A 112,025-nucleotide genomic window follows, 5' to 3' on the forward strand; every position below is an offset into this window, starting at 1 on the left:
CTGCAAACCCCGGGGCGCCATGTTGCGTTGGGCGCACGGGTGTCAGCCGCAGCTTGCCCCGTACGACCAGACATGCCTCCGGCCCTCCAGTCCGCCAAACTATTCATCCGATGCATTACTGGTCATTCAAACAATAAATTTCAAAAATAGTGTGCCGACCGCTAATCTGGCTTCCCCAGCAACATGGCGAGCAGACGATGGCGGAGCTTTACCTCGTGCGGCACGGGCAAGCGTCGTTCGGCGCCGCCAACTATGACCAGCTTTCGGAGCGCGGCGAGCAGCAGAGCGTCTGGCTCGGCGAGTATTTCGCGCGGCACGACATCGTCTTCGATCGCGTCATCTGCGGCACATTGCGCCGGCACGAGCAGACGGTCGACGGCATCCTGCGCGGCATGGGCACCGCGGGTATCGGCTATGAACAGCACGCCGGCCTGAACGAGTACGACTTCCAGGGGTTGTTTGCTGCGCTGGGCGAGGATTTTCCGGAACTCACGCGGCTGGCATCCGGCTCGATGCGCGACCACTACCGGGCGCTCAAGCAAGTGCTGCATCTGTGGTCGGCCGACAAGATTCGCGGGCCGCTGCCCGAAACGTGGACCGCATTTCAGCAGCGCGTGGCGGATGCGCGCGCCGTCATTCAAGCCGATGGCGGGCAACGCGTGCTCGCCATCAGCTCAGGTGGGCCGATTGCAGTGACCGCCCAGCAAGTGCTGGAGGCCCCGCCAACCAGCGCGATTGCGCTGAACCTGCAGATCCGCAACAGCAGCGTCTCGCAGTACTTCTTCAACGCGGAATCGTTCCAGCTGGCCACCTTCAACGGCATTCCGCATCTGGACGACCCAGCGCGACGCGCGTTTCAGACCTACGGCTGAACATCCGACCCCACCAAAACAATATCCCTTGGAGACACTACGTATGAGTACGAACCTGTTCGACCTGACCGGCAAGATCGCCCTGGTCACGGGCGCCAGCCGGGGCATTGGCGAAGAAATCGCCAAGCTGCTCGCCGAGCAAGGCGCGCACGTCATCGTATCGAGCCGCAAGCTGGCGGACTGCCAGGCCGTGGCAGACGGCATCCGCGCGGCGGGCGGCAAGGCCGAAGCACTGGCGTGCCACGTCGGCCGCATGGAAGACATCGAAGCCACGTTCGCGCACATCCGCAATACGCATGGCCGGCTCGACATTCTGGTCAACAACGCGGCGGCCAATCCGTATTACGGCCACATTCTCGATACCGACCTCTCCGCATTTGAAAAGACCGTGGACGTCAACGTCCGTGGCTATTTCTTCATGTCGGTCGAGGCCGGCAAGATGATGCGCGCACAAGGTGGCGGCGCCATCGTCAACACCGCGTCGGTCAACGCGCTGCAACCGGGCGACAAGCAAGGCATCTACTCCATCACCAAGGCGGCGGTGGTCAACATGACACGCGCCTTTGCCAAGGAATGCGGCCCCTTCGGCATCCGCGTGAATGCGCTGCTGCCCGGCCTGACAAAGACCAAATTTGCCGGCGCCCTATTCGAGGACAAGGCCACCTACGACCGCTGGATCAGCGAGATCCCCCTGCGCCGCCACGCCGAGCCACGCGAAATGGCCGGCACGGTGCTCTACCTCGTATCGGACGCGGCGAGCTACACCAACGGCGAGTGCATCGTTGTGGATGGGGGCATCACGCTCTGACCTTGTCCGCGGCCGTTACACAACATGTCGGGAGACACAATACGTGGAACTTACGCTACTGATTCTTCAGAGTTTTCCCACTTATTGTGTCGGCGCCAGTGAGTCGGTCTGACAAAATAACTGCGACTGCATGGGCGTCCCGCCATAATTAGTGAGACCAGAGTTACAGACCATGGCCGGAGACCCAGAAGTTTTTTTCTGGATTGCCTCATCTTCGAAGAGAACGACACAGAGAGGAGCCGCTGCCTAGTTCAAACCGCAGCGTGCTGAGACAGCCGCTGTGCTCTTTTCAACGGCAGCGCGGTCCATGGACGAGATAGGTAAAGCGAACTCCCTCCCCAGCGACTTAAGGTGCAGCACCTTCTGGAAGTTCGGCAACGCCCGCAGTCACTCCTTTTCGGGAGCGGAGGCATCGTGACCGCCAGCCGCTGTCCTGGGCGGCTCACTTAGTGAGCTTTTTTGGACATATGCAGGTACCATCCCAAGCTCTTCGAGTTGACGCACGGCTTTGGAAACCGCCGCATTCGCGCGCGTCAGGAACGCGTTGCTAGTCATGTAACGACCTAGTTTGTCTGCCGGCATGGTCTGCTCCACTTCTCTCTGCACAGGGTATCACTCCCGCCATTTTCATGAGTTCACAAAACGACAATGGAGTGTGGCTCATCCTCTTTGCGAGAAATTTAAGTGGTACGTAGCCAGACAAGGCTTCCACCAGCTCGCTAGCAACAACCCGGTTGATAAAGCTCTCACCACCACGACGCTCAAACCGTCTGCACACCCTGTTCGCCCATAAACCACTTTACCTCAGCACGCATCCACCCTAGCTCCTCACCCACGTCAACGTCTGTTCGAATGAGGCGCGATATACCAAACGACGGCGACGTTGCAACGAGGTCATTTAGCGCCCCCGCCTCGCGCGAGAAACTGAGTGCGTGCGCATCCAGAAAGTGCTCAATCTGGCTGACAACTTCGGGCACTGCATTTCCGTGGCATGCTGATAGCAATTGGCTCCAAATGGTCATGGCTCCCACAGGCCGTTGTCTACATTCCCCGCGCCATTGAGGACTCTCTATCAGTTGCCTCAGTTGAGCATGAAATGCTCTGGGCCAATCCATCAGCGACTGGCGCGCTTCTTCAGCCAATGACAGCCCAGAAGTCCCTGGCACCAGAATACGACGCAAATCCATAAAAAGGCTATTAATTGCTTCGAGATGGAGCGCACGTAACCAGGGAGGTAGATGACTCCGATTTAGGTCAACCTGACCACGGAACCCATCATCGCACATATACTGACCAAGCACCAACTCCCACACAGCTTGGTCAGCAGACACTTTGATGGCGTTGGCATTCTCGCGCAGATCCTGACCGCACTGGCATCGAACTTTAAGAACCATGGCCGGATCAAGCTCGTTCCCGCATGAAGGACATACGCATTGAAGTCGTACCAAATGTAGCGGACACACCGTGCTACCAAAGTAATCGACGGGCCATAGCTGGTAGCCTATTTTTGCGGCGCATTCGTGGCAGTAAGACACGCGGCCGACATTCAGAGCCCTACCCAAGCGTACTCTAGTCTTACAGCAATCGAATGGCACCTCGGCATTATTTCCCTGCTGCCACCGCCCCATGTCCTCAAGCCACGGACGCATCCATTTTCGGTCCATGGTATGCCAGGGCGCTGTGAATCCATTGGCGAGATACACACGGCAAACGTAAAACCGAGCACTCTCGTCGGGCCGCGCTCTAGGCCTTAGCGGGAAGTCCCTAAACCGGAACTTTGTTCGCGGATATCCCACCGGAACTCCTGGATTGCCAGCGCACGGCAGGTTTGACTATCACGTCCTCGTAAAATGGCTCACCGCGCTCGATCAATTGACGACCATGGAAATTTGTCGAAAAAGGATTCCTCTCACCAACGCCGTCACTCCACACCGCTTCAATAAAGGCTTGCGCCAGCAAGCTTCTTTTTATCTTGCGCTCACGAGACTCGCAGGCAATCATAAGCGCGCGCATAAAAAGCTTCGCTAGATACCCAACTCTGCCGTCTGTGGCATTGTGCAACATTCGCAAATCATCATAAGATTCAGGCTTTAAATCACACTTGATTGGCATCGCCTCAAGAAAAGAGGCGACGAGGCCAGCAAACTCGATCACATCATCATCTTTACTGAAGTCAAACTGGTCAAGATGTAGTGATGCGCTGAAACGCCGCCGAAGCTGTTCGTTCGCATCAAGCAGTACCTTGGCACGCGAAAGGCCAACCAAGATAATTGGAAATTCAATATTACTCTCCAGGGATTTAATCCAATCTGCGGTACGTGTAATTGTTAGAGATTGCCCCCTATCGATGACGTGCTGAACCTCGTCAAGCATGATCAAGCGAACGCCACAGCCTTTTGCAACTAGGCACAAGCGTGCGGCCTTCTCGTCTGTTGTCCCTCTGGTCGGGGCGGGATCATTGAGACCCCTTAACAAGCTTCCCGCCAGAGCGTGGATTGTCGCGAGAGCCGGGACCTGGGCGTAAAGTACTGGAACTACCGTCCTTTCCGGCTCGATGCGCATCGGAAATTTAGACAGTAACAGTGCACATAGCGTCGACTTTCCACAGCCAGAGGGTCCCAAAAGCTGGAAGTTCTCTGCAACACCCGCACGCTCGTAAAGCTCGATTGAATCGAGAATTTTTTCATATGCCCTCTGAAAACGAGGGAACATCAGTATGTCCATCTTAAGGCGGGTGAGCGCCTGCACCAGCTCGGTAGACAACCGCATACCCATGCTACTCTCCAGATGTCGAACGGTACGGGACACGCGGCACCAACTTGACCCCTTTCAGCATTGGCTTTTTTTCGCCGCCTATTTTTTGCGTTACCTCAACTTTTGACGCTTTGGGATCGAATCGCTTTTCAGGATTTATACTGCTCGCACCGTGCGTCCGCGCTGCACTTCTCCGCAAACGCAGGCTTCGAGTCCCCATCAATCCACGAATTGCGTCAGCCAACTCAGCCTTGGCTCGCATGAGATCTGTCGGGGATTTTGAATTCTTGAAACGACTCGCGGATAGAGAACGAATCATTCTATGTTGATTCAGCGTGAGTCCGTTGGCGTATTCGTAAAGAACAGCATGCACAACGAATGACTCATCCGAATTAGGCATCCAAACCAATATTCTTCCGAGATCCTCTGGGTCGTAGACCACCCGAACAGACACTCCTATTCCGTAGGCTCGAACAATCTGCCAAAGTGCGTTCCCTCTATATAGAAGACAATGCAGCATGACACCATCATGCCGCACCGCACGACGTACAGGAACGCCCAACACAGGGATGAGATCTAACGTTGTTGCAGGCAGATAGGGCGGGCACCTAGCAGCGCCCTGTTGCCATACCTCGTATGGCGAGGCCTGCAGCGCTCTATGCGGTGTCTGTGCATAGACGTCCAGCAGCCATTTCTCAAAAACATGCTTCAGTTCGCCGAGCGTAAGAACGGCATGCTTCAGGGGATCATAACTGCCCCGCTCAGCGAATTTCGCCAAGCTTGTTCCTGGAAGTTTGTGCGCAAATCCATAGTTAATTGTTTTCAGGAATCTTTCGACTGTTCCTTTGAACCTGGGCTGTCGCGCTGGACAATACAATATCCTTGTATTCAGCAAAAGGCATGCTTGATCCAAGGCATCACCGTGAAACTCCACACCGTTATCGGCCACCAGAAGATCAAACAAGCCATAGCATGGCCAAGCATGGTTGATGCTCAGATTTTGAACGTAGCCATTCATCGGCTCCTTGGGCAAAATCGCATGGCGCATAGCGGCCAGAACGGCGCTTATCGACGGGCCACCAAAGCTCATGTGGTAACCGATAAGCATTCGACTGTAGTGATCGATGAGAACCGTTAGAGTTGGCCGACCGCACGGCAATAGGGTTTCATCATCCACAACGAACACGTCCATGGGGGTGTGGTCGATTTCAACACGTTCCAGTATTCGGCTGGTTGATACGCTTTGCCGAACCACACGGTACTTCTTCCTTGCCTCTGCCACCCCATCAGCGATACACGATACGTCGTATCGGTCCATCCGGCTCCACCATCGATGCAGAGTACGGCTGCACGGCATCTTTAGCTGCGCGCCCTCATCGCGCAGCCTGTTTTCTTGCTCAATCGCAGTCCTCAGCCGCACTGCTACATCATTCATGTCCCATCGGCCTGCCACCGAAGCAATATCCGCCAAGGCGTTGAAAAACAATTCAACGACGATGGGAAGCGCGTGAGGCCTAGTTGGTCCTCGTCTGCTGTAGAGCGGCATAAGAGACCTGACATCGTTGGTTGCAAGAAATCGCTGCCTCCAACGGTATAGCGAACTCGCTGATGGTGGACTGCTGTCACCCAGTTGTTCCGCCGTCGACCTAATCGCGGCCACCAATTCCACCTTGGACAAAGGTGTCACAGGCTCACCGAATATGCTGTCCAGATAACGCTTTCTCCGAATTACCTCCCGCTGCAGCGTGTCAGAGAAATCTTGCAAAGGCCTCCCACATTTGGGGCGCACCGAACGCGAATCCTTTGTGCCATGAGGGGCAACCAGTAATCCGGCTGCGTACGCTGTCAGAAGCTGCTGCTTGTCGCGCGTCAGAAAATGTCCGGTCTCCATGTTCTCAAGCACGACAGCGCCGTCCTCCAAGGTACGTCGAATGCAGTACAAGGCTCCATCGAGATCAAAAGCCGTACCCTTGCGAAATGAAAAACCAATCATGACGAGCCTCCATGTCATACCTGACAATGGAATCCACGCTAAGTGGCACCTGCAAATCACATTGCAGGTACCCTTGCGCAAAAAGAACTGCTGTCACTTCGGCACCCAAGCATGAGTGACATTGGGCAAACGTACGAACTTCATCTCGCCTCAGCGTCGACAGTGCTTGATCAATGTGCTTGTCACTTGGGGCAAGTGGAGGCAGACGGCGCTGTAGCGACTGGAGGATGCCCAGGCGGGGCGCTTGGCGAATTTCCGAATCAGTCAACACACAGAGCTCCCTGCTTTCCTGGTCAAGCAACCGCCGGGCGTTAGCGATTTTGTCTGCTACCTCGGGACGGTTCAGCTTTGCGTGTGGTTTAACCTCTACCAGTACAGATCGCCCATCGCGCAAAAGCACTTCAAAGTCCGGCGTATAGCGCCACACTGGCGCCTCGGAGCGAACCGTGCACGGCTGCTCACGATAGGCAACTATGGAAGGGTGCATTTCGAAGAGAACGAGTGCGTCTGCCTCGAGCAACTCCTCATAGGCGATCATCCGCCCGTTCTTCCTACTAGGAAATTTGCCGCGCAAAATACTTCCTGATCGAGAGAGTATGTTGCGCGCAGGGGCGTATGCACCATTCGCACCCTCGCGCCGAAGAAGGTGCATATAGAACCTCACTCAATCGACAAACGGCAACGGGTCAGACGAGCGCTCCGAAGCATCATGCGGGTCCCGGCGCAAAGCACGGTGTTCCGCGAAGCTTCATTGAGTCGCTAGATCATTTATGCCAAGCTTAAACACCAGAGAAGATTGATCAAGTGCAAATTGGACTACGCTGATGATCTTTAAGAAAAAAATTGTCGTCTTTGAATATTCCGACAATTGTCTGCAGCGTTTTTTCACTCGCCAAAGTAGCATTATTAGATTGTTCGCCCCGGCTACGTACCCACCTCTGCATACGCGTACTGCGTTTGCACGTCCCGCTCTTTTGGGAGATGGGCTTGACGGGGCGGCAGAAAGATTACCGATGATGAGTGCGGCATGATTCTCATTGTTGACCTTGAGGCGACCTGCTCGGACGATGGCTCAATCCCCGAGGAAGAGATGGAGATCGTCGAGATCGGTGCGTGCTGGGTTGATCGGCGAGGACATATCCTTGACGAATTCCAGAGTTTCGTGCGCCCGAATCGGCACTCTCACCTAACGCCGTTCTGTGCAGCCCTGACCGGCATCAATCAAAGTGACATCGACGGTGCTGAAGACTTCCCTCGTGTAGCAGCTCGCCTACAATCGTTTTCATGTCGGTTTTCCCTGCCCGATGCTGTATGGGGAAGCTGGGGCGCGTACGATCGAAAGCAGATCGAACGGGAAAGTGCTCAGCATGGTTTGCGCATGCCGATCACACTGCCGCACCAAAACCTCAAGCGGCTATTCGCGAAGCGCCGACGGACCGGTAAAGAGGTAGGCATGGCAATGGCTTTGAACCTTGTCGGATGCAAAGCAGAAGGAAACCATCACCGGGCGCTGGACGATGCTCGCAATATCGCGCGCCTTGTTCCGTGGGTGTATGGCGTCAAGACGTAGTCCGCAGTTTGGTCGCAAGACGGTGAATTCAATGGACGATCAAAAGCAAGGGACGCTTGCTGCTCCAAAGGTCATTGTTCGTCGCAAGTCAAAGCGACTGGCAGTCACTCCGGTGATGAAAGAGCGCCTGCGTAAGGAGGCCAAGACGTCTGCGCGCACTCGTTTTCCCGAACTGCCTGAGTGGCAACGTTGATCGGCCTATCCTGGACTCCTTTCCCGGGACGATGCTTCATTAGCATGGTGCTTACGCTGGCGCGTCTTCTCTTCCTCTATTGAGCTGAGCGCATCGATCCGTCGGTGGCAGTCAACACTCCCGCGACCTCCTTCAACTGTCGTCGAGCAATCATAGTATCGACAGCCTGTTCAAGAACGCTGCGGACCTGGCTGCCTGTGCTGCGAATACCGAATCCACGCGACACAGCTTGGATGACTTGGTCTCGCGTGGCGCCAAAGCTCCTTTCGATCAGTTGGAGAGCCGCGACCTCGATCTCCGCAGGCGGCAGCATGTCGGCGCGGCGCAGGGCGATGGTGTTGACCCCCGAGCGATCACGAGGTACTGGCACACGGTTTGGCGTAGACAGGAACTCCCCCGAGCGCGTGATTCGGCCCATCTCTATCGCAATATCAATAGATCTTCCGACCACATCTTCAATACGAGCGCCTGCCCGCTTCAGACCCCAGGCTTCTCGCATCCGGGTAATGACATGGTCGCGATGTACCGGCCCTTCCACGTCGACCGCTTGAACCACCAACTCTGTCAACGCTCCTTGCGGCGCTTCATACAGTTCCCCGATGAGATGGCGCGGCCGCACTAACGTCACCTCTTCATAGGGAGAAAAACCGGCGGCATCCTCTTCATCGGTCACAGTTTCACGCTCCACATAGGGTGCCTCGGCATCCAATTGCTCGGTGAGCGCAACATCTTCTCGTAACTCATCGAATTCGGCTTTAGCGGCTTCAATGCGACGAATTAGCACGTCCAGCTGTTCGGTCGGGCGCTGGAACCAATCGGCACTCCAAATCCGGTGGATGGTCCAACCGTGTTCTTCCAGGATCGCCTGTCGCAGCCGATCGCGATCTCGGGCCGAACGAGCACTGTGGTAAGCCGCACCATCGCATTCGATACCCAGCAGGAATCGTCCTGGCCGCTCGGCGTCGAGGACCGCCAGATCAATGAAGAAACCCGCCAAGCCCACTTGTGCTTGAACCTCGTAGCCCCTCGCCCGCAGTGCGTTGGCCACCTGCGCCTCGAATATGCTGTCATGATCGCGCGCCGTGACCTCGGCCGTCGACAAGCGCCCCGTGCGGGCATATTGGAGGAATATCCGGAATGCGTTGACCCCGGCTCGCTCCACCGCATAGGCCGGATCAATATCCTCGTCCGTCATGGACGCAAACACGTCGCATCGCTGCTTGGCGCGGCTAATCAAAACATTCAGGCGCCGTTCGCCGCCCGCCGTACCTAAGGGGCCAAAACGCATTGGTACTCGGCCATTAGGCACTGACCGGCCATAGCCGACAGAGATAAAGATGACGTCGCGCTCATCGCCCTGGACGTTTTCCAGGTTTTTGACGAAGAACGGTTCTGAACGATGTGCCTTAAAGAAATCCTCGACCTCCGGTGACAATCCGCGGCGCAGAAGTTCGAGTTCGTCAATGATGGCGCGACGCTGAGCAGCAGAAAAGGCTGCTACCCCCAAGGACAGCTTCGGGTAGGTGCGCGCGTGGACGATGATCGCCTGCGCCACCGCTTTTGCTTCGATCAGGTTATTGCGCTTATTGCCCGCGTCGAACAAACCTTCGTGGATATGATGAAACCGCAGGCCCCGGCCACCCTGCGCCGTGTAGGGACTCGGCACGATATAGAGCTTGTTCTCATAGAACTGCCGGTTGCTAACTGCAATCAATGACTGATGACGGCTCCGATAATGCCAGCGCAGCATCCGGGTAGGCAGACCACGAGCCGTGAACAGACCAAGAATGCTCTCGATATCGGCAACTGCTGTCGCCCCTTCGTCATCCTCGTCTTCGTTGCTTGAAGTCATCTTGGCAAAGAAAGCAGTGGGTGGTAGCTGCTTTGGGTCACCAACCACAACCACCTGCTTAGAGCGAGCAATCGCCCCCAAGGCATCAACGGGTTGAATTTGACTGGCTTCGTCCATTACCAGCAGGTCGAATTCCACGGCACCCGGCACAAGAAACTGTGCAACGGACAGCGGACTCATCATAAACACCGGTTTGAGCGCTCTTAGCGCTGGTCCAGCCCTCTCGACGAGCTTGCGCAGCGATATGTGCCCTTTCTTTTTCTGAATCTCGCCTCGCAATACGCCAAGTGGCCCCAGCGCGCCGCCGTCGCGAGGCGGAACGTTCTGGTAATGCGCGTGCACAACTTCCGCGCTCGCGGCAAGGATCCGCTGTCGATCCAGCGCGGCAAACTCCTGCACAAGACGCCCATGGGTGGCCCCATCAAACCGGGCAAGATCAGGTTCGAGACGTACCATCCGCGCATAGGTCGCCTCGAAATAGGCCATCTCGAACGCAGAGGCCAGCGCGTCCGGCGTTATTCGACCTGCGTCAAGGCGGTCCACCAGATCACTGCAGCCTTGTGCTCGCGCGCGCGCCGAGCGATCCCGATAGTTCACCCAGCGGAAGAGCTGTTCGTGCTCCTCGCTCCAGCGTCGCAGCCGCCAAACGAGCACTTCAAGCCGCGCATCCAGGATGGTGCCGCCAATGGAAGCCTCCAAGTCCAGTTGAAGTTCGTTACCCAAAGCCGTAAGGCTCGTCTGGATGAGTGCCTGCGATGCAGCCAACACCTTGGCGCGAGGCACCAAATGCTCACGCTCATCAACTCGGCCGGCTAAAGCTCGAATGTCAGGGTTCTGTCTAATCCAATTCGCGGCAGATTTGAGCGCCGCCCAGTTCGACCGCTCTGCTTGCCATTCGCCATCAAACGCTGCCCGCCCCAACGTCAAACCTTCGCGCACAGCGTGCCGATCGCGTTGACCGGCGGCTAGCGCTGCCAAGACAGCACGAGCCTCCCCCGCACTTGAGACTCCAGCGGGAATCAGCGCGCCTGCAGCCGAATGCGCACGTACATATCTCACTGCCAGTTGAAGCAACGAGCGCAAATCGGCACGCTCCACCGCCGCCACTTCACCGAATACAGGGCCTCGGGCCACCCCCAAGTCGTCCCAGACCTCTTTTAACCCACGCTCGATCTGGATGCAGACGGCCGATAGTTGTTTGGCGCGTGCGGCGACCTCCGTCTTTTCCGGGCCGCGCGCGGCGATCAGCCGTGGTTCGGCCCCGAGGCCTTTCAGGGATCGCATCCACTCGACCAATGCCAAGAGCGGGGCCGATTGGGACCTCGCACCACGCCAGTCATCGCCAAAGGCGCTGCGCCCAAAAGCATCTTCTGCTTCAACCGTCTTCTTCGCGTCCTGCCCCTTAGCCAAGGTATCCAGCAACCCCAACACTACAGGCAGCGGCTGATTGGGTGTCGCTAGAACGGACCTCACCAAGCGATTTGCCGCACGCCATTCAGCGCTCAGAAAGCGAAAAACACTCGTGCCACGCGATGCCAAAATTGCACGCCCGGGGGTCAAGCTGAGGGACCACGCCATTTCGGTCAGTTGAGCGCCAATGGCGGTCTTAGCGACCTCAAAGTCAGCCACAGCTTGAGCAATCTCTCCAGCACGCTCGACCCCATCATTCCAAAGGTCCGACGCGAATGTTTCCGGGCTGGCGGGCGGAGCAGACGCGACACGCTCACCGATACGGGTCAGTGTCTGGAAATCTCCAAATGTGGATCCTGGCTCTCGACCAAGTTGACGAGCAAGAGCAGCCGCCTCCGCCAGCAAGCGAGGCAATTCTTCGGATACTTGGGCGAGGCGCTGAAACTGCTCCGCATTGAAAGTCTCGGGAAGCTCCGTAAATGCACGGAGAACCTCACCGAGATCCTCGTCCCACGCATCCCCAGCAACTCGACCGGTCAAGGCTTCTCGTTGTGCTGCATACTGTTGCCCGTGCTCTAGCAAATGCAGGATGACGTCAGAATTCTGCCAAACGTCATGCCCCATGGCCGACGCGGATAACCTGGGGGCCGCCGCAATACGCTGAAGCAGCTCCACCATTGGTGGAATGTCTGACAAACGAAGCGGTGGCTCAAGTTCTAGGAGTTCAGCTGCAATGGCGAACTGCTGCTGTGCCGCCAAGACCCGCTCTAGTAGCTGCTGAACACGCGCGACCAAACGCTCGGCATCCATCGGTGAGATCGCAGGCAGCCCCACACCCACCCAAGCATGATCAGCTGGCCGACCGATTTCAATCACGCGGCTCGCCAAATCGGCCAACAAATCCTGGCGCGCAGTGAAGCCATCCTTGCCCCATTGCTCCGGGCTCTCCAGCTGAATGTCGTTCGGGCGCTCACCTTGTTCGCGTAGGCGCACCAAATGCCCAATCACCTGGAATGGAGACAGCCCCGATTTCGGATCGATGGCGTGCAGGTTCCGGGCATGCGCGTTGAGGCTGTCGCGCGCCTCAGTCAGGCGCGCGAAAAGGCTTCCTGGATCCGTGACCTTGGGAGCGCCCAGTTCCCACGTGCGCCGAAGCTCGTCCAATACAGCGCGCTTGTTGGCTTTGTTGCTGTGCAACTCCAAGCAGGCATCGCCGACGCCTTTATCATCGAGACGGCGTTTTACAACGTCCAATGCGGCCATTTTTTCGGCCACAAAGAGCACGCTTTTCCCGTCTTTGACCGCGGCGGCAATGATATTGGCGATAGTCTGGCTTTTGCCTGTCCCCGGTGGTCCCTGGATCACCAGGTTTCTGCCCCGCCGCACTTCGTGGATCGCCAGCGCTTGCGAACTGTCGCAATCCAGGATATGTAGCATTTCGGACGGCGGGATCAGCGCATCAATGTTAGCGTCCTCATGCGCGAGGTCCTCACTGCCTGCAAAACCGTCCGCCAGCAGCGAACGGATCAAAGGATGGTCGCCTATGGTGGCGCCCGCAGGCCAGACCGCTTGATCCAGGTCCCGATACATCAGAAACTTCGCGAAAGAGAAGAACCCCACCGACATGTGATCGGGGAATACCTCCCATGTGTCCTTGGTTTCGATGCTCTTCCGAACCAACTCCATGTAACCGACCGGCTCGAATGTGTCGCTCGCCTCAAAAACTGGCATACGGAGCGCATGCACCCGATCGAGATAAGCCTCAAGCGACAGATTCGAGGCAAAATCCTCCTGCCGAGCCTTCAAGTTGAAACGCTCGCCGGCATTGCCCCGATCGAGTTGGACCGGGATTAATAAAAGCGGTGCGTAACGAATGTTCTCTGCGTTGTTCGGATCGACCCACTTGAGGGCGCCCATCGCAAGGTAGAGCACGTTGACGCCCTGTTCCTCCTCCAACGTGCGTGCATCGAGATAGAGTTCAAGTAGACGGGTCTGGAGACCCTTGCTAGTTAGACGAGTTTGCAGACGAGTGTCCGCATGCCGGCGCAAAACACCTCGCTCGTCCCTGCTCTCGTCGTCAGGTTGGGCCAATTCCTCGATCTCGTCGGGTTCGGCCAGCGTCTTACCCGTAGGCGCGTCCGCGGGGACTCCATCAGTACCTTCAGAAGCTGGATCCTTGGTATCAGCAGCGCGTCCCGCTACGAAAGTGACAGTCTTCCCCTCTCGAACCAACAATCGAAAGATTTCATCGATTTTCTCATCGATAATTTCGATGGACCGACCACTCCGAGCCCCACGAGGCATATTGAGCAACCGGTTACGAGCTGATAGATCCAGCAGTTCGACTCGCGCTCGTTCTAACTTCTCCGCGAGCGGTAAATTACTTTGAAAAATGGTTTGATTTTCACCGGCAGCCGGCGCGCTTTGCCCTTGTACTGGCTCCATGAGCTCCCCACACGTTCTTCTTGCCTTCGTCGTTCGAAGGCTTGTTATCTGATCAAAACCAGGCAGCTCAGAAGACGCGGGTCTGATGGCTTCCTGCGAATCACTCTCGCGACCTAAAGAGGGCGACATGTGCACAACATGAATATCGTGTCTTGCGCTGTTGCGCCGATTATCGCGTTATGCGAGCGAAGTGCCATAGTACCGACGGAGTAGGTAGCAATTGGTACCACCAAATGTCGAGTTTTTATATCAGTTGTTCGGAATTTTTACTTCTGCAGCACGCAGACCCGCCAGCGAGGGTTCATGGTGTTCGCGAGACCGCTTCGATTCAACCAGCGGCGCCTGCAACCACTTTGGCTTTCAATACTGCTAGAAGCGAGGCTGGAAAGCATTGTGGCGGTTCCTGGCTCAAGCCACAGCTATGCTGGTGCGAAGTTCGTAGACCTGCCTGATGCAGATTCGTATTCCACCTCGCAGACGCTCATTTTTGCGTAGCAAAAGCTTCTCCAATCTGCCGCGAGCGCCTGATCTCGTCGCTGTGCAGGTATATCGACGTCGTTGAGACAGAGGCGTGCCGTAGGTTGTCGCGCACGATAGTCAGTTCCACGCCACGCTCCAAGGCATGGGTGGCATGCGTATGCCGCATCCAATGTGGGCTCGCCTTTCGCAACTTCTCGGCTAGCGACGGATGATCGCCTTCAATCACATCGACAGTTGTCAGGAAGAATCGTTTGACGACACTCCACAGCCGCGCCCCCGTAATGCAACCGTCGGCATCCAATCCCAACCGACCAATCAGCGACGTCTTTGGATTCCAGCGCGCCCGCGTCACAGGCAGCCCACGTTCCACCAGGTACCGATCGAGCGCCGCGCGCGCCAGTGGTGGCAGTGCAACCTTGCCTGCGCGACTGCCCTTCCCCACCAGGTTCAGCCAGTGACCGCCCTGCCGGTCGTTTTCGATGTCGCCGAGCTTGGAAGAAACGAGTTCGCTGGCGCGCAGGCCGGTCGCATAGCCGAAATCCAGCACAAAGCGCAGCCGTTGCGCGGCGGGTGCCTCCCAGCCATACGACCACTCCAGTCCATCGGCGATAGTCCGGACCAGGGCCCATTCGCCTTCGGTAAAAGCATGCGAGGCATCCAGCGCGGCCGTCCTGCTCCCGCCGCGCACCTTGATGCCCGCGAACGGGTTGGCCAGCACATAACGCTGCTGGATCAGCCAGCGAAACATGGCGCCCAACACGGACAACGCGTAGGCGATCGAGCGGGCCGAGAGCCCGTCGGTGAACGGCCGCCATTCGACGGAGGTGCGTGGGCGGGCGGGCCCGACCCAACGCTCCCGCGGTATCGGTCGGCGCAGGAAGCTCCGGTAGGCAATCGCGTCCTCGGTGGTGAGCGACGACAGCGGCCGGCCGCGTTCGACGATGGCCCACAAGATCAGGCGCTCCGCCTCTTTGCGGTATGACCGTTGGGTCGCCGGCGATTCGTGCAGGGACAGCCACGCTTGAATGGCCTCGTAATCGTTGTCAGCGGTGAGCACGCAAGTCTCACGCGGCGCGCGGAATTGTCCCTGGGAACCATCCACCTCGTTTGGCAGGCGCAATTGCTCCCACGGCACCACCACGCCCCGGACCTGTTCAGCGATCAGCGCCCGAGCGCGCTCGGTCAATCGGGGGTGTTCGGCAAAGAACGCTTCGATGCGTCGCGCGCTGGCCTGTCCCAATCCGGGGGTGACCGCCCACCAACGGCGTCGGCGCGGCACGCGGACGGTCAGGTCAGCCAGAGTATTGATGCTGGCGGCCCGCAGCGCGGTGACGGTACGCGCATCCAGCCACAGCGCCACGTCGTCGCTGATGGCCGGTTCTGGCAATGGCAGCGTGCGGAGCAACTCGATCGCCTGGTCGACTTCCCCGCCCCTTTTGGCGCGTTCGGCCGCTAGCATCTCGAACAGCGCCGCCAAGTCTTCGCGCTGGCGCCGGCGTGCAAACGCGGCAAGGCGGCGCCGAATGCGGCCGAGCACGCCGCGTGACGACAGTCCAGGAGTAAGGCACTCACTCAGATAGCGCTCAACGGCCTCGCGGATTGACAAGCCGGCATGCCAGGCACGCAGCGCGGCCAGTTCGGCGGCATCGGGGAAATCGGACGGGGTGACGACGGAAGGGGCGACGGACAGCAGACGCGTTTTCATGGCAGGCAGTTTAGTGCCTCTAGGTAGCTATTGCGATAAGAATACTTATCGCAATAGCACGGACCGCGGTTCGGACCACGTGATCTGCGATGTTATGATCAAATTAGCAGACTTAGGCGATGACCGTGACTTTCGGGTACACCGCGACATAGCTAGTCCGCCCTTATTGCAGACCGCTCGGATGCCACTATGGTCAGGAGGCGACCAAATCGAGCTACGCTCTTGACGTCTCCCGTCGATGGAGCCGTCCAGTTCACAGGGAGATTGCGGCTCGCCGGTCAAGTATTGCGCACAGTGCGCTGTAGGCGGTGACCATAGACGTCCGGGGATTCGCAGGATCGGGCTGGTTTTCAAGACGCAGCCAAAAATGCCCGGCTCCCCCCCATGCTTCGACTTCGTGGCAGTTCTCGCGGACGGCCGGGTCGGCCCAGAGTTCCACTCGCGTCCGACTCATGCCACGGGTAGCAAGCGCAATCGTTGCTGCTACGTTGGCATTGCGTGGATAGCACTGAGCGGCTTCAAGCGCTGTACCGCTGAACAACCGCGTCGCTTCTGTCAGGGTGTCAAGGTCAATCAGATGCTCAGCAGGGCTACCCTTCCAGGCACACGGAGGTTTGCGCCCGCGATAGACGACATCCTCGAGGCCAGCCCTGTGCGCGGCCTGAAGCCAGTCGGTGCCCCCGATGGCTCCTGCAACAAGCAGCACTTGTCGATCACTGCGATCGGCCGCCTCACGCACACGTGTGAGACGTGCTTCGTCGGCAAGCGCGCCGACCGACACCAACAGAAGGTCGCATCCCGCCGCGAGAGTCGCCTGAGCATAGGCGTCGACAGCCTCGTGGCCGGCACACTCGACGATCAATTCTGGGCGACACTCAAGGCACGTTTCAAACTGATCCGTGATGCAGCCGCGAAGCGATTCGAGGTCCGCCTTCGCGACCTCCAGACCGGCACCCAGATCATTCGTCAGCACAGCAACGATTTCGATGCGGTCGCGGTGCTCCAGCAGGCATCGCGCCAATTGCTGGCCAATTGCACCGAAACCGATAAGAGCCACTCGCATCGGATGTCCCACGACTGCGCCTCCCTCTTAGGCCAGCTTCAAGCCGCTGCGTGCAAGGGCTTCGCACGCGTCGGCCTTTTGCGCATCGGTCAGGTTCAAGAGCGGCCGTCTCACGGGGCCGCCGACTTGCCCAAGAAGCTCAAGCCAGTACTTGGTATAGGCCTGCGGCGTACCGGACGGTCGTGCCGACTTGAAGGCAGCGCGCGCCGGCTCGAGGCTGTCACGCACCTGGCGGGCAGCGGCATACTGGCCATCGAAAGCGAGCCGCGTGTACTCGTTGATCCGGCGATCGACCGAGGTCTGCAGAAGGAACGGTGTCGTCGAGCAGAGGTACAAGCTCCAGCCTAGTTCGACGATGTTGTCGAGCCAGTCCTCCTCGGACGCGGTGCTGACCTGAATTTTGTCGCCCGCCAGATCCGTCAAGCGCTTGTAGAGCAAACGATCGACGCTGTACTTGATGGCGACGATGTTTGGCAGTTCTGCGATGCGGGCGCACAACTCAGGGCTCATCACATAGCCACAGTCGGGGTGGTTCCACAGTGCAATGCCGATGTCCAACTTCTCGCTGAGGTATCGGTAGTACTCATAGACCGTCTCCTCCGGATCCTGATGAAAGTGCAGGACCGGGCTGTGAACGACGACGTAGTCGGCGCCGATGTTCTGTGAGTGACGTGCGAGGTCCATCACGACATCGACGTTCGCGTCCGAGCAGGAGGTGACAACGCCACAGCGCCCCGCAGCCTCCTCCACGGCGAGCTCAAACGTACGCTTGCGCTCGTCGACGGTCATCGAAAAGAACTCACCCTGCTTGCCGCAGACGAACAGGCCGCCAAGCTCAAGCCCTCGTATCCAGTGGCGAAGGTTGCGCCGGGAACCTTCTTCGTCCAGTGAGAGGTCATCCCGGAAAGACGTGGTCGTTGCCGCCCAGACGCCTCGGAAATTCTCTCGGGCGTAAGCCTTTGCGTCGCTCTTGGAGTAAGGAACAGTCATGGTCACTCATTCGGAAGTGTTAGACGCACACCGCTTGCAATGCCGGTAGCGTCCAGGAAGTTTGGTTGCCTCAACGAGGGCGATAGATCGCCGATGCCCGCGAATCGCTCAGTTCGCGTTCGCCGGCTCGATTTCCATTAGGTGCGACACGTTCTTCACGGTCATGTAGTGGTGCAACCCTTCTGAGCCGCCCTCGCGACCATAGCCACTGGACTTGACGCCACCGAACGGCGTCTCCGGGACGGAGGCTTCGAGGGTGTTGATCGACAGGTTGCCGCATTCCAGGCCTTCGATCATTCGATCGACGTTGGCTGCGCTGTACGTGAATCCGTAGGCGGCTAGCCCATAGGGAACAGAATTCGCGTGGGCCATTGCCTCATCCAGAGATCGCACAGGATTGATCACTGCAAGCGGCCCGAATGGCTCTTCGGTCATAACGCGTGCATCGTGAGGGACATGCGCCAGCACAGTGGGCTCAAAGAAGTGCCCACGACTGCCAATCCGTTTGCCACCCGCCAGGAGGCGGGCGCCCTTGGCGACGGCGTCTTCCACCAGAGCCGACAACGCCTCGATTCGACGGCCATTCGCCAAAGGGCCCATCTCCACGCCAGGTTCGGTGCCGCGGCCGACTCGGATGGCCTTGGCGCGCGCACTGAACTTTGCTGCAAATTCCTCGAAGATGTTCTCGTAGGCAAAGAAGCGCGTCGGCGAGGTACAGACTTGGCCGGCGTTGCGCATCTTTCGGTTGGCCGACATGATCGCGGCGTCTGCAACGTCAACGTCGTCACAAACGATGACGGGAGCGTGGCCGCCCAGTTCCATCAGCACCGGCGTCATGTGTTGTGCGGCGAGCGTGGTCAGATGTCGGCCGACTGACGTCGATCCGGTGAAGGCAACAAGCCGGACCTGATCCTGCGGAATCAGATGGCCGGAGATCTCGTCAGGGTCACCAAAGACCAGGTTGAACACACCTCTGGGCAAGCCGGCTTCATGGAATGCTCGGGCAATATGCATGGCTCCGGCCGGCGTTTCTTCGGCAGCCTTCAGGATCAAGGAGCATCCCGAGGCGATCGCCCCGCCGATCTTGCGCGCAGGTTGGCTCAACGGGAAGTTCCATGGGGAGAAGGCTGCAACTGTCCCGATGGGTTGGTGGTGGACAATGTAGCGCGTGCCCTGGCCACTCGGAATAACTCGACCATAGGTTCGCGTTGCTTCGCCGGCGTCCCACTCCAGAAACTCGCAACCTCGAATCACCTCCAGCCGAGCCTCATGGAGAGGCTTGCCATGTTCGGCGGTGATGGCGTGCGCAATCTCTTCGATGCGTTCGCGCAGTATTCTCGCTGCGGCGATCATCACGGCAGCACGATCTCGCGGCGCGGTCCGGCTCCAGACACGAAAGCCGTTGGAGGCGGCGCTGAGTGCATCGTCCAGGTCGTTCTTGCTGGCACGAGGCAGCCTGCCGATCTCTGTTTCGTCGGCGGGGTTCAAGACTGGCATGGTCTCGCTGGTCTTGCGCCATGCTCCGCCGATGTAGAGCTGAAGGTCCGGATAGTCCATTGTGTGCGATTCGTTGGTGAAGATGGATTCAATGAACTATCGCGTTGCACAGCACCGTTGAACAGTGAATTTGGGCTGCTCTTGCTTGCCAGGATGGAATACCAGCCCGACTCACGGGCCGTACGCAATGTTGCGCCCCACGAGGCGAAGCGCTACAGCGCCCAGTTCGCCGCGAGCGTGCGGTGCCACGCAGCGAAGTCCTTCCCGGGATGTTGTTCTCCACAGGCAGGGCACACCCGCTCCGTGTCGCCGCTGGCGTAGAAGGCTTGATACACGGGAGACAAATCCTTCACGATGTCTTGCAGTTGGAACTCGTAGCGCTTCACGAGCGAGCCGCACTTTGCACATGTCCACTGCAGGCCGTCTGGACAGTTTTCTGGACGCTGCCGCTCAATGACCAGGCATCTGCTCTCGGCTTCCGGCCGTTGCGGAGAATGCATGACATGCGGCGGCAGCAGAAACATGTCACCCTCCCTCAAGGCGACCTTTTCGTAGCGCCCACGGTCCCAGATCAGCAAGTAGGCATTGCCTCGGAACTGATAGAAGAACTCCTCGATGGGGTCATCATGAAAGTCCGTGCGTTCGTTCGGCCCGCCGACGACCGTGACCATTAGATCGGCATCCTTCCAGATTTGCTGGTTGCCGACCGGTGGCTTGAGCAGATGGGCGTTGGCGTCGAGCCAACGATCGAAGTTCAGAGGTAGTCCGTATCTGAGATTCATGTTGCCTCTTTGGAAGTCAGGCGACGAGGAGGCGGTCCTCATCGAGCACTCGGTGGCTGGCCTTCGTGAACAAGCGCAGCAAGCCAGCGACATCGGTGCCGGCCCGCTCGGGCCCGGCAATGTCGAGCACCACACGGCCTGCGTCGAGCATCACAGTGCGGTCTCCGTACTCCAGGGCTTGCGTCATGGAATGCGTGACCATCAGCGTCGTCATCTTGTTTCCGTCGACAATCTTGCGCGTCAGTGAGAGCACGAGTTCCGCGGTGCGCGGGTCCAACGCCGCCGTATGCTCATCAAGCAAAAGGAGGCGAGAACCGCTCATGGACGCCATCAGCAGGCTCGCTGCCTGACGCTGTCCGCCTGACAAAAGACAGACGTTCGTCTTCAGGCGGGCCTCGAGCCCCAGCCCGATAGGCTCGAGAATCTCCGCGTAGCGATGCCGTGACGACCGGCCAAGCGCCAGCTTCAATCCACGCCGCTGGCCCCGGCGGGCGGCAAGTGCGAGGTTCTCTTCCAGAGTGAGCGCACCGCACGTCCCGGCGAGTGGGTCCTGGAACACGCGAGCAACCAGCGCCGCGCGTTCGTGCGCCGGTTGCCTGCTCACATCGGTGTTGTCGAACAACACCTGGCCTGACGTTGGCGAGAGCTCGCCGGCGAGCACGCACAGCAGGGTGGACTTGCCCGCACCGTTCGATCCAATGACCGTCACGAAATCGCCGTCGGCGATATCGAGACTCATGCCATTCATCGCACGTTTCTCGCGGACTGTTCCGGCTTCGAAGACAACGTGAACATCAACCACTCGAATCATGTCGCGCATCCTCCACGCAGGCGCAGCTTCAGCTGCGGCAACACCATGGCCACTGCGACGAGCAGGGCAGTGAGAAGACTGAGATCAGATGGCTTCAGCCCGACGGCATCGGCGGACAGTGCCAACTGCACTGCGATTCGATAGACGATCGAACCGAGCACGGCAGCAGCGAGTAGCGAACGCGCCGAGCGGGTACGCAAGAAGGTTTCTCCGAGGATCACTGAAGCAAGTCCGACCACGATCGTCCCGATGCCGCCCGTGACGTCGGCGAACCCGTTCAACTGAGCGAACAGCGCGCCGCCGCAGGCGATGAGCGCATGACTGATCGCCAATCCGGTGTAGATCTGAGCGCTGGTGTGCACGCCGTTGGCCCTGGCCATTCGGGGGTTCACCCCAGTCGCCCGCATGCCAAGACCTGTTTCCGTGGCCAGGAACCATCCCAGAGCGCCAACGACAAAGACGATCAGGATCAGAAGAACAATGACGTTCGACCACAGCGGGTTCAATCCCAATGCCAGGCCCGTGTCGAAGACCGTGCGCTCGTTGAGCAACGCTAGGTTCGGGCGCCCCATCACGCGGATGTTGATCGAGTACAGCGCGGTCATCGTGAGGATGCCCGACAGCAGGCCCAGTATCTTGAACCGCAGCGTCAGGGCCGCCGTCGCCAGTCCAGCACAAATTCCAGCGCTCGCCGACATGGCGATTGACAGCCACGGGTTGATGCCGCTGGTGATCGCAGCTGCGCTGACGGCGGCACCTAGCGGGAAGCTGCCGTCGGTGGTCAGGTCGGGGAAGTCGAGCACCCGAAACGAGAGGTAGACACCGAGCGCCACGAACCCGTACACGAGGCCGAGCTCAAGTGATCCAACGAAAGAAAGTAAGCTCATCTAGACCTCACGCACCAAGAATTTTTTTCGCGCGCTTGAGAACCGCAGGGGGCAGGTCAAGGCCCAGCAACTTCGCGGTACGGGCATTGAGAACAAGGGAAGTGCCGCTGCCGTATTGCCACGCAATCGAGCCCGCAGGCTGACCCTTCAGTATCTCGGCGACGATGCCGCCCGTCTGGCGACCAAGCTGGTAGAAATCAAAACCGATCGAGGCGATGGCGCCCTTCTCGACAGCTTGCTCGTCAGGCGCAATCACCGGAACTTTGGCCTTTGCCATGACCGAAAGCACTGCGTCGATCGCGGACACGACGGCGTTGTCCGCAGGCACATAGAGGACGTCGATCCTGCCGACCAAGCTCTTTGCCGCGGTCTGCACTTCGGAGCTCTTCACGGCGGGTGCTTCGACAATGCTCAGGCCGGCGGCTTCGGCGGAGGCTTTCAGCAAGGCAAACTGTGCGACGCTGTTGGCTTCGCCGGGGCTGTAGATGACACCGAGGCGCTTGGCCGAAGGCAGCATCATTTTGATCAACGAGACTTGGTAGTCCACCGGCGGACGATCGGACACACCCGTCACGTTCCCGCCCATGGCGCCTTCGCCGGCCACCAGCTTGGCGCTGATGGGATCCGTGACTGCCGCGAAGACCACGGGGATCGTTTTTGTCGCCGCGGCCGCGGCCTGCGCTGACGGCGTCGAGATGCCGACGATGACATCGGCGCCTTCGCCGGCGACCTGACGCGCTATCTGTGCCGCTGTGGCGGGATTTCCCTGAGCGGAGTAGTAGGCGAGCTTGAAGTTCTTGCCGCTTTCGAAACCCTCTGCCTTGAGCTCGTCTTTGATGCCGTCCCTCACTGCTTCGAGCGCAGGGTGTTCGACGATCGCGGTGACGGCGACGGCCCTGTCACGCGCAAAGGCGGGGGCGGCACAGAGGCAGCTCAGTAAGAGTCCAAAGATCGACGAGGTGGTGGATCGAGCGAGATTCAGCATTGATTTTCTCCAGCGATGGCGGATTGAAGTCGCTCGTCCGTCGTGTGCTTGCGTCGCGGCGTGACCAGCACAGTAATGTTTGCGTGTCTCGCCACGCGGGGATAGTGAATTCCCGAGCGCTGGGTATTCCGGATGTCCTGGGGCCGTCAGCCTTCAGGACATCGTATTCGCAACGGAGCGCAGCGTTTCGGTGAGCAGATGCGCCGCAGGCGACAGACGATGCCCAGATCGCAACGATAGGCCGACGTCTCCGAAGCGGTCCACGCCGGCGATGGGCACCTCGGAAATCTGTCCGCCAGCATTGAGAAGCTGGAAGGCCCCGCGCGGCATCAGGCAGCACGCGTCGGCGTGCGTGATGAGTCCGAGATTGGTGAACAAAGACATGCTTTCGATCCGGTGCGTAGGCAAGTCGAGGCCCGCGTTGGCGAACAGATCCTCTGCCACCAGGCGCGCCGGCGACTCCGGCACTGGGAGAATCCAGAGCGAATCGAGCGTGTCGGCCAAGACTGGAGCCGAGATCGTCATCATGCGGTGGTCTCGGCGCACGACCAGGCAAAATGATTCGGTGAACAGGCGTTCGTGCTCAAGTGGGAAATTGCGTGCGACCGGATGGCCCCTGCCCGGAAGGCGTCCGACGACGAGGTCCAGTTCGCCGGTAGCCAACGCCGGATACAGGGTGTCGGCGACCCCTTCACGAACCGTCACGAGCACGCCTGGGGCGCGTCGCTTCAGCTCTGCGATGGCCAACGGCAAAAGCTTGGCGCTCCCGGCGATCAGCGTCCCGACAATCACGTGTCCCGTCTCGGCGGATCGGAAGGCGTTCAATTCGTCGGCGAGATAGCGGACTTCCGCGATGACCAGCTTCACGCGAGCCCCAAGCAGAAGCCCGTAGGCGGTCGGTTCGACGCCGCGGTTGGTTCGCTGGAAAAGCTGGACGCCCAAGTCGTCTTCGAGCTCGCGCACAGCCTTGGTGACAGCCGACTGGGTCAGGTGCAGCTCGTGGGCAGCGTGAAGGATCGAGCGCCGCTGAAAGACGCGATCAAAGATCAGCAACGGCTTGAACTTGAGCCGCCGCAGCATGACATCGGAGAACGTCGCTTTCTTGGGGGCGTCTTCTTCGCTCATGCGCGTCGAGTCCTTACGTTACGGCCTTGCGGGCCTGGTGCTGGGGGTGCTTCCATGCGCTCGAGGTCATGGTGTCTTTCAGAATCGCCACGGCGTCCCACACATCGACATGGCGCACATAAAGACCTGCAAAGCCGAAGCGCAGGATGTCGGGGGCACGGAAGTCACCGATGACACCCCGCGCGATGAGGGCCTGCATGATGGGGTAGCCCTGTTCATGCGTCAGTGAAACCTGGCTGCCGCGGCGCGCAGCGTCGCGCGGGCTGACCAAGCCGAAACCGAAGCCACCTAGCTCCTGGTCTACCAATTCGATGAACAGGTCGCACAGGTCCATTCCCTTGCGGCGCAACTGGTGCAGATCGACGCCATCGAACGCCGTCAGCGCCTCCTCCAGCGCGATCAAGCCAAGTTGCGATGCCGTGCCGACCAGCATGCGGTCGATGCCGGGATTCGGCATGTATTCCGCATTGAAGGTAAACGGCGCGGCGTGGCCATGCCAGCCGTGTATGGGTTGCCGAAGCTCAGCCAGATGCCGTTCGGCGACGAAGGCGAAGGCGGGTGCGCCCGGCCCCCCGTTCAGGTACTTGTAGCCGCAGCCGACAGCGAAGTCCGCCTCGCAAGCGTTGAGCTGCACAGGCAAGGTCCCGGCGCTGTGGCAGAGATCCCAGACCACAAGGCCACCGGCCGCATGAGCAGCGCTGGTGACGCTCGCCATGTCGTGCAGTCGACCGGTCTTGTAGTTCACTTCCGTGAGCGCAACGACCGCCAGATCCGCACCCGCTTCGGCGATCGCTGCCTCCACCTCCTCCGGATGCACGCACCGCAGCTCGGCGCCCATCAGCGAGGCGACACCATCGGCGACATACATGTCGGTGGGAAAGTTTCCGGTCTCACCGACGATGACCTTGCGCCCAGGCCGCATGCGCAGCGCTGCCACCAGGATCTTGAAGAGGTTCACAGACGTGGAGTCGCATACGACGACCTCGTGCGATTGCGCGCCCACCAGGGTGGCAATCCTGGCGCCCACGCGAAGTGGCGCCGGATACCAGGCGGCGTCGTTCCAGGAGCGTATCAGGCCTTGGCCCCATTCTGTCTCGACGGCACGTGCCATGCGCGGTGCCACACTGGCCACGAGGGGTCCGAGGGAATTGCCGTCGAGATAGATCACGTCCGGCGGAATGGCAAATGCACGGCGTTTGGTGGCCAATGGGTCCTGCAGATCTTTCTGCACCAGTGCGTCACGAGAAATCATCGATATGCCCCGATCGTTGAGTGTCAAGTCAGAACTGGGTCCGGATGGACCACAGTTCCGGGAAGAAGCGATGGTTCGTCACGTGCTGCAGCCAGCCCACACCGGCAGAGCCACCGGTTCCAGGCTTCAGGCCGATCAGGCGTTGAACCGACACGAAGTGCCTCCATCGGTATTGAGCCATCAGGTCGGCCAGCGAAACGAGTGCCTCGCCCAGTCGATACAGCTCGTTGTGTGGCCCCGGATCGGCGTACACCGCAAGCCATGCTTTCTCCACTGATTCGTTGGGCTGGTAGTCCTCAGACCAGTCCCGATCGAGCGCCGCGTTGTCGATTTCGTGACCGCGGCGGGCCAGCAGGCGCACTGAGTCGTCGTAAAGACTTGGCGAGGTCAACGCGGCCTCGATCCCCGACCACACGTGTGGCATGTTGCGGAACGCACCTGCCAGCCGGCGGTTCTTGTTGCCCAGGATGAATTCGACGTGCCTGTACATGAACGACAATTGCCCTGAAGCCGTGCTCAGGTGATCGCGGAACTGGTTGAAGCCTTCAGGGGTGATCGTCGAAAGGACATCCCAGGAGTTTGCGATGTACCTGGCGATTGCCTGGGCGCGTGGAAGAATTTCCAGTGCGCTGGCCACCTCATCGGCACGGATCTGCATCTGCGCGTTGTAAAGCTCGAAGTGCAGCGCCTTGAACAGGAGCTCCTTCACCTGGCCGATCACGAAGAAGATGTGCTCGTCATAACCATCGCTCCTAGGGTGCTGCAGGGACAGAAGAAGATCGATGCTCTGGTAGTCGTTGTAGGGGTTGCTGGTGCCATCGAAGTCGACGAGCGGCGCACCTCCCGTACCCTGGACCGCGTAGGCGCGCGAGGCCTCGGTAGTCATCCCCATGGGCCGAGCCTCGACACCTAACTTCACCCCCGAGGGGTCGACGATCTGTGGATGCTGGCGTTTGTAGCGAGGCATGATTCAAGATCCTTGTGTGGTTGGTTCGACGGGGAGCCGGGCCTTCAGGTCAGGCCCAGCAGGTCAAAGGTGCATAGCCCCAGAGCCGTGCCGGGTTCGGCCAGATTCAGAATGACGTCGAAGTGGTTGCGAGTAGCGATCTCCAGGCTTTGGCAGTCGGTGTGGGCTTGGCGCAGCAATGAGGCAAAGCCTTGACTCTGTTCCTTGAACGCGTCCGTCTCGATTTCACCCCAGCACACCATCGTTCGTGGAAAGCCCACCACTGCGGCCGGCGTGAGAAGTGCGGGGCTTTGATCGCGCGCCTCTTGACGGTCGAGATGGAGGGCATCGTTGATGCTCGTGCCGATCAAGGGTTCCAGCTCGTAGATGCCGGAGGCCAACACTGCCGCTGCGGGCCGAAACGTGGATCGCCTTTCCTCGCGCCATCCCGGCAGGCACGCCATCGCGGCGAGGTGCGCTCCCGCGGAGCTGCCGGCGACCACCATCCGCGACGCATCCCATCCGAGTTGCGCCGCATGATGAGCCAGCCAGTCGAGCGCAGCGCGGCACTCCTCGACGATTAGACCGACAGAGGCCTTCGGAGCGAGCGTGTAGTCGATCGCAGCAAAGGCTGCACCGTGCTCGATACAGCTCGCCGCCGGGAAGAGCGACGCTTCAGCCGAGAGTTCCTGCCAATAGCCTCCATGAATGAAGACCAGCAGCGGCACCGCGGTCGCGTTCGTGGGCACGCAGATATCGATGCGTTGAGCCTCGGCGCTGCCGTAGCGATGCTCCACCCAACGGCCACCGAAAGCGGTAGCGCGCTCCCTGGACTCTGCGCTGCGTCGCCGGTAGGCCTCCACGAAGGGGCGATAGTCCCCGCCGATTCGGGAGCTCGGCGAATATTCCCGCTCGCGTTCAGCCTGGGTGAGGGAATGCCATTGATGGCCTGTGAATGATGTGCTCATGGTTGCCGAAGATGATCGCCGATCTCCGCTGCGATGGCGCACTTGCTTGCATGAATTGAGCAGCCTTTGATATCTCGTTTCGGAATACATGGTGTCGCCTCGTGCGCGGCAGCGTTACGACAAAGCGACTACTCGCCCCTGGGGGTTCCACGATTGCGGAGTAAGACCGTAGGGCGAGGGGCATTAAGCCTGGGGGGTGTACGTTGGAGCGCCGAAGGCGGGGGCGGAGCGCCGGGCCTATCAGTTTTTTTTGTGTGGGGGGCAACTCAAGGTTCACCGTCAGGTTGAACGGTGAGCCGGCATTATCTCAACGGTGTGGCTGCGTGAATCGGTCTTCATAGAGGACCGCGAACTGGTTCATCGCAGCCTTCCAGTCGTGCGTTGAACTCCCCCATTTGCCAGTGATATTGCGTAGCGCCAGCCACAGGAGTTTGGTGGCCGCTTCATCGCTGGGGAAGTGGCCACGCGTCTTGATGATCTTGCGTAGCTGCGCGTTGATGCTCTCGATCGCGTTGGTCGTGTAGTCCGTGCCTGCCAGGCGCCTGAAAAAGGCAACTGCCGCACACAAGGTATGGCCATCGAGCAGTGCGGACGAGGGGCAACACATCCCCGATTCTTCCGCCACCCACATCGCCAGTTCGACGCCATGGGAAAGCCTTGCCGAACCGCGGCGGGTTTCATCTCCCGCGCTGCCTGAGGCCGTCGGTGAGAATCTTCGTCACTGTGCCGAAGATGGCGTCAATTTGCGCGGCGTCTACCCGCAGGCTATCGGTGCGCCACAACAGGCTCAATACACCATTCATCATGGTCCAGAGAGCGGTGGAAGTGAGTTCAGGATCGAACCCGCTGTCGATGACCGCCTCGTCTATGCCTCGACGGATCAAGGCGCTCAACTTGGCGTTTTGCTCCCGGATCAAGTTCGCGATCCGCGTCAGCGCCTCGGGCTCGTCCGGCGGCTCGACCATGATACGAAACTGGTGCGGGCGTTCCCTGGCGAAGTTGGTATAGGCCGCTGCCACGGCGTACAAGCGGTCTTCCACCCCGCCCGGCGAGGCATATGCGGCGTCCATGTATTGCCGATTCTCTTCCAGCGCGCGCTCGGCCACAGCGATTAGCAGCGCCGAGAGCCCGCCCACCCGGTTGTACAAGGTCTGCACGGCCACGTCGGCACGCGTTGCGACCGCCTCCAGGGTGACTGCGTCGCGTCCCCCTTCCGCCAGCAGAGTCTCCGCCGCTTCCAGGATCGACAACCGGGTCGCGTTGGCCTTGCGTTGGGTTCGAGTCTCCCTCTCCCGGCCAGTTCTCTTCTCTATTGGATTGACTTCCATTTTTGGAACCTATTACACTTATTGTAAGCAGTTACAAGTTTGTTGATGACTACAAATATTCTCATACATCGACATATTGGAGGAGCAATGAGGCGACGAGCGAACATCGAGTTCTCTTCTGGCAGGCGAGGAGAGCGGTGCCGGGGCTGGCTTTATGAACCGGAAGGGAACGGGCCTTTTCCCGTCATTGTCATGGCGCACGGCCTGGGCGGCATCAAGGAGATGCGCTTGGACGCGTTTGCCGAACGCTTTTGCGACTCCGGCTACGCATGCCTAGTCTTTGACTACCGCAACTTCGGGGCGAGCGAGGGCGCTACCAGGCAGTTGCTGGACATCGGCCAACAGTTGGAAGACTGGTCCAGCGCAATTGCTTTTGCACGGCTGCAGCCCAACCTGATGCGCAGCAAGGTCGTCCTGTGGGGCACCTCCTTCGGCGGCGGCCACGTCATTGCGTCCGCCGCGCGCGACCAGAACGTGGCGGCTGTCATTGCCCAATGCCCCTTCACTGACGGCATCGCCTCCGCCCTGGCGATGGATTTGCGCAGCAGCTTCAAAGTGACGGCGATGGCCATGGTCGACATGCTGCGCAGTTTAGTTGGCATGACACCTTTGATGGTGGCCACTTCCGGCCCACCACATTCCGCCGCCCTCATGACCGCGCCAGACGCCCAGGGCGGCTATCTGGCCCTGGTGCCAAGCGGAGTGTCCTTCCGCAACCACGTTGCAGCGCGCTTCGCGATGAACATCCTGCGCTACCGTCCCGGCCGCCGCGCGGCAAAGGTGCCCTGCCCGATTCTTTTCTGCATCTGCGAGACCGACTCTGTCGCGCCCGCCGGGCCAACCGGGCGCTATGCCAAGAAAGCGCCGCGCGGCGAAGTCCGTCTGTATCGGGCCGGCCATTTCGACATCTACGTCGGCGAAGCCTTCGAACGGGTGGTGGCCGATCAGCTCGATTTTCTCAAGCGCCATGTCCCCGTGAAAGGACGAGCCATGTCGAAAAAGGAGACTTCATGATGACTTACGACTTGAACGACAAGGTGGCGCTGATCACCGGCGCGGCGGGCGGCATCGGCGCCGCGACCGCACGCGAACTCTATGCCCTTGGTGCGAGTTTGGTGCTGACCGATATGCAGCAAACCGCTGTGGACAAACTTGCAGAAGAGTTCACCCCATCTCGAGTGCTACCTCTAGCGCTTGACGTCACCAACGCCGAGGCAACAAAGGCTGTCATCCAGCAGACGATCCAACGCTTCGGACACCTCGATGTGGTGTTTGCCAACGCTGGCATTTCCTGGCGTAGCGGCGCCTCAACAATTGCCAGTTGCGATGAGGCCGAGTTCGAGAAAATCGTAGAAGTGGATTTGCTTGGTGTCTGGCGCACGGTTCGCGCGGCGCTGCCGGAGATCATTCGCAACAAGGGCCAAGTCCTTGTCACGTCTTCCGTATACGCATTTGCCAATGGCATGGCGAATGCACCTTATGCCGCATCGAAGGCAGGGGTGGAAATGCTCACACGCTGCTTGAGAGCAGAGTTCGCCTATACCGGGGCAACGGCCAGCGTCGTGTACCCCGGCTGGACGGCCACGGCCATCGCCAAGGTTGCCTTCGGCGGAAACGCAACCGTGACAAAAATGAATGAGGTTGGATTTCCAGCGTGGCTGCGTCGGGCCATTCCCCCCGAGCAGGTAGCACGTGCGGTCGCGAAAGGTGTGCAGCATCGCAGGCCTCGCATCTACGCACCATGGCGGTGGGTTCCGTTCTCACTCTTCCGCGGCATCTTCGGTGTACTGACCGATGTCACGCTGAGTCGACACAAAGAAATGCACGCCCTCATCCAGCAGCTCGAGGCGGAATCAACGCACGGATAAACCATGCCGAAATATGATTTGACTAATCGAGTGGTGGCCATTACCGGCTCGACCGGCGGCTTGGGATCAGCGCTCGCCGCAGCGCTGCGCGCCAAGGGCGCCCGCCTCGCTTTGTTCGACCTGGACTTGGCCCAGGTCGAGGCGCAGGCAAAGACCTTGGGTGGCCTCTCCCTAGCCCGCGGCTGGACCGCCAACGTGCGCAGCATGGAGAGCCTGGAGGCGGCCATGGCGCAAGCCGCGGCGCATTTCGGCCACATTGACGTGGTGATCGCCAACGCAGGCATCGACACCATGGCGCCCATGGCCACGCTCAACCCGGAGGCATTCGAGCGCGTCATCGACATCAACCTCAACGGCGTCTGGCGCACCTTCCGCGCCGGCCTACCCTATGTGCAGAAGCAGCAGGGCTACCTCATGGGCATTTCCTCGATGGCTGCCTTCGTCCATTCGCCGCTCCAGGCATCCTACACCTCCAGCAAGGCGGGCGTTTGGGCCCTATGCGACAGCGTCCGGCTGGAATTGCAGCATCTGGGAGTCGGCGTCGGTAGCGTGCACCCCACCTTTTTCCCCACACCGATGATGGACGACGTCGTGGCTGATCCCGCAGGCCGTGCCTTGTGGGGCGGCAATGACAAAGGCCTTTGGAAAATGGTTTCGCGCGAGTCCGTTGTGCGCGACATTGTGGCCGGCATCGAGCGGCGCGCAGACATGGTGGTCGTGCCCAAGCGAAATACCCTCATCGCAAAAGCGCCCGGACTCTTCCGGCACTTCATCGAGCGGGCCGGGTTCCGTGGCAAAAACATCCAGCAAGCCATCAAGCTGGCATCGTCCACAGGCTGGAACTCGCCCGCAGAAGGTCATGGGGGCCATCCCGGCAATGTCGACGCATCGAAGCACCGCTAAGCGCGGCAGCGTTCGATAGATCAGCGATGAGTTGAAGAGGCCTCATCGCGCCACACACTCCGCGCTCTTCTCCCCGGGGAGCATCTATTCGCCAAGACCTTCAGTCAGGAATCGTGAAAGTTATGCCGGGGTAGAAGATAACAAGCGGGGCCGACGAACTGATTGGCACCGCATCGAACGGGTGCTTCATGAAATTCGCCATCCTCACCAGCAATCCCTCCAGCTTTGCGTACGTGTCGGCTTGCCTGCCACCGGACGTGACGTGCGTGAGATTCGACGACGCATTGGCGCTGTTGCGCGCTCGGCGTACCGAGGTGTTCGATTTGTTGATGATCGACGCCCAACTATTCGGTACGGCCGGCCAGCGGGTGCTGGCTTGGCGCGAGTGCAACGCCGATATGCGCTGGCCAACGCTGGTATTCGGCAACTTTGTCGAGCGCGAAGAAATGCTGGGCGTTTTTGACAGCGCTGTCGACGACTGGATCACCGGCCACTTCACTGCGGACGAGTTGGGGGTCCGTGTACACCGTATTCTGCGCGCCAAGCGCGGAACGCTGCAGACCGAACCAGGCACCGCGCAGGTGGTCGGACCCTACTGCTTGTGCCGGCTCACCCGGACAGTGACGTTGCACGGCACACCCATCCGCTTGACCGCCCGCGAGTTTTCCACGGCCTGGCTGATGTTCTCTTCGTCAGGTGCATTCCTGTCACGTCAGCAGATCGCCTCTGCAGTATGGGGAGCGGACGCCTGCGTTGCCCGGCGCTCGATCGAACAGCACGTCTACAAGCTGCGCAAGAAGCTGTGCTTCGGAGAAGCCACCGGTGTCGAGCTCAAGACGGTCTATTCGCGCGGCTACCAATTAACCGTGCGTGAGCCCGTCGGCCAGGCGGCGAAGGTTGGGGCTGCACGGCTGGTGGCAGCTTGAGAGACAAACGTACGGCAAACCGCTGTCATCGAATTCAACGAGATAGACGCACTGAAGGAAAAGCTCGCAGTTGGTGAGATCGCGTGCGTTCTCACGGAGCCACTTATGACGAACTAGGGAATAGCTGCCCGAAGACTCAAAAAAGCTCACGGATTGCAGCGATTGCGTTGACGAGCATTCGCACGCTGACCTACGGTTGCGCCATTAAAAAAAGATGGTCGGGTCAATACATGATGAAAAAATCCGTGGAACGCGCCAGCGTCGGCGCGGCGCCTAATCCTGTGCGTCGGGCGTTGTCATTGAGCCTGGGGCTCTTCCCCATGTTGCCGCTGCTGCCGGGGTGTGGCGCGGGTGTCGACGATGCCTCCGCGCAGGGGCAAACTCAGCCGCAGGACAAGGTAGGAGGTGGCGGCCAATCGCCGACCGGTCCGGCACCTGCGAAGCCCTTCCCTGAGTCCGTGCCGGCGTCGGTGAGTGGCGTCTTCCGCCACCCGGGGCTGCTGGTTACCGAAGATGACTTCACCCGCCTCCGCGCGCTCATCAAGGCGGGGCAGGAGCCGTGGACGACCTGGTGGAAGAAGTTGTGCGCTGACTCCCTCGTCAGCCTGGATGGCAAGCCCAATCCACAGGAAGGCGTCTACCGCCAGGACCGCAGCAAGTACGCGCTCTACCGCGACATCCAGCGCGCGTGGAGCCTGGCGCTGCGCTGGAAGCTGTCCGACCCGGAGGACAGGCGCTATGCCGACAAGGCAGTGGAAACTCTCGATGCCTGGGCCTCCACGCTGAAGGTGGTCGGTACCGTGCCCCCAGGATCCTCCGCGCCCGACGACCACACCTTCAGCCTGATGGCTGGCATGCAAGGCCACCAGTGGGCCCAGGTGGGGGAGATCATGCGCACCTATCCAGGCTGGGCGCCGGCAAACCTGAAGCGTTTCCAGGACATGCTGCTCAACGTTTTCGCCTCGATCTCGTCGTGGTTCCTCAGCGACGGGCGCATGGGGTCCCATGCCAACTGGGAAATGGCCTCGATGGTGGGCGCCATGGCCATGGGTGTGTTCTGCGACCGGCCCGACCTGTATCGGCTGGCCTGCGACTGCTACGCGGGCAATAACCGCGGGAAGCTCCGGAACTTCGGCAACGGTTCGATCGTGCACGGCGTCTATTTCCTGCACCCGGGCCATTTCGGGCAATGGGAAGAAAGCGGCCGTGACCAAGGCCATTCCACGCTGGGCATGTCGCTGGGCGGTGACTTGATGGAGATCGCCTGGAACCAGGGGGACGACCTCTACGGGCTGTACAACAATCGCTTCCTCTCGGCGGCCGAGTACGTGGCGCGCTCCAACCTGGTCGACGAGAACGGCAACAACTACCCGATGCCCTTTGCGCCCGAGCAGGATCCGACGGCGGCGCATCGGACTGTGAATTCTGTATGGAAACAGGTGAACTACGGCCAGATGGGCCGCAATGCCTGGGAGCCCATCTACAACCACTACGTCAACCGCCTGGGGCTGGCGGCGCCCAACGTCGCGCGCATGGTGGCGAAGTGTGAGCCAAACCAATTTTCGAACGGCGGGGACGATGTGATTTGGCCGACGCTGGTCCACCGCCGCCCGGACTACGCCGGGCCGATGAAGCCGCCCTCGGGGCTCACGGCCCATTTGCGCGGCGATCGCGTCGTGCTGTCGTGGTGGGGTAGCGTCGGCGCGACCTCGTATGCGGTCAAGCGCGCGAGCCAGGCCAACGGCCCCTTCAACCTGCTGGGCACCGTTTCGGCCAGCGAGGTGCTCACCTACAGCGATATACCGCCCAGCGGCGTCTGGTTCTACCAGATCACCGCCCAGGGCACCGGTGCCTCGAGCACAGGCTCCAGCGTGGCGCGCATCGCCGTTCCTGGTGAGGTCCGCCTGTCGATGCCGCTGAACGACCCGAACGGCACCGGCACGGTCGGCGCGCTACTGACCGCCGCTGGCACCACGACCTTGGTGCAAGGCACGCTGCTGGACGGCGCGACTTGGGGCGACGGACGCCTCAACGACAAAGCCATCGTGTTCGACGGCAACAAGGCCGGCCTGCAACTCCCATCGGGCATATTCAGTGGCCTCGAAGATTTCAGCGTGTCCATGTGGGCCTACGCGAATGGCTTGCGCTGGGACAGCTGCCTGTTCTTCGCGGGGCAGGATGCGAACGCAGCCATGGCCATCGCGCCCCAGTCCGGCCGGGGCGGGCTGCGTTTTGTGATCTTCGGCGCGACAGGCAAGGACGCGCAGGGTATGGAGGCGCCGTCGCCCCTGCCGATTCGCCGCTGGGTCCATGTGGCGGTCACGCTGCAGGGCAACATCTACCGCCTGTATGTCGACGGCACCGAGGTGGCGAAGTCTGACGAGATCCTGCTGTCGCCGCGCCAGATTGGCGACCAGGTCATCTTCCTGGGCCGCGATTGGGGGCATTCATCGTTCAACGGCCGCATCCAGGGGTTCCGCGTTCACGCGGGTGCCTTGAGTGCCGCGGAGGTTGCAGCGCTCGCCCGCTGATGTGACGCCACATCGCTCAATAGACGATTCTCTCGGACCTGAACACCTCTTCGCCCCACCTGGCACGTTGTTGGGAAGGCCGCCATGTCGGCCAGGTGGGTAGCCGTTCAATCTCGAGGGCTTTGTCGCGCTCCGCGTGCTGGAAAGCCTGATGCGAGGTGCCAAACTGCGCATGGCTATGCTTCAATGCCTAACGCCGCCCCACAAATCCTGGGAATTGGAAAACTGCAGGCCAGCGTTGTGAAGACGCGCGGCTGCGCTACAGGAGCCCTTGCAATGATCAACTTCGCCGTCTTGCCCTACTTTTTGCTAACGGTAGCGCTGGTTGTCGCCATTCCCGGGCCGAACACGATCTATGTGTCGACGGCCAGCGCCAGCCAGGGTTTCAAGTTCGGTCTTGCGTCGTGCTTCGGCATCATGCTGGGAACACTCGTTCACGTGTCCTTTGCCGCAATGGGCATCACTGCACTGCTGATGGCGTCCCCTGCTCTTTTGGGCGTGACTAAATTGCTGGGTGCCTCCTACCTCGTCTATCTGGGCGTCAAATCGATCACCAAAACGGTCGCCGATACCGATGCCGTGCGTCAAACGTCTCTGGGCCTTGGCGAATCCATCAAGAAGGGGCTCCTCGTCAATTTGCTGAACCCGAAGACCGCACTGTTCATCGCGGCTTTCCTCCCACAGTTTGTTGACCCTGCCTCCGGAAACATTCCCCTTCAAATCTTCTCGCTGGGCGTCATCCTGATCGTGATTGGCGGCATCAGCGACATCCTTTACGCCGCAGCAGCCGCCAAGATTGGGAGGATGGTGGCCAACACCCGCAAGACCCGTAGCGTTGGAAAGTACATGACGGGGGCCATCTACATTGGGCTTGGGATTGTGGCGGCCACAACTTCGAACGGCTCGACGAAGTAGCAGCGGAATGCTGTCATGCCAGCTGGTCATCATGGGCCGGCTTCTCATTTTCCTTTGCCATCGCGCTAATAGAGTGGCTCACAGAGTCTGAAAGCAGCGCATCCCGGCTTACATGAGAGCCTGATCAGCAAAGGTTCCGCCATTTCCGGATACCCCGTGCACGAACGGGATAACGCCCTTACGACACGTTCATAAGCTGCAATCGAGGCGGGAGACACCCCCGCCAAGTCGAGGACCAGCATCATGGACTATGCGTTCCAACATCAACTCGCGGGGCACGACGGCACTGTTGTGATCGGCGCCACCTATTGGCGCCCCCATGAGGAAGGCTCGCTCGCCCTTGGGGCACACCTCATCACGCCGCGCCTGGGGTATTGGCACCATGGCATCTACGTTGGCGACGGCAAAGTCGTGCACTACGCCGGTCTGTCGCGAACGTTCCACCGCGGCCCGGTGGAAGAAATCACCGTCGATCGATTTACCGCCGGCCGCCCACTCTTGGTTAGGCAAGATTGCCAACACAAGTTTCCCTCCCAGGTCGCGGTGCAAAGGGCTCGCTCGCGCGTCGGTGAATCCCAGTACCGGATTCTCACCAACAATTGCGAGCACTTCTGCAACTGGTGTCTGAACAACGAGCACCGCAGTGACCAGGCCGACAGGCTGCTCGCATGGCCGGGCGCACTGTCGCGCATGGTGCTGCGCGCAGTTAGCGCACTGCTCGGCCCTACTGGCCACGTTGACCGCCCCGATTCATACCCTGCCAGAGCTATTCAAGCCGCAATCACGACGTCGGCCTATTCCCGCGCGGACGCAGCTGCATTGCGCGCGTGACATCCGTTACCTCAGATCAATCGATCTCCGAATACCAGCAACGGACGGATAGCTGCAGCACGAACCGGATATATGCACACCGGACTCACAGTCCATCATGCAATCAAACGCGTCCCCAACAACTGGCGCAAAACGATTCTCAAAAGGCTAGGAGGCACCCATGAAAGATCTGAAAGGCAAGGTCGCCATCGTGACAGGCGGCGCCACCATCATCGGCGCTGCGGTCGTTCAGGCGCTTCGCAGCCACGACGTCAAGGTTGCCCTGTTCGACATCGATGCGGCCGGCGGCGACCGCGTTGCCACCACCGACCCCGAAGGCATCCGCTTTTGGCAAGTCGATATCGCAGATGACCAGCAACTGGACCGTGCCGTCGCCGACGTAGCAGCCCAATTCGGGCGCGTGGACTTCCTCGTGAATCTGGCAGCAACGTATCTCGATGACGGTGACAAGTCTGGGCGTGCCGACTGGCTCAAGGCACTGGATGTCAATGTAGTGAGTGCCGTCATGGCCGCGCGGGCTGTTCGTCCGCACATGGTTGCTGCAGGCGGCGGCGCTATCGTCAACTTCACCAGCATCTCGTCCAGCGTCGCGCAAACGGGCCGTTGGCTCTACCCCGTCTCCAAGGCGGCTCTGGTGCAAGTCACCCGAAGCATGGCGATGGATTTTGCGGCCGACGGCATCCGCGTGAACTCTGTCTCTCCCGGCTGGACCTGGTCGCGCGTGATGGACGAGATCACCCACGGCGACCGCGCCAAGACCGATCGCGTGGCAGCCGACTATCACCTGCTGCGCCGCGTGGGTAACCCCGAGGAGGTGGCCGATGTTGTCGCCTTCCTCCTCTCTGGAAACGCCTCGTTTGTCACCGGTGCGGATTACGCCGTCGATGGCGGTTATTCGGCCATGGGGCCCGAGCAAGCAAAACCGGCGATTCCGCGCCTGGCCGAATAACGCAGCCGATCACGCTACCTCAGACGGCTACGTCCGAACTTTCATCAAGGAGAACTCTCATGCGTCGAATCGCGATTGTGGGTGGTGGCCAGGCTGGCATGCCGCTGGCCTTCGGGCTGCTGGACAAGGGCTACGAAGTCACCGTTGTTTCCAACCGGACGCCGGACGACATCCGCAACGGCAAGGTCATGTCTAGCCAATGCATGTTTGACCCGGCGTTGCAGATTGAACGTGACCTCGGCATCAACGATTGGGAGCAAGCCTGTCCGCCCGTTGAAGGCATCGGCTTTGCCGTGCCACATCCGGAGCAGCCCGGCGCAAAGGTCATTGAGTGGAGCGCGCAGCTGGATCGCCCCGCACAGTCTGTGGACCAGCGTGTGAAGATGGCGTCGTGGCTCGAACAACTCGAATCGCGTGGCGGCCGGCTGGTGATCCAGGATGCAGGCATCGCCGAGCTCGAAGCACTGGCAGAAAGCAATGACCTCGTCATCCTCGCCGGCGGCAAGGGCGAGGTCGTCAAGCTGCTTGAACGTGATGCGGCGCGCTCCCCCTTCGACAAGCCTCAGCGTGCACTGGCGCTGACCTACGTGCACGGTCTGGAGCCGACGCAGGACTATTCCCGCGTGTCGTTCAACCTCATTCCGGGTGTCGGCGAATACTTCGTCTTCCCTGCCCTCACGCTTAGCGGCCCGTGCGACATCATGGTGTTCGAGGGCGTGCCGGGCGGCCCGCTAGATTGTTGGCGTGATGTCCGTACGCCGCAAGACCACCTCGCCACCAGCCTGCGCTTTCTGCAGACCTACCTGCCGTGGGAAGCCGACCGCGCACGCAATGTGCAACTGACCGACGACAAGGGCATTCTGGCCGGTGCATTCGCACCGACGGTGCGCAAGCCGGTGATGACGCTGCCGTCTGGCCGGCTGGTGTTCGGCCTGGGCGACGCTGTGGCCACCAACGACCCGATCACCGGACAAGGCTCGAACAACGCCACCAAGGCCGGCAAGGTCTACCTGGACGCCATCCTGGCACGCGCGGACCAGCCCTACACCCGCGAGTGGATGGAGGCGACGTTCGAGCAGTTCTGGGACTACGCCCAATGGGTCGTGCAATGGACGAACTCACTGCTGACCCCGCCACCGCCGCACATTCTCGGCTTGCTGGGCGCCGCACAGCAATCGCCCACGCTTGCCAAGACGATTGCGAACGGCTTCAACCACCCGCCGAGCTACTTCCCGTGGTGGGCTGACGCGCAAGCCTGCGAGCGCTTTGTCGCTGAACACCTAGCCGTGCCGGCTACGGCCTGAGGAGAACGCCATGTTGTCATGTCTCGCCCACGAGCCCACCACCATGCACGCCAACCGCCACAACACCTGGGGCAACGTCGACCTCGAACCCAAGGCGCTGCGCAACCTGTTCGGCAGCTACCCGACCGGTGTTGCCATTGTCACAACGCGCACGCCCGACGGGCGCTCAGTGGGCCTGACCATCAACTCCTTTGCCACGCTGTCGCTGGATCCGCCGCTCGTGCTGTGGAGCCTGGTCGACCGCTCGCCCAATCTGGCCACGTTCCGCGAGTGCACGCACTTCGCGATCAACATCCTGGCGAACGGTCACGAAGACTTGGCCAAACGCTTTGCCACTGCCGCCGTACCCGACAAGTTCGATGGCGTAGCGGTACAAGAAACACCGGAAGGCATCCCGGCGATCGACGGTGCAGTCGCCACGCTCGTGTGCGCACATGACGACTGCCGGCACGTTGGAGACCACCTGCTGCTGATCGGCCGGGTGGTGCGCACGGCCAACCAGCCTGGCACGCCGCTGGTCTTCCACGCGGGCCGGTTCACATCGCTGCACGCGGTTTCAGTCCTGTAAAGCGCTTCGTTATCCCGTACCGCTGGAGAACACCATGACGTCCACCCCATCCACGACGCTGTCCGCATTGACTGAAGGCCTGGCGCGCGGCAACGTCCGCGTTGTCGATCTCACGCAGACGCTGTCGCCTTCGTTTCCTGCGTTGCAATTGCCGCCGCAGTTTGGGCAGGTGCAGGCGTTCAAGGTCGAGCGCATCTCGCACTATGACGAGGCCGGCCCCGCGTGGTACTGGAACAACTTCTCGTGTGGCGAGCACACCGGCACCCACTTCGATGCGCCCGTGCACTGGATCACGGGGCGAGACTACCCAGGCAACAGCGTGGACACCATCGCCCCAGAGAACTTCCTGGCGCCGGCCGTGGTGGTGGACGCCAGCGCGCAAGTCCGCGAAAACGAAGACTGGTTGCTGACGGTGGAATTCTTGCAGGCCTGGGAACAGCGCCATGGGCACATCCCTGAAGGTGCATGGGTTCTGTTCCGCACGGACTGGTCGCTTCGCGTGAGCGACGCCGCCGCGTTCCTCAACTTGCGCGAAGACGGCGCCCACACGCCGGGGCCGACTCAAGAAGCGGTCGAGTGGCTGATCCACGAACGGAACGTCCACGGCTTCGGCGTCGAAACCATCAACACCGACGCGGGGCAGTCTTACGCGTGGCCGGTGGCCTATCCGTGCCACACGCTGATGCACGGCGCAAACCGTTACGGCCTGCAGTGCCTGAAGAACCTTGATCAACTGCCGCCGCAGGGTGCGGTGATCGTGTCGGCGCCGCTCAAGATCGAAGGCGGCTCGGGCAGCCCGCTGCGCGTGCTGGCGCTGGTGGAGTAAGCCATGGCCGCATCGTCGGATCCGCAAGTCATCTTCGTCGGCAGCGGCATCAATTCGCTGGTCAGCGCGGCATTGTTGGCCACGCGCGGCAAGCGTGTGATGGTGCTGGAGCGCAACGACCGGCTGGGTGGCTGCATCCGCACCGAAGAGCTTTTTCCCGGCTACCACCATGAGGTGATGTCGTCGTGGTACCCGCTCTTCGTGGGCAGCCCGGGCTATGCCGAGCTCAAGCCTGCGCTGGAAAAGGCCGGACTGACGTTCCTGTCTCCGGAATACACCACGGGTCTGGTTCGGCCAGACGGCAGCGGCCTGGCGCTCAAACAGGATCTGACCGATGCGGTACGGCGCCTTGATGCCGTGGCACCAGGAGACGGCACAGCCCTGGGCGCGATGGGTGCCCGCTTGTTCGGACAAGATGCGGAATTGACGTTCGGCCTGCTCAGCCAGAACCCCTATGGCTGGTCGATGCTCAAGCTGTTGTTCAGCCAATGGCGCAAGCGCGGCACCGACGGCCTCGCAGCCTTCGCGGCCGATTCGCTGGAGACGTTCCGGCGTTGGTCGGAACGCGCACTGAGCTCGGACTTTGCCCGCGCGCTGATCGCACCATGGGTGCTGCACTCCGGCCTCGGCCCCGATGATGCGGGCTCGGCCCTCATCGGCAAGCTCACCTTCGCCTCGGTGGTCAGTGGTGGCATGCCCGTGGTTAAAGGTGGCGGTAGCCGGCTTGTGGAAGCGCTCGCGCACGTTATTGAGCAGCACGGCGGCCACTTGGTGACAGGTGCATCGGTCGACTCCGTCTTGACCGAGGGACATGGTCGCCACCGTCGCGCCATCGGCGTGAAGACAGCAGACGGACAGACGCTCCATGCCCAGGAGGCTGTCGTGTGCAACGTCACGCCCCAGCAGTTGTATGGCCGCCTGCTGACTGACATGCCGCAACCGGTACGCGAACGCGCCGAAGGCTATCGGTATGGTCGCGGCGACATGCAGATCCACTTCGCGCTCAATGCCCCACCCGCCTGGCGCGAACCAGAGCTCGCCAAGGTCCCGCTCGTCCATCTGACCGAGAGCATGGAGCAGGTCTGCACCTCCGTCACGGAAGCCAACAATGGTCTGCTGCCGCGCCGTCCTACGCTGGGCATTGGGCAACCGACAGTAGCGGACCCATCGCGTGCGCCTGCTGGCGGTTGGATCCTGTGGATTCAGATGCAGGAACTGCCGACGCGGCTCAAGGGCGACGCGGCGGACGAGATTGCCGTGCCCGCCGACGGTCGCTGGACCGAAGCCATGCGCGAAGCCTTTGCAGACCGTGTGCAAGCGCGACTGGAGCAGGTCATGCCGGGGCTGGCACAACGCATCGTCGGCCGACGCGCCTACTCGCCGGCGGACCTGGAAGCGTTGAACTGCAACCTGGTCGGCGGCGATCCGTACTCAGGTGTCTGCTCGCCTGATCAGTTCTTCTGGCTGCGACCGTTCGCGGGTGGCCACGGTGCGCGTGCGCATCGCACACCGCTGGCCAACGTGTTCCATATCGGCGCCAGCACGCACCCCGGGCCGGGCCTGGGCGCGGGCTCCGGGTTCATGGTGGCCCAGCACCTCAGTCCTCGCTAGCGCCCCACACCTCACTCCACTGCATCGACCCGCCCTGCCAACCACGCAGGGCGCGGACGGTGTCGTCCCACGTTTTCTCAACCATGGTCAAGGAAAACGCCATGCGCAAGTCTGCAGTCATGAAACTCCTGCCGGGTGTGCTGGCCTGTGCCGCCAGCATCAACGCGGCGCATGCTACCGAAGGGGGCGGTCTATCCATCTATCCGGATGGGCTCGAAAACTATCTGGTGGGGGCGCTGCCACCGCCGGGCGTCCATGCGCTGGTGTACGCCGGCGCGGCGCGCTATGACACGCTGCGTGGCAACAGCGGGCAATCTCTCCTGCAGGACTTCAAGGTGGACGTCAACGTGCTGGCACCGCGTCTGATCTGGGTGACACCGGCACAAGTGTTTGGCGGGCAGCTGGCATTCCATGCCATCGCACCGCTGCTGGATGTCGACTTCCGCGCCAACGGTGCGCGCTTCAAGAGTTCGGGGCTGGGCGACATCACGTTCGGCCCGGCGTTGGGCTATCACGTGTCACCGACACTGCATTACGTGCTTGGCCTCGACATGTATGCGCCCACCGGCCATTACGATCGGACCGATCCCTCCAGCCTGGGCAAGAACTATTGGACTGCGCAGCCGGTTGCGGCCATCACCTACATGCAACCCACCGGCTTCAACGGTGATCTGAAGGTGATGTACGACTTCAACTTCCGCAACAACGCGACGGATACCCGATCGGGCCAAGCCATCCACGCTGACTACAGCGCCGGATGGGGCATCGGCAACGGCTGGGTCTTTGGCGTGGGCGGCTATGTCTACCAGCAGACCACGAATGATCAGGGGCCCGCTGCCGCACAAGGGAAGGCGCGTGCCCTCGCCGCAGGACCATCGATCCGCTACGCCAACGAGCGCGGCTGGCTGCTGACGGTCAAATGGCAGAAGGAATTCGAAGTGCGGAATCGCCCGTCGGGCAGCCAGTTCTATATCAAGGCGTCCATTCCGTTCTGATAGCAAAAGGCGGCATCCAAAGATGCCGCCTTGCTGATGCATGCGTTCACGCGCTTGCCGTGGCAATCAGAGAACGCTATCGGCGCCGCAACGTCTGGCTGGGGGTCTCCCCGTAGCGCTGCTTGTAGTCGTTGCTGAATCGGCCCATGTGCGCGAACCCCCAGCGCAACGCCACGCCGGCCACATTGCTGGCTTCACCACTCATGAACTCGGTGCGCGCACGCTCCATGCGCAGATCTCGCAAATAGTGCATCGGGCTCACGCCAAGGAAGTCCTTGAAGCCGGTGTAGAGGCTTCTCACGCTCACCCCGACGACTTGCGCCAGCTTGTCGGCACACACCGGTTCATGCGCATGCGCTTCCAGATAATCCTGCGCACGCCGGACGTGGCGCGGAAGAATGGTGCCGCGGCGCGCGGGTGCCGACTCGCTGTAGTTGTGCCGGTGGGAGACAAGCAGGACGGACGCCGCCAGTTGCTCGATCTGCGCAAGCACCAGCTTGTGCTGCGCCAGGTCGAGGCCCTGCGTCGAACAGTCCATCAAGTAGCTCAGCAGACAACGCCATTGCGCGCATTCGCGCCAGCGGAAGCCGAGTTCGAACTGCAGTGGCTGTTCCAGTGGGTGGCCGAAGTGGCCGACCAATGTGCGCTCCACCAGGGAACGTGACAGCCGCAACATCAGCTGTTCGTTGCCGGCGAGCCAACGCATCTTCGTTTCATCGTCCGGGCTGAGCACGGAGGCGATCTCGGGGCCGGAGTCGACATGCTGTCCGCCGCTGTCGACGATGGCGCTCCCGATAAGGGGCATCTGCACCAAAAAGAAGCTTTCCAGTGGGCCCGGCTCGATATCAACGGTGCCGCCGTACCGCAGCCGGCTGAGCGAGACATCGCCCAGCGGGGTGTAGTGCATCCGCGCATCCAGACGATCTCCCGCGCCAGCCAGTACCAAGCGGTGGGGCTTCATGACCCGCCCGACCATCGAGCGAACCTCGTCAATGTCGGTCGAGGCAAAGAGCAGCCGCTCCGGCGTGTACGGAAACGGGTCAAAAGCGGCCGACTGTGCAGCTTGACGCTGCGCTGGGGCCAGTGGGGGCGCGGAAGTCAACATGGCTTTTTGCCTCTATTTGGGCGGAGCGGGTACGGCCTCGATCACTTCGTGCCCACTCACGGAAAGTGAACACCACGTGCAAGACCCGTACCACCTTGCATGATTTTTCATGCATCTATGCTCAATCTCCGTTGTCATGGTATGCCTCGGCACCCAGGCCGCAATGTGCACCGCAGCATCCACAACCTGTTCACGCTCCTAGAGCGGCATCCACGCACAGAAATTTCTGTGATGAAGCAAGGAGTACGGCAATCGTACTCGCGCATCCGGGTTGCGCCACCTCAGGAAAACCCCGTCTCTCGACCCGCCTCTTATCCCCTTCTTGCGACCGCTATCCGCACTCTGCTGAAAGTGAAATTACATGATTATTCATGTATTGACCTTCCCTCACCGCGCAACGAAAGTGAAAGCCACGGGCACACATGCCGGATGAACCGAGAAGAGGAGCACCATGGCCGAGCGGTCGTTTTTGGAAGAAGTGAAGAAGCTGCGCCTGGGCGCGGGCGAGGTATTCAGCGGCGAGGGGATTCTGGCCGTTACGAAGGCCCTGCTCGAATCCGGCGTCGCCTATGTGGCCGGCTATCAGGGCGCGCCGATCTCGCACTTGATGGACGTGCTGGCGGATGCGCAAGACATCCTGGGTGAGCACGGTATCCGCTTCGAGAACAGCGCGAGCGAGGCAACTGCCGCTGCCACGCTCGCCGCATCGGTAAACTACCCGCTGCGCGGTGCGGTGACCTTCAAGGCGACGGTCGGCACCAACGTCGCATCGGATGCGCTGGCCAACCTGGCGTCGGGTGGCGTACTGGGCGGCGCGCTCATCATCGTGGGCGAAGACTACGGCGAGGGCTCCTCCATCATGCAGGAGCGCAGCCACGCGTTTGCGATGAAATCGCAGATGTGGCTGCTCGATCCGCGCCCCAACCTGCCCTGCATCGTGCAGGCGGTCAAGGATGGCTTCGACCTGTCAGAGGCCAGCAGCACGCCGGTGATGCTGCAAATGCGCATCCGCTCGTGTCACGTGCACGGTCAGTTCGTCACGTCCGCCAACCGGCGCCCTGCGTTCACCGTCAAAGACGCGCTTGAGAACCCCACGCGCGATCTCAGCCGCATTGTCTTGCCACCCGCCAGCTTCCAGCATGAAAAGGAAAAGGTGCAGGACCGCTGGCCCGCTGCCATCCGTTTCATCCAAGAACGCAAGCTCAACGAGTTCTTCTCAGAAGACGTGGCCGACGTCGGCATCGCCTTGCAAGGCGGCAACTACAACACGCTGATCCGCGCACTGCAGAAGCTCGGCTTGGCTGACGTCTATGGCGAATCCAAGATTCCGCTGTACGTCATGAACGTGGCCTACCCGCTGGTGGATGCGGAGTTCGAGCACTTCTGCAAGGGCAAGCGTGCCATCCTGGTTCTGGAGGAAGGACAGCCGAACTTCGTGGAGCAAAACGTCGCCAACATCCTGCGCCAGTTGGGCGTGGAAACCGCCTTGCACGGCAAGGATCTGTTGCCGATGGCGGGCGAATACAACACCGCGACGGTACTGACAGGCGTGCGTGCTTTCCTGGAGCGCTACGGTCACCTCGAACCCCAGCTTGCGCAGCCGCGCAAGCATCGCGTCATTCCGTTGACGGCAGTTGCCGCTGATCCGGTCGGCGCTGAAGCAATGGCCAGCCTCGGTGAGGATGTGGAGGTACTCCCGCCGTTGGAGGACGCCGTACACGCACGACCGCCCGGCTTCTGCACCGGCTGCCCCGAGCGACCGATCTTCACCGCCATGAAGCTGGTCGAACGGGAATTGGGTCCGCATCACGTCAGCGCAGACATCGGCTGCCACCTGTTCTCCATCCTGCCGCCGTTCAACCTCGGCAACACCACGATGGGCTACGGCCTTGGCGCGGCCGGTGCGGCCGCACTGAATGCACCTGCCGGCAAGCGCGCAATCTCCGTGATGGGCGACGGCGGCTTCTGGCACAACGGCCTGACCAGCGGTATCGCCAACGCGGTGTTCAACCGCAGTGACAACCTGACGGTCATCGTCGACAACAGCTACACCTCGGCAACGGGCGGGCAAGACATTCTGTCCTCCACCGCACTCAACCCCACGCGCAGCACGGGGCATGAGATCGAACAGGCCGTGAAGGGCGTCGGCGTTGAATGGGTTCGCACCATCAAGCGCACATACGACCTCAAGACGATGACGGCCACCCTGCGCGAAGCGCTGACCACCACAGCGAAAGGCCCGAAGGTGCTCATCGCGCAGAGCGAATGCATGCTCAACAAGCAGCGGCGCGAAAAGCCCAAGGTCCGCAAGGCCATTGCCGCCGGCGAGCGCGTGGTACGCGAGCGCTTTGGTATCGACCCGGACACCTGTACCGGCGACCACTCCTGCATCCGGCTTTCGGGATGCCCGTCGCTATCGATCCGCCCCAACCCCGATCCGCTGCGCCGTGACCCCGTTGCCACCGTGATCGATAGCTGTGTGGGCTGCGGTCTGTGCGGCGAGGTTTCACATGCGGCGGTGCTGTGTCCGTCGTTCTTCCGCGCGCAGGTCGTCAGCAACCCGACGCGCTGGGATCGCCTGCGTCAGCGCGTGCGCGATGGCGTGATCGGCTGGCTGCAAGGCCGCGACGCAAAGCGCCGGATGCGCTACGCGTTCTGACGCCGCAGGTCACTACACCTGTTTGACTCTTTCGCACCGAAACGCCCACCGCTGCGTGGTGCGTTCGGGCCCGCTGCACCGTTTTTCTGGAGCCCCATCATGACTGTTGAGCCCATCAAGATCGCCATCCTCGCCATGGGCGGAGAAGGCGGTGGCGTGCTCGCGGATTGGATCGTCGACCTGGGCGAAGCCAACGGCTATTTCGCGCAGACCACCTCCGTCCCAGGTGTCGCCCAGCGCACCGGCGCCACGATTTACTACGTAGAACTGTTCCCCGGCGCAGGCGATACGCCCACCCGTACGCCCGTGCTCGCGCTCATGCCCATGCCGGGCGACGTGGATGTGGTACTGGCATCCGAACTGATGGAGGCAGGCCGCGCAGTGCAACGCGGCTTCGTGACATCGGAGCGCACTACGTTGATCACCTCCAGCCATCGCGTGTACTCCATCGCCGAAAAGGCCGCCATGGGCGATGGCCGTGTCGACAGCGATACGCTGCTACGCCAAGCCCGCAAGGCCGCCAAGCACTTCCTCAGCTTCGATATGGCGGAGGCCGCGGAGCGCTCCGGCAGCGTCATCAGCGCAGTGCTGTTTGGCGCTCTGAGCGGCGCAGGCGTCCTGCCCTTCAGCCGCGAGCAGTTTGAAGCGACCATTGAACGCGGCGGAGTTGGCGTCAAACCGAGCCTGAAGGCGTTCGGTGCCGGCTACGCCAAGGCGCAGCCGGGGCAGCCGGACAGCGCCGCCGCCACTCAACGCACACCCGCCGGCCGGTCGTCCGCTCACCTCGCCCCCGTCGTTGCCGCACTCATCGAGCGCGCACGTCAGTTTCCGCCACAGGTGTCCGAGATCGCCATCGAAGGTGTCCGACGGCTGATCGACTACCAAGACCCGGACTATGCGGGCCTGTATCTGGACCGACTCGACGCGCTCTCCGTCGTCCCCGGTGGCAATCAGATCGATCTGCTGAGCGAAACCGCGCGCCACCTTGCTCTTTGGATGTCGTACGAAGACACCATTCGCGTCGCCGACCTCAAGACGCGCAGCACTCGCTTCGAGCGTGTGCGCGGCGAAGTCCGCGCGAAGGCAGACCAGCTACTGCAGATCAACGAATTCATGCACCCGCGCATCGAAGAGATCTGCGAAACGCTGCCAGCAGGCTTGGGGCGTTGGCTGGCACGTCCCAACTGGGCGCATCGCCTCGTCGACCGGTTCACCAAGCAGGGCCGCGTCATCCAGACCAGCTCGCTCGCGGGGTTCGTGCTGCTGTACACGCTGGCCCGGTGGCGCCGTTGGCGCCGGGTCACCCTGCGCTATGTCGTGGAGAACACACGCATCGAAGCGTGGCTGCAACGTGTGCGATCCGTCGCCGCCATCAATCCTGCCCTGGCCCTTGAAACCGCGCAGTGCCAACGCCTGGTGAAAGGCTACGGCGACACGCATGCACGTGGCCTGAAGAACTACGAAACGCTCATGACGGTCGTGGACCGCCACGCGACATCCCTCCCACCCCTGACCCTGCGCGAACTCCGCGATGCCGCGCTGGCCGATGAGCACGGCAACAAGCTGCGCGAGTGCCTGCAACGCCATGCCTTTTCCGTCTAGGGATAACGCCATGCACCCGAACCCATACCTGTTCAGCCGCCCGCACCGCATCCGGTTCGCAGAGTGCGACCCGGCCGGCATCGTGTTCTACCCGCAGTACTTCGTCATGTTCAACAACCTGCTCGAAGCCTGGATCGACAGCTTGGTGCCCGAAGGCTTTGCCGGCTACATCGGACAGCACCGCTACGGGTTGCCGACGGTCCGCCTGGAAGCGGACTTCCGCGCCATCAGCCGCATGGGCGACGACGTGATGCTGAACCTGGAAGTCGTGCGCCTGGGCGGCAAGTCCATGACGCTCGCGCTCACCTGCACGGGTAGCGACGGTGAAGTCCGCATGAGCGTCAATCAAGTGGTGGTGTCGACGTCGCTGCGGACGCACCGCGCCATCGATATTCCCGAGGTATTGCGGCAAGCCTTCAGCTCGGAACCCATCAACGAAACAAGGAGTGCATCGTGAAGATCGTCTGTCTGGGCGGAGGGCCCGCCGGTCTCTATTTCGGGTTGCTGATGAAGCTGCAAGACCCGACCAATGACGTCGTGGTCGTCGAGCGCAATCGCCCGTACGACACGTTCGGCTGGGGCGTCGTGTTTTCGGATGCCACCATGGGCAATCTGCGCGAGGCCGATCCGGTATCGGCCGCAACCATTGGCGACGCGTTCAACCGCTGGGATGACGTGGAGGTGCACTTCAAGGGCGAGGCCGTGCGCAGCGGTGGTCACGGCTTTATCGGGATCGGTCGGAAGAAGCTCCTGAACATCTTGCAAGCCCGGTGTGAGGAAGTGGGCGTGCAACTCGTCTTCGAACAGTACGTTGAAGACGATCAGGAGATCGCCCGCAAATACGGCGCGGATCTCGTGCTCGCATCGGACGGGCTGAACAGCCTGGTCCGTAAGCGTTATGCCGACACCTTCCGCCCTGACATCGACACCCGCAAGTGCCGCTTCGTGTGGCTGGGTACGAAGAAGATGTTTGACGCGTTCAACTTCATCTTCGTGCAAACCGAGCATGGCTGGTTCCAGGCACATGCTTATCGTTTCGAGGATGGCACGTCCACGTTCATCGTGGAAACGCCGGAGGAAACCTGGAAGGCCACCGGCATTGACCAGATGTCGCAAGAAGAAGGTATCGCTTACTGCGAAAAGCTTTTCGCCCCTTACCTGGACGGACACCCGCTCATCAGCAACGCATCGCACTTGCGCGGCTCGGCGATCTGGATCCAGTTCCCACGCGTGATCTGCGAGCGCTGGGTGCATTGGAACGATATCGACGGCAAGCACGTGCCGGTTGTGTTGATGGGCGATGCCGCTCACACCGCACATTTCTCGATCGGCTCCGGTACCAAGCTCGCGCTGGAAGACGCCATTGAACTGGCCCGTACGCTCAAGAACGTCGACGGTCCCCTTGAAGCAGCACTCGAGCACTACGAAGCCGTCCGTTCGGTGGAGGTGCTGAAAATCCAGAACGCTGCGCGCAACTCAACCGAGTGGTTCGAGAACGTCGCCCGCTACGCTGGTCTGGAGCCCGAGCAATTCGCCTATTCGCTGCTGACGCGCTCGCAGCGCATTTCGCACGAGAATCTGCGCGTGCGCGATCCGAAATGGCTCGAAAGCTATGAGCGCTGGCTGGCACAGCGCGCTGGCGTGCAAGCGCCGGACAACGCGCGCCCCTGCCCACCGTTGCTGACGCCCTATACCGTGCGCGGCATCACGCTCAGAAACCGCGTCGTGGTATCGCCCACGCTGCTGTATTCGAGCCAAGATGGCGTGCCGGGGGCTTTCCATCTTGTGCATCTTGGCAGCCGCGCAATGGGTGGTGCGGGCCTCGTGCTGACGGAGATGACTGCAGTGGCGCCCGATGCGCGCATGACGCCAGGATGCCCAGGCCTCTGGAACGACGAACAAGTTACCGCCTGGAAACGCGTTACCGACTTCGTGCATGGACACAGCGACGCGCGCATTGGCGTGCAGCTCGGCCACGCAGGGCGCCGCGGCTCCACCCAGTTGGGCTGGGATGCTCCAGACCAGCCGTTGCCAGAAGGTAACTGGCCGCAGATCTCGGCGAGTGCACTCGCCTATCTGCCCGGTCAATCCCAGACGCCCCGCGAGGCGACGTTGGACGACCTCGCCCGCATCCGTGACGAGTTTGTCGTAGCCACGCACCGCGCAGCCGCCGCCGGCTTCGACTGGCTGGAGCTGCAGGCCGGCCACGGTTTCCTGCTCTCAAGCTTCATCTCCCCGCTGACCAACCAGCGCACGGATACCTATGGCGGCTCGCTGGAGAACCGGCTGCGCTTCCCGCTGGAGGTGCTCGCCGCCGTGCGCGAGGCTTGGCCGAAGCACCTGCCGATCTCCGTGCGCATCTCCTGCACCGATTGGGCGCCGGGCGGCACCACGGTTGATGAGGCGGTGGAGATTGCCAAGCAGCTTCACCAAGGCGGCGCGGATGTTGTGGACGTGTCGTCGGGCGAAGTCACGCCCGATCAGAAGCCGGTCTACGGACGCCTCTACCAGACGCCGTTTGCCGACCGCATCCGCAACGAAGCCAATGTGCCGACGATCGCGGTGGGCGCTATCACGGATGCAGATCAGGTCAACGGCATTGTCGCTTCGGGCCGTGCCGATTTGTGCGCCCTGTCTCGGCCGCATCTGGCTGATGCCGCGTGGGTATTGCGCGAAAGCGCAAAGCTCGGTTGGCACGACGTCGAGTGGCCGCGCGCCTACCAGTTCGGCAAGGACCAGCTCGAACGCAGCTTTGCTCGCGGCAGAGCGTGAGCCACGCCATATCGCTCGGACAAGACCAAGGAGAATCGCAATGACGACAACCGCATACGACGCCCATCGCGAAAGCATCGCCGGCCGTGCTGACGTAGCGGACACCCCCGAGCTGATCGCCTACTACCGGCAACTGGAGCAATTGCAGGTGGGTGCGCTGTGGACGGTGGCGAACAAGATCGAGCCGTGGCAGCCCAAATCCGACTCTGTGCCAGTGCTCTGGCGCTACCGGGATCTGCGCGAACACGTGCTGCGTTCGGTGGCCCTCGTCTCGCCGGAAAAGGCCGGGCGACGTGTCATCTATCTGAACAACCCCGGCCGGCAGGATGTCTCGGCGGCTGTGGGTTGGCTGTATTCGGGTCTGCAGGTCATGCACCCAGGCGAGATTGCAACGGCGCACGCGCATTCCTCGTCGGCACTGCGCTTCATCATGGAAGGACGCGGCGCGTACACCATCGTCGACGGCCACAAGATGACGCTGGATGCCAATGATTTCGTGCTCACGCCCAACGGCACCTGGCACGAGCACGGTGTCGAATACGACGGTTTGCCCTGTATCTGGCAAGACGGCCTGGATATCCCTTTGGTCAACGCGCTGGAGGCCGGCTTCTATGCCGTGCATCCGCATCTGCACCAGGCCGTGAGCCACCCTGTCAATGACTCGACTGCACTATGGGGGGCGCCGGGCCTACGCCCGCACAACGCACACTGGAGCAAGCCCTACTCGCCGCTCTTCAAGTACGAATGGGCGCCGACATATGAAGCGCTCCTGCGCTATGCGCGCACCGCGGATGGCAGCCCGTTCGACAGCGCGCTCATGCACTACACCAACCCACTCACCGGTGGCCATGTCATGGCAACCATCGGCGCAAGCATGCAGCTACTGCGGCCAGGTTTTGTCGGCAAGGCCCATCGCCATACCGGCAGCTTTCTATACCAAGTGGCAAAGGGTAGCGGCTATTCGATCATCAACGGCCAGCGCTTCGACTGGCGCGAACGCGACATCTTCTGCGTGCCCTCGTGGGCATGGCACGAACACGTCAACGGCAGTGATACCGAAGATGCCTGCCTGTTCTGCTTCAGCGACCTGCCAGTGATGGAAAAGCTCGGTCTCTATCGGGAAGAGGCCTTGGCCGACAACGGCGGACACCAACCTCGTCTCGATCCCACAACAACCTGAGCTGGCAACTGCCGACGCTCCCCAATCTGAACGCTTCCTGGAGAACCACTATGCGACTCGTCACCTTCCGCGCCCATGTGAATGCGGCCGCGCGCCTCGGCGCCATCGTAGAGAACTTCGTTGTCGACTTGGAATGCTTCGGCGCCCACGTCGGCTGCGACCTGCCTGCCGACATGCTGGACTTCATCGACCTCGGCCCGCAAGCCGTGGCCACGACCACCGATCTGCTCAATGAGTACCACGGCAACTGGCCGCTTGGCTGCGCCGTCCCGCTGGCCAACGTCAAGCTGCTCGCACCGATTCCCCGCCCGCGCAAAAACATCTTCGGCATTGGTCTGAACTACGTCGAGCACGTCGCGGAATCGAGCCGCACGCTGGACACCGCGAAGGAGCTTCCCAAGCAGCCCGTCATCTTCAGCAAGCCGCCGACCACGGTGATCGGCCCGGGAGATGCCATCGAGCACAATGCCGCCATCACTCAGCAGTTGGACTGGGAAGTGGAACTGGCTGTCGTTATCGGCACGCGTGCCAAGCGCGTCAGCGAAGCCGACGCGCTCAACTACGTGTTCGGCTACAGCCTGCTGATCGATATGAGCGCACGCGACTGCCGCCGCGCCGGGCAGTGGATCTACTCCAAGGGCCAGGACACGTACGCCCCCTTCGGCCCCGTCATCGTCACAGCCGATGAGATTCCCGATCCGCACAACCTGCACCTGAGCCTGAAGGTGAATGGCGTCACCAAGCAGGATTCCAACACGCGCCACATGCTGTTCAAAGTGCCGGCGCTCATTGCCGACATCAGCGCCGGCATCACGATGGAGCCGGGCGACATCATCGCCACCGGTACGCCGGAGGGCGTGGGCGCGGGTCGCAATCCGCAGGAATGGGTCTGGCCGGGCGACATCATCGAAGCGCAGCTTGAGAACATCGGCGAGTTGCGCAACCCGGTGGTGGCAGTCGGTGATGCAGCAAGCGCCATCGCCAGCCAGCAAGAGCGCCGGGCCGCCTGAGCGACCAACCAAGGCGCTTGAGCACCCTATCCCCTCCAGCCATGAAGACACCGCGCGTGTCTGCATGGCGTTCATTGCGGACACCATCATGCTCGAACTTCCACAATTCAAGGCCGCGGCCGTACAAGCCGCGCCGGTATTTCTCGACACGGATGCCACGGTCGACAAAGTCTGCCGGCTGATCCAGGAGGCAGCGGAAAACGGCGCACGCCTGGTCGCCTTTCCCGAAGTGTTCGTAGCGGGCTACCCCTACTGGAGCTGGATCATGAATCCGGTTGAGGGCAGCCCTTGGTTTGAAAAACTAGCCCGTTCAGCCATTGAGCTGCCCGGCCCGGAAATCATGAAGATTACCCAGGCCGCAGCGCGCCACAAGATCAACGTGGTGGTGGGTGTCAACGAGCGCAGCCGTACCGGCATCGGCACCCTCTACAACACGCTCGTCACCATCGCCGACGATGGCCGCATCCTGGGGCGTCATCGCAAGCTGGTGCCGACCTGGGCAGAAAAGCTGACCTGGGCACCCGGCGATGCATCGGCCCTGCGCGTGCATGACACCAGCATCGGCCCGCTGGGCTCACTCGCGTGCGGCGAGAACACCAACACGCTTGCGCGCTTCTCCTTGCTCGCGCAAGGCGAACTGGTGCACGTTGCCAGCTACATCTCGTTGCCGGTCGCGCCGCCTGATTACGACATGGCGGAAGCGATCAAAGTCCGCGCGGCTGCGCATTGCTTCGAAGGCAAGGTTTTCACCGTGGTGTCGTGCTCGACTGTCTCGGAAGAGATCATCGAAGCCATGGCTGCCACGCACCCACAGGCGCGCGAGCTTCTTGCACGACGCAATAGCGCCTTCTCGGGCATCTTGGGACCGGATGGCCGTGTCATCGGCCAGCCCCTGATCGACCAGGAAGGCATCGTCTACGCCGACATCGACCTGTCGCGTTGCATCCAGCCGCGCCAGATGCACGACATCACCGGCCACTACAACCGCTTCGACGTGTTTGACCTGCGGGTGAACCGCCGGCCCTTGCAGGCTGCCTACTTCGGCGACGCGACTGGCCAAGCCAGCACTACCGCCGCCGAAACGGCAACAGAATCCGAATCCAAATGGGAGACCCTCTTGTGAGTACCGTTCGCACTTACCGCATCGGCCAAATCGTTCCATCTTCGAATACCACGATGGAAACGGAAATCCCGGCCATCTTGCGTACCCGTGAGCTGACGCAACCTGAGCGCTTCACTTTCCACTCCAGCCGCATGCGGATGAAGCACGTGACAAAGGAGGAGCTGGCCGCCATGGACGCCGACAGCGATCGCTGCGCGCTCGAACTCTCCGACGCCCGCGTCGACGTGCTCGGCTACGCCTGCCTGGTCGCCATCATGAGCATGGGGCTGGGTTACCACCGCGTGTCGGAAGCACGGCTGCACCAACGCACGCAGGAGAATGGTGGCCCGGCGCCCGTGGTGACCAGCGCCGGCGCGTTGGTTGACGGCCTCAAGGCGATCGGCGCCAAAAAGGTATCGCTGCTAGCGCCGTACATGAAGCCGCTGACACAACTGGTCATCGACTACATCGAGAACGAAGGTATCGAAGTGGTCGACAGCATCTCTCTGGAGATTCCTGACAACCTGGAAGTCGGCCGGCAAGACCCGCGCGCGCCGATCGAGATCACGAAGAAGCTGAAGACCACGGGCGTGGATGCCGTTGTAGCGTCTGCATGTGTGCAGATGCCGTCGCTGCCGTCCATCCAGGCGATCGAAGACCGGGTCGGACTGCCGGTGCTGTCCTCTTCCGTTGCGACCACCTATCTGATGCTGAAACGACTGGAGCTGAGTACCGAGGTGCCTGGTTTCGGGTCGTTGCTCTCGGGAAGGTACTAAGGTGCGGGGGCCACGCTGGCCCTCCTCCTGGGAGGATGGAAAGGTAGAATCTTCGCTGTGTCCAGGAGATGACGGGGCGGCGAAGGAGATGAGCAGCACCAAGGCGTTTGTCGATAACTACCTACCGGCCCTGCTCGGCCAGGCGTGGTACCTCGTGTCAACCCAATTCCATGAAGTGGTGGAGCAGCATGGGCTTTCCGTGCTGGAGTGGCGCGTGCTCTCTACGTTGGCCAGCAACGGCCCGATGACGATCTCCGTGCTTGCAGAAAAAGCCGTGAGCAAGCAGCCGACCGTCACACGGTTGCTGCTGCGCCTTGAAGCGCAGGGGCATGTGGAACGCGCGACCAGCCGTGATGATCGCCGCTACACCCTTGTCCGCGTGACACGTAACGGCCGGCGCCTGGTCGCTGGCCTGATTGCCATGGCGCAAGAGCATGAGCGAACGATCCTGGAGCCGCTTGGGCAGCAAAAGATCGACACGCTCAAGGACATCCTGCAAGAGATCATCAGCAGGCATCGTCCGTCATAGCCAAGCTGCGTGTTATCTGGGCCGGTACATCCTGAACCGGCCTTCCGGCAGTACCTGGAAATAGTCGGCAAGCCCGCCTCCACGCAAAATCGGCTGCGCCGCGGCCGTGTCGTAAATCCCGTCGCACAACAGCGCGCGGTCGATGTGTACGGCGACCACCTCACCGAAGACCATCCAGGTGTTCAGCGTCGTCCCATCAAGGCTCGCCAACTGCTGCACTTGCGTGACCTTGCACTCGAGCGCCACGGGACTTTCCGCCACGCGCGGCGGCGCCACTTCGATTGATGCCACGGGCGTTAGATCAGCCAACTCAAATTCGTTGACACCCGGCGGCGCTTCAATACTGGTCTGGTTGATCTGTTCCGCCAGGTTCCGCGTGGCCAGGTTGTAGACGAACTCACCGGTTGCTTCAGCATTGCAAACACTGTCTTTCTTCCCAACGCTGGAGAACGCAACCAGCGGTGGACGATAGTTGAAGATATTGAAAAAGCTATAGGGTGCAAGGTTCAAGCGGCCCTCCGTGTCGCATGTTGAGATCCAACCGATCGGCCGAGGTCCGAGAATCGCTGGAATTGGGTCATGCGGCAGGCCGTGACCGTCGCGCAATACGTAGCTATGGAGGCTATACGGATGCATCGTTGAAGGGCCCAAAGGTGAGCTGAAAGTTGATGGTCAGAACTTAGCTCAACCTATGCCCCGATTTCCGCGACCGCCTCAACAAACTACCGAAAACGGCTGATCATGACCGAGACCGGATAACGGCTCGTGCACGTCCAGCACTTAGCAGCACCGGCATTCATCGATGGCTTCCCCGGTACAACGCTCTATGCCGGCCGATCAGATCACCCACGTTATCGAAATAGCTCTATCCATCTCGAACTCGCGAGCTGAGGATATTCGCTACGAGTTCGTTGATCGCCTGACGGCTGGGTGATGCCCGCCACCTACCGAAGAAGAGTCTGTGTCTATCTTCGCGCACTACGTGGCGTGAGTGCACGCAATGGCGCTGGAGCAACGCTTGCGGCATGAGGAACCAACGGTTGCGCACGCCGCTCAAGCGGCTTTTCTTTTGCGGCGGTTAACAATGCACCACTTCAATCGGCTCGGCCGGCGGTGATGCCAATGCAAAACTCGCATTCAGGTTGGGCGGTGGCGGGCGCCGGCTTCTTGCTCAACAACCCGGTGCTGATCATCGCGGGCTCGCCGGTCGGCTCTTCCGGTGCCATCCTCTCGGTCACAACGCCGGCAACTCTGCCACCAATTTTCAGAGTTGGGCGCGCTCGTGTGGTGTCGTTCAGCCAATCGAAACGGCCGAGCCATCAGTGCCTCTTCTTTTTGCGCTGATATTGACTGACTTTGGGAAAGAGCTTTGGTTTTGCGTGCATCTTTGCTACCCGCAAGCTGATGCCCCCTAACGTGCCGGCGAATCGCTTGCGGGAGCAAAGATCAGTGCATCTGTTGCGGGGTGGCTATACAGCGGCGTTTCTGGGAAATCAATTGCGCATAGCATTACTTCGCCGCACTCCCACACATCCAGGTCGCCTTGCGCAACCCGGCGGATGCAACCAGTCGCATTAACTGTGTCTGCCAGTCTCGCCTATTGTGTCGTCAGTCGCAGAAACTATGTCATCCGACACAACACGGGCCTTGAAATCCATGAAGAGCTGTATATATTTACAGTAACTGTACATTTATACAGTTCACACCATGGACGACCTGATCCGCATCGAAAACGAGTACGACCGCCAGACGGTGCTCTGGCTGCGCGAGCGCCTGGGTGAACAGGCGTTGAACGAAGTGGTGATCCGCATGGAGAGCCACGGCCGGCCCTATGCATCAGATGTCTGCCGCACGCTGGGCCTGACGCCACCGCCGCGCAAGCGGGCAAGCCGTGCACGGCCGCTTAACCGTGCCGTGGGCGAGGCGTATCTGGCCACCATTCGCGGCATTTTGCGAGCAGGCCGGCACGCTGCTGCTTAAACCATGCCCGGCTTAAACCGCCAGCGTTGCGGCGGTTTCTTCGCGCAGCCAAGTCAGCCACGCGCCGGCTGCGGTATCTGGCTGGATGGGCTTGCTCGCCAGCAGGTAATACGCCGAGCCATCGCGCCGGAAACCCTCCGGCGCCACAAGCCGCCTATCCGCAAGGTCGTCCCCCGCCATCAGCTTGGAGGCGATGGCGGTGCCCTGACCCGCAGCGGCTGCCTGCAAGCTCAAATAGAAATGTTCAAACCGCGCCTCTGGCGAACGCCCGCCGGGGCGCGGTGACTCGCTGACGCGCCGCCACGTCTGCCAGGCATCGGGGCGTGTTGCCGTGTGCAATAAGCGACGGCGTGCGGCAGCATCGGCTTGCGGAGCATGCACGGGCCCGATCCACTCCTCGCAGATCGGCTCCGCACAGAGGTGTTCCGGCCAGGCAAAGTCGTTGCGGCGCAGGGCCACGTCCACGCCGGTACGCGCAAAATCGATCGGCCCGCCTGCGGCAAACAAGTGCACCTGCACTGCCGGATGCCGCGCCTGAAAGCGTGAGAGCCGAGGAATCAACCACCGCATCGCCAACGTCGGTTCACACGACACCACCAGCGCGGACGACGTTGCCCGCCGCGCGATCCGGTCAATGCTGTCCGTGAGAATGGAGAACGCATCTGCCGCCGCCGCGCGTAGCTGCTCGCCGGCCGGCGTCAGGAAAACGGCGCGGTTACGGCGCTCAAACAACGGCACCCCTAGCGATTCCTCCAGCAACCGGATCTGGCGGCTCACCGCCCCATGCGTGACATGCAATTCGTGCGCGGCACGCACAAAGCTGGCGTGCCGTGCAGCGACTTCGAATACACGCAGGGTGTTGAGCGGAGGTAGCGCCATCTGTCAGTTTTTCTCACGGAAAAACGGCATGATAAATCGATTTTCGGCAGTGGCCCGCTCGGCCAGAATTGGCGCATTCCCACTTGCAATGACACGTCGATATGGCCGAACTGCTTGCTGTTGCCCTCATCACCCTCTTGGCTGTCATCAGCCCCGGCGCGGACTTTGCCATGGTCACGCGCAACAGCCTGCTGTATGGCCGGCGCGCGGGCGTGTTGTGTGCTCTGGGAATTGCGTTGGGCGTGCAGGTGCACGTGCTCTACACGATGTTCGGCGTGGGGCTGCTGATCGCGCATGCGCCAGCGCTGCTGCATGCCATCAAGCTGGTGGGCGCGGCGTACTTGGTGTGGATCGGCTGGAAGACGTTATCGGCCAAGGGGGCCCTGCCGGGCGACACAACGACAAGCCATGACGCATGCCCCACGCTCTCGACCGGCGCGGCGCTGCGCATGGGCTTCTTTACCAACGCGCTGAACCCCAAGACCACCCTGTTCGTCGTCAGCACCTACACGCAGGTCGTACATGCCAGCACGCCGCTGGCTGCGCAATTCGGCTACGGGTTGTTCATGTCGATGGCGCACGCGGCGTGGTTTGCGCTGGTGGCAACGGTGTTCGCCTCGGGTGCGTTGCGGCGCGCGTTATTGGCGCGGCAGCGGATGGTCGATCGCGTCATCGGCGTCATCCTGATCGGGCTTGGACTGGCGTTGGGCGCGGCGCGATTGGCGTGACATCGTGCAAAAGCCTGCGTTGAAGCGATCCGGCATGCACGCACGGCACCATGGCGATTGAGCCTTACCGCTCCTTGCACTACCTTGAAACGGTCAGTGACCGTATCCCGCGCTCCGGTGCACGGTCACTGTCGTTTTGGTTAGGGAGTGTGGTTCATGCTGCATAGGCGGGGGCTCGCGTGGCGCGGGCGTTTGCCTGATGCCTGAGGCCAGACACGATCATGCCTATGCGCTTTCAGGATCGCGCGGATGCCGGCCGGCAACTCGCCGATGCATTGGCTGCGGCCAACCTGCCCGCACCGCGCATCGTGCTGGCTCTGCCGCGTGGCGGTGTGCCGGTCGGGCACGTCATTGCGCGAGCGCTGGGCGCAACACTTGGCGTACTGCTGGTGCGCAAGCTCGGGGCACCGCTGCAACCGGAGTTGGCACTCGGTGCGCTGGCTGATTGCGGCGCAGGCATGCTGCCGCATGTCGAATGGAACATCGAGCTGATGCAGACCCTGCAGCCATCGCAGGCGTATGTCGATGAGGTGACAGCGCACGAGTTGGCCGAACTGGAACGCCGCCGCGCACGTTATGGCGTGACACCTCTGCCGCTTGCTGGCGCCACTGTCATCGTCACGGATGACGGCATCGCCACCGGAGCCACGGTGCGCGCGGCATTGACTGCAGTGCGGCGGGCCGGCCCGGGGCGATTAGTGCTCGCCGTGCCGGTCGCGCCAGAGACCACCTGGCGCACGTTGCGCACCGAAGTGGACGAGGCCGTGTGCCTGATCGCCGCGCCAGACTTCAGCTTCCAGGCCGTCGGCCAGTACTACGACGATTTTGAACAGACCGAAGACAGCGAAGTGATCGCGCTGTTGGCCGATGCCCGGCAGCGCGGTCCCTAACGTCGGATCCGTGCGATCAGGCTGTGTGCAAGCGCCCCTTACGCTCGATGTCCGGCAGGAACACTGTCAGCAGCCCGATGAGCGGCAGGAACGAGCACAGGTGATACACGTTGTAGATGTCCGTCGCATCGGCCAACTTGCCGAGCACCGCGGCGCCAATGCCACCCAACCCGAACGCAAACCCGAAGAACAGGCCTGACACCATCCCCACCTTGCCGGGAATCAGTTCCTGCGCATACACGAGGATGGCCGAGAATGCCGAGGCCAGCACCAGTCCGATGACGACCGTCAGCACCGCCGTCCAGAACAGGTTGGCGTACGGCAGCATTAGCGTGAACGGCGCCACACCCAGGATCGACACCCAGATCACCACCTTGCGGCCAACGCGGTCGCCAATCGGCCCACCGACGATCGTGCCCACCGCCACCGAGAACAGGAAGAGGAATAGGAACAGCTGCGACGTCTGCGCCGACAGGTGGAACTTGGTGATCAGGTAGAACGTGTAATAGCTATTCAGGCTCGCCAAGTAGAAGTACTTAGAGAACAGCAGCACGACCAGCAGCAGCATGGCAAACGCCACCTGCTGGCCTGACAGCTTGACCGCTGCATACGCACGGCCACCCGCCTTGCGACCATGGCCCGCAGCGCGCTCGCGCTTGTACCAGCCGCCCACGTGATAGAGCACGAAGATGGCGATGAGCGCCGCAATCGAGAACCACGCCAGGCTGTGCTGCCCATACGGCATGATGATGAGCGCCGCCAGCAGCGGACCCATGGCACTGCCCGCATTGCCGCCCACCTGGAACAGCGATTGCGCCAACCCATGCCGCCCACCCGACGCCATGCGCGCCACACGTGACGATTCCGGATGGAAGATCGACGAGCCCGTACCCACCAGCGCCGCCGCCAGCAGCAACGTACCGAAGTTCGGTGCCACCGACATCAACACCAGCCCCACCAGCGTGAAGCCCATGCCCACCGACAACGAATACGGCTTCGGATGCTTGTCGGTATAGAGCCCGACCATCGGCTGCAGCAGCGAGGCGGTGATCTGATACACGAGCGTGATCAGCCCGATCTGCGAGAAGTCGAGATGGAAGTTGCCCTTGAGCAGCGGATAGATCGCCAGGATCAACGACTGCATCATGTCGTTGAGAAAGTGCGCGAAGCTGATGGCGCCAATCACGCCAAAGCCGGTTGTACCGGCGGTGCCGGCCTGCAGGGCGGGGGGCGCCGCAGGCGTGGGCACATCAGCGGCGGTACCGTTTGCGGTGGTTTCCATGGGGACGTTTGCGGTCAAAAAATTGCAGCGAGGAGCCGTCAATCATGCGCCTAAATAGTGCAGGCGCGTTACCGCAAGTTCGACAATGATTAGCGCAAATCGGACAATTTACTGTCCAGGCAGAAGCGTCAGGCGCAGCGGCGCCATTCATGCTCCGTGGCGCTCCGATTTCCCGCAAACCCGCGCCGCGCTTGCCTCGGCAGGTAGCTAACCTGTTAGCCATTTTCGCGCGCGCGGTTACTCCGTTCGGAGCATGGCCGCTCAGGAGACGCTTTCTATACTCGCCAGCATAGGCCCCTGCACGACGCTCCTGCGCCAGTGCTGACGGCCAAGACGGAGCCAATGCGTGCGCCATTGCATTAACACGCCCAGCACTCCGCAATCCGAACCGGTGGCGCATCCAACGGATGCAGCACATTGGTCAGCCAAGGAAGGGGAGCGATGAAGATCCTGCTAACGGGAACGCTATGCCGCGCGATGGGAAACCTCTTCTATCTGGCCTTGCTCGACGACCGCGTCGTCTGCTGCTTCGTCACGTCCGAAGCGGTGGAATGGACCGGCACCGCCACGCGCCCACCGCCCGCTTCGTCCCCGTGTACCGGCCCTCGGCTCGCTGACGTCTCTCGGTCAGCGAGTTATTGCGCGCCCCTCGTCCCGTAGGGCGCGCTCTTTTCTGCCGATGCCGTCAGCGCGAGGAGCGCTGGCGCATCACCACAGCACTGACGTGTCAGCCGATCAACCCGGCGTCCGTCAGCTCGCGTTTCATGTAGGCGTACAGCACCGGGGCGGCAATCACGCCGCCCACGCCAAACAGTGCTTCCATCACGATCAGCGCCAGAATCAACTCCCACGCGCGCGCATCGATGCGGCTGCCGATGATGCGCGCGTTCACGAAGTACTCCAGCTTGTGCACCACCATCAGGAAGATGAGCGAAGCCACCGCCAGTTCCAGCGATGCCGTCACGCTCATCACCACGATGGCTGTGTTGGAGATGAGGTTGCCTGCCACCGGAATCAGCCCCGCCACGAAGGTCAGCAGGATCAGCGATTTGGAATACGGCACGTGTTGCCCGAACAGCGGCAACGCGCCAACCAGATAGATCGCCGCCAGCGCAGTGTTGAGCGCGGAGATCTTCACCTGCGCAAACACCACCGCTTCAAATGCAGCAGTCAGCCGGCCCAGACGGTTCAGCAATGCTGCAGCCAGCGGCTTGTGGCGCGCGGGGTCGGGCCTGTCCGACCACGCCACCATGGCGCCCAGGATCAACCCGATCAGTGCCAGCACGCTGTGGCGCAGCCCGTCGATACCGACCGTGGACACCTGATGGCCATGCTCCTTCAACATCTCCACCAGACGCACGCGCAGGTCCGATACGGAGTTCGGGATGTAGTCCGCCACCGATGCCGGCAGCGAAGCGCGCAGGTTGTCCAGCACGTCAGCCACCCGCGTGAGCATGCCCTCCAACCCGTGCCCATGCTCCACCAGTCGGCCGATGCCCAGGCCGATGCCCGCGAGGATGAGCGTGGCGATCACGAACACCCCGACCACCGCCAACGCCTTGGCATGCCGGGAAAAAACGCGCCGCTGGCGCAGCTTCGCCTCCAGCTTGCGTGACAGCGCATAGACCAGAAAGCCCGCAATGGCAGCCGGCAGCAGGCGCAGCCAGAGCACCGTCACGATCATGGCGGCCACGAGTACATAGCTGACCGCCCGAATGGCGCGGGCGTGGTTATTGGGAGGAAGCTTCGTCATGAAAACAGGCCGGCAGCAATGTTGATGGAGAGCGCAAGAATGCTCGTATTAAAGAAGAACGACAGCAGCGATTGCCCCAGCACCGCCCGGCGCATGGCGCGCGATCGGATGCTGATATCTGCCGTCTGGCTGGCGACCGCGATCGTAAAGGAGAAGTAGAGGAAATCCCAGTAATTGGGCTCGAGTTCGCGGTCGGGAAACTGCAGCGGCGGCGCATTGGGCGTGCGGTAGTACAGGTGCGCATAGTGCACGGTGAACATCATCGGGACCATCAGCCATGCGCCGACCACCGTCACGCCGGTCAGCGCGTAGTGCCACGCTTGCGCATGGCCCGCGGACTTGGCTGTCACCAGCTCAAACGCAATCGCCACCATGCTGGCAATCACGCCCAGGCATACCACGGCCAGCACCGCCGAGGCGCTCGCGTCTTCACGCCGGGCCACGGCACGGATGCGGCGCGGGTCTGCCCGCAGCATCATCACGGCGATCAGGATCAGGTACGTCCACACCGCGGCATCCCAGCCGAGCAGCGTGCGTGTGAGCCAGCCCTGCCCCCCTGGTACCACCACGCCAACGATCGCGCCCAGCGCAAACGCCAGCAACAGGCGCGGCCGGGCAGCGGCAAATCGTGAAATCGGAAAGGACTCGTCTTGCGCAGTCACATGGGCCTCTTGTGCGTTTCGAGCATCAAATTGAGGCCACATGGTAGCCGCTTCAAGACAGCGTCAGCATGGACGCGAAGGAGCGCTTGCAACGCTCCTGCACCCGTTCGTGCGTCTGCAGTTGGTCCGCGGTGACGGTGGCGTCCGGGTACACGCGGCACATGCCGACGATGGCGATCTCCAGCGAGTTGTACGAGCCCGCCTGGAATTGGAACTGCTCCAGCACCGTATCGTCGGTATCTCGCACGGTGATCTGGAACGGGCCCGGTGTGACGGTGGCGCAACCGGCCAGCGCGGCCGCTGCCATCAGCGCAGAAAGGCCGCCCAACGTGCGCGCTTTGCGGCAAAGAACAGAAAGACAGTGAGAGGCCTGCATCATGTAGGGTCTTGCGCATCGATGGTGGTCAGACGCCGTCGGCAGCGCGGGGTTCATCGATACCGCGCGGGCTCCCATTTATACCTGCTCTTGATGTCAGCACGTGTCGCGCCCAAACAAAAACGCCCGCTAAATGCGGGCGTCTTGCTGAGCGGATGAGCCGTCGGTGGCTCAGGGGCATTGCCTTAGGCGGCAGCACCATCGGTGTACGGGTTGAACTTGTCACCGACCTTGGCGCCTTCGGTGTAGGGGTCGAACTTGCCAGCGCGGGCCAGCGCGCCTTGGGTGTACGGGTCAAACTTGTCGCCCACCTTGGCGCCTTCGGTGTACGGATCAAACTTGCTCCCCGCCTTCGCGCCTTGCGTATAGACGTCGAAGCGTTGGCCGACTGCGGCGCCTTGCGTGTACACGTCGAACTTCGTGGCGGCCAGTGCGGGCACGGTGGCCAGGGCGATCAGGGCTGCAATCAGGGTGCGTTGGGCTTTCATGATGTCTTCTCCGGGATGGGCGCAGCGCGTCGGGCAGTGGCTCGTTTCGAGACCGGTTTTCGCTGCGGCGCCGCATTCGATGAAGTCATCGTAGGCGAGCCTGTTCAGACAATAAATGTCGCGACAGACAATTTATTGTTGTGATATCTGGAATTACGGGAAAACCCGCGCCAGCAGTGGTTTGGTGGCTTACAGCAAGGCTTGGCGGCTTTGTTTGCGCAAACCAATCATGTGACTTTTTCAGCAAAAGCCAGCGTTGTGCGCTGAACGAACCACCCCGATTGTTGCATCTTTCTGCGTCGCACAATCGCTGCGGCCTGCGCGGGGGATTGTCATTTCCGGATACAAACGCGCACAAGTGCGCGCGTGACTCTGTGCCACACTGCGCAACATTCCAATCGAACGTACGCACGATGAAACGTCTTCTGCTAGTGGCTGCCCTGCTGGGCGCCGCCCTTCTCTCAGGCTGTGGCGTGGTTGCCGCGCCGTGCCGCGTAGCATCGGCCGGCTTGAAAATGGTGCCGCTGGTCGGGCATGTGGCCGCCGCACCCACGGACGCCTGCGCAGACATCATCGATTGAGGGCTGCCAGCGCGATGCTGGCGCCCGGGCAAGCCGCTACATCGAACGGTTATTGAGGCTTCGCCGCCTCCATCTGCCCCGCTACCCAATCCTGCAAATCCTTCAATTGCTGGGCGTTGGCGTGGAAGGCTTCAGCCTCGTGCTCGTGCTGGGCTTCAACGTCAGAGAGGACAACGCCACTGGCGGCTTCATCAAGGAGGCCGGCGGCGGTGGGAAGCTCGGCGCGATTGGCGGAGTTCCACATGCCGACAAAGCGGCCAGGGATACGGCAAGCAGCATCGTCGTGCACAACGACTTCATGGGGTACCTCGCGGTCTCGGTAGAGGATGCGGTCTCGGAACACGGTCTGGATGCGCGTCTGGGCTTGCGCGGCGTGGTCGACCACCTGGGCGGTGACGTTGGCTTGGCGGGTTTCGGTTTGTGCGGCAGCCACCTTGGCCTGCAGCGCTTGTGATCGCTCGACATGCCGCCGATGCAGATCCCCCGCGCCGTAGCCAAAGCCGAACGCCAGCACCAACGCGAGGATGGCGCCGCCCCACAAGCGCGGATCAAGCAGGCTCATGACGCGGCCCCTCCTGCAAGCACGGCGCGGGCGCGCGCCCACAGCGCACGTCGATCGTCGAGACCGTTGGTGCCGCCGTTGATCCGGCGCGTCAGTTGTACGAAGGCGGCGTCGGTGTCCTGATCCGCAAATCGATTGAGCCCATTGCGCAGCCAGAACCATGCGGCCGATGCGGTGGCGTGCTCTGGCAGTTCCAGCAGCTCGGGCTGCGCTTCCAGATCCAAACCCAGGGCGATGCCGCAGGCACGGTAGTTGGCGCGGCCGGTGATCTGGATCAGGCCGCGGCCGAGAAAGCGCTTGCCGTCTCCGGGTTGCGTATTGCCGAGATCTGCGCGGCCCTCGTACCCGCGTTGCGCGGGCGTCGGGCCCCACAGTTCACGCACGTAGCGCAGTTGCCCCGATTCGTGCCCGACCTGCGCAAGAAACGCGGCGATGCGGGCGGGCGTGTTGATCTGCCGAAACAGCAGTACGTCGGCCAGGACGGGCGCGAACACATCGGCGCGCCCACCGGCATTGGGCATGACGGCGCGCAGTTGCGCCGCAGTCAGAAGCGGTTCAGCCATGGCTTGCCTTGTGCATGGATTCGCGCACGTCGTCGACGACCTCGGCGAGGTCGGCATCGCGCCGCTTGTTGATGAAGTTGAAGACCCAGCGCACAACCGCCCAGCCGGGCAGGCCGCAGACGAAGTAGATGCCGCCGAGTGCCATGGTGCCGTTGGCCGAGCCGATCCAATGCGCCACCCCGAAGTACTGGATGACGGTGGCCCCACCGCCCACGCTGGCGATGACGGTGGAGATGAGCGCCACGGCCCACTCGCCGCGTGCGCGTGGCAACGTCATCACCATGACGACGATGGTGGCGAGCGCGCTGGCGGCACCCGCCACAGCCGCAGACCCGCCAAGCGCCTTGAAGGCCGCCGCGCCCGCAGCCCCCGCTGCGGCGCTGCTGCTGATGGGTTCAGACATGGTTCCCCCGGAAAAGAAAAAAGCCCGCGCGAAGGCGGGCTGTGTTGCTGAGATGACGGTGCTTACCAGGTGATGGCTTGCACCTCTTCAATGCTGGTGGCGGCTTTGATCTTGGCGACCAGGTCCGCGTACTTCTGCTGCGCGGCGACGCGATGGGCCAGCCAGTCGGCGTTGACTTGCTGGAGTTGCGCGGCGGTGTGCGAGGTGAAGGACCAGTGATCGCCATCCGCGCACCAGAGCGGGATGGTCCAGCCCGGCGATGCGGTAGCGGCTGCGCTGACTGCGCTTTGCAGGTTGCGTTGGTCGTTGTCTTGGGATGGGTAGGTGAGTGCGACGCCTAGGGCGGAGGAGGTGAAGCCGGTGGTCAACGCGTCGGCGCAGGCGGTGCTGAGTTTGATGGTTTGCATCGTGCGCGCTTGTACAAGCAGTTCCTCAGCGGTCGGGGGCAATGGCGCGCCAAGTGCGCCGTCCACCACCGTGTAGCCGGGCTGATTGATGCAGGCAAGCCACTCGTCTTGCGTGATCTCGATGACGTTGGTCACACCTTCGGGGACCGGGCTGTCGATGCTGTCGTAGTAGGCCGTGATGTGACCATTCAGGTCATATGCTGCGAATTTTGCGGTCATGATTTAGCGCCCCATTGCGATCCAGGAAACGACGTCTGCGGCCCAAGAACCTTGACCGTTGGAGTTACCGATCTGGAATTGTGAAAGCGAAAGAACATTGACTCGCCCTGTATATTGGGTATTGACATTGTTTGTCGTCACAACCATTGAATAGACGTTGTTCGGAAATGCGATCGGGAATGAATACGTTTGATAGGAAGCCGTGGTTCCCTGGTTCATCCCCCACTGCAAAATCAAACCGCTAGGAAGCTTCTGATAGCCGTTACCTGACAGGATGGAACCGAATGCGCCTGAAGACAGCACTAAATTTGCGGACCCATCAACGGATAGCCAGACTGTATTTGCTGAACTTCTTACTAACGTCAGCGTATCGCCGGGACCAATAACGAGAGATGTTGCCGACGCATTGATCGTGTCTGAACCGGAGCGGGCCAGCGTAATACTGTATGAAGTGATATTCAGGAATCGAAGGACCGTACCGACCGAACAGGCGGCCACTAGTGGAAGCGTTACAGCAAAGTTCGAAGTCGCATTTTGAAAAACGACAAGTTTGTTTGCATATGTGGTATCCATAGCTGCCGCACTGCTGATTGCAACCACGTCGGCTAACGATGCGCCATTCTGTTTAACGAAAGCCGTCGTAGCCACCTTCGTACTGTTATCAAACTGCGCCGGCGTCACCCCAGTGGTCAACGTCTGCCCAGCACTCACCCACCCATTCACCCCATTCGACACAAACTGCACCGCCTCACCCGGATTCAGCGCGAGGCTGTTGGCGCTGCTGCCCTGGCCGAACGCGAGCGTATCGGTGCCATTGCGCGTGACGGTGGTCGAGCCGCTGGCTTGCATGTACGTCACGCAGACGCTCGTGCCATTCGGGCAGTTGGCAGCCGGCGGCAGCGTGATGGCTTGGCCGGTAGCGGTGACGTTCACCAGTGCGCCGAGTGCCGCCGTGGTGAGCGTGCTCGATGCGGCGACGTTCTGGATGCTGGAGTAGCGCTCGCCAATCGCCGCCAGGAAACCGCCCGTCGGTGCAGTGGGCGCGTTCGGATAGGCGGTGATGTTGGCCGCCGTGATCGCGCTCTGCCCATTGGCCACGGTGATGATGGCGAGGCCAACGTAGCCCGCCGTCACTGCAGGCGTCGTCTGCGTGCCGGTGGTGGCGGCCGTGCCGGCAACGAGCTGCAACGACACCTGCCCCGCACGCGTGGTCGGCTGTGCATTGCCGCTGCCGCCCGGCCCATTGAATGCCTGCGACGGATTCGCGCTGTTGTAGTACGGCAGCACGACGTTGTTGATGTCGTTCTCCAGGTACGCGGCCTGGATCAGGTAGTTCTGGCTGTAGCCGGCCGTGGCGGGCGCCGAGAGGATGAACGACTGCGCATCCATGAGGATGCCCTGCTTGAGCAAGCTATGCGTGGTGTCCGCCGGCAGCGCGCTGTACGCCGTGCCATCCACGTTGGCGAGCTGGTAGATCTGGCCGGGGTTGACGGTCACGCTCATCGACGCGGGCGTGGTGGGCACGCAGCCCAGGCCCGAGACGACAGTGGACGTGCCGAACAAGTCCGAGCACAGCTTCGCCAGCCCGATCATGGTCTGCCGGTTGGTGTTGAGCAGGTCCGTGGTTTGCGGCACCTGGCCGCTGTAGACAATCTGACGATCCAAGACTGTTCTCCAAAAGAAAAAGCCCAGCGGGTTGCCGGGCTGTCGGTGGTGAGGAAAAACGCGTGGGTGCGCGCCTACGAACTGATGCGCGTCCAGATGATGGAAGCGGCGGGCCGCACCGATTCGATGGCGGCGTAGATGTCGGCATCCGACACGGTGTTGCTGCTCATCGACGGGTCAACATATTCGCCTTGCGACGGCACGCTGTAGCCGGTGGTGACGATGCTGTAGCCAGCTACGTTGGGGATGCCGCTGCCGAGCGGGCGATACGCCTGCACGAACGCCTGATACGTCAGCGAGACCTGCCCGTATGCGCCGGCCATGCCGTAGCCGCTGTTGGGCGCATCGTAGGCGCCGCAGTCTGCGGGGCGGCTGGGCTCGATGATGGTCGGCGCGCGCCCGGTCAGGTCCGTCAGCACGCGGATGATGGCGTTGCGTGTGCCGCGTTCACGGAACAGGTTGGCGACGATGTTGGCGCGGAACGATGCATCGGACTGGCCCGTCTTGCGCCGGATCGACAGGCCGAAGAAATCAGCCGCAATCATGTCGAGCCAGCCATCGGTGGCGGTCAGGATGCGCGTTTGCTGCTTGGCATAGGCATACAGGCCGTAGACGTAGGCACCGCTGTACGCAAGGCCCTGCAGCAATCCGTTGAGGATGGGCGACTGCGCCACATCGCCAAACCAGCGCGGCAGATACCCTCGTATGCGCGCGAAGATGTCTTGTTGGTCACCGGTTGCCATTACGTCACCGTGATGGAGTTGGCTGTGGTTTTGATGACTTGCAAGCTCGTGGCAGGCAAGTCCGCTGTGCTGCCGTTGAGCAACGTGCTCGTGACGTTGGTCACCGCCGGTGACGCGTCATACGCCACCTGAGCCAGCCGCGAATACGCCAACGGCGTACCTAGTGGCAGGCTGTTGATGTAGTTCAGCAACGCCGCCTGCACCTGTGCCGCGATGGTCTGATGCGTATAGCCCGCAGCGGTCGCGATGCTCATGGAGACCGTCGCGTTCACCACGACCGGCCCATACACATAGAACGTGCTCGTCACTGGCCGCACCGCATCCACCGCGTTGCTCACGCTGGCAAGCAACGTTGACGTGGGCGCGCCCGTACCGTCATCCACGATGACGATGAAGGTGCCGTTCTGCGGCAAGCCGGCGTAGGTCTGGTTCTCCAGGATCACGTAGGTCAGCCCCTGCTTGACGCTTGCGATGGCGGAGCCGATGGCCGTCTTTGTGGCTTTCGACAGGCTCGCCACGTAGGCGATGAAGCGCGAGCGGAACGCTGTGTCAGGCTCGGCATCTGCGCCGTTTACGAACGTGGCCGAATTGCTGACGGTATCCACACCGGAGATCGCACCGACGATGGTGGATACCGCACCCGCCACCGCATTGCCTGCCGCACCGGGCGTCGCGGCTTGCACCGGCACGGTCGCGCTGGCGGTGCCTGCAGCAATGACATAGCCGCCGAGCGTGGCGCTATACGCAGGGTTGGTCGTATCCACCACTACGTTGAACTGCTGCGTGCCATCGCCCGTCTGCACCATCGCCGAAAGCGGCACCAGCACCTGCTGCGTGACCGTGAAGCGCGAGAAAGTCACGCTGCCCGTGGCGGGCACCGCCGCCAGGCGCGTTAAACCGAAATCGCTCATCCACGAATCGAGGTCGGCCCCGCTTGAAGTGGACGCGCGCGTAATGGCCATGACTTGCAGGATCAAACCCTGCAGCCACACTGTGACCGCCGCGTTGGCCTCGACGACGGCGCGCAGCACCGACCCGACAGTCAAGTCGACCAGCACCTTGGCATAGCCCTGGATGGCCGCCACCTGGTTGCGCACGAGCGTCACCCAGTCTTGCGTCTGAATGGACATATGGATCACTTGCTCACATTGAATTGAAGGGACACCGGCTCGCGCGTGATCGCGCTGCTGTACAAGATGCGCACGCTCACGCCGCCGGTGATGGCCGCCACGTCCACCTGCGGCTCGGGGCTTTGCGCAACGCCCGCTTCCTGCAGGATCTGCGCGCGGATGAGCCCGCGCAGCGCCGGCACATCAAGCGTCTCGCCGATCTTCTGCGGCAGGCCTGCGCCGTAGTCGGTGTGGAAGATGTAATCGCCCGGGTTGGTGACGAGGCGCCGCACGATGCGTTGCTGCGTGCGCAGGTCCGCGCTGGCAAGGCCCAGGTCGCCAGTGGGTGACACGGTGACGTCGCCGCCCACCCAGTGGTTCACGTCGTTCAGCAGTTGCTGCGTCATGCCACGCTCCCGGTGTTGCTGGACCCGGACTGCACGCCGGTATGGCGGTGCGTATCGTCAATCCGATGGCCATTGGCCGACACCTGCCCACTGAACTGCGTGTTGCCGCTGATGCTCATCGAGTTGCCGCTGCCGTTGTTGCCCGACACCGCCATGCCCGCCTGGCCCGTGATGGTTTGCGTGACCACCAGCGTGCCGTCGATCTGCACCGGCCCCGTGTGATTCCACTGCGTGGCCTGACTGGTGAGCGTGCCCGCGCTGATGAGCGTGACCGTGCCGTCGTTGTGGAACTGCAGCTTGGAGCCCGAGGCATGCGTGAGAAAAAACTCGCCCGATTGCGCACCGGTCGGCCGCGCCTGATCGCTGAACAGGCGCGCGCAGATGACACCGTTCTCGATGTCGCCGCCCAGGAATTGCACCTCCACCTGATCGCCCGGGCTGACCGGCGCATCGATGCCCCAGCCATTGCCGACCCAGGCAGTGGCAACAGGCATCCAGCCGGTCAGCGAGCGCTCCGGGTCGGCGGTGTCTTCAGGTTGGAGGCGCACGCGCGCAGAGGCCGTGCCAGGGTCGTAGCTGGTGACGATGCCCATGCGGTTCTCCGCGCGACTGGACTGCGCCATCATCGCGGCGAGCACCATCTGGTTGCGAAGCTGTTGAATCATTGGCTCGTGTCCTTGTTGATGTTCTTGGCCGACACCTCCATCACGTAGCCCTCGCTCAGGCTCATGCTGCGGGTGATGCTGTCGATCAGGTAGCCCTGGTCGAAGTTAGTGCCGGTGCCGGTCAGGCTGACGATGTCAGTGGGTGTGAGCAGGTGGTCGGCAGGCAAGCGCGCGCGCAGCTTCATTTCGTGCTGCGCGACCTCGTCGAACTTCTGCTTGGCCAAGCGCTTGACGCCAGCTTGGTCGATGCCGTTACGCTCAACGGTATGGGTCGGCTTTTGGCCTTTGCCACCGCCAGGCGCATTGCTGTAGCGGGCCGTGAATTTCTTGCCTTGCTTCGCATTCCACGAACGCGCTTCCACCGTCACGCCCTTGGCCACCGTCAGGTCGCGCGACAGTTGCAGGCTCGACACGTTGGCGGCCGGGTTGCCGTTTTCGTCGCGTGCCCATCGCAACTCGTAGGGCAACGCAGGCCCTTGCAAGCGCGGCGCGAAGTAGAGCGTCTTGCCACTCACGTAGCAGAGGAAGTCCTCTTCGCGCGCCAATGCGGCAAGCAGGTCCCACTCGGTGCGTTGCGCCGTCAGGCTGACGTTGTCGTGCGCGTAGGTCTTGCCGATCAGCCGCTTCGTCTCCGGACCAACGGCTTGCAAGCCGTGTGCCGCGGCCAGCTTTTCAGCAACCTTCGACGCCGTCATGTTCTGAAACTGCAACGTCACCTGCGCGTCAATGAACAACGCCGTCAGGTCCCGGCCGCTCAGCGTGAGCTGCGCGGAGACTGGGTCCAGTTCGACGCTATCCACACGACCATAGATCAGGCTTTGCAGCGTGGTCTCGTCGTACTGCAGCGGATTCGGCGGAAAGCCGGCAAAGATCTCGACCTCTAACGCAAGCTGGCTGGAAAACCAGTTCGCATCGCGATCGGGCGGCAAGGCACCGGCGGCGAGCGTGATCTGGAACGTATCCGCCTGCTCATACGAGTTGCTCAGGACCGACCAGCTCACACATGCCGGCACACGTTCGCCGCCCACCTTCACGATCGTGCGGGGCTGCCGCACATCGGGTATCACGGGTAGCTTGTTCAGGCTCATAAGAAAAAAGCCCCGCATGGCGGGGCTGTCCGGTTGATGAGAACGGCGCGCTATGGATTGGGCAAACCACCGGCCGTGTCTTTGTGGGGCGGCACGATCAGGGTTTTGACGCCTTGCACCAGGGGGTCCCACAACAGCTCGGGGTTGGCCTTGGCGAGGCTCGTCCATGCCATCGCGTCGTCGTACTCCTTGGCGGCGAGCTTCATCAGGTCACCACCGGCTGTCACCACATGCTTGGCGCTCTTGTAGACCGACGCGATATTGGTCTGCATGCGGCCCGCAACGCGATCGAGCTGAACCAGCACGGGCAAGCTCAGCGCCGAGTTGATCTGGCCATTGAGCTTCGCCACCTGCTGCGCCACCGGATTGTTCGGCAGGATGCCGCCCAGCGTGGCCACCTTCATCAGCTCGCTGTTGGCGGAGGCAACCAATGCCTGCGCACGGTCCCGCACGGCCGTCACCTTCTGCAGCACGTTGCTGAGCGTGGACTGCGCAGCGTTGGCAAAGCTCGCCACCGTGTCGATCGCCGAGTTGGCCGAGTCGATCAAGCTGGATAGTTTGCTGTCTCCGATGGTGCTGGCCATGTCGGTCATGGCTGCGGCGTCGCTTTTGACCAGGCCGTCGATGCCGGTACCTTCATCCGGCATCGTGTACTTGGACATGTCACTCGACACCTCGCACGTGATCTTGTAGGGGATCTTGTAGGCGCGCTGGAAATCCGCGCGAAACTCGCGGATGACGACGATGTAGCAGATCTCGGACCACTGCAGCACCAGTTCCTTGCCGCTCACGCGCAGATCGTCCAGCTCGCGGGCGCGAGCGAGTGCTTCTGTACCGAGCAGCCAGCCAGACCACTCGACGGGCGCACAGAATGCCCCCATCGAATCGATCACCCGCGTGCCGCCCACCAAGTCATGCATGGCCAGCTTTTGCGTGCCGCCAAAGGAGATGGTTTCGGGAATTTCCAGATCCTTGAATTGGAAATTCTGTCCGAGTTTGAGAGTGAAGTCGGCCATGGTTGATCAGAGTCCGGATGGCATGAGGTTCATGCCAGTGTTGAAGTTGCTGGCGCCGGTTTGCGGGCGCGCCAGATTGCCTTCGATCTGTTTCCAGACCACCTGGCCGACGGAGCGACCGTCCATCGTCACATCGCCCTTGAGGTAGATGAGCTTCGTCTCTGGCACCTTCACCGTACTGCTGGCAGAGTCATTCGCTTGCTTTGCTGGCGAGCTAGCTGGACTTCCTTTTGCCCCTTTGACTGCTTGATAGATCTCCCAGCCTGTCAGAGCAACGCCCGCTGCCAAGCCAATCGGCCCCAATAGCCCCAGTGCTCCTCTTGCACCCACTCGGCCAAGGATGCCGAGCGCTCCTCTAGCGAGCGGCGACCTGGTGATGGCTCCCATGGCACCCAGCGCTCCTCGCGCCAATCCCCCGCCCATGCGAAGCGCAGACGCGCCAACGCGGCCGGCGACTTTGAGTCCCATGCCTGCTACCCGCCCAAGAAATTTGCCTCCGCGCGTCGCAACCGAGCCTGCAGCGTTCAATACCTTCTGCAGTACGCCTTTGCCAACACCGCCCTTGCCTCCGCCGCCCGGCAAAGGCAACGAAGAAAGCGTCGAGCTTGCCTTAGACAAAAAGGTTAGGCCCGTAGCCAGGGCCATGAGTGTCTTCGTTGTGCCTGGATTCTCCTGCGCCCACTTCGTGATGCCATCGAGCATGCTGTTGAACTTCTCCAACCCCGAAATCGCCAACGGCAGGATGTGCTCCCCAAGCGCGATATTGAGGTTCGTCTTCTTGGCTTCGTAGTCCTTCAACTTGCCTTCCAGCCCTTCGTTTTCCTTTTCGTAAAGCTTGACAGTGCCCGGCCCATTCTTGGCGTTCTGCAGATACAGCCCCGCTCGGTCCTTCTCATGCTCGAGCTGCTGCAGGATGTTCTTCTCACCCTTCATGCCGAGCAGGCTGCCCAGCTTGGTGTTGAGGCTGTCTCCGCTAAAGCCGCTCTTTTTCAGCGCCGGCACGATCTCGTCCAGCAGGTACTGAAGCGGGTTGTTGGCGAAGTTCGCTGCGTTCGTCATACCCGTCGCATCCACACTGGTGATGCGCCCCGCCTTGTCGCGATGCACGGCCTTCGGGTCCAGCAGCTTGACGCGCTGCAGCTCGTGCGCAACGGTGGCGGACATGTTGCCTGCCGCCCAGCCCTGGAGCGCCGACATGGCATCCACGCCGGCCTTCGAGCCGCCATTGGCTTGCATGAACTGCTTCAGCCCAAACGCTGTTGCCTCAGACGGCTTCAGCGCGCCAGAAAGCTTGCCGCCCTGCATGGCCTCCAGGTAGTCCTTCGGCAGCACACCGCCGCCGCTGGCCAATGCTGAGTTGACCAGCATGTCGAAGGTCTCTTCCACCTTCTTCACGTCGATCTTGCCGTCTTTGCCGATCACGCCGTCGCGCATCTGCGCAGCCTTCAGCGCAGTCAGCGCCATGCTGTCGAGTTGCGCACCGTCTTTGACGCCGGTTGCCGCCCCAAACGCTGTTCTCGCCTGGGCCAGCAGTTTCGTAACGTCCTGCGCCTGGGCCGAGCTCTGCAGAATGGTCTGCGCCCCACCAAACAATTGCCCGACATCCGTGAGCGACATGCCCTTGACGTCCAGGCCTTTGAGGAACTTCTCGTTCGCCGCTGCAGCGCCTGGGTCGAAGCGGCTGATGCGCTCAAGCACCGCGTGGTACTTCGATGCGGCGTCCACCTGCTTGTCCCACATGTGGAGTGTTTCGTTGCCCGCCCTCGCCAAGCCGCTGCCGAAGTCCATCAGCTTCTTGACCTTCTCCAGCCGGGTCTCCAGCTTCTCCGCACCCTTGTTGACGGATTCGAATTGCGCGGCGATCGCCACCAACCCACGCGAAACGTTATCCACCAACGCAATCTGTATTCCAACCTTGTAAGCATCGAGGCTCATAGGAATCCTTCATCTGTTGAGGCCACCGATCTCACGTGTGTGCGTTTGCGGTGGACACACTCTGGCGGCCCTCCAGAACCGCCGCCACCGCATCGCCCACGCTCTTTTGCAACGCATCGGCCTGCTCATTCGCCACCACACCCAGCAACGGATGCGGTGGCGCCTGCGCACTGCCAAGCTCTTGAGCGACAGCCTGTGCGGCGTTGGAGCCGATGGCCGCCTCCAACCCCTTGACCGTGTGGCCGATGGAATCGCGCAGCGCATTGACGCGCGCCGCCTCGGTGATGCCGGCGGCCGCTGCGCTCTCCACCGCCTTGGCGCGGGCCGCCTGCTCCATTGCCGCAGCGGCTGCGCCCAGCCCCTGCGACAACGCCTCTGGCACCCGCGCCTCCAGCTCGGTCAGGCGACGCGCCATCTCTGCTAACGAGAGGTTCATTCGCGCTCCTTGAAAGACATCGTCTTCAAATCAAACTCCGCGCCATGGAATTCGCTGCATTTGATGGCCATCGCCTGCCGCATGGTGTCGTCCAGTGAAAACGCCACGTCGAACGGAACACCGTTATGCACGAGCCACATCGCCTCGTGAAACGGGCCGTTCGTCAGGAGTTTTTTAGCTCGGACTCCGAGGCGGCAACGTTGATGAAGCTGGCCGCCACACCACGCTGCGCGGCTTCGTTGCCCTCTTCGCCCAGGCGTTGGTACAACGCACGCAGCTGCGCTTCGGAGGCCGGCGTCGGCACCGGCTCGCCATCAATGGCGGAGACGAACTTCAGGTGCGCCACCTCGGCCAGGTAGAGCATGTTCAGTTCGCTGCCGCCCGCGGCCTTGGCAAAGTCCAGGTTGGCCAGCGGGCCCGGTTTGCGCAGCGTGATCTTGCGGCCCAGCGCATCGTCCACCACCACTTCTTTCACAGCGGACTTGATGAGTTGTTCGGAGGGCTTGATCGGCGTAATGGTCACGTTGGTCATCAGGACACCTTGATGCGGCGCGAGGCCACGAAGTTGACGGATTGCTTGATGGTGGCGTCGCCCGCGCGGTTGCCGGCATCGGCCAGCGTCATGAGCACGCCGTCGTAGCGGAACTGCGAAACCGAGCCATTCGCTTCCTGGATCGTTTCGTAGATCTGCGCAGGCGCTTCGTTCACGCCGGCGTAGTAGCCCGCTTCGAGTTGGGCGAAGTAGTTGTCGAGCGTCGCGTCCTGGCGCTCCACATCGAACGAGCCCGACCAGCCGTCGAAGAAGCGGATGTGGTCGGTGATGCCATCGAGGCGCTTGACGCGCACGTCGGTCACATCCTGCTTGCTCTTGAACGCGGTGATCTTGTTCGGCTGCAGCGTGCCGTTGGCGGTCTGGATGACCAGCGTGTAGTCGCGACCGACGGAGTAGCCTTGAATCGGCATAACGTTCTCCAAAAAGGAAGGAAATGGCCCCGCGCCATGCGAGGCCAGAAGGTTGATTGATTAAGGCGTGATGCGTTACTGGTTCGCGGTCGAGGTGCGGATCACCGTCGCCTGCGAGCCTTCCACGTTCACCAGGAACTTCTCGATGACCGACAGGTAGACCACCTTCACGTCGGCCTGCATGTAGCCCAGTGCTACGCGGTTCATCGGGTTGTTGTTGGCATCGATCTGCACCGAGAACGCCGGGCCGCCATTGACCGCGCCGATCATCCCCTGCTGCTCCATCGAGCTGAGGAAGTTCGACAGCGTGGCCGCCGCCTGCGCGCGCACCGTGGCCGACTGCAGCTGACCAACGTACTTACCCATGCCCGCGTTGATCGTGCTGGCGATGTAGTTGGTCATGCGCGTGTAGTTGTCGCCTTGCGTGAGCGCGTTCGAGCTGGTGTTGTGGCCCGCGCGGCAACCGAAGTACGCACCGCCCGGCACCGGGTTGGTGACGACATCGATGCCTGCTTGGATCAGCGCCTGCAACTCGGCCGAGCTGTAGCTCTGGTTGGCGAACGTCTTCTGCGTGCCGACCACGCCGTAGATCGGCTTGTTCAGGCTGCTGTTCTGCGGGGACAGGTTGGCCAGCAAGCCCGCCACAAAGCCCTGCGGCGACACCAGGCGCGTCACACCGTTCACCGTATCGAGCCAGTACACCCAGTCGCCAAACAGCAGCTTGAAAGCGTACGAATCGATGCCGGCGGTGCTCTTGGCCGTCACGGCATTGGCGATGGTGTCACCGCTCGGGCCCGTGCCGATCATGTAGATGCCTTCGGACAGGCCGAACGCCACCTGGGTCGGCCACGTCGTCGCATCGGCGCAGTCGGCCAGCATGGCGATCGACACGCCCTGGTTGCGTAGCGCATACATGCCCTTGCGCGGCACGGTGTCCTGACCGAGCAGCACCGAGCCGGTAATGGTGGCCGCGCCATCGGTGCCGCCTGCCAGTTGCAGCGTGGCCGCCGTCGGTGCGGTGGTGCTGGCGCCTGCGGTGGCAGTGATGATCTGCGAGGCGCCGCGCATCACGCTCACGCCGTTGTTGATGGCGTTGGCAATCGCCACCCACAGCGCATTGCCGGTCTGGCCCGCGCCGATGTTGTCGAACACTTCCGGCGACAGCGTGGGCGCGGCCACGGTCACCTTCCACGTGTTGGCGGCCGAACCTGCCGACAGCGCCACCGTAATGGTGTTGCCCAGCGAGCCCGTGTACTTGGCGGTGAAGGTGACGCCGTTGGTCTGGGCGACCACCGTGGCGGCGGTATCCGTGCCGTCGGTCACGCGCACGCAGCGGAAGTTGTTAGCGCCCTGCTGCACCGCCACGGCCACCGCGGTGCCCATGTCGTAGGTGCGATTCTGGATCGCGCCAAACGTCTGTGCATACATGGCCATGTTGCCGATCAGCGTCGGCGAGTTGACGGGGCCCCAGGTGGCCGTGCCGACCACGCCGAGCACGTTGGTGGGAACGCCGTTGAGCAGGGTGACCTGCGGCGGAACAATCTGGACGTACAGGTCCGGAACGATGAGTGCAGTGGTATTGATGCTGCCCTGCTGGACGATCGGCATGCGTGCCTCCGAGTGAGAAAAACAAAAGGCCGCACAGAGGCGGCCGGACATAAAAAAACCGCCCGAATAAAACGGGCGGCGCGGGTGGGTTGACTTCGACTGCAATACGGCCGCGATTGCGCTACTGCATGATGGTTCGAACAGGAAACTGCGCACCCATCGACGCGCCGGCCGTTACGTTCTCCACGCCCGTTGCGATCTGGTACGCCGTGTCGGTCACGATGGTCGCGTACTCGACGGCATAGCGCAGGTCGCGCCGGTAGATGCCATTCGTCAGGTCGTCATGTTGATGGCCGCGCTTGTAGCGCAACGCCGCGCCCTGGTCGGGCAACGTCAAGCGCACGATGCCCGAGAGCACCGCATCGACCTTGCCCGCGAGGAGGTCACGCGGCACCGCGCTGTTCGCCCACGTGGAGATGAGGAACGTGCGCTCCTGCCGGCGCGTTTCGCGCTGTACGGTGCCGACGCCACCCACACGCGGCGAGATGTAGGTCGCGTGGGGAATAGTGATGGACGCGCCCGCAGCGGTGGCGGGTTGGTCCACCGCCACCAGCGCGGCCAGTGCCGTCGCAATGCTGGCCGGTGTATCGCTGGCCTGCACGGCATACACATACGCGCGACCATCAACGAGTAGCACTGCGTTCTGCGGCGTACTCACGGTGCCGTTCACCATGACCGTTTGCGCGCTCACACTCAGCGCCAGCGTGTTTGCGGGTGGCGTGGCCACGGTCCAATCCGAGAAGACTGTGCTCTTGTGCCGCTGGTGGCTCGTGCTCGGAAACACCGACACATGCGCCTTGCCGGCCTGCAGGTCGGTCTTCAGTTGCGTCATGTTGGGCCAGCCGCTGTAGACCAGCACCGGGTTGCCCGTGATCGACGGCTGGCTGGTTCCGTTCGGATAGACCACGCCTGTGACAAGCGTGACGAGTGCGTTGGAAACATCGGAGAGATCTGCCATAAGACAAGCGCCTTCATCGATGCGCGCAGCGTGGCGCGATCGATCGAGTGAGTTGCATCAAGGGGTGAGATCACCTCGATCGAGTCGTCACCGTGCAGTGACATCGAGGCAGGTATTGCGTGTGCGTGAGCGAAGCGAGGCAACAAAAAAGCCCGCTGGGTGGCGGGCTGCTTTTCTTCGCTACGTCTTCGCTTCGTCTGGGTAAGTCAATGGTAAGGCGTCAATTATTGACGCCCTGGCGTCGCGCTGAGGGTTCACAGATGCTACGTGTCCATGTTGATGAACGTGGACAGGTGCACACATGGACGAAAGGGAAGAGAGTTTGCAGGATCGCCTCGTCATCGGCCGCAAGCGAGATGGCCGGCGGCAGTATGACGAGGTGGCTAAAGAGGAACTGATACAAGCCTGCTTAAAGCCAGGAGCTTCTATCGCCCGCACGGCAATGAAGTATGGCGTCAATCCGAATCTCGTGAGGACATGGATAGCAGCACACCAGCGCAAGCATCGCTGCACTACGGCGGTTGTCGACGAGCAGGAAGGCGGCGCCGACACCATTGAGTTGCCGCCCTCACGAGATGCATTTGTTCCCGTTGTCGCCGAGCCGGCATCGCTGGCAGGCCGACCGCCCAGCGTCGGCATGGCAATCGCCTTGCACGTGCGTTTGCCCAATGGAGTCGAGTTCGAATTAGGCGAAGCCAATCTCGATGAACTGGCCACGATCGTCCAGATGCTGGGGAGGCTGCCGTGTTCCGGTTCGACGACGGCCTGAAGGTCTTCCTGCATCGCGAGCCCGTCGACTTCCGGCTTGGCATCAACGGCCTGTCGATCCTGGTCGAGCAGGCGATGGCGCTCAATCCGATGGCCCAAGCCTTGTACGTGTTCGGCAATCGCCGGCGCGACCGCATCAAGATTCTCGGCTGGGGCGGCAACGGCTTCTGGATGTTGCTCAAACGATTGGAGGCCGACCGGTTCATCTGGCCCGACACGTCCGACATCGTCAAACTGAGCGTCGAGCAACTGCACTGGTTGCTCGACGGCATCGATATCGCCGTGGTCAAGAAGCATCCGCAGCGTTTCTACGCACGCGCAAGCTGAACCGCACCTGGGTATGTCGGTCCAAGCCGACATGCCCATCAACGTCACGATCGCCGCCGAGGAACTCCAGGAACTGCTGGCTGCGCGCGAGGCGCTTGGCCAGCTCCAGCGGGATCACGATGTGCTGCGTGGCGAGCTGCGCTTGGCAAAGGCCGAACGCGATCTGGCCGAGGAACGGTTGCGTGCCTATCGCCGCGAACTGTTCGGCGCGACCAGCGAGGCCCGCGATGCAGGCCAGCTCGGTCTGTTCAACGAAGCCGAAGCACTGACGGCCAGCGCGCAACCCGCACAGGAGGATGTCCCCGGCACGAAGGTCGCCGCGCACACGCGCAAGAAGCGCGGGCGCAAGCCGCTTGATCCCAATCTGCCTCGCGAAGTGGTGCGTCACGATCTGCCCGAGGCCGAGCGTTTCTGCGTCAACGATGGTCATGCGCTGGTCGAGATCGGCGTCGAAACCAGCGAGCAACTGGACGTGATTCCAGAACAGGTCCGCGTCATCCAGCACCAGCGCGTCAAGTACGCCTGCCCGTGTTGCGACCTGGGAATCAAGGTCACGCCGGCGCCGGCACGCATCATCCCTCGTGGGCTGTTCACCGAGTCAGCGCTGGCGTGGATCGCTACGGGCAAGTACCAGTTCGGCATGCCGCTGTACCGTCAGGCCGGCTTGCTGCGCCGCTTCGGCGGCGACATCTCGGCCAACACGATCGCCGCCAGCATGGTCCGCGTGGGCTTGGCGGTGCAGCCCGTGATCAACCTGCTGCGCGATACGCTGTTCGAGTCGGATCTGATCCATGGCGACGAGACGACATTCCAGGTCCTTAAGGAGCCAGGGCGCCGAGCGCAAGCCAAGAGCTATATCTGGGCGCAGATGAACGGATCGGGACCACCCGTGCGGCTGTTCAGTTACGCGCCGGGGCGCGGCGCTGCGCACGCCCGCGCGATCTACGCCGGAATCCGGCCGGGCACGGCATTGATCACCGACGGCTATGAACTCTACAACGGCCTGGCCGTCGACAACCAGCTCGTCCACTTGGGCTGCTGGGCTCACGCGCGCCGTGGCTTCATCAAGGCCGAGGAGGCGGTGCCGAAAGCCGCGCGCACGCCGCAGTTGACGGCTACGCGCTTCGTCAAGCTCATCGGTAGGTTGTTCGCTGCGGAATCGCGTTCGGCAGACTGGCCGGCGGCGCGCAGACAACGGCTGCGCCAGCGCTACAGCGCCCACGTCCTGCAGGCCATCGCAGCGTTGCTGCGCGAGCAGATGCCGGCCGTAGTGCCTGGCAGCTTGCTGGGCAAAGCCATGCAGTATCTCCACGGCCAGTGGCACAAGCTCGCCCGCTACGTCGAGGACGGTACATGGCCGATCTCCAACAATCCCTGCGAGAACGCGATCCGTCCGTTCGTGCTCGGAAGAAAGGGCTGGCTGTTTGCGACCACCGTGGCCGGCGCCAACGCAAGCGCCAATCTCTACTCGCTGGTCGAAACCTGTAAGGCCAACAGCCTCGATCCGTACCAGTATCTCGTCTGGCTGTTCAGGAAACTCCCGCTGGCGACAACCGTCGATGACTACGCCGCGCTCTTGCCGTGGGCCATGGCTGCGACACGCTGAGAGGCGTCGTTTAAAGACTGCTTACAGTCAATGCACCCCGGTGGGGTGCATGTCTCGGTCTGAACCGGTTACGCCGCGAGGGCAATCGAACATCTGGGAAACAGAATACGAAGGGGATATGTTCTGTGCAAGCGGTGTTCGAAAAAAAATTCGAAAAATTTTTCAGGCGTGCATTGGCACCGCTGCAGCAGCCGCGCGCACGGCCTTCGTCATGTGCACGCGCGCGACTTCCGAATCGATGACGTGCGACATGATCGACTGCGCCTTCGCCAGGCGCACTTTCCAGTGCTTGAGCGTGTGCGGCGATGCGCCGTACTTGCGCACGAGGATGCGGCACACCATCTCTGCTGGCATCCGGTGCACGTAGTGGTACTGCAGCAAGCGCTTCGCTACCGGGTCGGCAATCTTTTGCCAGGCGCGCTCTACCAGCCAGCCGTCATTCACGTCGATGGTGATGATGGCTTGCGGCGCGCCGGTCCCGGCATCGCGCATGGCGACGGCTAGGCGCGCCCACGATGCGCAGTATTGCGGTTGCCAGCTCGGGTCGCGTACCACGCGACTCCAGTTTTCCAAACGGTCTTCGATTCCCATGTCCTGCTTCCTTTTTTGTTCAGTGCTTATTGATGGCAGCTTATTGATGGCAGAGTTCGGCACGCGTCACTCGCGCCGTGCGCTGTTGCTGCGTTCGTTGTATTCACGGCAGCCAGCGCAAGATCGGGACACGCACATCTACTGCATGAGGCGTTCCGGCACGGGCACCGCACGCACAGATTGCACCCAGCGGCCCGTGGCGCTGCACTTGCGCTCCTCTGCCAGTTCAAGCCGCTTGGCGGCAATCAATTCGCTGCGGCGTGCCGAGACGCTCGACTTTTCAATGCGCAGCGCCTGCGCAATTTCAGCAATCGTGGCGGTGCCGGAGCGGGCCACGTAGTCGGCAATGCGATCGCATTGCAGCTTGGTGGTTGACGTGGTGCGGCCACGTCGGAAGACATCCATCGAAGTTTGGGCAACAGTCATGTGAAGAGACTCCAGTCGCGCGGCCAGATGCGCGCGGATTGAACGAGATTCGGATTGATCGGCCCGGCAGCCCCGGGGAAGTCGCGGAATGGGCGGAATGGGCGAGAAGGAGGCCGATGGGTTGTAATTTAGATGATTCTAAAATACAGTGTCAAGATATTTCTAAACCACACGTTAGAAGTTTCTTGCTCTAATGCGCCCCATGGACATCTACGACAACCGCCGCCAGTGGCTGACCTACTGGATCCAAACCCTCGTCAACGGTGACCGCTCGGAGTTCGAGCGTCAGTACGGGTACTCGCGCTCGCAGGTGGCGCAGTTCCTGTCGCGCACCTATCAGGATGGCCGCAGCATTGGCGACATCGCAGCGCGCCGGCTGGAGAAAAAGCTCGGGTTTGCCGATCGCATCATGGACACGCCGTTCTCCGATGCCGCTGCACAAGCGTCCGGCGGCAGCGCGGGCGATGTCGTTCGCACGGCTGCCAGCGCGCCGGCGCACAGCAAGGGTTTTCCGGCGCGGCCCATCACCACGTACGACAGCCTGGATGAATTGCCGACCGAGACGACCATCCTCATCACCCATGTTGACGTAGCGCTTTCCGCCGGCAACGGGCGAGAGACATGGCACGTGGAAGAGAAAGAGCCACTGCCATTTCAGGCCGACTACGTCCGCCGGCTAGACGCCAGCCCGAAGCACCTGGTGGCCGTGAAGGTGCGTGGCGACAGCATGGAACCGCGCCTGTTTGACGACGATACGGTGGTCGTCGACAAGGCGGACCGGCGCATCCCCACGGGCGGGGGCGTGTTTGCGTTGGTGTATTGCGGCGAGATGCTCGTGAAGCGGTTGTTTCGCCTGCCCGACGGCTCGATCCGCGTGGTGAGCGACAACAAGGAAAAGCACGACCCGTTCATCGTCCCGCCCGAGCAACTCGAGCACATCGATATCGTGGGTCGGGTGAAGTACCGATCGGGGATGGGCGACTTCTGAGCGCTGCCAGCGCCCTCAGCATGAAAACCCGCTACGGCGGGTTTTTCTTCGCGGCTCGCAACATTCTAAACGCCAAGAGTTAGATAATTCTTGACGATAAGGTTAGAAACATCTAATATGCTGGCTTGTCTGGTGCGCATCGGGGCACACCAGCAACCTAACGCCAACGGAATGACTGAGACCGAAACACTGAACCGAATACTTGAAGCCACGCGCAAGGCGTGGAACCTCCCAGCCTTTCAATGCGGCGCGTTGTCCCACCTCACAACGACCTCTGCATCAACAAACAATCCAGCCAGCGGTCAAACTTGTAACCGACCTTCTCCAGCACGCCCACTTCGCGAAACCCGCAGCGCGCGTGCAGCTTGGCCGAGCCCGGGTTCTCATGCCCGCCGCCCACCACCGCCACCATCTGCTTGAAGCCACGCGCCTGGCATTCGCGGATGAGGGTTTGCAGCAGCATCGTGCCGACGCCCCGCCCTTGTGCTGCGGTGTCGAGGTAGATCGAATCTTCCACCGTATTGCGATAAGCGGGCCGAGCACGGTGTGGGCCGGCATAGGCATAGCCGAGCAGCTTGCCGTCGGCTTCAGCCACCACGTAGGGCATGCCGGCGTCTTGCAGCGTTTGAAAGCGACGCGTCATCTCAGCCAGATCGGGCGGCTCCGTTTCAAAGCTGGCGGTGCCGGTGCGCACATGGTGCGTGTAGATGGCGACAATGGCCGGCAGGTCAGCCAGCGTGGCGGGGCGGATGCCAATGGCACCCGCGTCGTGCTTGGAAACGGAAATATCAGTGGGCATTGCGGAAGACATGGCAAGGAGCACGGATAAGAAAACGCCTATTGTCACGCCAATTCCACATGATGCGCACGTCACCCCCAACGACACGCTGGCATGGGTATCGGGCGACGCCGGAATGCGGTAACTTGGCAGACACATTTGCGCGCCGCCTCTCGCCCCTCCCTCATGCACGATCTGTTTCCCCTGCTCGCCGAATATGGCGCGTTTGCCGTCTTCCTCAATGTGCTGCTGACGCAAGCGGGCGCACCGCTGCCCGCTGTGCCGACACTGCTGGTGGGCGGCGCACTCACGCTGAGTGGCCCGCTGTATTTCATGGAATTGCTGCCGGCCGCCATCACCGGTGCGCTCATCGGCGATGGCCTGTGGTATCTGGCCGGCAAGCGCTATGGCCGGCACGTGATGGCGCTGCTGTGCCGGGTGTCGCTGTCGCCCGATTCCTGCGTGCGACGCACGCGTACGCAGTTCGAGCGCTGGGGTGCACCGCTGCTGCTGATTTCCAAATTCGTGCCAGGGCTGTCGACGGTGTCTTCAGCGTTGCTGGGCACCATGCGTACGCCGTTCAGCACGTTCGTCTTGTACAACCTGGGCGGTTCAGCGCTGTGGGCGGCGATCTGGCTGATGCTCGGGCGCATGGCGCACGACGGCATCGATCAGGCGCTGCGCCAGCTTGACGAACTCGGTACGCGCGCGGTCGCCTTGATCGTGCTGCTGGCTGCGGTGTATGTGACCGCGCGCTGGCTGCAGCGCTGGCGCTTTCGCAAGATGCTGGAGATGGTGCGGATCTCGCCCGATGAATTGCACGCGCTGATCGAATCGGGCGCGGCGCCGGTCATCATCGACGTGCGTGCGGACAGCTCGCGCCAAGTGCAGCCGCAACGCATTCCCGGTGCGGTGCTGTACGACATGTCGAGCAAGGGCAAGGACAGCGCGCTCGATATCGACGGCCCCGACCGCGAGATCATCATCTACTGCGCCTGCCCCAACGAGGCATCAGCCGTGATGGTGGCGCGCACGCTGGTGAGCCGCGGCTTCAAGCGCGTGCGTCCGCTGCATGGCGGTATCGATGCGTGGGTCGCGCGCGGCTATGGCGTGGAGCACGTGGTGCCGGTATCGCCGGCCACGCTGCAAGCCGCCGAGGCTCGCGCCTGAATTTGCAGCGCTCCAAAAACAAAAAGCGCACTTCTCAGTGCGCTTTCCCGTAAGTACGGCAAACATGCGGTGCGCCAGCCCCCCGGCTCGGACACGCCGCATCGGTCCGTTGGCATCCACCCGAAGGCGGATGTGGCGAAGTGATCCCCGTTTGATCCCGTCTTCGCCAGTCGGACTTGACCCCCTTGTTATTCATCACAACGTTGCCGCGTGCTGCATGCGGTTACGTTTGCGTTACTTCCCGTCCTTCTCGCTGCTTTCGTCGCCTTGCGGCTGGCCGTTATGACGGCACTCCCAACAATTAACGACTGGCCTTAGCCAAACTTTAGGCACCCCCTCCCTTCGGGGTGCGCATCATGGCAGCCCATCAAGCAAACGTGTCGATGGCGCCATCGTGGCTGGAGGCGCGTTGCGGCGTCACCGCCACGGTGCCGGTATCCGCGCGGCCTTGTGCACTGCCACCAAAGCGGCCACCGCCGTTGGCACCATTGCCACCGCCATTGCCTTGCGCAGACGAACCTTGCGATGCGTTCTGCTGCTGGCTGAAATCGCCCGTGCTGACCGAGGTTTGTGCGAGTTGCATGCCGCCTTGCTGCATGGCATCGCGCAAACGTGGCATGGCGTCTTGCACGAGTTCCGCCACCGCTTGGTGCTGGCAGACAAAGCTGGCGTTGACCGCACCGTTGTCGACATCCAGCTTGACGTGCAGCCCACCCAGCTCGGCCGGGTTCAACTGCAGTTCGGCCGACGATTGGCGATGCACCTGCATGAAGGCGAGCTGGCTGGCCATGCTGTGCGGCCACGCGGCATCACCCAGGGTGGGAAGCGTGTGAATCTGTGCTGGCGTGATGGTGGTGGCTGCTGCGCCCGTTGCTCCGGCATTGCCGACAGCAAAGGTCGGCGCCGCCATGCTGGCATCGCCATTGGCGCGCGCCAGCATGCCTTGGAACTGCGTGCCCGCGTTTTGCGCATCAGCGTGCGTGCCGGCGTTGCCGCCATTGCCCGCCTGACTGGTGGCATCGGCCATGGCCGCGGTGGCGGTTTGCGTGACGGTGCTGTGCGTATTCGCTTCGGCCCGCTTGGGCAGGCCGTGCTCGCCACTGGCGCCTTGCGTTTGCGACGTGCTGCCGAGTTGCCGCACCGTGGGCGGCGTGTTGTCGGCCGCAGCACGCGAGCGCGCGAGGGTCTGCGCCAGCGACGCGCTGTCAGGCAGCGCCGTAGCCGGCGGCGTTGGCGTGTTGGTGGTGCTCGCTGCACCGGCGATTGCCTTGGCGTCCTTCCCATCCTTGGCGGCTTGCAGTGCGGCTTGGCCGGCTTGTGCCAAGGTTGCAGCGGCGTCAGTCGTGCCCTGCGTACCAGCGGTGGTGGCAGCGGCGGCGTTCAGTGCGGCCAGCGTTGCGGCATCGGTTGCAGTCGATTTGCCGGCTGGTTGCGCGATGGCGGTGTCGGTGTTCGATGGGGTGGCGGGCTGCTGCGGCAGCACGGTCGCGGCCGCCTGCTGTGCAGCCTGGCGCGCGGCTTCGATCTGGGCCGCCAGTTGTGCGGCAGGGTCTACGACAGCCTGGGCCGCTGCGGCATCGAGGTCCTTGGCGTCTGCCGGCTGGGCCGGTTTGGCGTTGGCCACGTCTGGCGTGCTAGCGGCGGGCGCTGCAGGCTGAGTCGACGCGTTGGCATCGGCGGGTTTGGTGTTCTGGTCGTTGCGGGCGGCGTGGGCGCGGGCAGCGTCCTTTCGGGCGATATCTGCGCGGCGGCCGGCGGCATCGTTGGCCGTGGAGTGCGCATCTGCGCGGCGGCTCGCGGCGTCTTGCACGGCGCGGTCCTGTTGCAGGCGATCCGACAGCAGGTTACCGAACGTATCGGTACCGGACGATGTCGCTTGCGTCTTGTCAGCAGCGGTGTTGCTGGCTGAAAGCATGCCGCTCAGGTCTTTCGCAGCGGTGCTTTGGGCAGCATTGGGGGTGGCACTCAAACCCACGGTAACTCCGTCTTGGCGTTCTGCGTTCGTGTTCAATTCAATTGCCGCTCTGGGCCGCACGCATGCGGATCACCTTGGCGGCGTGCTCGTCGTTTTCGCGCTGGGCGCGGCGCTCCTGGTCCAGGCGCTGCTCTTCAATATGGCGCTGGCGCAGGATGTCGAACGACTGTTCGCGGCGTTGTTTCTCTAGCCAGTTGGCACGGCTGGCGGCAAGCTGGTTTTCCAGGGCGTTGATGGTGCCCTTCTGCTGGTGCACGGCGTTGCCCAGGCGGTCGATGAAGGCCGCGTAGTTGCGCAGGCGCGTGACATCAATGCCGTCACCGGCGGTCGCCAGCATCTGCTGGTGGTAGTTGTTGCGGTAGTCGGACAGCAGCGCCAGCTTTTGCGTGGCGGCCTCGCGCGTGTTCATCAGGCGGCCGACTTCCTGCGTGGCTTTCTCGGTGTCCTTCTGGGCCAGTTCCAGCACGGTTTCGAGGCGGAACGGCTTGTTCATGGTGGTCATGCGAGACCCTCCAGTTTCCCGTTACATCAACCAATCGGTCGCAAACTGCGCGGCTTTAGCATCCGGCCTCGGCCACCCTTGCGTTTTCATACTGTCAAGCCAGCACTGCGTTCATCTTTTCGAGCGTGTGCTCGCGGCTTTCGTTTTCAAACATGCCCTGCTGCAAAAACGCTTCCATGTCGGGGTAGCGGGCGATGGCCTGGTCGGTCATCGGGTCGCTGCCGCGTGCGTAGGCGCCCACGGCAATCAGGTCACGGTTGCGCTGGTAGCGGGCATAGAGCTGCTTAAAGCGGCGCGCGGTGTCCAACTGCTCGCGCGGCACGATGGCCGACATCACGCGGCTGATCGACTGCTCAATATCAATGGCGGGGTAGTGCCCCTGCTCGGCCAGCTTGCGCGAGAGCACAAAGTGGCCGTCCAGAATCGCGCGCGCCGCATCGGCAATCGGATCTTGCTGGTCATCGCCTTCGGCCAGCACGGTGTAGAACGCGGTGATGGAGCCGCCGCGGCCGCTCGCATCCACCATGCCGTTGCCGGCACGTTCGACCAGCGCCGGCAGCTTGGCAAACGCCGAGGGCGGATACCCCTTCGTAGCGGGCGGCTCGCCGATGGCCAAGGCGATCTCGCGCTGCGCCATCGCATAGCGTGTGAGCGAATCGACAATCAGCAGCACATTGCAGCCACGATCGCGGAAGTACTCCGCAATGGTGTGGGCGTAAGCGGCGCCCTGCAGGCGCATGAGCGGCGAATTGTCGGCCGGCGCGGCCACCACGGCCGAACGCGCAAGCCCTTCCTCGCCGAGGATCTCGTCGATGAATTCCTTCACTTCGCGGCCGCGCTCGCCGATCAGGCCAACCACTACCACGTCGGCCTGCGTGTAGCGGGCCATCATGCCCAGCAGCACGCTCTTACCGACGCCGGAGCCAGCAAACAGGCCCAGGCGCTGGCCTTGGCCCACCGTCAGCAAACCGTTGATAGCGCGCACGCCCACGTCGAGCACGTGCTCGATCGGCTTGCGCTTGAGCGGGTTCAGCGGCGCGGGGCTGAGCGAGCCCCAGGCGAGTTCGTCGTGCGTGCCCAGCGGCCCCTTGCCGTCGAGCGGCTCGCCGTTGGCATCCACCACGCGGCCCAGCAGGCGCGGCCCCACGGGCAGGAACTTGCTGTGTGAAATCGTCGGGTCGGCTGCATCGGCCGGCAGGTGTTGCGGCTCCAGGGGGAACACGCGCGCGCCGGGCACGACGCCCACCAGGTCCGTCTGCGGCATCAGGAAGGCGCGCTCTTCGGCAAAGCCCACCACTTCAGCCAGTACGTGGCGGCCATGCGGCAGCTCGACACGGCAAGCACTCCCCACCGGCAGCTTCAGGCCCACGGCTTCCATGACCAGGCCAGCCACGCGGGTGAGCTTGCCGCACGTCACCACCGGACGCGCCAGACGCGCACGCTTGGCGGTCTGCTGCAAGTGGGCTTGCCACAGACGCACGTTGGGGTTGCTGGCGGCGCCCTGCGCGGACGGCTGCACGGTCTCAAGCGACATGGAGCGCTCCTCCTGCCACGCGCTCGGCTTCCGAGCGTTCGCTGGCAATCCATGCGGTATCGCGGCCCAGCGCGCGGGTCAGTTCGGCCCAGCGCGTCGGCAGCGTGGCATCGGTTTCGCCAAAGCGGGTTTGTACACGGCAGCCACCGCGTTCGATGGCGGCATCGACGACCAGGGTCCAGCCGGCGGCGGCCAACTCGGCACCCAGCATCTGGCGGATCAACTCGGCATCGTCCGCATGCACGCGCAGCATGGCGGGCGCCGGTGCGGTGGGGGCATCGCCCAGCACCTCGCGCACGAGCGGCAGAATGCGCTCGGGCTGCGCATGCAGCGCGCCGTGCAAAAACTGCTGCGCCAGCTGTAGCGCCAAGTCCACCAGTTCTTCAGCAACGCTGCCGTTCAGTTGGTCCACCGCATCACGCACGGACTGCATGAGCGCGGCGATTTGCCTCGATTCTTCTTCACCCTGGCGGCGGCCTTGTTCAAAGCCGTCCTGAAAGCCTTGTGCAAAACCATCGCGGCGGCCTTGGTCACGGGCGTTGGCCAGTTCGGCGTCCAGCGCGGCCTGCCATTCCTCTTCGGAAATCGGCGGCTCTTCGGGTTCCACTTCGGGCGGCGGCGGGGGCGGTGCAGCGGCAGCCGCGGCCAGCGCAGCTTCGCGCACGAAATCTGTCGGCTCCCACGGCCGGTATTCGACCAGCGTGTCGCGCGGGATGATCGGCGGGCGCGGCATCTCAGCGCTCCACTACAGCAATGCGGCCGGTGCGGTCAGACATACGCGTCCTCCGCCTTGCGGCCGATGGTGATTTCGCCTTCGTCGGCCAAGCGACGTGCCACCACCAGGATTTCCTTCTGCTGCGCTTCGACTTCCGACACCTTGACGGGGCCCAGCACTTCCAGCTCTTCCTTGAGCATCGTGCCGGCACGCTGCGACATGTTGGCGAACACCTTGTCGCGGAACTCCTGCTTGGCACCCTTGAGCGCCACCACCAGCACTTCCTGGCTGACTTCGCGCAGCAGCGTCTGCAGTGCACGGCCGTCCAGGTCGATCAGGTTGTCGAACACGAACATCTTCTCGACGATGGCGTCGGCCAGTTCCGGATCGCGCGAACGCACGCCCTCGATAACGGAGGACTCCACGGCGCTCGGTACCAGGTTGAGGATTTCCGCTGCTGTGAGCACACCGCCCATCGCGCTCTTCTTGCGGTGGTCGTTGCCTTGCAGCAGCTTGGTCAGCACGTCGTTCAGCTCGCGCAGGGCGCTCGGCTGAATGCCGTCGAGCGTGGCGATACGCAGGATGGTGTCGTTGCGCAGACGCTCGGTGAAATAGGTCAGGATTTCCGAAGCCTGATCGCGGTCCAGGTGGACCAGGATGGTGGCGATGATCTGCGGGTGCTCGTTGCGGATCAGTTCGGCCACCGACGATGCATCCATCCACTTGAGGCCTTCGATGCCGCTGGTGTCGCCGCCCGAGAGGATCCTGTCGATGATGTTGGCAGCACGATCGTCGCCGAGTGCCTTGCGGAACACGGTACGGATGTACTCGTTGGAATCCACGTCCAGCGGCAGGTCTTCGGCTTCGACAAAGAAGGCGTCAAAGGCGTCGAGCACGCGCTCGCGCGACACGTTCTTGAGCGCGGCCATGGTGGCGCCCAGCTTCTGCACTTCGCGCGGGCCCAGGTGCTTGAGCACCTCGGCAGCTTCGCTTTCGCCCAGCGACATCATCAGGATGGCGCTGCGTTGGAGTCCTTCGGCGCTCATTCGTTATTCACCCATTGCTTGATGACGGCCGCGACGGCGCGCGGGTTGCTCTGCGCCACACGGCGCATGGTTTCGAGCTTCTTCTCGAAGTCGTTGTTCTTGAGTTGCGGCAAGGCGTCCGGCAGTTCTTCGTCGGCGCCGCCCACAGCGGGGCCAGCCCCGGACATCGGGCCTTCCAGTTCCGGCCCGGCCGACGCTGCGGCGCCGGTGATGATGGGCGCGTTCGGGTCGTCGCCTTCGCGGCCCACGAAGGTGGCTCCGGTGGTCGACTGCGGGTCCGCCTTCTTGCCCATCGAGCGGATCAGCGGGCGCAGCACCCCAAACACCAGGATCAGGAAGCCCACCGCCAGCGCCAGGTACTTGGCCGCCTGGATGGCGTACTGAATCATCTCCGGCTGCTTCCACAGCGGCAGGTCGTCCTTGGCCACCGGCAGCGTGCCCGAGAACTGGCTGTTGACCACGTTCACGGAGTCGCCACGCTTGGCATCAAAGCCCACGGCGTCCTTCACCAGCGCGTTGAGCTTGGTCATGTCGGCGTCGGACAGCGGCTTCCAGGCCTTGCCGTCAGCGCGGTAGTTGACCACCACGGCCACCGACAGGCGGCGCACGGTACCCACCGCAGCGCGCGTGCGGCGCACGGTCTTGTCGACTTCGTAGTTGGTGGTGGTATCGCGGGTGCTGGATGTGGCGCCGTTAGACGTCGCACCGTTTGTGCTGGCAGCGGCGGCCGGTTGTTGCGGCTGGCCGTTCGGGCCTGTTGCAGCCGGTTGCGAAGCCGGTGCCGGTGCGGTCGGCAGCATGCGCGGCGCGGTCGGCGGCTGGTTGGACAGCGCGCCCGGCACGCCACCCTGGGCGTCGGCCTTGTTCTGCATGGCTTCTGCGGTGTGCGTGCTGCGCACGGCGGCGTTGGCCGGGTCCTGGTTTGGACGGTACGTCTCGGCCATCTGCTCGGTGTTGTCGAGGTCAACGTCGGCCGTCACTTGGGCGCGCACGTTGTCTTCGCCCACCACGGGGCCGAGGATGGCTTCAATGCGCTTGATATAGCCCTGCTCGACTTCGCGCACGTAGTTCAGTTGCGTCGGGTCCAGGCCCGAAGCGTTGTCCTGGAACGACGACGACAGCAGACGGCCGGATTGGTCCACCACCGTCACGTTGGCCAGCGGCAGGTTCGGCACGCTGCTCGACACCAGGTGGCCAATGGCCTGCACCTGCGAGCGATCGAGCATGCGGCCCGGATACAGCGTCAGCAGCACCGAAGCGCTGGGCTTGGCCTGCTCGCGCACGAACACCGACGGTTTGGACAGCGCCAGATGCACGCGGGCGGACTGCACCTCCTGCATGGCCTGGATGGTGCGGGCCAGTTCGCCTTCCAGGGCGCGCTGGTAATTGACCTGTTCGGCAAACTGGCTGGTGCCGAATTTCTGGTTTTCCATCAGCTCGAAGCCGGCCAGGCCGCCCTTGGGCAGCCCTTGCGACGCCAGCTTCAGGCGGGTTTCGTGCACATTGGCTTCCGGCACCATGATGGCCGTGCCGCCGTCGGCAAAGCGATACGGCACGTTCATCTGCTGCAGGGCAGCGATGATGGCGCCGCCGTCAGCGTCGCTCACGTTGCTGAACAGGACACGGTAATCCGGCCCCCGGCTCCATAGCGTGGCGGCAGCGATCACGGCCACCAAGGCGGCTGCGCCGATCATCATGAGCAGACGCGGCGACAGACGGCCGAACGGGCCCAGCGCACCGAATGCACCAGCGGCTCCCGTGTTCTGGCGCACGACCGCGCCCTGGCCTACCGCCGGCATATCCACCGTACCGAGCGTGTCGGCGACAGCAACCGAATCGGCTGTCGTTGGCATCCCAAATCTCCTGACTGACTGCGTTGCTTGAGCCCCGAACCCGGAAAGCGGGCATGGCTCCGTGGTTGCCATTATCGGCAGCGGGTCGGCAAGCAAATCGGCAAGAAGAGGGCCTTTTCCCGCTCTTTTGGGCGCTTGGAACCGGCGGGCGGGCGGCTACCTTTGCAGCACCGTGGCGCCAGACCGGCTTCGGCTATCCCCTAAACGGGGGCCAAAGTGCCGGCCGGCGCGTCACAACGCAAAAGTGGAGTTTCTGTCACACATGGATATTACGAACGCCAATTCGGTGGTGTCGCTCATGAACAGCGTGCTGGCCCCGTCGAGCCCCCTTGGTGGCGCTGGTGGCATCGGCGGCAGCGCCGGTGGCGCCGACACCAAGGTCAGCGTGGATTTCGGCTCGGTGCTCAAATCGTCACTCGATCGGGTGGACGCCTCGCAGCAAAAAGCCGAATCCATCTCGCGCAGCTTTGAAATGGGCAACAACGACGTGGATCTGCACGATGTGATGCTTTCGCTGCAGAAGGCCAACATCGATATGCAGACGGCCGTGCAGGTGCGCAACAAGTTGGTGTCTGCTTACCAAAGCATCATGAGCATGTCGATCTGACGGATCGGGCAACTCGCGCTGTCGTTTTTTTCTGGAAGCCCGCATGTCCAAACACGCCAAACACCGTGCCCGGTCTGATATCGCGTTGGTGGTCATCGCCCGCAATGAGGCCGCCTGCATCGAGCGCTGCCTGTTGAGCGCCAAGCCGCATGTCGACCGGATGATCGTGCTGGACACGGGTTCCACCGACGACACCGTGGCGATTGCCAAGGCATGCGGGGCGCAGGTCCATCATTTCAAATGGGTGGATGATTTTTCCGCCGCCCGCAATGCTGCGCTGGCCGCCGCCAATGCGGACTGGAACCTGATGCTCGATGCCGATGAGTGGATCGAGGCCGGCACCGAAGAACTGCGCGACGCCTGCACCTACGGCCCGCTGCTGGGCGTGGTGTGCATCCGCAGTGAATACGACATCTCGGGCCACGTAGAGCATTCCAACAGCTGGATTGCCCGCCTGCTGCCGCGCGGCGTGCGCTACAAGGGGCGCATCCACGAGCAGCCCAGTGCCAATCTGCAGCGCGTGCGCCTACCGCTGGTGATCGGCCACGACGGCTACATGAACGCCAAGCTGGATAAGAAGCGCGGGCGCAACCACACCCTGCTGCAACTGGAACTGGCCGCGCATCCGGATGACCCGTACGTGCTCTACCAGATGGGCAAGGATTTCGAGATCAACCAGAAAGACCCGGCCCAGGCCGCCGCGCACTACCAGCGCGCCCTGACGAAGGCGCCCAAGGAAGCGCCCTATCGCCACGATCTGTGCATCTGCCTACTGGCGTGCCTGTCCAAATCGAAGCAACTGGATGCGGCCATCACCCAGGCTGGTGAATGGATGGAGGAGTGGTCCGGCTCGCCCGACTACTTCTACATGCTCGGCCACCTGATGTTCGAGGCCGCCGCGCAAGACCCCGCCCAGGCCGAGAAGCAATGGCTGCCGATGGCGGAAAACGCCTTCCTGAAATGCCTGGAGATTGGCGAGCAGCCCAAACTGGACGCCGCCGTGTTCGGACGCGGCAGCTTTGCCGCCGCAAAGTACCTGGCGCTGACCTACCGCGCCCTGGCCGACACGCTGGCCATCAAGTCGAACCACTATTCCGATATCGCACGGCAGATGCAGCAACAGAACGCCGGCGCGAACGCGGTCGCTGCATGAGTACGCAATCATGAAGACAGTCATCCTGGCCGGGGGCCTCGGGACACGGATCAGCGAGGAATCGCACCTCCGCCCGAAGCCCATGATCGAGATCGGTGGCCGCCCGATCCTCTGGCACATCATGAAGATCTACTCTGCCCACGGCATCAACGATTTCATCATCTGCCTGGGTTACAAGGGCTACGTGATCAAGGAGTACTTCGCTAACTACTTCCTGCACATGTCGGACGTGACGTTCGACATGTCGAAGAACGAAGTGACCGTGCACGAGCGCCACGCCGAGCCCTGGCGCATCACCCTGGTCGACACCGGCGAACAATCGCAGACCGGCGGGCGTCTGAAGCGCGTGGCCGCCTATCTGGACCCGAACGAGCCGTTCTGCTTCACCTACGGCGACGGCGTGTCCGACATCGACATCACCAGCAAGATCGCCTTCCATCGCGAACACGGCAAGATGGCCACGGTGACGGCCGTGCAGCCGCCGGGCCGCTACGGCATGCTCCAGCGCGATGGCAACAGCGTGACCGGCTTTACCGAGAAACCGCCCGGCGATGGTGGCACCTGGATCAACGGCGGCTTCTTTGTGCTGAACCCGTCCGTTATCGAATACATCGCCAGCGAAGACACCCCCTGGGAAGGCGCACCGATGTCGCGCCTGGCCGAGATGGGCGAACTGAATACGTTTGAACACCACGGCTTCTGGCAGCCGATGGACACGCTGCGCGACAAGAACAGCCTGGAAGCCCTGTGGCAATCGGGGAGTGCACCATGGAAAAAGTGGTGACGCTGCACCCCACCGCCTGGGCCGGCAAGCGCGTCTTCCTGACCGGGCACACTGGCTTCAAGGGAAGCTGGCTGGCGCTGTGGCTGCGCCAGCTTGGCGCGGAAGTCTACGGCTACAGCCTGGCCCCGGAGACGACCCCGAATCTGTTCACGTCTGCCGACGTGGAATCCGCATTGGCCGGTCATACGCTGGGCGACATCCGTGATGCGGAGGCCCTGCGCGAAGCCATGGCCGCCGCGCGGCCCGACGTGGTCTTCCACTTGGCGGCCCAACCACTGGTGCGTGCCTCGTACAAGGACCCGACCGGCACCTACGCCACCAACGTGATGGGCACGGTGAACGTGCTGGAAGCCGCGCGCGCCTGCAGCGGCCTCTCGGCCATCGTGATCGCCACAACCGACAAGTGCTACGACAACCGCGAGTGGGCCTGGGGCTACCGCGAAACCGACGCGCTGGGCGGCCATGACCCGTACAGTGCCTCCAAGGCGTGCGCCGAACTGGTGGTCGCGAGTTACCGCCGCGCATTCTTCGCCAATGGCCCGTTGCTGGCCACCGGTCGCGCGGGCAACGTCATTGGCGGCGGCGACTGGTCGGAAGACCGGCTCATCCCCGATGCCGAGCGCGCCATGCGTGCCGGTACCCCCCTGATCATTCGCTCGCCGCACGCAACGCGGCCATGGCAGCACGTGCTGGATTGCCTGCACGGCTATCTGATGCTCGCCCAGCGCCTGCTGGCCGGTGATGCATCGTGCGCTACCGCCTGGAATTTCGGCCCGGATAGCGCTGCCACGCGCACGGTCGAACAGGTCTTGCAAGGGTTGCAGAAACATTGGCCCGCGCTGATCTGGCAACTGGACGCCAACGCCACGACCGGCCGTCACGAAGCAGGCATGCTCCACCTTGACGCCAGCCGGGCCCGGCAACAGCTAGGCTGGCAGACAGCGTGGTCGTTTGAAACCGCGCTGGAACACACGGCCGCCTGGTACCGGCATCTGCATGACAAGACGGCGGATGCCCGCACGCTGTGCGACCAGCAGATCGACAAGTTCACCGCAACTGCATCGACCGCCACATCTTGGAGCGCCGCATGAGCCGCTTCACCCTGACGCCGACTCCGCTGGCCGGCGCGGTGGAAATCGACCGGAAGATCATCGGCGACCACCGCGGCTACTTCACGCGCTTCTTCTGCGCAGAAGACCTGGCCGCTGCCGGCTTCGACAGCCCGGTCGCGCAGATGAACCACTCGTATTCCGGCAAGCGCGGCACAGTGCGCGGGCTGCACTTCCAATATCCGCCGCATGCCGAGATCAAGCTGGTGAGCTGTGTGCGCGGCCGCGTGTTCGATGTGGCAGTCGACCTGCGCGCCGGCTCACCGACGTTTTTGCAGTGGCATGCGGTAGAGCTTTCCGCCGAGCGCCACAACAGCCTGCTGGTGCCGAAAGGTTTTGCTCACGGCTTCCAGACGCTGGAAGACGATTGCGAGCTGCTGTACCTGACCTCGACGCCGTACGCCCAAGCCGCTGAAGACGGCATCAATCCGACCGACGGCCGCCTCGACATTGCCTGGCCGCTCGCCATCACCGAATGCTCCGACCGGGACCGCAACCATCCGCCGCTGACCAACGCGTTCACGGGGATTGTCTTGCCGGCCCCGCATCCTGAACTGCAGGAACAGCCATGACCCAGAAGATTCTGTATTCCAAGCCGTCGATCACCGAGCTGGAGGTCGAATACGCCACCGACGCCGCACGTAACGGCTGGGGCGACCAGTGCTACGCCTACATCAACCGCTTTGAGAAGCAGTTTGCCGAGTTTGCCGGCACGCAGTACGCCATTGCCACCTCCAGCTGCACCGGCGCCATGCACATGGGCCTGGCCGCACTTGGCATCGGCGCGGGCGATGAGGTGATCCTGGCAGATACCAACTGGATCGCCACGGCCTCGCCCATCACCTATGTGGGCGCCACGCCCGTGTTTGTCGACATCCTGCCCGACACGTGGTGCATTGACCCGGCGCGCGCGGAAGCGGCCATCACGCCGCGCACCAAGGCCATCATCGCCACGCACCTCTACGGCAACCTGTGCGACATGGACCAGTTGCTGGAGATCGGCAAGCGCCACGGCATTCCCGTCATCGAAGACGCAGCCGAGGCGCTGGGCTCGCGCTGGCATGGGCACGCCACGGGCGCACAGGGCATCTTCGGCACGTTCTCGTTCCATGGCACGAAGACCATGACGACCGGCGAAGGCGGCATGTTCATCACCAACGACCGCGCGCTGTACGACCGCGTGATGACGCTGAACAACCACGGCCGCGTGCCGGGCGGCAAGCAGTTCTGGTCAGACTTCATCGGCTTCAAGTACCGGATTTCGAATATCCAGGCTGCCATCGGCTGTGCGCAGCTTGAGCGGATCGACACACTGGTTGAACGCAAGCGCGAGATCTTCGCGGCATACCAGCAGCATCTGGGGGGCGTGGCCGGCCTCGCGCTCAACCCTGAGGCACCCGGCACGCTCAACAGTTACTGGATGCCCACCGTCGTGTTTGACGAGGCACTGGGCATCACGCGCGATGGGCTGCTGACCGCGTTCTCGCGCCGCGGCATCGATGCACGCGTGTTCTTCTATCCGCTGAGCCAGATGGGCCTCTTTGGTGACGCACGAGGCAATACGCCCAACAGCTATGCAATTGCCGAGCGCGCCATCAATCTGCCGTCGTATCACGACATGTCGAGCGCAGACATCGACACGGTGTCGCAAGTGGTGCTCGATCTTGTGCAAGAGCATCAGGAGAAGCAGACATGCCTGGCATCCTGACCCCCGATCAGATTGAGACCTTCCAGCGCGACGGCCTGCTGATCCTGCGTGACTTCTATGCGCCGGATCAGGTGGTGCCGATTCAGCGCGCGATCTACGACATCATCGGTCTCGTCATCGACAAGTACCGGCTCGACATCGCGCGCGCGCCGTTTGCACCGGAACGCTTTGACGACGGCTACCAGGCAGTCATCAAGGCCAATCGCAAATACGGCGCCGAGGTGTACGACGCGGTCAAGCAGATCCCGGCGTTTGTGCGCCTGCTGGGCGATCCGCGCCATGAACACCTGGTGACCGACGTACGCCCCGGCGCGCTGCCGGGCATTGCGCACGCCGGCTCCGGCATCCGCATCGACAACCCGCGTGAAGAGAAATTTCGCGCCAACTGGCATCAGGAATATCCGGCCCAGCTGCGCAGCTTGGACGGTGTGGTGTTCTGGAGCCCGCTGGTGGAGATCACGACCGAGATCGGCCCTGTCGAGTTCTGCCCCGGTTCGCACGTGGAAGGACCGCTGCCTGTGTTCAGCGCCGACCCGGACAACGCCGGCAAGCAAGGCGCTTATGCACTGCTGATCAAGGATGAGGCGAGCTACCTCGCACGCTATCCGCACGTGCAGCCGCTGACCAAGCCGGGTGATCTGGTGATGGTGGACTTCCTAGTGCTGCATGCATCTGGCCACAACACGAGCCAGCGTTCGCGGTGGTCGATGCAATTCCGCTATTTCAATTTCTGCGAGCCGACCGGGCGCTCGCACGGCTGGAAGGGTTCATACGCCAATGGCGTCGACTTCCGTACCGTCCATCCCGAACTTTCTGTGGAAGCCTGACCATGACTACAGGTGCACTGCCTTGCAATGTCTGCCAGCAACCGCTGCCAGAGCCGATTTACCACGCCCCGCAAAGCGCGCTGTCATCGCTACGCCGCGCCATGGAAGGCACGCTCGAGGTGTTCTGCTGTGCCGCGTGCGGCCACATTCAGACCGTCGAGCTGTGTGACAACGGCAGCTTCTACGACACCGAATACGACATCCTCGTGGGCAGCGAGGAAGAAGACCAGATCTACGCAGTCGAGAACGGCCAGAAGATTTTCCGCGCCGATCACCAGGTCACCCTCTTCCAGAAAAAGCTGCTGCTGCAGGGGGCGCTACATGAGGGCGCCCGCGTGGTCGACTTCGGCTGCGCGAAGAGCGCGACCATGCGCCTGCTCAAACAGCAGCGGCCGGATGTGAGCGTCCACCTGTTCGACATCAGCGACCGCTACGTCGGCTTCTGGGAGAAATTCCTCAGCCCCGAGCAATGGGCCACGTACACCATCCCGGCGGCGTGGCAACGTTCGTTCGATGTGGTCAGCTCGTTCTTCTCGCTGGAGCACATTCCCGACCTGACGACCGCACTGCGCAACATCCACGGCCTGCTGCGTGACGGCGGCCGGCTGTACGCCATCGTGCCGAACACGTTCACCAATTCGGTGGATTTTCTGGTGGCGGATCACGTTAACCACTTCACGCACACGTCGCTGCAGACGCTGCTGGCCAACCACGGGTTTGATCTGCTAGAAGCCGATGCACAGAGCCATCGCGGCGCGTTCGTCGTCACGGCTGTGCGTCGTCCTGGCGACAGCAAAGTCGCACCGATGCTGGATGCACAGGAATTGGCAGATACGCAGAGCGCAGCCACCCGGCTCGCCCGCTTCTGGCAGCAAGCCTCCAGCCACCTGACGGACTTTGAAACGCAGCACGGCGGCGCACCGGCGGTGATCTACGGAGCCGGATTCTACGGCGCCTATACCGCCAACAATCTGCAACAGCCGCATGCGTTGCGCGCGTTTGTTGACCAGAACCCGTACCTGCAAGGGTCGTCTCTGGCAGGCAAGCCGGTCGTTGCGCTGGACAGCATTCCGGACGAGGTCGAGGTGGTGTATCTGGCCGTCAACCCAGTGATTGCCGACGAAGTGCGGCACACCGTGGAAGCCGCGTATCCGAACCGCTTCCGCTACTTCCGCTTCCAGCCATGATTGCGCGCGGCAACCTCATGCTTCGGGAATGGCGCGAGAGCGACATCCCGCAACTGCTGCCGCTGCGCAACGATGTGCCGACGCAGCTTCAGTTGATGACGCGTCCGCGGCCGAACTCCGCGGCCAGCGTGCGCGACTGGCTGATGGGCAAATCGAAGCAAAGTGAGGTGGTGCTCTTCATCATCGCCAGCCAGGCGGATGACAGCGTGCTGGGTTACCTCCAACTGAACCACATCGACGCGGTCAACCGGCATGCGTCGCTGGGTATCTGCCTGGCTTCGTCCGCGCAAGGCCAGGGCCATGGGCGTGCTGCATGCGAAGCCGCGTTTGCCTACGCCAGCGAAACGCTGTGCCTGCGCAAGATCACACTGGAAGTGCTGGCCGAGAACACACGCGCCATCGCGCTGTACGAAAAGCTCGACTTCCGGCACGTCGGCACGTTGAACGCGCACTACCTGCAAGACAACCGCTGGCACGACGTTGTCCTCATGGAGCGGATGCTGACGTCATGAAGGTCGTGATCACACAACCGATGCTGTTCCCGTGGGTCGGCCTGCTCGAGCAGATCGAACTGGCGGACGTGCTCGTCAACTACGCCGACGTGCAGTTCTCCAAGGGCAGCTTCACCAACCGCGTGCAGATCAAGGAGCCAACCGGCACGCGGTGGATGACGGTGCCGCTGGAGAAATTCCACCTCGGCGCGCGCATTGATGAAGTCAAACCCGCCAGCAACGTCGACTGGCGCGCGCAGCATCTGCGCATGCTGGAACAGGCCTACGAGGCAGCGCCCTATGCCGGCGACATGCTGGCCCTGGTGCGCTCGGTGTACGAGGTGGACTACACGAACATGGGGGCGCTTGCACTGGCCTCCATGCGCGCGGTCTGCCGCTACCTGGGCATCGAGCTGGACCGCAAGTTTGTCGATGCGCCCGAGCTGGACATCCCTGGCCGCAACACCGACCGCGTGCTGGCCATCGTGCAGAAGCTGCAGGGCGACACCTACATCACCGGGCACGGCGCCAAGAACTACCTGGCCCATGCCGAGTTCGAGCAGCACGGCATCACCGTTGAATACATGAACTACGCCATGCGGCCGTATGGGCAATTGCATGGTGCGTTCACCCCCTTCGTCAGCAGCCTGGATCTGATTGCCAATCAAGGTCCGGCAGGCAAGCAGTACGTGAGCCCTCAGACCCTCAACTGGCGCGAGTTCATCCAATGAGTGAAATCGAAGCGATCCAAACCGAAGCGCCGCAAGATGTGGCCCCCATCATGCCCGCCATGCAGGCTGAGGCCGTCCAGCAGGTTGCCTTGAGCGTCTGCATCCCGACCTACAACCGCGCCCGCTACCTCGACAATCTGCTCGCAGAACTCGTCTCGCAGATTGGCGAGCTGAAGTTCAGCTACGAATTGCTGATCGGCGACAACTGCTCGACCGACAATACCGAAGCGGTGGTGGCCAAGTATCAGGACAAGCTGAACATCCGGTATTTCCGCCGCCCGTCCAACCTGGGATCGGCCGAGAACCTGAACCAGCTCTATCGCAGCGCGCAGGGCAAGTACGTGCTCTACCACGCCGACGACGACCTGCCGATCCTGGCCGAGATCAGCAACAACATCGACATTTTCGAGCGTAACCCGGGCGTGGATGTCATCTTCGCGCCATGGCTCATCCATGATCTGCCATCGCGCGAAGATGTGACCGCCTTCTACCGCCAGGACGACAACTACCTCATCGAGCAGCATGACTATGCCAAGCTGCTGGCGCTGGTACTGTCGCATCACCTGTTTCCGGAGATCTACATCGCGCGTCGCGAGGTGATGAACCGCATCTATTTCAGCGCGCCGGAGCACGCGTTCTACGCCTTCGTGCACGCGGCGGAAATGCTCGGCTCCAGTGCCGTGTACTTCAGCAAGACACCGTTCTACCGTTCGGTCACGCGCTACTTTGCCGACGAGACCCGCGCACAGGCCGGCAACGAAGAAGTGAAATACGCATGGGACCGCTATCGCGGCGGCCTGGAATACCTGTTCGGCAAGTTCTCGCACACTGTGCCGGCCGCCGAGCGACCGGAGTGGCTGAACGCCATCAACCAGTTCGTACTCGCGCGCATGAAGGTGGCGCTGCGTCTGCGCACGCATGAAGGCGGCAACTGGATCGACAACTACTACATCGCCAACCGCGTCCGCGCACTGGGTGAAGTGGCCGACCTGCCCGCGCATTACGACCTGTACCGCGTCAACGCCGCGTTCGAATACCTGACCAAGCTCGACCCGTTCAAGCCCGAGCAGCCCAAGTACGCCACCCTGCGCCGCGCGCCGCTGCAGATCTTCCACCACGCGCAAGGCTTTGCCGGAACGGAGTTCCTGGTGCTGGACGACGACGACGCCATTCCGCACCACACCATCGTGGTCACGCCGATCCCGATGGACATCCGAGTGCCGGCAGGCCACGAAGTCTGCTTCGTGTCTGAACTCGAAACGCTCGCTAAATTTCCCTGAGTCACATTCACATGGATCTCTCCAACGCCAATTCCGTGGTCTCGCTGATGAACAGCGTGCTGGCGCCGTCCACTGTTGGAAGCAGCACCGCCAGCGGTGGAACCGGCAAACCCAGCGTCGACTTCGGCTCGGTGCTCAAGTCGTCGCTGGATCGTGTCGACGCATCTCAGCAGAAAGCCGAGTCCATCTCTCGCAGTTTTGAGATGGGCAACAACGACGTCGACCTGCACGACGTGATGCTCTCGCTGCAGAAGGCCAACATCGACATGCAGACCGCCGTGCAGGTGCGCAACAAACTGGTCTCGGCGTACCAAAGCATCATGAGCATGTCGATCTGACGCCACCTGGTTCACCCCCGGCTCCGCCCGGGGCGACTTGCGTCGTTCCGTGTCCCGGAAATTTCCCTTGCAATTTATATTGCACACAATATTATTGCATCATCGTTTTTTGATGACCCCCGGCCGACATGTCGCCGACCGGGCTTCCGACACAAGAGGACCGGACCATGAAGACGCTCTACCAAACCCAAGTCACCGCAGAAGGCGGCCGTGCCGGCCATGTTCGCAGTGCAGACGGCACGCTGGACCTGCCGCTCTCGCTGCCCCGCGAACTCGGCGGCGCAGGCGGTGCCGCGACCAATCCCGAGCAACTGTTTGCCGCCGGCTATGCGGCGTGCTTTGAGAACGCCGTGCTGCATGTCGCCCGCGGCAAGCAGATCAAGCTGGCTTCGACGTCGGTCACGGCCACGGTGGGCATCGGCCCGCGTGAGGACGGCGGGTTTGCGCTGACCGTATCGCTGGCGGCAACCCTGGGCGGCGTAGATCAGGCGACGGCAGAAGCGCTTGTAGCCGCCGCACATGGCGTATGCCCCTATTCGCATGCCGTCCGTGGCAATATTGACGTCCAATTGAACACGGTCACGCGCTGAGCCTCATTGAGGCCGATGCGGCACTCGCCGCACGGGCGCCAGACCGTCCCCCCGGGAGTTTTCCGTGAACGACGTGCTGGCGCTCGATCAGCAGCTTTGCTTTCCCCTGTATGCCGCCGGCCACCTGCTGACGCGCCTCTACCGCCCCTTGCTCGACGAGTTGGGCCTCACCTACCCGCAATACCTGGTGATGCTGGCCTGCTGGCAGCAGGCGCCCTGCGCCGTGGGCGATCTCGGCCGCACGCTGTACCTCGACACGGGCACGCTCACGCCGCTCCTCAAGCGACTGGAAGAACAAGGGTTGGTCACCCGCACGCGCGATCCGGATGACCAGCGCCGCGTGGTTATCGAACTGACCGACGCTGGCCGCGCACTGCGCGAGCGTGCCGCGAAGGTGCCGGAAGCGCTGGCCTGCAAGATTCCACTGGAATTGGATGAAATTGGCGCCACGCGCAACACCCTGCGCAAGCTGCTCGACGCCCTCGCCGCGGCGGACGACCGCCAATGAGCGCGTCCTCCACTTCCGCCAATCTGGCCCTGGTTGTCATCGCCCGCAACGAAGCCGCCTGCATCGCGCGCTGCCTGCTCAGTGCCAAGCCCTTTGTTGATCGCATGGTGGTGCTTGATACGGGTTCCACCGACGACACCGCTGCCATTGCCGAGTCATGCGGTGCAGTCGTGCGCCACATGACCTGGGCGAACGATTTCTCCGCCGCACGCAACGCTGCGCTGCAAGCCGCCGATGCCGGCTGGAACCTCATCCTCGACGCGGACGAATGGCTCGAAAGCGGCGGCGAATATCTGCGCACGCTGGCGGGTGCAAATCCCTCGCTAGGCGTGGTGTGCGTCAAGAACGATACCGATGCACCGGAATCCGCCAGCCAACTCATTGCGTGGATCCCCCGGGTGCTGCCGCGCGGCGTGCACTACACGGGGCGCATTCACGAGCAGCCGGTGTCGTCATTGCCGGCGGCACGCGTACCGATCGTGATCCGTCACGACGGTTACACCGCGGCCCAGATGCAAAAGAAAGGCGAGCGCAATACGCAACTACTGCTCGATGAACTGGCGCATCGGCCAGATGATCCGTATGTGCTGTATCAGCTCGGGAAAGAAACCGAGCTGCATCATGAGGACTACGCAAAGGCAGCGGACTACTACACTCGTGCGGCCAACTTGGCGCCGCAGGACGCCCCGTACCGCCGCAACCTGACGCTGCGCTATGTGTACAGTCTGGGCAAGGCAGGCCGAATGGAAGAGGCCCTCGCCCAGGCGGATGCCGGCATCCAAACGTGGCCGGACTTTCCAGATCTGTGCTTTGCGTTGGGATTGATCTTGCTGGATGCGGCGGCCAAGCACCCCGACGAAGCAGCCACCCAGTGGCTACCGCTGGCGGAGCAGATCTTCACCCGGTGCCTGGAGATCGGCGATCAGCCGGAGATGGACGGTAGCGTCATCGGCCGGGGCAGCTTCCTCGCCGCCCAGCAACTGGCGATCGTGTATCAGATGCAGAGCCAGGCGCTCGCACGCAAATCCGAGCACTACCTGACGCTGTCAAAACAACTGCAGAACAACCCGTCTCAATAACGCGCCATGCTGCCATAAGCGTTGCTGGCGGTGGTGGCACGTCGTGCCGTGTCGATGCGCTTTTGCAGGCGCTCCAGACGCGGATACACCATCGCACGAACGCGAGCATCGTCTTCCAGAATGCGTACGAGCAGCGTGCGCTTGCGCTCGATGTCGGCATGCGACAGCGTGGGATGCGGCTCGGAACGGCGCAGCGCATCCACATAGGCGGCGCTTTCGCGTTCGAGTGTGCTGACGACTTCCCAGTTACCCACTTCCGCCGCGCCGACCATTTCAGCGGTCAGGCGAGCGATGGCTTCGTAGCAGATGAACAGACTTTCGCTGTCCTTGATCGGGATGTTCCGGTGCATATTGGCTCCAGTTGGGCCGAATTCAGTCAAAGGTCGCTTCACTCAACGCCACGCTATCAGCTCACCACGCTCAGGTGGCTGTTTGCCACGGCGGCGCCGGGTTGACCAGCCGGGCCCTTCTGGCCGATGGCCAGCCATGCGTCCTGCAGCGGTACCAGCAGGCCGTCTACCTCGGCGAGGATGGCGGGATCGTTGTTGGCGTTGGCCACCAGCAGGCGGCGAAGCATGTAGTCATACAGCGTGTTCAGTTGCACGGCGATGTCGCCGCCGCGCTGGTGATCGAGGCTCGCCTGCAGGCCCTGCCCGATGATCGAAATGGCCTTATCGATCGCGCGCACCTTGGCCAGCACGTCGCCGCGCTCCATGGCGATACCAGCCACGTTGAGGGCAGCGCGCGCGCCTTCAAACAGCATGGCAATCAGACGATGGGGGTTGGCATCGACCACGGATGTCTCGATACCGACTTGCGCATAGGCACCGATGGCACGGCGTGCAGCGTACATGGAAAAGGTCCTCGCTGTAGTCTGTCTTATTTTGGGTTGTTGCTCTAAAACGCAGCCTGACTTAGTTGCTGCTCGAAGTCTGCTTGGCGATGGCCGCGAGCTGCGTCGTCAGGTAACTGCTGGTATTCGTCATGCTCGCCACCGCTGAAGACAACGCGTTGAATTGCGTGTAATACAGCGCCTGCTTGTTGCTCAACTTCAATTGCATGTTGGTGATCTGGCTGGCAAGCGAGGTGAGCGAGTTGTTGATCGAATCGGTCTCGTTCTGCACCATGCCGGTGGATGAGAGCAGGCCGCTCATCACCGTGTTGAGCTGTGCGGCATACCCGCGCTGCACCGTGACGGTACCGCGGCTGCCCAGCACGCCGCCGGTCACGCTCACCGTCAGGCCGTCGACAGCGGTGCCGGTGGCGCCATACAGGTTCTGGCCCGAGCCGGTTGCGGCCACGCCATTGATCGTGCCTTGTACATCCACGCCAGCGGTGGCCGTGGGGCTCGCCCCAAAAAGCGACGAAGCGCCATTGCCCGACACCGACACCGACGACACCGAACCAAACTGGCTGTCGGCAATACTCAGCACACCGCTGGCATTGGCCGACACCGATGCGGTGACCTTGGCGTTCTGCAGCGTGGTCGACGCGTTGATCTGGCTCTGGATCTGCGCGGCCAAGCTGGTTGCGCTGTAGCTGCCCGCCGGCACCGTCACGTTGACGGCCATGCCGCTGATGGTGAACGCCAGCGTGTCGTTCACACCGGCCGTGATCGTCGTATTGGCCGCAGCCGAACCCGTCAGTGAGCCCTGCGTGGCCAGCTGCGTCACGTTGACGGCGTAGCTGCCCGACTGCGTGGTGTCCGAGAACGTCGGCACGCTCACCAGCGAATCGGTGGCCGAGCCCGTGCCGGCAAACAGCCCGGCGACCTGGCTAGGCGACGCGGCAATAGCGGCCGACAGCTTGGAGCTGTCGACCGACAGCGTGCCGTCAGATTTCATCGTCACGCCCACGCTGCCCAGCGACTGGTAGTTGCCTGTGCCGACCGCCTGGCCCAGCACGTCGGTGATCTGGTTGATGAGCGTCTTGGTGCTGACATCGCCCGCCAACGGGCCGTTGTTGGCCTTGTTGGCGGTGTCGATGTTGGTCAGCGTATTCAGTTGCGTGCGCAGCGCGTTATAGCCGTTCACGAAGTTGTTGACGGCTGTGGTGGTGGCAGTCGGGTCGTTGGCCACCGTCACAGTGGTGCTGCCCGTCTTGGCCAGCGTGAACGACGTGCCGTCCACCACGTTGGACAACGTGTTGGTCGGGCTCTGCACCGCGATGCCGTTGATGGTGGCCTGGGCGTTCTGGCCCGTGGTCACCTCGGTCATGTTCTGCGTGCCGGCCGGGTCCTGCGAGAGCAGCGACTGCAGCGTGGCATCGCCCGACACGGAGATTTTCATCTCCGAATTGGACCCGCCGGCCGCGGAAGTCAGCACCAGGCGGTACGGTGAGCCGCTGCCATCGTTGACGATGCTGGCCGACACACCCAGGTTGGCCGAGTTGATGGCATCGCGGATGCCCGCCAGCGTGTTGTTGGACGAGTCGATCGTGATGGAGCCGCCCGCCAGGTTGCCGTTCTGCGTGAACGTGGAACCCGTGTATTTGCCACCAGAAAAGCTGCCGCCAGACACCGAGCCGAACGAAAACGAGATCGTCGTGGACGACCCGCCGCCAATGGCCGCCGTGGTGGAGGTCTGGCCTTGCGCGGCCAGCACTTGCGACTGAGCGAGCTGCGTCACATTGACGGCGTATGACCCAGCCCTGGCTGAGCCGCCGACCGATGCATTGAGCACCGAAGTGTCGTAGCCGCTCGCCTTCATGCCGCTGTAGTTCGACGCACTGGTCAGGCTCGACAGCGCAGTCTGGAAGGTCGATAGCGCGCTTTTGAGCGTGCCCACGGCCGAGAGCTGCGTCTGGTACGAGGTTTGCTGCGTCTGCAGCTGCGTCAGCGGCTGGCTTTCCACGCTCATCAAGCTGGAGACCAGCGAGTTGACGTCGATGCTCGTCCCGATGCCAGGAATTGAAATCGGTGGAACGTAGCTGCCGTTCGTGGAAGAGGTGGTGGTGGTCGCCATGATCAGGTCGAGTAAGCGTCTGCGCCAGCGGAAGTCTCTCTACACAACGGCACTGGCTGCCGCTTCTTTAGGGCACGTTATGCGAACGCCACCCACGAAGAAGAGGGGGTATCCGACAAAAGAAAAAGGCCGGCGCCCCGAAGAGCGCCGGCCTATGGCCCAACCGCCAGGCGGCCAGGCTGCATCCAGCTTACCGATTAGCCCTTCAGCAGGCTCAGGATGCTGTTCGGTGCCGAGTTGGCTTGCGCCAGCATGGCCGTACCCGCTTGCTGCAGGATGTTCTGACGCGTCATGTTCGACGTTTCCGACGCGTAGTCCGTATCGATCATGACCGACTTGGCGGCCGACAGCGCCGTGTTCGACGAGGTCAGCGTGTTGATGGTCGAGGTCAGACCGCTTTGCTGCGCGCCCAGGTCAGCACGTGCTGCCTTCAGGCTGGCCAGGTCGGCGTCGATCTTGGCCTGCGCTGCGGTGGCGTTGGAAGTCGACGTCACGCTCGTGCCCGACAGCGTACCGAAGCTGGCCAGGTTGGCGTTGGTGACGGTTGCTGCGTCGGTCGCTGCGTTTTGGCCGTACTGGAACGTCGTGGACGTCACCGAACCGTCGAACAGCTTAGCGCCGTTGTAGTTGGCGTTGGTCTCGATGTTCTTGTTGGCGGTAGCCAGCTGTTGGTATTCCTTGTCCAGGTTGGCCTGGTCGGTGGTCGACAGACCGCCGTTGTTGGCTTCCACAGCCAGTTGGCGCATACGTTGCAGGTTGTTTTCAACCTGGCCCAGGTACGAGTCGGCCGTTTGCAGATACGACTGTGCGTTGTTGGCGTTCTGGATACCCTGGGTTTGCGAGTTCAGCGTGGTCGTCAGGCTGGAGGCCACAGCGTAAGCAGCGGCGTCATCCTTTGCGCTGTTCACGCGCAGGCCGGTCGACAAACGTTGCAGCGAGGTCTGCAGTGCATCTTTCGATGCCCCCAGTGCTTGTTGCGTTTGCAGGGACGAGATGTTGGTATTAAGGCTGAGGGACATGACGGCTCCTAAGATTCCCGATGGCGTTGTTGCCCGATTGGTTGCTCGTTCCGGCTAGGCCGGGCAACGTGACCTGTAACTTGAAGGGGATCAGGTCTGCGTTGTACTCAGGTTATCGGTGGCCTCCAGAGAAAGTTTAGGGTCGCCTTGACAAATTTGTGCGCGAGCGGCGGTTTGGGCTGGCGGGCACCCCGGGTTGCTCCCCACCGGCGCCCCCTCCAAAAGAGGCACCGGGCCGGCTTCTTGGGCGGCAGCCCCTCGGCTATACTCGACCGACCAGACCCAAAGCGCCCCGTGCCTATCTATAGAGAGCGCTATCGCACAGATGGGGAGTTGCAAGCCCCTCCGGCAAGGCACAGCAGCGCGTAGCCCTCCGGCGGGTAGAAGAGCTCAACGCGAGCCGTTTGACCGCAACGCCCATCATGCTCAATGTCCTGATCGTCGAACCGCACGATATTGCCCGTGTCGGCCTGCGCCAGATCCTCAAGGATTCGCGCCTGGCCCGGCAGATCGAGGCCGTGCCGGACCTGCGCAACGCCAACAACGACCTGCTCGCCGAGCGCGAGTGGGACGTGATGCTGTTTTCAGTGGAATCGGCCTCTGGCGACGAATTCCAGACCATCAAGGCCGTGCGCCAGCAACATGCGCGCCTGGCCGTGCTGGCGCTCGGGCGCCATCCTGAAGCGTTGCTGGCCGTGCGCGCACTCAAGGCCGGCGCCTCCGGCTACCTGCCGATGGACGCCAGCCAGCCGCAGTTGCTCGCGGCCGTCAACGCCATCTCCAAGGGGAAGAAGTACCTGCCGTCCGACCTGGTGGAGGTGCTGGCCGATAACCTGAATGTCGACTGGGACAAGCCCCGTCACGACATCCTCTCCGACCGCGAATTCCAGACGCTGCGCATGCTGGGCTCCGGCCGCACGCTGGGTGAAATTGCGGAGGCACTGCAGATCAGCGCCAAGACCGTCAGCGTGTACCGTGGCCGCGTGCTGTCCAAAATGAAGCTGCGCAACAACGCCGAGCTGACGGTGTACGTGGTCAGCAACGGCCTGCAACTATAGGGCGCCCCGTAAAGCTACTGCGCGGCCCGATCTTGGCGGTGCGATGCTCGCCGTACCCATGACGGCTGCGCTTCTCCCACCAAGCTAGGGCCGCTCGCTACGCTTTCCAGGACACCCTAAATTGACTCAAGACTTATAGAAACCGTGGGACGCGCTCTCCATAGCGGCGGGCGTTTTCTCGCACGAGGTCTTGCACTGCGGTCGGTTCCAGCGGGCGCGCGAGCAGGTAGCCCTGAAACTCATCGCACCCCACTTCGCGCAGGAACTCGA

At 62.2% G+C, this 112,025-nt stretch carries 109 protein-coding genes and 2 pseudogenes (1 of these 111 cut by a window edge); 52 read left to right on the forward strand and 59 right to left on the reverse strand.

Annotation, left to right across the window (positions count from 1 at the left end; genetic code table 11):
- Window positions 1-197 precede the first annotated feature (197 nt).
- Window positions 198-872, forward strand: coding sequence for a histidine phosphatase family protein (locus tag ACN9M1_RS22035; RefSeq protein ID WP_426398980.1), 675 nt, complete (start codon window positions 198-200; stop codon window positions 870-872).
- A 43-nt stretch (window positions 873-915) separates the two neighbouring features.
- Entirely contained in the window at window positions 916-1,680 is a 765-nt protein-coding gene (locus tag ACN9M1_RS22040; RefSeq protein WP_426398981.1) for an SDR family oxidoreductase, read from the forward strand.
- A gap of 761 nt (window positions 1,681-2,441) precedes the next feature.
- On the opposite strand, the gene ACN9M1_RS22045 is transcribed toward ACN9M1_RS22040, so the two are convergent.
- From ACN9M1_RS22045 to ACN9M1_RS22060, 4 genes are all read right to left on the reverse strand, one after another.
- Window positions 2,442-3,074, reverse strand: a complete 633-nt coding sequence (locus ACN9M1_RS22045; protein ID WP_426398982.1) for a hypothetical protein — start codon at window positions 3,072-3,074, stop codon at window positions 2,442-2,444.
- A gap of 370 nt (window positions 3,075-3,444) precedes the next feature.
- Window positions 3,445-4,455, reverse strand: a complete 1,011-nt coding sequence (locus ACN9M1_RS22050; protein ID WP_426398983.1) for a TniB family NTP-binding protein — start codon at window positions 4,453-4,455, stop codon at window positions 3,445-3,447.
- A gap of 1 nt (window position 4,456) precedes the next feature.
- The gene (locus ACN9M1_RS22055) at window positions 4,457-6,427 is read right to left on the reverse strand and encodes a Mu transposase C-terminal domain-containing protein (RefSeq protein WP_426398984.1); all 1,971 of its coding nucleotides are present in this window, start codon (window positions 6,425-6,427) and stop codon (window positions 4,457-4,459) included.
- Window positions 6,390-6,965: a TnsA endonuclease N-terminal domain-containing protein gene (locus ACN9M1_RS22060; protein ID WP_426398985.1), complete on the reverse strand. Its 576-nt coding sequence runs from the start codon at window positions 6,963-6,965 to the stop codon at window positions 6,390-6,392. The genes ACN9M1_RS22055 and ACN9M1_RS22060 overlap by 38 nt, the downstream gene beginning before the upstream one ends.
- Window positions 6,966-7,454: 489 nt before the next feature.
- Here ACN9M1_RS22060 and ACN9M1_RS22065 point away from each other — a divergent pair, with 489 nt between their 5' ends.
- Both ACN9M1_RS22065 and ACN9M1_RS22070 read left to right on the forward strand, forming a co-directional pair.
- Window positions 7,455-7,997, forward strand: coding sequence for an exonuclease domain-containing protein (locus ACN9M1_RS22065; RefSeq protein ID WP_426398986.1), 543 nt, complete (start codon window positions 7,455-7,457; stop codon window positions 7,995-7,997).
- A 31-nt stretch (window positions 7,998-8,028) separates the two neighbouring features.
- Complete coding sequence (locus ACN9M1_RS22070) at window positions 8,029-8,190, forward strand: hypothetical protein (RefSeq protein ID WP_426398987.1); 162 nt, start codon at window positions 8,029-8,031, stop codon at window positions 8,188-8,190.
- A gap of 76 nt (window positions 8,191-8,266) precedes the next feature.
- On the opposite strand, the gene ACN9M1_RS22075 is transcribed toward ACN9M1_RS22070, so the two are convergent.
- The 15 genes and pseudogenes from ACN9M1_RS22075 to ACN9M1_RS22145 form a co-directional block, all read right to left on the reverse strand.
- Window positions 8,267-13,897, reverse strand: coding sequence for a DUF3320 domain-containing protein (locus tag ACN9M1_RS22075; RefSeq protein ID WP_426398988.1), 5,631 nt, complete (start codon window positions 13,895-13,897; stop codon window positions 8,267-8,269).
- A gap of 481 nt (window positions 13,898-14,378) precedes the next feature.
- Window positions 14,379-16,082, reverse strand: a complete 1,704-nt coding sequence (locus ACN9M1_RS22080; protein WP_426398989.1) for a phage integrase family protein — start codon at window positions 16,080-16,082, stop codon at window positions 14,379-14,381.
- Window positions 16,083-16,335: 253 nt separating this feature from the next.
- A complete protein-coding gene (locus ACN9M1_RS22085) occupies window positions 16,336-17,145 on the reverse strand; it encodes an aspartate dehydrogenase (RefSeq protein WP_426398990.1) in 810 nt (269 codons plus the stop codon).
- 27 nt (window positions 17,146-17,172) lie between these two features.
- Window positions 17,173-18,135 carry a dihydrodipicolinate synthase family protein gene (locus tag ACN9M1_RS22090; RefSeq protein WP_426398991.1) on the reverse strand — a complete coding sequence of 321 codons (963 nt, stop codon included), beginning with the start codon at window positions 18,133-18,135 and terminating at the stop codon, window positions 17,173-17,175.
- Window positions 18,136-18,243: 108 nt separating this feature from the next.
- Window positions 18,244-19,692, reverse strand: coding sequence for an NAD-dependent succinate-semialdehyde dehydrogenase (locus tag ACN9M1_RS22095; protein ID WP_426398992.1), 1,449 nt, complete (start codon window positions 19,690-19,692; stop codon window positions 18,244-18,246).
- Between the two features lie 152 nt (window positions 19,693-19,844).
- Window positions 19,845-20,414, reverse strand: coding sequence for a 3-hydroxyanthranilate 3,4-dioxygenase (locus ACN9M1_RS22100; protein WP_426398993.1), 570 nt, complete (start codon window positions 20,412-20,414; stop codon window positions 19,845-19,847).
- A 16-nt stretch (window positions 20,415-20,430) separates the two neighbouring features.
- The gene (locus tag ACN9M1_RS22105) at window positions 20,431-21,225 is read right to left on the reverse strand and encodes an ABC transporter ATP-binding protein (protein ID WP_426398994.1); all 795 of its coding nucleotides are present in this window, start codon (window positions 21,223-21,225) and stop codon (window positions 20,431-20,433) included.
- A complete protein-coding gene (locus ACN9M1_RS22110; RefSeq protein WP_426398995.1) occupies window positions 21,222-22,112 on the reverse strand; it encodes an ABC transporter permease in 891 nt (296 codons plus the stop codon). Before ACN9M1_RS22110 ends, ACN9M1_RS22105 begins: the two co-directional genes overlap by 4 nt.
- A gap of 7 nt (window positions 22,113-22,119) precedes the next feature.
- The gene (locus ACN9M1_RS22115) at window positions 22,120-23,097 is read right to left on the reverse strand and encodes an ABC transporter substrate-binding protein (RefSeq protein ID WP_426398996.1); all 978 of its coding nucleotides are present in this window, start codon (window positions 23,095-23,097) and stop codon (window positions 22,120-22,122) included.
- A gap of 153 nt (window positions 23,098-23,250) precedes the next feature.
- Entirely contained in the window at window positions 23,251-24,222 is a 972-nt protein-coding gene (locus tag ACN9M1_RS22120; RefSeq protein ID WP_426398997.1) for a LysR family transcriptional regulator, read from the reverse strand.
- Between the two features lie 13 nt (window positions 24,223-24,235).
- The gene (gene kynU / locus ACN9M1_RS22125) at window positions 24,236-25,474 is read right to left on the reverse strand and encodes a kynureninase (protein WP_426400704.1); all 1,239 of its coding nucleotides are present in this window, start codon (window positions 25,472-25,474) and stop codon (window positions 24,236-24,238) included.
- A 28-nt stretch (window positions 25,475-25,502) separates the two neighbouring features.
- A complete protein-coding gene (locus tag ACN9M1_RS22130) occupies window positions 25,503-26,441 on the reverse strand; it encodes a tryptophan 2,3-dioxygenase (RefSeq protein WP_426398998.1) in 939 nt (312 codons plus the stop codon).
- A gap of 44 nt (window positions 26,442-26,485) precedes the next feature.
- A complete protein-coding gene (locus tag ACN9M1_RS22135) occupies window positions 26,486-27,478 on the reverse strand; it encodes an alpha/beta hydrolase (protein ID WP_426398999.1) in 993 nt (330 codons plus the stop codon).
- A 217-nt stretch (window positions 27,479-27,695) separates the two neighbouring features.
- Window positions 27,696-27,911 (reverse strand): annotated as a pseudogene (locus tag ACN9M1_RS22140) (transposase); the annotation flags it as partial.
- 154 nt (window positions 27,912-28,065) lie between these two features.
- Entirely contained in the window at window positions 28,066-28,716 is a 651-nt protein-coding gene (locus ACN9M1_RS22145; protein ID WP_426399000.1) for a TetR/AcrR family transcriptional regulator, read from the reverse strand.
- Window positions 28,717-28,908: 192 nt separating this feature from the next.
- Between ACN9M1_RS22145 and ACN9M1_RS22150 the strand changes: the two genes are divergently transcribed.
- The 13 genes from ACN9M1_RS22150 to ACN9M1_RS22210 all read left to right on the forward strand — a co-directional run bounded on the left by ACN9M1_RS22150 (window position 28,909) and on the right by ACN9M1_RS22210 (window position 42,943).
- Complete coding sequence (locus ACN9M1_RS22150; RefSeq protein WP_426399001.1) at window positions 28,909-29,730, forward strand: alpha/beta hydrolase; 822 nt, start codon at window positions 28,909-28,911, stop codon at window positions 29,728-29,730.
- A complete protein-coding gene (locus tag ACN9M1_RS22155; RefSeq protein WP_426399002.1) occupies window positions 29,727-30,584 on the forward strand; it encodes an SDR family NAD(P)-dependent oxidoreductase in 858 nt (285 codons plus the stop codon). The genes ACN9M1_RS22150 and ACN9M1_RS22155 overlap by 4 nt, the downstream gene beginning before the upstream one ends.
- A 3-nt stretch (window positions 30,585-30,587) precedes the next feature.
- Window positions 30,588-31,487 carry an SDR family NAD(P)-dependent oxidoreductase gene (locus ACN9M1_RS22160; RefSeq protein WP_426399003.1) on the forward strand — a complete coding sequence of 300 codons (900 nt, stop codon included), beginning with the start codon at window positions 30,588-30,590 and terminating at the stop codon, window positions 31,485-31,487.
- A gap of 188 nt (window positions 31,488-31,675) precedes the next feature.
- Window positions 31,676-32,413 (forward strand): response regulator transcription factor, encoded by a 738-nt coding sequence (locus ACN9M1_RS22165; protein ID WP_426399004.1) that lies wholly within the window; start codon window positions 31,676-31,678, stop codon window positions 32,411-32,413.
- A 230-nt stretch (window positions 32,414-32,643) separates the two neighbouring features.
- A complete protein-coding gene (locus ACN9M1_RS22170; RefSeq protein WP_426399005.1) occupies window positions 32,644-34,944 on the forward strand; it encodes a LamG-like jellyroll fold domain-containing protein in 2,301 nt (766 codons plus the stop codon).
- A 276-nt stretch (window positions 34,945-35,220) separates the two neighbouring features.
- Window positions 35,221-35,859: a LysE family translocator gene (locus ACN9M1_RS22175; RefSeq protein WP_426399006.1), complete on the forward strand. Its 639-nt coding sequence runs from the start codon at window positions 35,221-35,223 to the stop codon at window positions 35,857-35,859.
- 243 nt (window positions 35,860-36,102) lie between these two features.
- A complete protein-coding gene (locus ACN9M1_RS22180; protein ID WP_426399007.1) occupies window positions 36,103-36,690 on the forward strand; it encodes a lecithin retinol acyltransferase family protein in 588 nt (195 codons plus the stop codon).
- A 160-nt stretch (window positions 36,691-36,850) separates the two neighbouring features.
- A complete protein-coding gene (locus tag ACN9M1_RS22185) occupies window positions 36,851-37,639 on the forward strand; it encodes an SDR family oxidoreductase (RefSeq protein ID WP_426399008.1) in 789 nt (262 codons plus the stop codon).
- Between the two features lie 59 nt (window positions 37,640-37,698).
- Window positions 37,699-38,943 carry a styrene monooxygenase/indole monooxygenase family protein gene (locus tag ACN9M1_RS22190; RefSeq protein WP_426399009.1) on the forward strand — a complete coding sequence of 415 codons (1,245 nt, stop codon included), beginning with the start codon at window positions 37,699-37,701 and terminating at the stop codon, window positions 38,941-38,943.
- Between the two features lie 10 nt (window positions 38,944-38,953).
- A complete protein-coding gene (locus tag ACN9M1_RS22195; protein WP_426399010.1) occupies window positions 38,954-39,511 on the forward strand; it encodes a flavin reductase family protein in 558 nt (185 codons plus the stop codon).
- A gap of 34 nt (window positions 39,512-39,545) precedes the next feature.
- On the forward strand, window positions 39,546-40,337 hold the full coding sequence (locus ACN9M1_RS22200; RefSeq protein ID WP_426399011.1) for a cyclase family protein: 792 nt from the start codon (window positions 39,546-39,548) through the stop codon (window positions 40,335-40,337).
- 3 nt (window positions 40,338-40,340) lie between these two features.
- The gene (locus tag ACN9M1_RS22205) at window positions 40,341-41,948 is read left to right on the forward strand and encodes a phytoene desaturase family protein (protein WP_426399012.1); all 1,608 of its coding nucleotides are present in this window, start codon (window positions 40,341-40,343) and stop codon (window positions 41,946-41,948) included.
- Between the two features lie 101 nt (window positions 41,949-42,049).
- Window positions 42,050-42,943 carry a SphA family protein gene (locus tag ACN9M1_RS22210; protein WP_426399013.1) on the forward strand — a complete coding sequence of 298 codons (894 nt, stop codon included), beginning with the start codon at window positions 42,050-42,052 and terminating at the stop codon, window positions 42,941-42,943.
- A gap of 76 nt (window positions 42,944-43,019) precedes the next feature.
- On the opposite strand, the gene ACN9M1_RS22215 is transcribed toward ACN9M1_RS22210, so the two are convergent.
- Window positions 43,020-44,048: an AraC family transcriptional regulator gene (locus tag ACN9M1_RS22215; RefSeq protein ID WP_426399014.1), complete on the reverse strand. Its 1,029-nt coding sequence runs from the start codon at window positions 44,046-44,048 to the stop codon at window positions 43,020-43,022.
- 451 nt (window positions 44,049-44,499) lie between these two features.
- On the opposite strand from ACN9M1_RS22215, the gene ACN9M1_RS22220 reads away from it, so the two are divergent.
- The 9 genes from ACN9M1_RS22220 (at window position 44,500) to ACN9M1_RS22260 (ending at window position 55,678) form a co-directional block, all read left to right on the forward strand.
- Window positions 44,500-46,707: a thiamine pyrophosphate-dependent enzyme gene (locus ACN9M1_RS22220; protein WP_426399015.1), complete on the forward strand. Its 2,208-nt coding sequence runs from the start codon at window positions 44,500-44,502 to the stop codon at window positions 46,705-46,707.
- Between the two features lie 99 nt (window positions 46,708-46,806).
- Window positions 46,807-48,309 carry an indolepyruvate oxidoreductase subunit beta family protein gene (locus ACN9M1_RS22225; protein ID WP_426399016.1) on the forward strand — a complete coding sequence of 501 codons (1,503 nt, stop codon included), beginning with the start codon at window positions 46,807-46,809 and terminating at the stop codon, window positions 48,307-48,309.
- Window positions 48,310-48,319: 10 nt separating this feature from the next.
- Entirely contained in the window at window positions 48,320-48,766 is a 447-nt protein-coding gene (locus ACN9M1_RS22230; protein ID WP_426399017.1) for an acyl-CoA thioesterase, read from the forward strand.
- Window positions 48,763-51,081, forward strand: a complete 2,319-nt coding sequence (locus ACN9M1_RS22235; protein ID WP_426399018.1) for a bifunctional salicylyl-CoA 5-hydroxylase/oxidoreductase — start codon at window positions 48,763-48,765, stop codon at window positions 51,079-51,081. Before ACN9M1_RS22230 ends, ACN9M1_RS22235 begins: the two co-directional genes overlap by 4 nt.
- A 40-nt stretch (window positions 51,082-51,121) precedes the next feature.
- Window positions 51,122-52,261 carry a cupin domain-containing protein gene (locus ACN9M1_RS22240; RefSeq protein ID WP_426399019.1) on the forward strand — a complete coding sequence of 380 codons (1,140 nt, stop codon included), beginning with the start codon at window positions 51,122-51,124 and terminating at the stop codon, window positions 52,259-52,261.
- A 50-nt stretch (window positions 52,262-52,311) separates the two neighbouring features.
- Window positions 52,312-53,271, forward strand: a complete 960-nt coding sequence (locus tag ACN9M1_RS22245; RefSeq protein WP_426399020.1) for a fumarylacetoacetate hydrolase family protein — start codon at window positions 52,312-52,314, stop codon at window positions 53,269-53,271.
- 88 nt (window positions 53,272-53,359) lie between these two features.
- Window positions 53,360-54,394 (forward strand): carbon-nitrogen hydrolase family protein, encoded by a 1,035-nt coding sequence (locus tag ACN9M1_RS22250; protein ID WP_426399021.1) that lies wholly within the window; start codon window positions 53,360-53,362, stop codon window positions 54,392-54,394.
- Complete coding sequence (locus ACN9M1_RS22255; protein WP_426399022.1) at window positions 54,376-55,149, forward strand: maleate cis-trans isomerase family protein; 774 nt, start codon at window positions 54,376-54,378, stop codon at window positions 55,147-55,149. The genes ACN9M1_RS22250 and ACN9M1_RS22255 overlap by 19 nt, the downstream gene beginning before the upstream one ends.
- Before the next feature lie 88 nt (window positions 55,150-55,237).
- Window positions 55,238-55,678 (forward strand): MarR family winged helix-turn-helix transcriptional regulator, encoded by a 441-nt coding sequence (locus ACN9M1_RS22260; protein ID WP_096745993.1) that lies wholly within the window; start codon window positions 55,238-55,240, stop codon window positions 55,676-55,678.
- Window positions 55,679-55,690: 12 nt separating this feature from the next.
- Here the strand turns inward: ACN9M1_RS22260 and ACN9M1_RS22265 are convergent, their stop codons facing one another.
- Window positions 55,691-56,314, reverse strand: a complete 624-nt coding sequence (locus ACN9M1_RS22265; RefSeq protein ID WP_426399023.1) for a flavin reductase family protein — start codon at window positions 56,312-56,314, stop codon at window positions 55,691-55,693.
- A gap of 471 nt (window positions 56,315-56,785) precedes the next feature.
- Between ACN9M1_RS22265 and ACN9M1_RS22270 the strand changes: the two are divergent.
- A pseudogene (locus tag ACN9M1_RS22270) lies at window positions 56,786-56,911 on the forward strand (NAD(P)(+) transhydrogenase (Re/Si-specific) subunit beta); the annotation flags it as partial.
- Between the two features lie 474 nt (window positions 56,912-57,385).
- Window positions 57,386-57,658, forward strand: a complete 273-nt coding sequence (locus ACN9M1_RS22275) for a hypothetical protein (RefSeq protein ID WP_426399024.1) — start codon at window positions 57,386-57,388, stop codon at window positions 57,656-57,658.
- A gap of 12 nt (window positions 57,659-57,670) precedes the next feature.
- On the opposite strand, the gene ACN9M1_RS22280 is transcribed toward ACN9M1_RS22275, so the two are convergent.
- The gene (locus tag ACN9M1_RS22280; protein WP_426399025.1) at window positions 57,671-58,537 is read right to left on the reverse strand and encodes a LysR substrate-binding domain-containing protein; all 867 of its coding nucleotides are present in this window, start codon (window positions 58,535-58,537) and stop codon (window positions 57,671-57,673) included.
- 101 nt (window positions 58,538-58,638) lie between these two features.
- Here ACN9M1_RS22280 and ACN9M1_RS22285 point away from each other — a divergent pair, with 101 nt between their 5' ends.
- Together ACN9M1_RS22285 and ACN9M1_RS22290 are read left to right on the forward strand one after the other, a co-directional pair.
- Window positions 58,639-59,265 (forward strand): LysE family transporter, encoded by a 627-nt coding sequence (locus tag ACN9M1_RS22285; protein ID WP_426399026.1) that lies wholly within the window; start codon window positions 58,639-58,641, stop codon window positions 59,263-59,265.
- 221 nt (window positions 59,266-59,486) lie between these two features.
- Window positions 59,487-60,155 (forward strand): phosphoribosyltransferase, encoded by a 669-nt coding sequence (locus ACN9M1_RS22290; protein ID WP_426399027.1) that lies wholly within the window; start codon window positions 59,487-59,489, stop codon window positions 60,153-60,155.
- A 16-nt stretch (window positions 60,156-60,171) separates the two neighbouring features.
- On the opposite strand, the gene ACN9M1_RS22295 is transcribed toward ACN9M1_RS22290, so the two are convergent.
- The 5 genes from ACN9M1_RS22295 to ACN9M1_RS22315 form a co-directional block, all read right to left on the reverse strand.
- The gene (locus ACN9M1_RS22295) at window positions 60,172-61,437 is read right to left on the reverse strand and encodes an MFS transporter (RefSeq protein WP_426399028.1); all 1,266 of its coding nucleotides are present in this window, start codon (window positions 61,435-61,437) and stop codon (window positions 60,172-60,174) included.
- A gap of 727 nt (window positions 61,438-62,164) precedes the next feature.
- Window positions 62,165-63,190 (reverse strand): AI-2E family transporter, encoded by a 1,026-nt coding sequence (locus ACN9M1_RS22300; RefSeq protein WP_426399029.1) that lies wholly within the window; start codon window positions 63,188-63,190, stop codon window positions 62,165-62,167.
- Complete coding sequence (locus ACN9M1_RS22305; RefSeq protein ID WP_426399030.1) at window positions 63,187-63,852, reverse strand: DUF1345 domain-containing protein; 666 nt, start codon at window positions 63,850-63,852, stop codon at window positions 63,187-63,189. Before ACN9M1_RS22305 ends, ACN9M1_RS22300 begins: the two co-directional genes overlap by 4 nt.
- Window positions 63,853-63,904: 52 nt before the next feature.
- On the reverse strand, window positions 63,905-64,306 hold the full coding sequence (locus ACN9M1_RS22310; protein WP_426399031.1) for a hypothetical protein: 402 nt from the start codon (window positions 64,304-64,306) through the stop codon (window positions 63,905-63,907).
- 107 nt (window positions 64,307-64,413) lie between these two features.
- The gene (locus ACN9M1_RS22315) at window positions 64,414-64,716 is read right to left on the reverse strand and encodes a hypothetical protein (protein WP_426399032.1); all 303 of its coding nucleotides are present in this window, start codon (window positions 64,714-64,716) and stop codon (window positions 64,414-64,416) included.
- Between the two features lie 413 nt (window positions 64,717-65,129).
- Between ACN9M1_RS22315 and ACN9M1_RS22320 the strand changes: the two genes are divergently transcribed.
- On the forward strand, window positions 65,130-65,297 hold the full coding sequence (locus tag ACN9M1_RS22320) for a DUF6726 family protein (RefSeq protein WP_426399033.1): 168 nt from the start codon (window positions 65,130-65,132) through the stop codon (window positions 65,295-65,297).
- Window positions 65,298-65,346: 49 nt separating this feature from the next.
- Here the strand turns inward: ACN9M1_RS22320 and ACN9M1_RS22325 are convergent, their stop codons facing one another.
- From ACN9M1_RS22325 to ACN9M1_RS22410, 18 genes are all read right to left on the reverse strand, one after another.
- Complete coding sequence (locus tag ACN9M1_RS22325) at window positions 65,347-65,859, reverse strand: hypothetical protein (protein ID WP_426399034.1); 513 nt, start codon at window positions 65,857-65,859, stop codon at window positions 65,347-65,349.
- Window positions 65,856-66,422, reverse strand: a complete 567-nt coding sequence (locus ACN9M1_RS22330) for a glycoside hydrolase family 19 protein (RefSeq protein ID WP_426399035.1) — start codon at window positions 66,420-66,422, stop codon at window positions 65,856-65,858. Before ACN9M1_RS22330 ends, ACN9M1_RS22325 begins: the two co-directional genes overlap by 4 nt.
- Window positions 66,415-66,825, reverse strand: a complete 411-nt coding sequence (locus ACN9M1_RS22335; RefSeq protein ID WP_426399036.1) for a hypothetical protein — start codon at window positions 66,823-66,825, stop codon at window positions 66,415-66,417. Before ACN9M1_RS22335 ends, ACN9M1_RS22330 begins: the two co-directional genes overlap by 8 nt.
- 62 nt (window positions 66,826-66,887) lie before the next feature.
- A complete protein-coding gene (locus ACN9M1_RS22340; RefSeq protein ID WP_426399037.1) occupies window positions 66,888-67,451 on the reverse strand; it encodes a hypothetical protein in 564 nt (187 codons plus the stop codon).
- A gap of 3 nt (window positions 67,452-67,454) precedes the next feature.
- Window positions 67,455-69,044 carry a gp53-like domain-containing protein gene (locus ACN9M1_RS22345; protein ID WP_426399038.1) on the reverse strand — a complete coding sequence of 530 codons (1,590 nt, stop codon included), beginning with the start codon at window positions 69,042-69,044 and terminating at the stop codon, window positions 67,455-67,457.
- A gap of 146 nt (window positions 69,045-69,190) precedes the next feature.
- Entirely contained in the window at window positions 69,191-69,859 is a 669-nt protein-coding gene (locus ACN9M1_RS22350; protein WP_426399039.1) for a hypothetical protein, read from the reverse strand.
- A complete protein-coding gene (locus ACN9M1_RS22355) occupies window positions 69,859-70,989 on the reverse strand; it encodes a baseplate J/gp47 family protein (protein ID WP_426399040.1) in 1,131 nt (376 codons plus the stop codon). Before ACN9M1_RS22355 ends, ACN9M1_RS22350 begins: the two co-directional genes overlap by 1 nt.
- Window positions 70,990-70,994: 5 nt before the next feature.
- Window positions 70,995-71,375, reverse strand: a complete 381-nt coding sequence (locus ACN9M1_RS22360) for a phage tail protein (protein ID WP_426399041.1) — start codon at window positions 71,373-71,375, stop codon at window positions 70,995-70,997.
- A complete protein-coding gene (locus ACN9M1_RS22365; RefSeq protein ID WP_426399042.1) occupies window positions 71,372-72,040 on the reverse strand; it encodes a phage baseplate assembly protein V in 669 nt (222 codons plus the stop codon). Before ACN9M1_RS22365 ends, ACN9M1_RS22360 begins: the two co-directional genes overlap by 4 nt.
- Window positions 72,037-73,128 carry a phage late control D family protein gene (locus ACN9M1_RS22370; RefSeq protein ID WP_426399043.1) on the reverse strand — a complete coding sequence of 364 codons (1,092 nt, stop codon included), beginning with the start codon at window positions 73,126-73,128 and terminating at the stop codon, window positions 72,037-72,039. The genes ACN9M1_RS22365 and ACN9M1_RS22370 overlap by 4 nt, the downstream gene beginning before the upstream one ends.
- Before the next feature lie 50 nt (window positions 73,129-73,178).
- On the reverse strand, window positions 73,179-74,144 hold the full coding sequence (locus tag ACN9M1_RS22375) for a hypothetical protein (protein ID WP_426399044.1): 966 nt from the start codon (window positions 74,142-74,144) through the stop codon (window positions 73,179-73,181).
- A 6-nt stretch (window positions 74,145-74,150) separates the two neighbouring features.
- Complete coding sequence (locus ACN9M1_RS22380; protein WP_426399045.1) at window positions 74,151-76,079, reverse strand: phage tail tape measure protein; 1,929 nt, start codon at window positions 76,077-76,079, stop codon at window positions 74,151-74,153.
- Window positions 76,080-76,110: 31 nt separating this feature from the next.
- Window positions 76,111-76,515 carry a hypothetical protein gene (locus ACN9M1_RS22385; protein ID WP_426399046.1) on the reverse strand — a complete coding sequence of 135 codons (405 nt, stop codon included), beginning with the start codon at window positions 76,513-76,515 and terminating at the stop codon, window positions 76,111-76,113.
- Window positions 76,512-76,646: a hypothetical protein gene (locus ACN9M1_RS22390; RefSeq protein ID WP_260803557.1), complete on the reverse strand. Its 135-nt coding sequence runs from the start codon at window positions 76,644-76,646 to the stop codon at window positions 76,512-76,514. The genes ACN9M1_RS22385 and ACN9M1_RS22390 overlap by 4 nt, the downstream gene beginning before the upstream one ends.
- Window positions 76,647-76,678: 32 nt before the next feature.
- Window positions 76,679-77,047 carry a hypothetical protein gene (locus tag ACN9M1_RS22395; RefSeq protein WP_426399047.1) on the reverse strand — a complete coding sequence of 123 codons (369 nt, stop codon included), beginning with the start codon at window positions 77,045-77,047 and terminating at the stop codon, window positions 76,679-76,681.
- Window positions 77,047-77,478, reverse strand: a complete 432-nt coding sequence (locus tag ACN9M1_RS22400; RefSeq protein WP_366170265.1) for a hypothetical protein — start codon at window positions 77,476-77,478, stop codon at window positions 77,047-77,049. Before ACN9M1_RS22400 ends, ACN9M1_RS22395 begins: the two co-directional genes overlap by 1 nt.
- 75 nt (window positions 77,479-77,553) lie before the next feature.
- Complete coding sequence (locus ACN9M1_RS22405) at window positions 77,554-79,086, reverse strand: phage tail protein (protein ID WP_426399048.1); 1,533 nt, start codon at window positions 79,084-79,086, stop codon at window positions 77,554-77,556.
- 121 nt (window positions 79,087-79,207) lie between these two features.
- A complete protein-coding gene (locus ACN9M1_RS22410) occupies window positions 79,208-80,044 on the reverse strand; it encodes a hypothetical protein (RefSeq protein ID WP_426399049.1) in 837 nt (278 codons plus the stop codon).
- Between the two features lie 301 nt (window positions 80,045-80,345).
- Here ACN9M1_RS22410 and tnpA point away from each other — a divergent pair, with 301 nt between their 5' ends.
- From tnpA to tnpC, 3 genes are read left to right on the forward strand one after another with little or no spacing between them, the layout of a single operon-like run.
- The gene (gene tnpA, locus ACN9M1_RS22415) at window positions 80,346-80,813 is read left to right on the forward strand and encodes an IS66-like element accessory protein TnpA (protein ID WP_426396463.1); all 468 of its coding nucleotides are present in this window, start codon (window positions 80,346-80,348) and stop codon (window positions 80,811-80,813) included.
- Window positions 80,789-81,139, forward strand: a complete 351-nt coding sequence (tnpB, locus tag ACN9M1_RS22420) for an IS66 family insertion sequence element accessory protein TnpB (RefSeq protein ID WP_426396465.1) — start codon at window positions 80,789-80,791, stop codon at window positions 81,137-81,139. The genes tnpA and tnpB overlap by 25 nt, the downstream gene beginning before the upstream one ends.
- A 31-nt stretch (window positions 81,140-81,170) precedes the next feature.
- Entirely contained in the window at window positions 81,171-82,745 is a 1,575-nt protein-coding gene (tnpC, locus tag ACN9M1_RS22425) for an IS66 family transposase (RefSeq protein WP_426398811.1), read from the forward strand.
- Between the two features lie 162 nt (window positions 82,746-82,907).
- Here the strand turns inward: tnpC and ACN9M1_RS22430 are convergent, their stop codons facing one another.
- Window positions 82,908-83,336, reverse strand: a complete 429-nt coding sequence (locus ACN9M1_RS22430; RefSeq protein ID WP_426399050.1) for a hypothetical protein — start codon at window positions 83,334-83,336, stop codon at window positions 82,908-82,910.
- Between the two features lie 138 nt (window positions 83,337-83,474).
- Window positions 83,475-83,762: a MarR family transcriptional regulator gene (locus ACN9M1_RS22435; RefSeq protein WP_426399051.1), complete on the reverse strand. Its 288-nt coding sequence runs from the start codon at window positions 83,760-83,762 to the stop codon at window positions 83,475-83,477.
- Window positions 83,763-83,964: 202 nt separating this feature from the next.
- On the opposite strand from ACN9M1_RS22435, the gene ACN9M1_RS22440 reads away from it, so the two are divergent.
- The gene (locus ACN9M1_RS22440; RefSeq protein ID WP_426399052.1) at window positions 83,965-84,750 is read left to right on the forward strand and encodes a S24 family peptidase; all 786 of its coding nucleotides are present in this window, start codon (window positions 83,965-83,967) and stop codon (window positions 84,748-84,750) included.
- Between the two features lie 262 nt (window positions 84,751-85,012).
- Here the strand turns inward: ACN9M1_RS22440 and ACN9M1_RS22445 are convergent, their stop codons facing one another.
- Window positions 85,013-85,561 (reverse strand): GNAT family N-acetyltransferase, encoded by a 549-nt coding sequence (locus ACN9M1_RS22445; protein ID WP_426399053.1) that lies wholly within the window; start codon window positions 85,559-85,561, stop codon window positions 85,013-85,015.
- 153 nt (window positions 85,562-85,714) lie between these two features.
- On the opposite strand from ACN9M1_RS22445, the gene ACN9M1_RS22450 reads away from it, so the two are divergent.
- Complete coding sequence (locus ACN9M1_RS22450; protein ID WP_426399054.1) at window positions 85,715-86,698, forward strand: DedA family protein/thiosulfate sulfurtransferase GlpE; 984 nt, start codon at window positions 85,715-85,717, stop codon at window positions 86,696-86,698.
- 367 nt (window positions 86,699-87,065) lie between these two features.
- Here the strand turns inward: ACN9M1_RS22450 and ACN9M1_RS22455 are convergent, their stop codons facing one another.
- From ACN9M1_RS22455 to fliF, 6 genes are all read right to left on the reverse strand, one after another.
- A complete protein-coding gene (locus tag ACN9M1_RS22455) occupies window positions 87,066-88,673 on the reverse strand; it encodes a flagellar hook-length control protein FliK (RefSeq protein ID WP_426399055.1) in 1,608 nt (535 codons plus the stop codon).
- Window positions 88,674-88,710: 37 nt separating this feature from the next.
- Window positions 88,711-89,175, reverse strand: coding sequence for a flagellar export protein FliJ (gene fliJ, locus ACN9M1_RS22460; protein WP_426399056.1), 465 nt, complete (start codon window positions 89,173-89,175; stop codon window positions 88,711-88,713).
- Between the two features lie 94 nt (window positions 89,176-89,269).
- Window positions 89,270-90,709, reverse strand: coding sequence for a flagellar protein export ATPase FliI (gene fliI, locus ACN9M1_RS22465; protein WP_426399057.1), 1,440 nt, complete (start codon window positions 90,707-90,709; stop codon window positions 89,270-89,272).
- Entirely contained in the window at window positions 90,699-91,442 is a 744-nt protein-coding gene (fliH, locus tag ACN9M1_RS22470) for a flagellar assembly protein FliH (protein WP_426399058.1), read from the reverse strand. The genes fliI and fliH overlap by 11 nt, the downstream gene beginning before the upstream one ends.
- Window positions 91,443-91,477: 35 nt before the next feature.
- Window positions 91,478-92,470 (reverse strand): flagellar motor switch protein FliG, encoded by a 993-nt coding sequence (gene fliG / locus ACN9M1_RS22475; protein ID WP_366170289.1) that lies wholly within the window; start codon window positions 92,468-92,470, stop codon window positions 91,478-91,480.
- Window positions 92,467-94,323, reverse strand: coding sequence for a flagellar basal-body MS-ring/collar protein FliF (gene fliF, locus ACN9M1_RS22480; protein ID WP_426399059.1), 1,857 nt, complete (start codon window positions 94,321-94,323; stop codon window positions 92,467-92,469). The genes fliG and fliF overlap by 4 nt, the downstream gene beginning before the upstream one ends.
- A gap of 262 nt (window positions 94,324-94,585) precedes the next feature.
- On the opposite strand from fliF, the gene fliE (ACN9M1_RS22485) reads away from it, so the two are divergent.
- From fliE (ACN9M1_RS22485) to ACN9M1_RS22555, 15 genes are all read left to right on the forward strand, one after another.
- Window positions 94,586-94,930 (forward strand): flagellar hook-basal body complex protein FliE, encoded by a 345-nt coding sequence (gene fliE / locus ACN9M1_RS22485; protein WP_426399060.1) that lies wholly within the window; start codon window positions 94,586-94,588, stop codon window positions 94,928-94,930.
- 43 nt (window positions 94,931-94,973) lie between these two features.
- Window positions 94,974-96,083 carry a glycosyltransferase gene (locus ACN9M1_RS22490; RefSeq protein WP_426399061.1) on the forward strand — a complete coding sequence of 370 codons (1,110 nt, stop codon included), beginning with the start codon at window positions 94,974-94,976 and terminating at the stop codon, window positions 96,081-96,083.
- A 10-nt stretch (window positions 96,084-96,093) separates the two neighbouring features.
- Window positions 96,094-96,867: a glucose-1-phosphate cytidylyltransferase gene (gene rfbF / locus ACN9M1_RS22495; RefSeq protein ID WP_426399062.1), complete on the forward strand. Its 774-nt coding sequence runs from the start codon at window positions 96,094-96,096 to the stop codon at window positions 96,865-96,867.
- Window positions 96,852-97,958, forward strand: coding sequence for a CDP-glucose 4,6-dehydratase (gene rfbG, locus ACN9M1_RS22500; RefSeq protein WP_426399063.1), 1,107 nt, complete (start codon window positions 96,852-96,854; stop codon window positions 97,956-97,958). The genes rfbF and rfbG overlap by 16 nt, the downstream gene beginning before the upstream one ends.
- The gene (gene rfbC, locus ACN9M1_RS22505; protein ID WP_426399064.1) at window positions 97,955-98,548 is read left to right on the forward strand and encodes a dTDP-4-dehydrorhamnose 3,5-epimerase; all 594 of its coding nucleotides are present in this window, start codon (window positions 97,955-97,957) and stop codon (window positions 98,546-98,548) included. The genes rfbG and rfbC overlap by 4 nt, the downstream gene beginning before the upstream one ends.
- Entirely contained in the window at window positions 98,545-99,684 is a 1,140-nt protein-coding gene (locus ACN9M1_RS22510) for a DegT/DnrJ/EryC1/StrS family aminotransferase (RefSeq protein ID WP_426399065.1), read from the forward strand. The genes rfbC and ACN9M1_RS22510 overlap by 4 nt, the downstream gene beginning before the upstream one ends.
- Window positions 99,669-100,511, forward strand: coding sequence for a phytanoyl-CoA dioxygenase family protein (locus ACN9M1_RS22515; RefSeq protein WP_426399066.1), 843 nt, complete (start codon window positions 99,669-99,671; stop codon window positions 100,509-100,511). The genes ACN9M1_RS22510 and ACN9M1_RS22515 overlap by 16 nt, the downstream gene beginning before the upstream one ends.
- Before the next feature lie 2 nt (window positions 100,512-100,513).
- Window positions 100,514-101,698, forward strand: a complete 1,185-nt coding sequence (locus tag ACN9M1_RS22520; protein WP_426399067.1) for a class I SAM-dependent methyltransferase — start codon at window positions 100,514-100,516, stop codon at window positions 101,696-101,698.
- Between the two features lie 17 nt (window positions 101,699-101,715).
- Window positions 101,716-102,210 (forward strand): GNAT family N-acetyltransferase, encoded by a 495-nt coding sequence (locus ACN9M1_RS22525; protein ID WP_426399068.1) that lies wholly within the window; start codon window positions 101,716-101,718, stop codon window positions 102,208-102,210.
- The gene (locus ACN9M1_RS22530) at window positions 102,207-102,920 is read left to right on the forward strand and encodes a WbqC family protein (RefSeq protein ID WP_426399069.1); all 714 of its coding nucleotides are present in this window, start codon (window positions 102,207-102,209) and stop codon (window positions 102,918-102,920) included. Before ACN9M1_RS22525 ends, ACN9M1_RS22530 begins: the two co-directional genes overlap by 4 nt.
- On the forward strand, window positions 102,917-104,200 hold the full coding sequence (locus ACN9M1_RS22535; RefSeq protein ID WP_426399070.1) for a glycosyltransferase family 2 protein: 1,284 nt from the start codon (window positions 102,917-102,919) through the stop codon (window positions 104,198-104,200). Before ACN9M1_RS22530 ends, ACN9M1_RS22535 begins: the two co-directional genes overlap by 4 nt.
- Before the next feature lie 11 nt (window positions 104,201-104,211).
- Entirely contained in the window at window positions 104,212-104,538 is a 327-nt protein-coding gene (fliE, locus tag ACN9M1_RS22540) for a flagellar hook-basal body complex protein FliE (protein WP_426399071.1), read from the forward strand.
- Between the two features lie 167 nt (window positions 104,539-104,705).
- Window positions 104,706-105,128, forward strand: coding sequence for an organic hydroperoxide resistance protein (locus ACN9M1_RS22545; RefSeq protein WP_045203491.1), 423 nt, complete (start codon window positions 104,706-104,708; stop codon window positions 105,126-105,128).
- A gap of 64 nt (window positions 105,129-105,192) precedes the next feature.
- On the forward strand, window positions 105,193-105,636 hold the full coding sequence (locus ACN9M1_RS22550; protein WP_426399072.1) for a MarR family winged helix-turn-helix transcriptional regulator: 444 nt from the start codon (window positions 105,193-105,195) through the stop codon (window positions 105,634-105,636).
- Window positions 105,633-106,715 carry a glycosyltransferase gene (locus ACN9M1_RS22555; RefSeq protein ID WP_426399073.1) on the forward strand — a complete coding sequence of 361 codons (1,083 nt, stop codon included), beginning with the start codon at window positions 105,633-105,635 and terminating at the stop codon, window positions 106,713-106,715. The genes ACN9M1_RS22550 and ACN9M1_RS22555 overlap by 4 nt, the downstream gene beginning before the upstream one ends.
- Here the strand turns inward: ACN9M1_RS22555 and ACN9M1_RS22560 are convergent.
- From ACN9M1_RS22560 to ACN9M1_RS22575, 4 genes are all read right to left on the reverse strand, one after another.
- Entirely contained in the window at window positions 106,709-107,065 is a 357-nt protein-coding gene (locus ACN9M1_RS22560) for a flagellar protein FliT (protein WP_426399074.1), read from the reverse strand. The two genes, ACN9M1_RS22555 and ACN9M1_RS22560, sit on opposite strands and share 7 nt — an antisense overlap.
- Before the next feature lie 56 nt (window positions 107,066-107,121).
- Window positions 107,122-107,568 carry a flagellar export chaperone FliS gene (gene fliS / locus ACN9M1_RS22565; RefSeq protein WP_426399075.1) on the reverse strand — a complete coding sequence of 149 codons (447 nt, stop codon included), beginning with the start codon at window positions 107,566-107,568 and terminating at the stop codon, window positions 107,122-107,124.
- A 61-nt stretch (window positions 107,569-107,629) separates the two neighbouring features.
- Complete coding sequence (gene fliD, locus ACN9M1_RS22570; protein ID WP_426399076.1) at window positions 107,630-109,678, reverse strand: flagellar filament capping protein FliD; 2,049 nt, start codon at window positions 109,676-109,678, stop codon at window positions 107,630-107,632.
- A gap of 197 nt (window positions 109,679-109,875) precedes the next feature.
- Window positions 109,876-110,697 carry a flagellin gene (locus ACN9M1_RS22575; RefSeq protein WP_426399077.1) on the reverse strand — a complete coding sequence of 274 codons (822 nt, stop codon included), beginning with the start codon at window positions 110,695-110,697 and terminating at the stop codon, window positions 109,876-109,878.
- A gap of 422 nt (window positions 110,698-111,119) precedes the next feature.
- Between ACN9M1_RS22575 and ACN9M1_RS22580 the strand changes: the two genes are divergently transcribed.
- Entirely contained in the window at window positions 111,120-111,755 is a 636-nt protein-coding gene (locus ACN9M1_RS22580) for a LuxR C-terminal-related transcriptional regulator (protein ID WP_426400705.1), read from the forward strand.
- Window positions 111,756-111,888: 133 nt separating this feature from the next.
- Here ACN9M1_RS22580 and ACN9M1_RS22585 read toward each other — a convergent pair whose 3' ends face one another.
- On the reverse strand, window positions 111,889-112,025 hold the 3' end of the coding sequence (locus ACN9M1_RS22585; RefSeq protein ID WP_426400706.1) for a putative bifunctional diguanylate cyclase/phosphodiesterase. 1,600 nt of this gene lie beyond the right edge of the window; only the last 137 of its 1,737 coding nucleotides appear in the window; its start codon lies off the right edge, out of view — the gene reads right to left on this strand; its stop codon occupies window positions 111,889-111,891.

Origin of the sequence: Ralstonia sp. R-29 (assembly GCF_049913345.1) — a bacterium.
GTDB lineage: Bacteria > Pseudomonadota > Gammaproteobacteria > Burkholderiales > Burkholderiaceae > Ralstonia.

What these genes read in the sequence shown, in the direction of transcription:
- ACN9M1_RS22320 (WP_426399033.1), top strand. Translation starts at nt 65,130, where the DNA reads ATGAAACGTCTTCTGCTAGTGGCTGCCCTGCTGGGCGCCGCCCTTCTC.
- fliF (WP_426399059.1), bottom strand. Translation starts at nt 94,323, where the DNA reads ATGCCAACGACAGCCGATTCGGTTGCTGTCGCCGACACGCTCGGTACG.
- ACN9M1_RS22355 (WP_426399040.1), bottom strand. Translation starts at nt 70,989, where the DNA reads ATGTCCATTCAGACGCAAGACTGGGTGACGCTCGTGCGCAACCAGGTG.
- ACN9M1_RS22275 (WP_426399024.1), top strand. Translation starts at nt 57,386, where the DNA reads ATGGACGACCTGATCCGCATCGAAAACGAGTACGACCGCCAGACGGTG.
- ACN9M1_RS22150 (WP_426399001.1), top strand. Translation starts at nt 28,909, where the DNA reads ATGGCGCACGGCCTGGGCGGCATCAAGGAGATGCGCTTGGACGCGTTT.
- ACN9M1_RS22395 (WP_426399047.1), bottom strand. Translation starts at nt 77,047, where the DNA reads ATGACCAACGTGACCATTACGCCGATCAAGCCCTCCGAACAACTCATC.
- ACN9M1_RS22545 (WP_045203491.1), top strand. Translation starts at nt 104,706, where the DNA reads ATGAAGACGCTCTACCAAACCCAAGTCACCGCAGAAGGCGGCCGTGCC.
- fliJ (WP_426399056.1), bottom strand. Translation starts at nt 89,175, where the DNA reads ATGACCACCATGAACAAGCCGTTCCGCCTCGAAACCGTGCTGGAACTG.
- ACN9M1_RS22170 (WP_426399005.1), top strand. Translation starts at nt 32,644, where the DNA reads ATGATGAAAAAATCCGTGGAACGCGCCAGCGTCGGCGCGGCGCCTAAT.
- fliS (WP_426399075.1), bottom strand. Translation starts at nt 107,568, where the DNA reads ATGTACGCTGCACGCCGTGCCATCGGTGCCTATGCGCAAGTCGGTATC.
- ACN9M1_RS22410 (WP_426399049.1), bottom strand. Translation starts at nt 80,044, where the DNA reads ATGGCAGATCTCTCCGATGTTTCCAACGCACTCGTCACGCTTGTCACA.
- ACN9M1_RS22385 (WP_426399046.1), bottom strand. Translation starts at nt 76,515, where the DNA reads ATGAACCTCTCGTTAGCAGAGATGGCGCGTCGCCTGACCGAGCTGGAG.
- ACN9M1_RS22255 (WP_426399022.1), top strand. Translation starts at nt 54,376, where the DNA reads ATGGGAGACCCTCTTGTGAGTACCGTTCGCACTTACCGCATCGGCCAA.
- ACN9M1_RS22330 (WP_426399035.1), bottom strand. Translation starts at nt 66,422, where the DNA reads ATGGCTGAACCGCTTCTGACTGCGGCGCAACTGCGCGCCGTCATGCCC.
- ACN9M1_RS22245 (WP_426399020.1), top strand. Translation starts at nt 52,312, where the DNA reads ATGCGACTCGTCACCTTCCGCGCCCATGTGAATGCGGCCGCGCGCCTC.
- ACN9M1_RS22530 (WP_426399069.1), top strand. Translation starts at nt 102,207, where the DNA reads ATGAAGGTCGTGATCACACAACCGATGCTGTTCCCGTGGGTCGGCCTG.
- ACN9M1_RS22050 (WP_426398983.1), bottom strand. Translation starts at nt 4,455, where the DNA reads ATGGGTATGCGGTTGTCTACCGAGCTGGTGCAGGCGCTCACCCGCCTT.
- ACN9M1_RS22430 (WP_426399050.1), bottom strand. Translation starts at nt 83,336, where the DNA reads ATGGGAATCGAAGACCGTTTGGAAAACTGGAGTCGCGTGGTACGCGAC.
- ACN9M1_RS22555 (WP_426399073.1), top strand. Translation starts at nt 105,633, where the DNA reads ATGAGCGCGTCCTCCACTTCCGCCAATCTGGCCCTGGTTGTCATCGCC.
- kynU (WP_426400704.1), bottom strand. Translation starts at nt 25,474, where the DNA reads ATGATTTCTCGTGACGCACTGGTGCAGAAAGATCTGCAGGACCCATTG.
- tnpC (WP_426398811.1), top strand. Translation starts at nt 81,171, where the DNA reads ATGCCCATCAACGTCACGATCGCCGCCGAGGAACTCCAGGAACTGCTG.
- ACN9M1_RS22295 (WP_426399028.1), bottom strand. Translation starts at nt 61,437, where the DNA reads ATGGAAACCACCGCAAACGGTACCGCCGCTGATGTGCCCACGCCTGCG.
- ACN9M1_RS22315 (WP_426399032.1), bottom strand. Translation starts at nt 64,716, where the DNA reads ATGAAAGCCCAACGCACCCTGATTGCAGCCCTGATCGCCCTGGCCACC.
- ACN9M1_RS22560 (WP_426399074.1), bottom strand. Translation starts at nt 107,065, where the DNA reads ATGCACCGGAACATCCCGATCAAGGACAGCGAAAGTCTGTTCATCTGC.
- ACN9M1_RS22575 (WP_426399077.1), bottom strand. Translation starts at nt 110,697, where the DNA reads ATGTCCCTCAGCCTTAATACCAACATCTCGTCCCTGCAAACGCAACAA.
- rfbG (WP_426399063.1), top strand. Translation starts at nt 96,852, where the DNA reads ATGGAAAAAGTGGTGACGCTGCACCCCACCGCCTGGGCCGGCAAGCGC.
- ACN9M1_RS22290 (WP_426399027.1), top strand. Translation starts at nt 59,487, where the DNA reads ATGCCTATGCGCTTTCAGGATCGCGCGGATGCCGGCCGGCAACTCGCC.
- ACN9M1_RS22445 (WP_426399053.1), bottom strand. Translation starts at nt 85,561, where the DNA reads ATGTCTTCCGCAATGCCCACTGATATTTCCGTTTCCAAGCACGACGCG.
- ACN9M1_RS22510 (WP_426399065.1), top strand. Translation starts at nt 98,545, where the DNA reads ATGACCCAGAAGATTCTGTATTCCAAGCCGTCGATCACCGAGCTGGAG.
- ACN9M1_RS22350 (WP_426399039.1), bottom strand. Translation starts at nt 69,859, where the DNA reads ATGGCAACCGGTGACCAACAAGACATCTTCGCGCGCATACGAGGGTAT.
- ACN9M1_RS22365 (WP_426399042.1), bottom strand. Translation starts at nt 72,040, where the DNA reads ATGATTCAACAGCTTCGCAACCAGATGGTGCTCGCCGCGATGATGGCG.
- ACN9M1_RS22515 (WP_426399066.1), top strand. Translation starts at nt 99,669, where the DNA reads ATGCCTGGCATCCTGACCCCCGATCAGATTGAGACCTTCCAGCGCGAC.
- ACN9M1_RS22280 (WP_426399025.1), bottom strand. Translation starts at nt 58,537, where the DNA reads ATGGCGCTACCTCCGCTCAACACCCTGCGTGTATTCGAAGTCGCTGCA.
- ACN9M1_RS22100 (WP_426398993.1), bottom strand. Translation starts at nt 20,414, where the DNA reads ATGAATCTCAGATACGGACTACCTCTGAACTTCGATCGTTGGCTCGAC.
- ACN9M1_RS22145 (WP_426399000.1), bottom strand. Translation starts at nt 28,716, where the DNA reads ATGGAAGTCAATCCAATAGAGAAGAGAACTGGCCGGGAGAGGGAGACT.
- rfbF (WP_426399062.1), top strand. Translation starts at nt 96,094, where the DNA reads ATGAAGACAGTCATCCTGGCCGGGGGCCTCGGGACACGGATCAGCGAG.
- ACN9M1_RS22115 (WP_426398996.1), bottom strand. Translation starts at nt 23,097, where the DNA reads ATGCTGAATCTCGCTCGATCCACCACCTCGTCGATCTTTGGACTCTTA.
- ACN9M1_RS22325 (WP_426399034.1), bottom strand. Translation starts at nt 65,859, where the DNA reads ATGAGCCTGCTTGATCCGCGCTTGTGGGGCGGCGCCATCCTCGCGTTG.
- ACN9M1_RS22340 (WP_426399037.1), bottom strand. Translation starts at nt 67,451, where the DNA reads ATGACCGCAAAATTCGCAGCATATGACCTGAATGGTCACATCACGGCC.
- ACN9M1_RS22435 (WP_426399051.1), bottom strand. Translation starts at nt 83,762, where the DNA reads ATGACTGTTGCCCAAACTTCGATGGATGTCTTCCGACGTGGCCGCACC.
- ACN9M1_RS22225 (WP_426399016.1), top strand. Translation starts at nt 46,807, where the DNA reads ATGACTGTTGAGCCCATCAAGATCGCCATCCTCGCCATGGGCGGAGAA.
- ACN9M1_RS22120 (WP_426398997.1), bottom strand. Translation starts at nt 24,222, where the DNA reads ATGAGCGAAGAAGACGCCCCCAAGAAAGCGACGTTCTCCGATGTCATG.
- ACN9M1_RS22135 (WP_426398999.1), bottom strand. Translation starts at nt 27,478, where the DNA reads ATGTATTCCGAAACGAGATATCAAAGGCTGCTCAATTCATGCAAGCAA.
- fliH (WP_426399058.1), bottom strand. Translation starts at nt 91,442, where the DNA reads ATGCCGCGCCCGCCGATCATCCCGCGCGACACGCTGGTCGAATACCGG.
- ACN9M1_RS22405 (WP_426399048.1), bottom strand. Translation starts at nt 79,086, where the DNA reads ATGCCGATCGTCCAGCAGGGCAGCATCAATACCACTGCACTCATCGTT.
- ACN9M1_RS22400 (WP_366170265.1), bottom strand. Translation starts at nt 77,478, where the DNA reads ATGCCGATTCAAGGCTACTCCGTCGGTCGCGACTACACGCTGGTCATC.
- ACN9M1_RS22580 (WP_426400705.1), top strand. Translation starts at nt 111,120, where the DNA reads ATGCTCAATGTCCTGATCGTCGAACCGCACGATATTGCCCGTGTCGGC.
- ACN9M1_RS22065 (WP_426398986.1), top strand. Translation starts at nt 7,455, where the DNA reads ATGATTCTCATTGTTGACCTTGAGGCGACCTGCTCGGACGATGGCTCA.
- rfbC (WP_426399064.1), top strand. Translation starts at nt 97,955, where the DNA reads ATGAGCCGCTTCACCCTGACGCCGACTCCGCTGGCCGGCGCGGTGGAA.
- ACN9M1_RS22080 (WP_426398989.1), bottom strand. Translation starts at nt 16,082, where the DNA reads ATGAAAACGCGTCTGCTGTCCGTCGCCCCTTCCGTCGTCACCCCGTCC.
- ACN9M1_RS22345 (WP_426399038.1), bottom strand. Translation starts at nt 69,044, where the DNA reads ATGATCGGGCTGGCGAAGCTGTGCTCGGACTTGTTCGGCACGTCCACT.
- ACN9M1_RS22490 (WP_426399061.1), top strand. Translation starts at nt 94,974, where the DNA reads ATGTCCAAACACGCCAAACACCGTGCCCGGTCTGATATCGCGTTGGTG.
- ACN9M1_RS22185 (WP_426399008.1), top strand. Translation starts at nt 36,851, where the DNA reads ATGAAAGATCTGAAAGGCAAGGTCGCCATCGTGACAGGCGGCGCCACC.
- ACN9M1_RS22130 (WP_426398998.1), bottom strand. Translation starts at nt 26,441, where the DNA reads ATGCCTCGCTACAAACGCCAGCATCCACAGATCGTCGACCCCTCGGGG.
- ACN9M1_RS22105 (WP_426398994.1), bottom strand. Translation starts at nt 21,225, where the DNA reads ATGATTCGAGTGGTTGATGTTCACGTTGTCTTCGAAGCCGGAACAGTC.
- ACN9M1_RS22215 (WP_426399014.1), bottom strand. Translation starts at nt 44,048, where the DNA reads ATGTTGACTTCCGCGCCCCCACTGGCCCCAGCGCAGCGTCAAGCTGCA.
- ACN9M1_RS22085 (WP_426398990.1), bottom strand. Translation starts at nt 17,145, where the DNA reads ATGCGAGTGGCTCTTATCGGTTTCGGTGCAATTGGCCAGCAATTGGCG.
- ACN9M1_RS22310 (WP_426399031.1), bottom strand. Translation starts at nt 64,306, where the DNA reads ATGGGAGCCCGCGCGGTATCGATGAACCCCGCGCTGCCGACGGCGTCT.
- fliE (WP_426399071.1), top strand. Translation starts at nt 104,212, where the DNA reads ATGGATCTCTCCAACGCCAATTCCGTGGTCTCGCTGATGAACAGCGTG.
- ACN9M1_RS22370 (WP_426399043.1), bottom strand. Translation starts at nt 73,128, where the DNA reads ATGAGCCTGAACAAGCTACCCGTGATACCCGATGTGCGGCAGCCCCGC.
- ACN9M1_RS22035 (WP_426398980.1), top strand. Translation starts at nt 198, where the DNA reads ATGGCGGAGCTTTACCTCGTGCGGCACGGGCAAGCGTCGTTCGGCGCC.
- ACN9M1_RS22045 (WP_426398982.1), bottom strand. Translation starts at nt 3,074, where the DNA reads ATGGTTCTTAAAGTTCGATGCCAGTGCGGTCAGGATCTGCGCGAGAAT.
- ACN9M1_RS22160 (WP_426399003.1), top strand. Translation starts at nt 30,588, where the DNA reads ATGCCGAAATATGATTTGACTAATCGAGTGGTGGCCATTACCGGCTCG.
- ACN9M1_RS22335 (WP_426399036.1), bottom strand. Translation starts at nt 66,825, where the DNA reads ATGTCTGAACCCATCAGCAGCAGCGCCGCAGCGGGGGCTGCGGGCGCG.
- ACN9M1_RS22090 (WP_426398991.1), bottom strand. Translation starts at nt 18,135, where the DNA reads ATGACTGTTCCTTACTCCAAGAGCGACGCAAAGGCTTACGCCCGAGAG.
- ACN9M1_RS22205 (WP_426399012.1), top strand. Translation starts at nt 40,341, where the DNA reads ATGGCCGCATCGTCGGATCCGCAAGTCATCTTCGTCGGCAGCGGCATC.
- fliE (WP_426399060.1), top strand. Translation starts at nt 94,586, where the DNA reads ATGGATATTACGAACGCCAATTCGGTGGTGTCGCTCATGAACAGCGTG.
- tnpA (WP_426396463.1), top strand. Translation starts at nt 80,346, where the DNA reads ATGGACGAAAGGGAAGAGAGTTTGCAGGATCGCCTCGTCATCGGCCGC.
- ACN9M1_RS22260 (WP_096745993.1), top strand. Translation starts at nt 55,238, where the DNA reads ATGAGCAGCACCAAGGCGTTTGTCGATAACTACCTACCGGCCCTGCTC.
- ACN9M1_RS22535 (WP_426399070.1), top strand. Translation starts at nt 102,917, where the DNA reads ATGAGTGAAATCGAAGCGATCCAAACCGAAGCGCCGCAAGATGTGGCC.
- ACN9M1_RS22525 (WP_426399068.1), top strand. Translation starts at nt 101,716, where the DNA reads ATGCTTCGGGAATGGCGCGAGAGCGACATCCCGCAACTGCTGCCGCTG.
- ACN9M1_RS22520 (WP_426399067.1), top strand. Translation starts at nt 100,514, where the DNA reads ATGACTACAGGTGCACTGCCTTGCAATGTCTGCCAGCAACCGCTGCCA.
- ACN9M1_RS22070 (WP_426398987.1), top strand. Translation starts at nt 8,029, where the DNA reads ATGGACGATCAAAAGCAAGGGACGCTTGCTGCTCCAAAGGTCATTGTT.
- ACN9M1_RS22250 (WP_426399021.1), top strand. Translation starts at nt 53,360, where the DNA reads ATGCTCGAACTTCCACAATTCAAGGCCGCGGCCGTACAAGCCGCGCCG.
- ACN9M1_RS22380 (WP_426399045.1), bottom strand. Translation starts at nt 76,079, where the DNA reads ATGAGCCTCGATGCTTACAAGGTTGGAATACAGATTGCGTTGGTGGAT.
- ACN9M1_RS22300 (WP_426399029.1), bottom strand. Translation starts at nt 63,190, where the DNA reads ATGACGAAGCTTCCTCCCAATAACCACGCCCGCGCCATTCGGGCGGTC.
- ACN9M1_RS22265 (WP_426399023.1), bottom strand. Translation starts at nt 56,314, where the DNA reads ATGCATCCGTATAGCCTCCATAGCTACGTATTGCGCGACGGTCACGGC.
- ACN9M1_RS22230 (WP_426399017.1), top strand. Translation starts at nt 48,320, where the DNA reads ATGCACCCGAACCCATACCTGTTCAGCCGCCCGCACCGCATCCGGTTC.
- ACN9M1_RS22450 (WP_426399054.1), top strand. Translation starts at nt 85,715, where the DNA reads ATGCACGATCTGTTTCCCCTGCTCGCCGAATATGGCGCGTTTGCCGTC.
- ACN9M1_RS22195 (WP_426399010.1), top strand. Translation starts at nt 38,954, where the DNA reads ATGTTGTCATGTCTCGCCCACGAGCCCACCACCATGCACGCCAACCGC.
- fliD (WP_426399076.1), bottom strand. Translation starts at nt 109,678, where the DNA reads ATGGCGACCACCACCACCTCTTCCACGAACGGCAGCTACGTTCCACCG.
- ACN9M1_RS22190 (WP_426399009.1), top strand. Translation starts at nt 37,699, where the DNA reads ATGCGTCGAATCGCGATTGTGGGTGGTGGCCAGGCTGGCATGCCGCTG.
- ACN9M1_RS22375 (WP_426399044.1), bottom strand. Translation starts at nt 74,144, where the DNA reads ATGGCCGACTTCACTCTCAAACTCGGACAGAATTTCCAATTCAAGGAT.
- ACN9M1_RS22165 (WP_426399004.1), top strand. Translation starts at nt 31,676, where the DNA reads ATGAAATTCGCCATCCTCACCAGCAATCCCTCCAGCTTTGCGTACGTG.
- ACN9M1_RS22075 (WP_426398988.1), bottom strand. Translation starts at nt 13,897, where the DNA reads ATGGAGCCAGTACAAGGGCAAAGCGCGCCGGCTGCCGGTGAAAATCAA.
- ACN9M1_RS22175 (WP_426399006.1), top strand. Translation starts at nt 35,221, where the DNA reads ATGATCAACTTCGCCGTCTTGCCCTACTTTTTGCTAACGGTAGCGCTG.
- ACN9M1_RS22285 (WP_426399026.1), top strand. Translation starts at nt 58,639, where the DNA reads ATGGCCGAACTGCTTGCTGTTGCCCTCATCACCCTCTTGGCTGTCATC.
- ACN9M1_RS22200 (WP_426399011.1), top strand. Translation starts at nt 39,546, where the DNA reads ATGACGTCCACCCCATCCACGACGCTGTCCGCATTGACTGAAGGCCTG.
- ACN9M1_RS22220 (WP_426399015.1), top strand. Translation starts at nt 44,500, where the DNA reads ATGGCCGAGCGGTCGTTTTTGGAAGAAGTGAAGAAGCTGCGCCTGGGC.
- ACN9M1_RS22360 (WP_426399041.1), bottom strand. Translation starts at nt 71,375, where the DNA reads ATGACGCAGCAACTGCTGAACGACGTGAACCACTGGGTGGGCGGCGAC.
- ACN9M1_RS22440 (WP_426399052.1), top strand. Translation starts at nt 83,965, where the DNA reads ATGGACATCTACGACAACCGCCGCCAGTGGCTGACCTACTGGATCCAA.
- ACN9M1_RS22060 (WP_426398985.1), bottom strand. Translation starts at nt 6,965, where the DNA reads ATGATCGCCTATGAGGAGTTGCTCGAGGCAGACGCACTCGTTCTCTTC.
- fliI (WP_426399057.1), bottom strand. Translation starts at nt 90,709, where the DNA reads ATGTCGCTTGAGACCGTGCAGCCGTCCGCGCAGGGCGCCGCCAGCAAC.
- ACN9M1_RS22155 (WP_426399002.1), top strand. Translation starts at nt 29,727, where the DNA reads ATGATGACTTACGACTTGAACGACAAGGTGGCGCTGATCACCGGCGCG.
- ACN9M1_RS22055 (WP_426398984.1), bottom strand. Translation starts at nt 6,427, where the DNA reads ATGATTGGTTTTTCATTTCGCAAGGGTACGGCTTTTGATCTCGATGGA.
- ACN9M1_RS22095 (WP_426398992.1), bottom strand. Translation starts at nt 19,692, where the DNA reads ATGGACTATCCGGACCTTCAGCTCTACATCGGCGGAGCATGGCGCAAG.
- ACN9M1_RS22180 (WP_426399007.1), top strand. Translation starts at nt 36,103, where the DNA reads ATGGACTATGCGTTCCAACATCAACTCGCGGGGCACGACGGCACTGTT.
- fliG (WP_366170289.1), bottom strand. Translation starts at nt 92,470, where the DNA reads ATGAGCGCCGAAGGACTCCAACGCAGCGCCATCCTGATGATGTCGCTG.
- ACN9M1_RS22240 (WP_426399019.1), top strand. Translation starts at nt 51,122, where the DNA reads ATGACGACAACCGCATACGACGCCCATCGCGAAAGCATCGCCGGCCGT.
- ACN9M1_RS22210 (WP_426399013.1), top strand. Translation starts at nt 42,050, where the DNA reads ATGCGCAAGTCTGCAGTCATGAAACTCCTGCCGGGTGTGCTGGCCTGT.
- ACN9M1_RS22110 (WP_426398995.1), bottom strand. Translation starts at nt 22,112, where the DNA reads ATGAGCTTACTTTCTTTCGTTGGATCACTTGAGCTCGGCCTCGTGTAC.
- ACN9M1_RS22040 (WP_426398981.1), top strand. Translation starts at nt 916, where the DNA reads ATGAGTACGAACCTGTTCGACCTGACCGGCAAGATCGCCCTGGTCACG.